The organism is Pseudomonas laurylsulfatiphila (genome assembly GCF_002934665.1).
Taxonomy (GTDB): domain Bacteria; phylum Pseudomonadota; class Gammaproteobacteria; order Pseudomonadales; family Pseudomonadaceae; genus Aquipseudomonas; species Aquipseudomonas laurylsulfatiphila.
On the sequence record NZ_NIRS01000009.1, the window covers coordinates 1 to 113,027 of the forward strand.

114 protein-coding genes, 4 tRNA genes and 1 rRNA gene (1 of these 119 running past the window's edge) are annotated in these 113,027 nt (G+C 59.5%); 86 read left to right on the forward strand and 33 right to left on the reverse strand.

Annotated features, from left to right (window positions below):
- The 50 genes from rrf to bfr form a co-directional block, all read left to right on the forward strand.
- A 5S ribosomal RNA gene (gene rrf, locus CD175_RS28020) occupies positions 1-110 on the forward strand; the annotation flags it as partial.
- 135 nt (positions 111-245) lie between these two features.
- On the forward strand, positions 246-1,205 hold the full coding sequence (birA, locus tag CD175_RS28025; protein ID WP_104451271.1) for a bifunctional biotin--[acetyl-CoA-carboxylase] ligase/biotin operon repressor BirA: 960 nt from the start codon (positions 246-248) through the stop codon (positions 1,203-1,205).
- Positions 1,195-1,944, forward strand: a complete 750-nt coding sequence (locus CD175_RS28030; RefSeq protein ID WP_104451272.1) for a pantothenate kinase — start codon at positions 1,195-1,197, stop codon at positions 1,942-1,944. Before birA ends, CD175_RS28030 begins: the two co-directional genes overlap by 11 nt.
- A gap of 7 nt (positions 1,945-1,951) precedes the next feature.
- The gene (locus CD175_RS28035) at positions 1,952-2,389 is read left to right on the forward strand and encodes a hypothetical protein (protein ID WP_104451273.1); all 438 of its coding nucleotides are present in this window, start codon (positions 1,952-1,954) and stop codon (positions 2,387-2,389) included.
- 142 nt (positions 2,390-2,531) lie between these two features.
- Positions 2,532-2,616 (forward strand) — tRNA-Tyr (locus tag CD175_RS28040).
- Between the two features lie 24 nt (positions 2,617-2,640).
- A tRNA-Gly gene (locus CD175_RS28045) sits at positions 2,641-2,714 on the forward strand.
- A gap of 26 nt (positions 2,715-2,740) precedes the next feature.
- Positions 2,741-2,816: transfer RNA gene (locus tag CD175_RS28050), tRNA-Thr, on the forward strand.
- A 173-nt stretch (positions 2,817-2,989) separates the two neighbouring features.
- A tRNA-Trp gene (locus tag CD175_RS28055) sits at positions 2,990-3,065 on the forward strand.
- 45 nt (positions 3,066-3,110) lie between these two features.
- Positions 3,111-3,479, forward strand: a complete 369-nt coding sequence (gene secE, locus CD175_RS28060; protein ID WP_007984402.1) for a preprotein translocase subunit SecE — start codon at positions 3,111-3,113, stop codon at positions 3,477-3,479.
- Between the two features lie 9 nt (positions 3,480-3,488).
- Positions 3,489-4,022, forward strand: coding sequence for a transcription termination/antitermination protein NusG (gene nusG / locus CD175_RS28065; RefSeq protein WP_007984405.1), 534 nt, complete (start codon positions 3,489-3,491; stop codon positions 4,020-4,022).
- A 117-nt stretch (positions 4,023-4,139) separates the two neighbouring features.
- A complete protein-coding gene (gene rplK / locus CD175_RS28070) occupies positions 4,140-4,571 on the forward strand; it encodes a 50S ribosomal protein L11 (protein WP_007933726.1) in 432 nt (143 codons plus the stop codon).
- On the forward strand, positions 4,571-5,266 hold the full coding sequence (gene rplA / locus CD175_RS28075; RefSeq protein ID WP_003186095.1) for a 50S ribosomal protein L1: 696 nt from the start codon (positions 4,571-4,573) through the stop codon (positions 5,264-5,266). The genes rplK and rplA overlap by 1 nt, the downstream gene beginning before the upstream one ends.
- A gap of 199 nt (positions 5,267-5,465) precedes the next feature.
- Entirely contained in the window at positions 5,466-5,966 is a 501-nt protein-coding gene (rplJ, locus tag CD175_RS28080) for a 50S ribosomal protein L10 (RefSeq protein ID WP_007970413.1), read from the forward strand.
- A 75-nt stretch (positions 5,967-6,041) separates the two neighbouring features.
- Entirely contained in the window at positions 6,042-6,407 is a 366-nt protein-coding gene (gene rplL / locus CD175_RS28085; protein WP_007970414.1) for a 50S ribosomal protein L7/L12, read from the forward strand.
- A gap of 220 nt (positions 6,408-6,627) precedes the next feature.
- Entirely contained in the window at positions 6,628-10,701 is a 4,074-nt protein-coding gene (gene rpoB / locus CD175_RS28090; protein WP_007970415.1) for a DNA-directed RNA polymerase subunit beta, read from the forward strand.
- Positions 10,702-10,765: 64 nt separating this feature from the next.
- Positions 10,766-14,965 carry a DNA-directed RNA polymerase subunit beta' gene (gene rpoC, locus CD175_RS28095; RefSeq protein ID WP_007970416.1) on the forward strand — a complete coding sequence of 1,400 codons (4,200 nt, stop codon included), beginning with the start codon at positions 10,766-10,768 and terminating at the stop codon, positions 14,963-14,965.
- A gap of 216 nt (positions 14,966-15,181) precedes the next feature.
- The gene (rpsL, locus tag CD175_RS28100; protein WP_003186084.1) at positions 15,182-15,553 is read left to right on the forward strand and encodes a 30S ribosomal protein S12; all 372 of its coding nucleotides are present in this window, start codon (positions 15,182-15,184) and stop codon (positions 15,551-15,553) included.
- Positions 15,554-15,661: 108 nt separating this feature from the next.
- Positions 15,662-16,135 (forward strand): 30S ribosomal protein S7, encoded by a 474-nt coding sequence (gene rpsG / locus CD175_RS28105; protein ID WP_007970418.1) that lies wholly within the window; start codon positions 15,662-15,664, stop codon positions 16,133-16,135.
- Between the two features lie 30 nt (positions 16,136-16,165).
- A complete protein-coding gene (gene fusA, locus CD175_RS28110; protein WP_057400627.1) occupies positions 16,166-18,271 on the forward strand; it encodes an elongation factor G in 2,106 nt (701 codons plus the stop codon).
- A gap of 30 nt (positions 18,272-18,301) precedes the next feature.
- On the forward strand, positions 18,302-19,495 hold the full coding sequence (gene tuf / locus CD175_RS28115; protein WP_008053875.1) for an elongation factor Tu: 1,194 nt from the start codon (positions 18,302-18,304) through the stop codon (positions 19,493-19,495).
- Between the two features lie 157 nt (positions 19,496-19,652).
- Positions 19,653-19,964 carry a 30S ribosomal protein S10 gene (rpsJ, locus tag CD175_RS28120; RefSeq protein ID WP_003186070.1) on the forward strand — a complete coding sequence of 104 codons (312 nt, stop codon included), beginning with the start codon at positions 19,653-19,655 and terminating at the stop codon, positions 19,962-19,964.
- 80 nt (positions 19,965-20,044) lie between these two features.
- Positions 20,045-20,680, forward strand: coding sequence for a 50S ribosomal protein L3 (gene rplC, locus CD175_RS28125; protein WP_003186059.1), 636 nt, complete (start codon positions 20,045-20,047; stop codon positions 20,678-20,680).
- Between the two features lie 12 nt (positions 20,681-20,692).
- On the forward strand, positions 20,693-21,295 hold the full coding sequence (gene rplD, locus CD175_RS28130; RefSeq protein ID WP_003228735.1) for a 50S ribosomal protein L4: 603 nt from the start codon (positions 20,693-20,695) through the stop codon (positions 21,293-21,295).
- The gene (rplW, locus tag CD175_RS28135; protein WP_002555488.1) at positions 21,292-21,591 is read left to right on the forward strand and encodes a 50S ribosomal protein L23; all 300 of its coding nucleotides are present in this window, start codon (positions 21,292-21,294) and stop codon (positions 21,589-21,591) included. Before rplD ends, rplW begins: the two co-directional genes overlap by 4 nt.
- Before the next feature lie 14 nt (positions 21,592-21,605).
- On the forward strand, positions 21,606-22,430 hold the full coding sequence (rplB, locus tag CD175_RS28140) for a 50S ribosomal protein L2 (protein WP_003228734.1): 825 nt from the start codon (positions 21,606-21,608) through the stop codon (positions 22,428-22,430).
- Positions 22,431-22,446: 16 nt separating this feature from the next.
- Positions 22,447-22,722: a 30S ribosomal protein S19 gene (gene rpsS / locus CD175_RS28145; protein ID WP_002555486.1), complete on the forward strand. Its 276-nt coding sequence runs from the start codon at positions 22,447-22,449 to the stop codon at positions 22,720-22,722.
- A gap of 11 nt (positions 22,723-22,733) precedes the next feature.
- The gene (gene rplV, locus CD175_RS28150; RefSeq protein ID WP_003103908.1) at positions 22,734-23,066 is read left to right on the forward strand and encodes a 50S ribosomal protein L22; all 333 of its coding nucleotides are present in this window, start codon (positions 22,734-22,736) and stop codon (positions 23,064-23,066) included.
- A gap of 13 nt (positions 23,067-23,079) precedes the next feature.
- Entirely contained in the window at positions 23,080-23,766 is a 687-nt protein-coding gene (rpsC, locus tag CD175_RS28155) for a 30S ribosomal protein S3 (protein WP_007970424.1), read from the forward strand.
- Between the two features lie 12 nt (positions 23,767-23,778).
- Complete coding sequence (rplP, locus tag CD175_RS28160) at positions 23,779-24,192, forward strand: 50S ribosomal protein L16 (RefSeq protein ID WP_003228729.1); 414 nt, start codon at positions 23,779-23,781, stop codon at positions 24,190-24,192.
- Positions 24,192-24,383, forward strand: coding sequence for a 50S ribosomal protein L29 (gene rpmC / locus CD175_RS28165; RefSeq protein WP_002555481.1), 192 nt, complete (start codon positions 24,192-24,194; stop codon positions 24,381-24,383). The genes rplP and rpmC overlap by 1 nt, the downstream gene beginning before the upstream one ends.
- A gap of 2 nt (positions 24,384-24,385) precedes the next feature.
- Positions 24,386-24,652: a 30S ribosomal protein S17 gene (gene rpsQ, locus CD175_RS28170; RefSeq protein ID WP_003176419.1), complete on the forward strand. Its 267-nt coding sequence runs from the start codon at positions 24,386-24,388 to the stop codon at positions 24,650-24,652.
- A gap of 23 nt (positions 24,653-24,675) precedes the next feature.
- Positions 24,676-25,044, forward strand: a complete 369-nt coding sequence (gene rplN, locus CD175_RS28175; protein ID WP_002555479.1) for a 50S ribosomal protein L14 — start codon at positions 24,676-24,678, stop codon at positions 25,042-25,044.
- A gap of 11 nt (positions 25,045-25,055) precedes the next feature.
- A complete protein-coding gene (gene rplX / locus CD175_RS28180) occupies positions 25,056-25,370 on the forward strand; it encodes a 50S ribosomal protein L24 (protein WP_003186046.1) in 315 nt (104 codons plus the stop codon).
- 20 nt (positions 25,371-25,390) lie between these two features.
- Entirely contained in the window at positions 25,391-25,930 is a 540-nt protein-coding gene (gene rplE / locus CD175_RS28185; RefSeq protein ID WP_003210069.1) for a 50S ribosomal protein L5, read from the forward strand.
- Positions 25,931-25,943: 13 nt separating this feature from the next.
- Positions 25,944-26,249 (forward strand): 30S ribosomal protein S14, encoded by a 306-nt coding sequence (rpsN, locus tag CD175_RS28190; protein ID WP_003176414.1) that lies wholly within the window; start codon positions 25,944-25,946, stop codon positions 26,247-26,249.
- A gap of 209 nt (positions 26,250-26,458) precedes the next feature.
- Positions 26,459-26,851: a 30S ribosomal protein S8 gene (rpsH, locus tag CD175_RS28195; protein ID WP_003186040.1), complete on the forward strand. Its 393-nt coding sequence runs from the start codon at positions 26,459-26,461 to the stop codon at positions 26,849-26,851.
- 12 nt (positions 26,852-26,863) lie between these two features.
- Positions 26,864-27,397 (forward strand): 50S ribosomal protein L6, encoded by a 534-nt coding sequence (rplF, locus tag CD175_RS28200; protein ID WP_003176412.1) that lies wholly within the window; start codon positions 26,864-26,866, stop codon positions 27,395-27,397.
- A 10-nt stretch (positions 27,398-27,407) separates the two neighbouring features.
- Positions 27,408-27,758 carry a 50S ribosomal protein L18 gene (gene rplR / locus CD175_RS28205; RefSeq protein ID WP_003186037.1) on the forward strand — a complete coding sequence of 117 codons (351 nt, stop codon included), beginning with the start codon at positions 27,408-27,410 and terminating at the stop codon, positions 27,756-27,758.
- 3 nt (positions 27,759-27,761) lie between these two features.
- Positions 27,762-28,262, forward strand: a complete 501-nt coding sequence (gene rpsE, locus CD175_RS28210; RefSeq protein ID WP_003186035.1) for a 30S ribosomal protein S5 — start codon at positions 27,762-27,764, stop codon at positions 28,260-28,262.
- A 2-nt stretch (positions 28,263-28,264) separates the two neighbouring features.
- Positions 28,265-28,441, forward strand: coding sequence for a 50S ribosomal protein L30 (rpmD, locus tag CD175_RS28215; protein ID WP_003176408.1), 177 nt, complete (start codon positions 28,265-28,267; stop codon positions 28,439-28,441).
- 3 nt (positions 28,442-28,444) lie between these two features.
- Entirely contained in the window at positions 28,445-28,882 is a 438-nt protein-coding gene (gene rplO / locus CD175_RS28220) for a 50S ribosomal protein L15 (RefSeq protein ID WP_003228720.1), read from the forward strand.
- Positions 28,883-30,211, forward strand: a complete 1,329-nt coding sequence (gene secY / locus CD175_RS28225; protein WP_003228718.1) for a preprotein translocase subunit SecY — start codon at positions 28,883-28,885, stop codon at positions 30,209-30,211. It abuts the gene before it with no gap.
- Between the two features lie 24 nt (positions 30,212-30,235).
- On the forward strand, positions 30,236-30,352 hold the full coding sequence (gene rpmJ, locus CD175_RS28230) for a 50S ribosomal protein L36 (protein ID WP_002555468.1): 117 nt from the start codon (positions 30,236-30,238) through the stop codon (positions 30,350-30,352).
- Positions 30,353-30,482: 130 nt separating this feature from the next.
- Positions 30,483-30,839: a 30S ribosomal protein S13 gene (gene rpsM / locus CD175_RS28235; protein WP_009045849.1), complete on the forward strand. Its 357-nt coding sequence runs from the start codon at positions 30,483-30,485 to the stop codon at positions 30,837-30,839.
- A 30-nt stretch (positions 30,840-30,869) separates the two neighbouring features.
- Positions 30,870-31,259, forward strand: coding sequence for a 30S ribosomal protein S11 (gene rpsK, locus CD175_RS28240; protein WP_002555466.1), 390 nt, complete (start codon positions 30,870-30,872; stop codon positions 31,257-31,259).
- An 18-nt stretch (positions 31,260-31,277) separates the two neighbouring features.
- Positions 31,278-31,898, forward strand: a complete 621-nt coding sequence (rpsD, locus tag CD175_RS28245) for a 30S ribosomal protein S4 (RefSeq protein ID WP_003176404.1) — start codon at positions 31,278-31,280, stop codon at positions 31,896-31,898.
- A gap of 22 nt (positions 31,899-31,920) precedes the next feature.
- Complete coding sequence (locus CD175_RS28250; protein WP_007970428.1) at positions 31,921-32,922, forward strand: DNA-directed RNA polymerase subunit alpha; 1,002 nt, start codon at positions 31,921-31,923, stop codon at positions 32,920-32,922.
- Positions 32,923-32,964: 42 nt separating this feature from the next.
- Entirely contained in the window at positions 32,965-33,351 is a 387-nt protein-coding gene (gene rplQ / locus CD175_RS28255; protein WP_007970429.1) for a 50S ribosomal protein L17, read from the forward strand.
- Between the two features lie 239 nt (positions 33,352-33,590).
- Positions 33,591-35,045 carry a catalase gene (locus CD175_RS28260; protein ID WP_104451274.1) on the forward strand — a complete coding sequence of 485 codons (1,455 nt, stop codon included), beginning with the start codon at positions 33,591-33,593 and terminating at the stop codon, positions 35,043-35,045.
- Positions 35,046-35,194: 149 nt separating this feature from the next.
- Positions 35,195-35,659, forward strand: a complete 465-nt coding sequence (bfr, locus tag CD175_RS28265) for a bacterioferritin (RefSeq protein WP_007970123.1) — start codon at positions 35,195-35,197, stop codon at positions 35,657-35,659.
- 64 nt (positions 35,660-35,723) lie between these two features.
- On the opposite strand, the gene uvrA is transcribed toward bfr, so the two are convergent.
- Positions 35,724-38,558: an excinuclease ABC subunit UvrA gene (gene uvrA, locus CD175_RS28270; protein WP_104451275.1), complete on the reverse strand. Its 2,835-nt coding sequence runs from the start codon at positions 38,556-38,558 to the stop codon at positions 35,724-35,726.
- A 191-nt stretch (positions 38,559-38,749) separates the two neighbouring features.
- Between uvrA and CD175_RS28275 the strand changes: the two genes are divergently transcribed.
- Positions 38,750-40,147 carry an MFS transporter gene (locus CD175_RS28275; protein ID WP_104451276.1) on the forward strand — a complete coding sequence of 466 codons (1,398 nt, stop codon included), beginning with the start codon at positions 38,750-38,752 and terminating at the stop codon, positions 40,145-40,147.
- A gap of 9 nt (positions 40,148-40,156) precedes the next feature.
- A complete protein-coding gene (locus tag CD175_RS28280; RefSeq protein ID WP_007970128.1) occupies positions 40,157-40,672 on the forward strand; it encodes a single-stranded DNA-binding protein in 516 nt (171 codons plus the stop codon).
- A 104-nt stretch (positions 40,673-40,776) separates the two neighbouring features.
- Here the strand turns inward: CD175_RS28280 and CD175_RS28285 are convergent, their stop codons facing one another.
- On the reverse strand, positions 40,777-41,325 hold the full coding sequence (locus tag CD175_RS28285; protein WP_104451277.1) for a cysteine hydrolase family protein: 549 nt from the start codon (positions 41,323-41,325) through the stop codon (positions 40,777-40,779).
- A gap of 101 nt (positions 41,326-41,426) precedes the next feature.
- Here CD175_RS28285 and CD175_RS28290 point away from each other — a divergent pair, with 101 nt between their 5' ends.
- The 3 genes from CD175_RS28290 (at position 41,427) to CD175_RS28305 (ending at position 44,562) form a co-directional block, all read left to right on the forward strand.
- A complete protein-coding gene (locus CD175_RS28290; RefSeq protein WP_104451278.1) occupies positions 41,427-42,419 on the forward strand; it encodes a GlxA family transcriptional regulator in 993 nt (330 codons plus the stop codon).
- Positions 42,420-42,704: 285 nt separating this feature from the next.
- Positions 42,705-43,814: a DUF3182 family protein gene (locus tag CD175_RS28300; protein ID WP_104451279.1), complete on the forward strand. Its 1,110-nt coding sequence runs from the start codon at positions 42,705-42,707 to the stop codon at positions 43,812-43,814.
- The gene (locus CD175_RS28305; protein WP_104451280.1) at positions 43,804-44,562 is read left to right on the forward strand and encodes an alpha/beta hydrolase family protein; all 759 of its coding nucleotides are present in this window, start codon (positions 43,804-43,806) and stop codon (positions 44,560-44,562) included. The genes CD175_RS28300 and CD175_RS28305 overlap by 11 nt, the downstream gene beginning before the upstream one ends.
- 140 nt (positions 44,563-44,702) lie before the next feature.
- On the opposite strand, the gene CD175_RS28310 is transcribed toward CD175_RS28305, so the two are convergent.
- The 5 genes from CD175_RS28310 to CD175_RS28330 form a co-directional block, all read right to left on the reverse strand.
- Positions 44,703-45,689: a lysylphosphatidylglycerol synthase domain-containing protein gene (locus CD175_RS28310; RefSeq protein WP_104451281.1), complete on the reverse strand. Its 987-nt coding sequence runs from the start codon at positions 45,687-45,689 to the stop codon at positions 44,703-44,705.
- A complete protein-coding gene (clsB, locus tag CD175_RS28315; RefSeq protein ID WP_104451282.1) occupies positions 45,676-46,968 on the reverse strand; it encodes a cardiolipin synthase ClsB in 1,293 nt (430 codons plus the stop codon). Before clsB ends, CD175_RS28310 begins: the two co-directional genes overlap by 14 nt.
- Entirely contained in the window at positions 46,965-47,762 is a 798-nt protein-coding gene (locus tag CD175_RS28320) for an endonuclease/exonuclease/phosphatase family protein (protein ID WP_104451283.1), read from the reverse strand. The genes clsB and CD175_RS28320 overlap by 4 nt, the downstream gene beginning before the upstream one ends.
- On the reverse strand, positions 47,759-48,685 hold the full coding sequence (locus CD175_RS28325) for a DUF72 domain-containing protein (protein ID WP_104451284.1): 927 nt from the start codon (positions 48,683-48,685) through the stop codon (positions 47,759-47,761). The genes CD175_RS28320 and CD175_RS28325 overlap by 4 nt, the downstream gene beginning before the upstream one ends.
- 110 nt (positions 48,686-48,795) lie before the next feature.
- On the reverse strand, positions 48,796-50,007 hold the full coding sequence (locus CD175_RS28330; RefSeq protein ID WP_104451285.1) for an MFS transporter: 1,212 nt from the start codon (positions 50,005-50,007) through the stop codon (positions 48,796-48,798).
- Between the two features lie 368 nt (positions 50,008-50,375).
- Here CD175_RS28330 and CD175_RS28335 point away from each other — a divergent pair, with 368 nt between their 5' ends.
- A complete protein-coding gene (locus tag CD175_RS28335) occupies positions 50,376-52,499 on the forward strand; it encodes a mechanosensitive ion channel family protein (protein WP_104451286.1) in 2,124 nt (707 codons plus the stop codon).
- Between the two features lie 117 nt (positions 52,500-52,616).
- Here CD175_RS28335 and CD175_RS28340 read toward each other — a convergent pair whose 3' ends face one another.
- Positions 52,617-56,933 (reverse strand): DNA glycosylase AlkZ-like family protein, encoded by a 4,317-nt coding sequence (locus CD175_RS28340; protein ID WP_104451287.1) that lies wholly within the window; start codon positions 56,931-56,933, stop codon positions 52,617-52,619.
- A gap of 308 nt (positions 56,934-57,241) precedes the next feature.
- On the opposite strand from CD175_RS28340, the gene CD175_RS28345 reads away from it, so the two are divergent.
- Positions 57,242-58,126 (forward strand): sugar nucleotide-binding protein, encoded by an 885-nt coding sequence (locus CD175_RS28345; protein ID WP_007970144.1) that lies wholly within the window; start codon positions 57,242-57,244, stop codon positions 58,124-58,126.
- The gene (locus CD175_RS28350; RefSeq protein ID WP_104451288.1) at positions 58,119-59,048 is read left to right on the forward strand and encodes a UDP-N-acetylglucosamine epimerase PgnE; all 930 of its coding nucleotides are present in this window, start codon (positions 58,119-58,121) and stop codon (positions 59,046-59,048) included. The genes CD175_RS28345 and CD175_RS28350 overlap by 8 nt, the downstream gene beginning before the upstream one ends.
- Positions 59,049-59,248: 200 nt before the next feature.
- Here the strand turns inward: CD175_RS28350 and CD175_RS28355 are convergent, their stop codons facing one another.
- From CD175_RS28355 to CD175_RS28375, 5 genes are all read right to left on the reverse strand, one after another.
- Positions 59,249-59,947, reverse strand: a complete 699-nt coding sequence (locus tag CD175_RS28355) for an OmpW/AlkL family protein (protein WP_104451289.1) — start codon at positions 59,945-59,947, stop codon at positions 59,249-59,251.
- Between the two features lie 248 nt (positions 59,948-60,195).
- Entirely contained in the window at positions 60,196-60,714 is a 519-nt protein-coding gene (locus CD175_RS28360; RefSeq protein ID WP_104451290.1) for a DUF3299 domain-containing protein, read from the reverse strand.
- An 11-nt stretch (positions 60,715-60,725) separates the two neighbouring features.
- Positions 60,726-61,991, reverse strand: a complete 1,266-nt coding sequence (locus tag CD175_RS28365; RefSeq protein ID WP_104451291.1) for an ABC transporter permease — start codon at positions 61,989-61,991, stop codon at positions 60,726-60,728.
- A 1-nt stretch (position 61,992) separates the two neighbouring features.
- Positions 61,993-62,703 carry an ABC transporter ATP-binding protein gene (locus CD175_RS28370; RefSeq protein ID WP_007970153.1) on the reverse strand — a complete coding sequence of 237 codons (711 nt, stop codon included), beginning with the start codon at positions 62,701-62,703 and terminating at the stop codon, positions 61,993-61,995.
- Positions 62,704-62,832: 129 nt separating this feature from the next.
- Positions 62,833-63,423, reverse strand: a complete 591-nt coding sequence (locus CD175_RS28375) for a DUF2796 domain-containing protein (RefSeq protein ID WP_104451292.1) — start codon at positions 63,421-63,423, stop codon at positions 62,833-62,835.
- A gap of 135 nt (positions 63,424-63,558) precedes the next feature.
- Here CD175_RS28375 and CD175_RS28380 point away from each other — a divergent pair, with 135 nt between their 5' ends.
- Positions 63,559-63,900 (forward strand): hypothetical protein, encoded by a 342-nt coding sequence (locus tag CD175_RS28380; protein WP_104451293.1) that lies wholly within the window; start codon positions 63,559-63,561, stop codon positions 63,898-63,900.
- Positions 63,901-63,981: 81 nt separating this feature from the next.
- Here the strand turns inward: CD175_RS28380 and trxA are convergent, their stop codons facing one another.
- From trxA to CD175_RS28395, 3 genes are all read right to left on the reverse strand, one after another.
- On the reverse strand, positions 63,982-64,854 hold the full coding sequence (trxA, locus tag CD175_RS28385) for a thioredoxin (protein WP_104451294.1): 873 nt from the start codon (positions 64,852-64,854) through the stop codon (positions 63,982-63,984).
- Positions 64,855-65,051: 197 nt separating this feature from the next.
- On the reverse strand, positions 65,052-65,705 hold the full coding sequence (locus tag CD175_RS28390; RefSeq protein WP_104451295.1) for a class I SAM-dependent methyltransferase: 654 nt from the start codon (positions 65,703-65,705) through the stop codon (positions 65,052-65,054).
- Positions 65,702-66,166 (reverse strand): YbaY family lipoprotein, encoded by a 465-nt coding sequence (locus CD175_RS28395; RefSeq protein ID WP_104451296.1) that lies wholly within the window; start codon positions 66,164-66,166, stop codon positions 65,702-65,704. The genes CD175_RS28390 and CD175_RS28395 overlap by 4 nt, the downstream gene beginning before the upstream one ends.
- Positions 66,167-66,293: 127 nt before the next feature.
- On the opposite strand from CD175_RS28395, the gene nrdR reads away from it, so the two are divergent.
- The 12 genes from nrdR (at position 66,294) to CD175_RS28455 (ending at position 75,038) form a co-directional block, all read left to right on the forward strand.
- Positions 66,294-66,758, forward strand: a complete 465-nt coding sequence (nrdR, locus tag CD175_RS28400; RefSeq protein ID WP_003228656.1) for a transcriptional regulator NrdR — start codon at positions 66,294-66,296, stop codon at positions 66,756-66,758.
- Entirely contained in the window at positions 66,755-67,888 is a 1,134-nt protein-coding gene (ribD, locus tag CD175_RS28405) for a bifunctional diaminohydroxyphosphoribosylaminopyrimidine deaminase/5-amino-6-(5-phosphoribosylamino)uracil reductase RibD (protein ID WP_104451297.1), read from the forward strand. Before nrdR ends, ribD begins: the two co-directional genes overlap by 4 nt.
- A gap of 47 nt (positions 67,889-67,935) precedes the next feature.
- Positions 67,936-68,601 (forward strand): riboflavin synthase, encoded by a 666-nt coding sequence (locus tag CD175_RS28410; RefSeq protein WP_104451298.1) that lies wholly within the window; start codon positions 67,936-67,938, stop codon positions 68,599-68,601.
- Between the two features lie 16 nt (positions 68,602-68,617).
- Positions 68,618-69,709, forward strand: a complete 1,092-nt coding sequence (gene ribBA / locus CD175_RS28415) for a bifunctional 3,4-dihydroxy-2-butanone-4-phosphate synthase/GTP cyclohydrolase II (protein ID WP_007970163.1) — start codon at positions 68,618-68,620, stop codon at positions 69,707-69,709.
- A 91-nt stretch (positions 69,710-69,800) separates the two neighbouring features.
- Positions 69,801-70,277, forward strand: a complete 477-nt coding sequence (gene ribH / locus CD175_RS28420; protein ID WP_003228649.1) for a 6,7-dimethyl-8-ribityllumazine synthase — start codon at positions 69,801-69,803, stop codon at positions 70,275-70,277.
- Complete coding sequence (gene nusB, locus CD175_RS28425; RefSeq protein ID WP_007970164.1) at positions 70,274-70,774, forward strand: transcription antitermination factor NusB; 501 nt, start codon at positions 70,274-70,276, stop codon at positions 70,772-70,774. Before ribH ends, nusB begins: the two co-directional genes overlap by 4 nt.
- Before the next feature lie 28 nt (positions 70,775-70,802).
- Positions 70,803-71,768 (forward strand): thiamine-phosphate kinase, encoded by a 966-nt coding sequence (gene thiL, locus CD175_RS28430; RefSeq protein ID WP_104451299.1) that lies wholly within the window; start codon positions 70,803-70,805, stop codon positions 71,766-71,768.
- Entirely contained in the window at positions 71,765-72,268 is a 504-nt protein-coding gene (locus CD175_RS28435; RefSeq protein WP_007970166.1) for a phosphatidylglycerophosphatase A family protein, read from the forward strand. Before thiL ends, CD175_RS28435 begins: the two co-directional genes overlap by 4 nt.
- Positions 72,269-72,303: 35 nt before the next feature.
- On the forward strand, positions 72,304-73,044 hold the full coding sequence (locus CD175_RS28440; protein ID WP_104451300.1) for a substrate-binding periplasmic protein: 741 nt from the start codon (positions 72,304-72,306) through the stop codon (positions 73,042-73,044).
- Between the two features lie 160 nt (positions 73,045-73,204).
- Complete coding sequence (gene ribA / locus CD175_RS28445; protein WP_007970170.1) at positions 73,205-73,822, forward strand: GTP cyclohydrolase II; 618 nt, start codon at positions 73,205-73,207, stop codon at positions 73,820-73,822.
- Positions 73,819-74,238: an MFS transporter gene (locus CD175_RS28450; protein ID WP_104451301.1), complete on the forward strand. Its 420-nt coding sequence runs from the start codon at positions 73,819-73,821 to the stop codon at positions 74,236-74,238. The genes ribA and CD175_RS28450 overlap by 4 nt, the downstream gene beginning before the upstream one ends.
- The gene (locus tag CD175_RS28455; RefSeq protein ID WP_104451302.1) at positions 74,238-75,038 is read left to right on the forward strand and encodes a cobalamin-binding protein; all 801 of its coding nucleotides are present in this window, start codon (positions 74,238-74,240) and stop codon (positions 75,036-75,038) included. The genes CD175_RS28450 and CD175_RS28455 overlap by 1 nt, the downstream gene beginning before the upstream one ends.
- A gap of 136 nt (positions 75,039-75,174) precedes the next feature.
- Here the strand turns inward: CD175_RS28455 and CD175_RS28460 are convergent, their stop codons facing one another.
- The 4 genes from CD175_RS28460 to CD175_RS28480 form a co-directional block, all read right to left on the reverse strand.
- Positions 75,175-77,058 (reverse strand): TonB-dependent receptor domain-containing protein, encoded by a 1,884-nt coding sequence (locus tag CD175_RS28460; protein ID WP_104451303.1) that lies wholly within the window; start codon positions 77,056-77,058, stop codon positions 75,175-75,177.
- Positions 77,059-77,210: 152 nt separating this feature from the next.
- Positions 77,211-79,109 carry a 1-deoxy-D-xylulose-5-phosphate synthase gene (dxs, locus tag CD175_RS28470; protein WP_104451304.1) on the reverse strand — a complete coding sequence of 633 codons (1,899 nt, stop codon included), beginning with the start codon at positions 79,107-79,109 and terminating at the stop codon, positions 77,211-77,213.
- A 91-nt stretch (positions 79,110-79,200) separates the two neighbouring features.
- A complete protein-coding gene (ispA, locus tag CD175_RS28475; RefSeq protein ID WP_104451305.1) occupies positions 79,201-80,088 on the reverse strand; it encodes a (2E,6E)-farnesyl diphosphate synthase in 888 nt (295 codons plus the stop codon).
- Positions 80,085-80,327 (reverse strand): exodeoxyribonuclease VII small subunit, encoded by a 243-nt coding sequence (locus CD175_RS28480; protein ID WP_007970180.1) that lies wholly within the window; start codon positions 80,325-80,327, stop codon positions 80,085-80,087. Before CD175_RS28480 ends, ispA begins: the two co-directional genes overlap by 4 nt.
- Before the next feature lie 282 nt (positions 80,328-80,609).
- On the opposite strand from CD175_RS28480, the gene CD175_RS28485 reads away from it, so the two are divergent.
- From CD175_RS28485 to CD175_RS28510, 6 genes are read left to right on the forward strand one after another with little or no spacing between them, the layout of a single operon-like run.
- Complete coding sequence (locus tag CD175_RS28485) at positions 80,610-81,401, forward strand: YfaP family protein (protein WP_104451306.1); 792 nt, start codon at positions 80,610-80,612, stop codon at positions 81,399-81,401.
- Between the two features lie 38 nt (positions 81,402-81,439).
- Positions 81,440-83,152 carry a DUF2138 domain-containing protein gene (locus CD175_RS28490; RefSeq protein WP_104451307.1) on the forward strand — a complete coding sequence of 571 codons (1,713 nt, stop codon included), beginning with the start codon at positions 81,440-81,442 and terminating at the stop codon, positions 83,150-83,152.
- A complete protein-coding gene (locus CD175_RS28495) occupies positions 83,149-83,787 on the forward strand; it encodes a DUF1175 domain-containing protein (RefSeq protein ID WP_104451308.1) in 639 nt (212 codons plus the stop codon). The genes CD175_RS28490 and CD175_RS28495 overlap by 4 nt, the downstream gene beginning before the upstream one ends.
- Positions 83,784-88,343 (forward strand): alpha-2-macroglobulin family protein, encoded by a 4,560-nt coding sequence (locus CD175_RS28500; RefSeq protein WP_104451309.1) that lies wholly within the window; start codon positions 83,784-83,786, stop codon positions 88,341-88,343. Before CD175_RS28495 ends, CD175_RS28500 begins: the two co-directional genes overlap by 4 nt.
- 1 nt (position 88,344) lies before the next feature.
- Positions 88,345-89,964: a DUF2300 domain-containing protein gene (locus CD175_RS28505; protein WP_104451310.1), complete on the forward strand. Its 1,620-nt coding sequence runs from the start codon at positions 88,345-88,347 to the stop codon at positions 89,962-89,964.
- A gap of 3 nt (positions 89,965-89,967) precedes the next feature.
- Complete coding sequence (locus tag CD175_RS28510) at positions 89,968-90,780, forward strand: YfaP family protein (RefSeq protein WP_104451311.1); 813 nt, start codon at positions 89,968-89,970, stop codon at positions 90,778-90,780.
- 367 nt (positions 90,781-91,147) lie between these two features.
- Here the strand turns inward: CD175_RS28510 and CD175_RS28520 are convergent, their stop codons facing one another.
- The 9 genes from CD175_RS28520 to exaC all read right to left on the reverse strand — a co-directional run bounded on the left by CD175_RS28520 (position 91,148) and on the right by exaC (position 100,570).
- Positions 91,148-91,894 carry a LexA family transcriptional regulator gene (locus CD175_RS28520; protein ID WP_104451313.1) on the reverse strand — a complete coding sequence of 249 codons (747 nt, stop codon included), beginning with the start codon at positions 91,892-91,894 and terminating at the stop codon, positions 91,148-91,150.
- A gap of 229 nt (positions 91,895-92,123) precedes the next feature.
- Positions 92,124-92,651, reverse strand: coding sequence for an inorganic diphosphatase (ppa, locus tag CD175_RS28525; protein ID WP_007894323.1), 528 nt, complete (start codon positions 92,649-92,651; stop codon positions 92,124-92,126).
- Between the two features lie 113 nt (positions 92,652-92,764).
- Positions 92,765-93,577, reverse strand: coding sequence for a M90 family metallopeptidase (locus tag CD175_RS28530; protein WP_104451314.1), 813 nt, complete (start codon positions 93,575-93,577; stop codon positions 92,765-92,767).
- Between the two features lie 4 nt (positions 93,578-93,581).
- The gene (locus CD175_RS28535; RefSeq protein ID WP_095965734.1) at positions 93,582-94,238 is read right to left on the reverse strand and encodes a DedA family protein; all 657 of its coding nucleotides are present in this window, start codon (positions 94,236-94,238) and stop codon (positions 93,582-93,584) included.
- Positions 94,239-94,472: 234 nt separating this feature from the next.
- Complete coding sequence (locus CD175_RS28540) at positions 94,473-94,934, reverse strand: GNAT family N-acetyltransferase (protein WP_104451315.1); 462 nt, start codon at positions 94,932-94,934, stop codon at positions 94,473-94,475.
- 114 nt (positions 94,935-95,048) lie between these two features.
- Entirely contained in the window at positions 95,049-95,885 is an 837-nt protein-coding gene (gene eutC, locus CD175_RS28545) for an ethanolamine ammonia-lyase subunit EutC (protein ID WP_420849157.1), read from the reverse strand.
- The gene (locus CD175_RS28550; RefSeq protein ID WP_104451317.1) at positions 95,882-97,276 is read right to left on the reverse strand and encodes an ethanolamine ammonia-lyase subunit EutB; all 1,395 of its coding nucleotides are present in this window, start codon (positions 97,274-97,276) and stop codon (positions 95,882-95,884) included. The genes eutC and CD175_RS28550 overlap by 4 nt, the downstream gene beginning before the upstream one ends.
- A 197-nt stretch (positions 97,277-97,473) precedes the next feature.
- Complete coding sequence (gene eat / locus CD175_RS28555) at positions 97,474-98,847, reverse strand: ethanolamine permease (RefSeq protein WP_104451318.1); 1,374 nt, start codon at positions 98,845-98,847, stop codon at positions 97,474-97,476.
- A 202-nt stretch (positions 98,848-99,049) separates the two neighbouring features.
- Positions 99,050-100,570, reverse strand: a complete 1,521-nt coding sequence (exaC, locus tag CD175_RS28560; protein ID WP_034148108.1) for an acetaldehyde dehydrogenase ExaC — start codon at positions 100,568-100,570, stop codon at positions 99,050-99,052.
- Between the two features lie 403 nt (positions 100,571-100,973).
- On the opposite strand from exaC, the gene CD175_RS28565 reads away from it, so the two are divergent.
- From CD175_RS28565 to CD175_RS28580, 4 genes are all read left to right on the forward strand, one after another.
- Positions 100,974-102,890, forward strand: coding sequence for a sigma-54-dependent Fis family transcriptional regulator (locus CD175_RS28565; RefSeq protein WP_104451319.1), 1,917 nt, complete (start codon positions 100,974-100,976; stop codon positions 102,888-102,890).
- A gap of 159 nt (positions 102,891-103,049) precedes the next feature.
- Complete coding sequence (mpl, locus tag CD175_RS28570) at positions 103,050-104,399, forward strand: UDP-N-acetylmuramate:L-alanyl-gamma-D-glutamyl-meso-diaminopimelate ligase (protein WP_104451320.1); 1,350 nt, start codon at positions 103,050-103,052, stop codon at positions 104,397-104,399.
- Complete coding sequence (ubiX, locus tag CD175_RS28575) at positions 104,396-105,028, forward strand: flavin prenyltransferase UbiX (RefSeq protein WP_015096988.1); 633 nt, start codon at positions 104,396-104,398, stop codon at positions 105,026-105,028. Before mpl ends, ubiX begins: the two co-directional genes overlap by 4 nt.
- Entirely contained in the window at positions 105,021-105,305 is a 285-nt protein-coding gene (locus CD175_RS28580) for a YceK/YidQ family lipoprotein (RefSeq protein ID WP_104451321.1), read from the forward strand. The genes ubiX and CD175_RS28580 overlap by 8 nt, the downstream gene beginning before the upstream one ends.
- 130 nt (positions 105,306-105,435) lie before the next feature.
- Here the strand turns inward: CD175_RS28580 and CD175_RS28585 are convergent, their stop codons facing one another.
- The 3 genes from CD175_RS28585 to CD175_RS28595 all read right to left on the reverse strand — a co-directional run bounded on the left by CD175_RS28585 (position 105,436) and on the right by CD175_RS28595 (position 108,393).
- Positions 105,436-106,077, reverse strand: coding sequence for an oxidoreductase (locus tag CD175_RS28585; RefSeq protein ID WP_104451322.1), 642 nt, complete (start codon positions 106,075-106,077; stop codon positions 105,436-105,438).
- A gap of 27 nt (positions 106,078-106,104) precedes the next feature.
- Positions 106,105-107,823 carry a C13 family peptidase gene (locus tag CD175_RS28590; RefSeq protein WP_095965726.1) on the reverse strand — a complete coding sequence of 573 codons (1,719 nt, stop codon included), beginning with the start codon at positions 107,821-107,823 and terminating at the stop codon, positions 106,105-106,107.
- A 114-nt stretch (positions 107,824-107,937) separates the two neighbouring features.
- Complete coding sequence (locus tag CD175_RS28595; RefSeq protein WP_008001099.1) at positions 107,938-108,393, reverse strand: MaoC family dehydratase; 456 nt, start codon at positions 108,391-108,393, stop codon at positions 107,938-107,940.
- A gap of 193 nt (positions 108,394-108,586) precedes the next feature.
- Between CD175_RS28595 and CD175_RS28600 the strand changes: the two genes are divergently transcribed.
- The 5 genes from CD175_RS28600 (at position 108,587) to CD175_RS28615 (ending at position 111,541) form a co-directional block, all read left to right on the forward strand.
- On the forward strand, positions 108,587-108,949 hold the full coding sequence (locus CD175_RS28600; protein ID WP_015096984.1) for a CidA/LrgA family protein: 363 nt from the start codon (positions 108,587-108,589) through the stop codon (positions 108,947-108,949).
- Complete coding sequence (locus CD175_RS28605) at positions 108,946-109,662, forward strand: LrgB family protein (protein WP_104451323.1); 717 nt, start codon at positions 108,946-108,948, stop codon at positions 109,660-109,662. Before CD175_RS28600 ends, CD175_RS28605 begins: the two co-directional genes overlap by 4 nt.
- A 10-nt stretch (positions 109,663-109,672) precedes the next feature.
- Positions 109,673-110,263, forward strand: a complete 591-nt coding sequence (locus CD175_RS28610) for an LON peptidase substrate-binding domain-containing protein (RefSeq protein WP_007998442.1) — start codon at positions 109,673-109,675, stop codon at positions 110,261-110,263.
- Positions 110,264-110,376: 113 nt separating this feature from the next.
- Positions 110,377-110,538, forward strand: a complete 162-nt coding sequence (locus CD175_RS31255; protein ID WP_158255670.1) for a hypothetical protein — start codon at positions 110,377-110,379, stop codon at positions 110,536-110,538.
- Between the two features lie 637 nt (positions 110,539-111,175).
- Complete coding sequence (locus tag CD175_RS28615; protein ID WP_104451324.1) at positions 111,176-111,541, forward strand: hypothetical protein; 366 nt, start codon at positions 111,176-111,178, stop codon at positions 111,539-111,541.
- A gap of 189 nt (positions 111,542-111,730) precedes the next feature.
- Here CD175_RS28615 and CD175_RS28620 read toward each other — a convergent pair whose 3' ends face one another.
- Positions 111,731-113,027, reverse strand: partial view of a bifunctional DedA family/phosphatase PAP2 family protein gene (locus CD175_RS28620; protein ID WP_104451325.1) — the 3' portion only. Its footprint extends 20 nt past the window's final position; the window shows 1,297 of its 1,317 coding nt (coding positions 21-1,317); its start codon lies off the right edge, out of view — the gene reads right to left on this strand; the stop codon is at positions 111,731-111,733.

Sequence of the window (113,027 nt, forward strand, 5' to 3'; positions counted from 1 at the left end):
GACCATAGAGCGTTGGAACCACCTGATCCCATCCCGAACTCAGAAGTGAAACGATGCATCGCCGATGGTAGTGTGGGGTTTCCCCATGTGAGAGTAGGTCATCGTCAAGATTAAATTCCGAAACCCCAATTGCGAAAGCAGTTGGGGTTTTGTTTTTGTCCGCAGAAAAGTCACGGCAACTGGATTTCTATGCAATAGCTCGGCGCGTGGCTATCATGCGGGCCTCATTGTGAGGCGAGACCTGCATGCTGACGTTGTTAAAGCTTCTTAAAGATGGCCGATTCCATTCGGGTCAAGCATTGGGTGCTGCCCTGGGCGTCAGTCGTAGCGCCGTGTGGAAGCAGCTTCAGCATTTAGAAGCTGAGCTGGGATTGTCCATTCATAAAGTTCGTGGGCGCGGCTATCAATTGTCCGCGCCATTAGCGCTGCTCGATCCTTCCGAGATCAGTGCCCGGGCGATTTCCTGCGACTGGCCCGTCCAGGTTTACCACTCAATCGACTCCACGAACGCCGAGGCGCTGCGCGCTATAGAGCGGGGGCAGGCTGCGCCCTTTCTTGTGCTTTCGGAGCGGCAGACGGCCGGGCGCGGGCGACGGGGTCGCAAATGGGTCAGTCCCTTCGCTGAGAACGTCTATTACAGCCTGGTACTGCGTATTGATGGTGGGATGCGCCAGTTGGAGGGCTTGAGTCTCGTCGTTGGGCTCGCTGTTTTGCAGACGTTGCGTGAGCTGGGTATTGCGGCCGCTGGATTAAAGTGGCCCAACGATGTTCTGGTGGGTCAGAAAAAGATCGCTGGAATATTGCTCGAGCTGGTCGGTGACCCTGCTGATGTGTGCCACGTGGTTCTGGGGGTGGGAATCAATGTGAACATGCAGTCCGCTGACGAGGTGGACCAGCAATGGACATCCATGCGGCTCGAATCAGGCAAATTGTTTGATCGCAACCAATTGGTCGCCATTTTGGGGGAGATGCTGCAGCGATACCTGGCTCGTCACCAGGCAGGTGGTTTTTTGGCCATCCAGTCGGAGTGGGAGCAAAATCACCTGTGGCAGGGGCGAAGCGTGTCGTTGATTGCCGGTGTCAATCAAATTGATGGTGAGGTGCTTGGTATTGATGGCCAGGGTGCCCTGCGCCTGAAGGTGGATGGTGTGGAGAAAGTCTTCAGTGGTGGTGAATTGAGCCTGAGGTTGCGTGATGATTCTTGAGCTCGATTGTGGGAATAGTTTCATCAAGTGGCGCGTGCTTGCGGCGAATGCCGGGCAGTTGCTTGGTGAGGGGGTTGTCGATTCCAATCTCGCATTGCTTGAGGGATTGGGGGAGCTCAAAGGGCTTGCCCTCACGTTTTGCCGGCTGGTGAGCGTCAGGACTGCGGAAGAGACCGGTGCGCTGACGTCATTGCTGAAGGATACCTTTGGTGTGCCGATAGTGTGCGCAGCGCCTGCTCGCGAAATGTCAGGCGTGCGCAACGGTTATGAAGAGTTTGAGCGGCTGGGTCTGGATCGGTGGCTTGCAATGCTTGGAGGCTTTCATCTGGCTTCAGGCGCGTGCCTGGTGCTCGACTTCGGTACGGCCGTGACTGCGGACTTTATCGCTTCTGATGGAGAGCACCTGGGTGGTTTCATCTGTCCGGGTATGCCGTTGATGCGCAACCAGTTGCGTACCCATACGCGCAAAATTCGTTACGGAGATCTGGCGGCGGAGCAGGCTCTGGAAAGTCTTGTTCCGGGTCGTGCGACTGTCGAGGCTGTCGAGCGTGGTTGTTTGCTGATGTTGCGCGGCTTCGTAATGACTCAGCTCGAGTTGGCGCGAAGCTACTGGGGTGAGGACTTTGTCGTATTCCTCACCGGGGGGGATGCGAGCCTGGTTTCTGAGGTCGTGCCTCGGGCCAGGGTGGTTCCGGACTTGGTGTTTGTCGGATTGGCCATGGCCTGTCCCTTGTCCTGAGGTTTTTATGCGTTGGTTGTTTCTGCTGCTGCTTGTCCTCAATGGCTTTTACTACATCTGGCATCAACAAGAGGCTCCGCTGCGCGCGAAGGATGTCACGCCTTTGAGTCTGTATCGCGGGTCTCAGCAGGATATACGCCTGTTGAGCGAAGCGGGTGACGCCTCCAAAGACAAGGCTAAAGCTGTCTCGCCAGACAATGGCTGCCTTTATCTGGGGGGGTATACGCGTCAGGACGCCGCGCAGGCGGTTGAGCGTCGGTTGAGCGGGATGGAGGTCAAATACCAGTCCCTGCCCAGGGGCTCGGAAAGCGCAGGGTATTGGGTGCGTATTGCACCGGAAAGCCGGCGTTGGCTGGACGATCTGCAGCTGCAAAACCTTTCTAAAGAATTCAATGAGTTAAAACATAAAATAATGCCGTGCGAGGGGGTTGCACCCATCGAATAGTTTGCATAGAATGGCGCCCGCTCCACAGCGAACACCGGAAACGGTTAGCGATGTGAAGCGAGGTCAACGCAGCTAACCTCAAGATTTAATTGAGAAAATGCTTGACAGAAGGCTGGCATGATGTAGAATGCCGGCTCGCTTAGGAGGGGTTCCCGAGCGGCCAAAGGGATCAGACTGTAAATCTGACGTCTACGACTTCGAAGGTTCGAATCCTTCCCCCTCCACCATTTTTAGCGAGAGCTGTAAGCCTCGCGGGTATAGTTTAGTGGTAGAACCTCAGCCTTCCAAGCTGATGATGCGGGTTCGATTCCCGCTACCCGCTCCAAGTTTACGGGTTTTGCACAGTGTTACGCTCTTGTAGCTCAGTTGGTAGAGCACACCCTTGGTAAGGGTGAGGTCAGCGGTTCAAATCCGCTCAAGAGCTCCATATAACAAGGCAGATATGAAAATATCTGCCTTTGTTTTAGGTGGTTGTGGTTGCGCCTCGTTGTGTTTTCGAGGTTGCCGGTGTCGCAGATGCTGGTATTGCAGTCGGGATTGCCTGGTAAGTGTTGTAAAGTCTTTTTCGGGTCGGCATAATGGTCGGCCTGATTTTGTTTTAGGTCAGTAGCTCAATTGGCAGAGCGACGGTCTCCAAAACCGTAGGTTGGGGGTTCGATTCCCTCCTGACCTGCCAGATTCACCTGGTGTGTCTGGCTTTCTTTTCACAGGATCTTCATAGATGACTCCTAAAGCTGAAGCTCAAGGCTCTCGTTTCGACCTCCTCAAGTGGCTTGTAGTAGTCGCTCTGGTGGTTGTTGGCGTTGTTGGCAATCAGTACTTTTCTGCTTCGCCGATCCTGTACCGCGTACTCGCATTGCTTGCCATTGCTGCCGTAGCTGCCTTTGTAGGCCTGCAGACGGTCAAGGGTAAGTCTTTCTTTGTACTGGTTAAGGAAGCTCGCACCGAGATTCGTAAAGTCGTTTGGCCAACTCGCCAAGAAACCACGCAGACCACCCTGATTGTGGTGGCTGTTGTTCTGGTTATGGCGTTGCTGTTGTGGGGGCTTGATTCCCTGCTCGGCTGGCTTGTTTCCTTGATTGTCGGCTAAGGGTGTCCCGTGGCTAAGCGTTGGTATGTTGTGCATGCTTACTCCGGTTACGAGAAGCATGTAATGCGCTCGCTGATCGAGCGCGTAAAGCTGGCCGGTATGGAAGACGGCTTCGGCGAGATTCTGGTTCCCACTGAAGAAGTGGTTGAAATGCGCAATGGCCAGAAGCGCAAAAGCGAACGCAAATTCTTCCCTGGCTACGTGCTGGTGCAGATGGATATGAATGAGGGTACTTGGCACTTGGTCAAGGATACTCCTCGGGTGATGGGTTTCATTGGCGGTACCGCCGACAAGCCTGCACCGATCACCGATAAGGAAGCAGAAGCGATTCTGCGCCGCGTTGCTGACGGTAGCGACAAGCCGAAGCCGAAGACGTTGTTCGAGCCGGGCGAGTCGGTACGTGTCAATGACGGTCCATTCGCGGACTTTACCGGTGTTGTTGAAGAAGTTAACTACGAAAAGAGCCGGATTCAGGTCGCAGTGCTCATTTTCGGTCGCTCTACTCCGGTGGAGCTCGAGTTCAGCCAGGTCGAAAAGGTCTAGCTGAGCAACAATCCCAACCCCGCAGCCGTAGGCTGTGGGGTTTTGTCGTCACTGGGATAAACGCGCAAGTAACCGGGGAGCCTCTCGAGGCGTTCGAACCCGTAATTGGAGTGCCTCATGGCCAAGAAGATTACCGCTTACATCAAGCTGCAAGTGAAGGCCGCTCAGGCTAACCCAAGCCCACCTGTTGGTCCTGCTCTGGGTCAGCACGGCGTGAACATCATGGAATTCTGCAAGGCTTTCAACGCCCGTACCCAGGGTCTTGAGCCAGGTCTGCCGACTCCAGTGATCATCACTGTCTACAGCGACCGTAGCTTCACTTTCGAAACCAAATCCACCCCTGCTTCGGTTCTGCTGAAGAAGGCGGCCGGTCTGACCAGCGGTTCCGCTCGTCCGAACACCGTTAAGGTTGGCACCGTAACTCGTGCTCAGCTGGAAGAAATCGCGAAAACCAAAAACGCGGATCTGACTGCAGCTGATATGGAAGCAGCCGTGCGTACCATCGCCGGTTCTGCTCGTAGCATGGGCCTTAACGTGGAGGGTGTGTAATGGCTAAGCTGACCAAGCGTCAAAAGGCTATCGCCGGCAAAATCGAAGCAGGCAAGGCCTACAACTTTGTAGACGCTGCTGCCCTGCTGGCCGAGCTGTCGACTGTCAAGTTCAGCGAGTCGTTCGACGTAGCTGTAAACCTGGGTGTTGACCCGCGTAAATCCGACCAGGTCGTTCGTAGCGCTACCGTGCTGCCACACGGCACTGGCAAGACCGTTCGCGTTGCTGTGTTCACCCAGGGTCCAGCTGCTGAAGCCGCTCTGGCTGCCGGCGCTGACCGTGTAGGCATGGACGACCTGGCTGCCGAAATGAAAGGCGGCGACCTGAACTATGACGTAGTGATCGCATCCCCGGATGCAATGCGCGTTGTAGGTCAGTTGGGTCAGATCCTCGGTCCACGTGGCCTGATGCCTAACCCTAAAGTCGGCACCGTGACTCCAGACGTAGCTACCGCGGTTAAAAACGCCAAGGCTGGTCAGGTTCGTTATCGCACCGACAAAAACGGCATCATCCACACTTCCGTTGGCAAGATCGGCTTCGACGCCGTCAAGCTGAAGGAAAACGTTGAAGCCCTGATCGCTGATCTGAAGCGTATCAAGCCAGCTTCCTCGAAAGGCATCTACGTCAAGCGCGTTACCCTGAGCACCACTATGGGCCCAGGTCTGGTTATCGACCAGAGCTCGCTCGACGCGTAAGACACAAATTGGCGCAAGCGATTGCGCCAATTGAAAAAATTGGGGTCCCTGCCTGGCGGGGGCTATCCAAGACCGTAGGCGACGCAAGTCTTAAACCACAAGCCTACGCAGATGGTGCTCCCGGTTCCTTACCGAATCAGACACCAAAACGACATCCGGTTTCGACCAGATGAAACGGTAACAAGCAGGAGTTAAACCCGTGGCAATTAAACTCGAAGACAAGAAGGCCATCGTCGCTGAAGTCAACGAGGCTGCCAAAGTCGCTCTGTCCGCTGTCGTGGCTGATGCCCGTGGCGTAACAGTAGGCGCGATGACCGGACTCCGTAAAGAGGCTCGTGAAGCTGGCGTTTACGTACGTGTTGTACGTAACACCCTGCTCAAGCGCGCTGTTGCTGACACTGAATTCAGTGTCCTCAACGACGTGTTCACCGGCCCTACCCTGATTGCGTTCTCCAAGGAACATCCAGGCGCTGCTGCCCGGATCTTCAAGGAATTCGCAAAGGGTCAGGACAAGTTCGAGATCAAGGCAGCTGCGTTCGAGGGCAAGTTCCTCGCAGCTAACCAAATCGACGTACTGGCAACTCTGCCGACCCGTGACGAAGCAATTTCTCAGCTGATGAGCGTGATTCAAGGCGCTACCAGCAAATTGGCTCGTACTCTGGCGGCAATTCGCGACCAGAAAGAAGCTGCTGCAGCCTAAGGCTCGTCAACTTCTCGCGTTTTTTGTTTTTTTCGATGGTCGCGTAGGCCGTCCCCAATATCAGGAATTAGATTCATGTCTATCTCTCAGAACGATATCCTTGAAGCAGTTGGCAACATGTCCGTAATGGAAGTTGTTGAGCTGATCAAAGCTTTCGAAGAAAAATTCGGTGTTACCGCTGCTGCTGCATCGGCTGGTCCAGCTGTTGCTGCTGCCGTTGCTGAAGAGCAAACCGAATTCAACGTCATGCTGACCGAAGCTGGCGAGAAGAAAGTTAACGTGATCAAGGCTGTACGTGAACTGACCGGTCTGGGCTTGAAAGAAGCCAAGGCTGTAGTTGACGGCGCACCTGCCATGGTTCTGGAAGCTGTTGCCAAAGACGCAGCTGACAAAGCCAAAGCAGCTCTGGAAGAAGCAGGCGCTAAAGTCGAGCTGAAGTAAGCATCGACTTTGCTCCTCCAGCCCGAGCGTTAAGCGACAGGCTGATGGCTGGTGGCTCTTGCCACCGGCCTTTTTCCGTTATTGGCAGCCGACTGGGTCGGTGCCGATAACGTGCTGTAACCACCCGATGCGGTGGCGCAAACCATGGGGTTTGCACGATTTTCTGGCTGCTCCCGTCGGGAGGGGCCAAACAAGCAGGTGACCAAGCTGGGGAACGCTGATGGCTTACTCATATACTGAGAAAAAACGTATCCGCAAGGACTTTAGCAAGTTGCCGGACGTCATGGATGTGCCGTACCTCCTGGCCATCCAGCTGGATTCGTATCGTGAATTCTTGCAAGCGGGAGCGACTAAAGATCAGTTCCGCGACGTGGGCCTGCATGCGGCCTTCAAATCCGTTTTCCCGATCATCAGCTACTCCGGCAATGCTGCGCTGGAGTACGTCGGATATCGTCTGGGCGAACCGGCATTTGATGTCAAAGAATGCGTATTGCGCGGTGTAACTTACGCCGTACCTTTGCGGGTAAAAGTGCGCCTGATCATTTTCGACAAAGAATCGTCGAACAAAGCGATCAAGGACATCAAAGAGCAAGAAGTCTACATGGGTGAAATTCCCCTGATGACTGAAAACGGTACCTTCGTAATCAACGGTACCGAGCGTGTAATCGTTTCCCAGCTGCACCGTTCCCCGGGCGTGTTCTTCGACCACGACCGTGGCAAGACGCACAGCTCCGGTAAACTGCTGTACTCCGCGCGCATCATTCCTTACCGCGGTTCGTGGCTGGACTTCGAGTTCGACCCGAAAGACTGCGTATTCGTGCGTATCGACCGTCGTCGCAAGCTGCCTGCATCGGTACTGCTGCGCGCGCTCGGCTATACCACCGAAGAAGTGCTGGACGCGTTCTACACCACCAACGTATTCCACGTGAAGGGCGAGACCCTGAGCCTGGAGCTGGTGCCTCAGCGCCTGCGCGGTGAAATCGCTGTCCTCGATATTCAGGATGACAAAGGCAAGGTTATTGTCGAGCAGGGTCGTCGTATCACCGCTCGCCACATCAACCAGCTGGAAAAAGCCGGTATCAAAGAGCTGGATGTGCCTCTGGACTACGTCCTGGGTCGCACAACCGCCAAGGTCATCGTGCATCCGGCAACCGGCGAAATCCTGGCAGAGTGCAACACCGAGCTGAACACCGAGATCCTGGCAAAAATCGCCAAGGCCGGCGTTGTTCGCATCGAAACTCTGTACACCAACGATATCGACTGCGGTCCGTTCGTCTCCGACACCTTGAAGATCGACTCCACCAGCAACCAACTGGAAGCGCTGGTCGAGATCTATCGCATGATGCGTCCTGGCGAGCCGCCAACCAAAGACGCTGCCGAGACCCTGTTCAACAACCTGTTCTTCAGCCCTGAGCGTTATGACCTGTCTGCGGTCGGCCGGATGAAGTTCAACCGTCGTATCGGTCGCACCGAGATCGAAGGTTCGGGCGTGCTGTGCAAGGAAGACATCGTCGCGGTACTGAAGACCCTGGTCGACATCCGTAACGGTAAAGGCATCGTCGATGACATCGACCACCTGGGTAACCGTCGTGTTCGCTGCGTAGGCGAAATGGCCGAGAACCAGTTCCGCGTTGGCCTGGTACGTGTTGAGCGTGCGGTCAAAGAGCGTCTGTCGATGGCTGAAAGCGAAGGCCTGATGCCGCAAGACCTGATCAACGCCAAGCCAGTGGCTGCGGCGGTGAAAGAGTTCTTCGGTTCCAGCCAGCTGTCCCAGTTCATGGACCAGAACAACCCGCTGTCCGAGATCACCCACAAGCGCCGTGTTTCTGCACTCGGCCCTGGCGGTCTGACGCGTGAGCGTGCCGGCTTTGAAGTTCGTGACGTACACCCGACTCACTACGGTCGTGTATGCCCGATCGAAACGCCGGAAGGTCCGAACATCGGTCTGATCAACTCCCTGGCCGCTTATGCGCGCACCAACCAGTACGGCTTCCTCGAGAGCCCGTACCGCGTGGTGAAAGACGCTCTGGTCACCGACGAGATCGTGTTCCTGTCCGCCATCGAAGAAGCTGATCACGTGATCGCTCAGGCTTCGGCCACGATGAACGACAAGAAAGTCCTGATCGACGAGCTGGTAGCTGTTCGTCACTTGAACGAATTCACCGTCAAGGCGCCGGAAGACGTCACCTTGATGGACGTATCGCCGAAGCAGGTAGTTTCGGTCGCTGCGTCGCTGATTCCGTTCCTCGAGCACGACGACGCCAACCGTGCGTTGATGGGTTCGAACATGCAGCGTCAAGCTGTACCGACCCTGCGCGCTGACAAGCCGCTGGTAGGTACCGGCATGGAGCGTAACGTAGCCCGTGACTCCGGCGTTTGCGTCGTGGCTCGTCGTGGCGGCGTGATCGACTCCGTCGACGCCAGCCGTATCGTGGTTCGTGTTGCCGATGACGAAGTAGAAACCGGTGAAGCCGGTGTCGACATCTACAACCTGACCAAATACACCCGCTCCAACCAGAACACCTGCATCAACCAGCGTCCGCTGGTGCGTAAAGGTGATCGGGTTCAGCGTAGCGACATCATGGCCGACGGTCCGTCCACCGACATGGGTGAACTGGCTCTGGGTCAGAACATGCGCATCGCGTTCATGGCATGGAACGGCTTCAACTTCGAAGACTCCATCTGCCTGTCCGAGCGTGTTGTTCAGGAAGACCGTTTCACCACGATCCACATTCAGGAACTGACCTGTGTGGCCCGTGACACCAAGCTTGGCCCAGAGGAAATCACTGCCGACATCCCGAACGTGGGTGAAGCGGCTCTGAACAAACTGGACGAAGCCGGTATCGTTTACGTAGGTGCTGAAGTTGGCGCAGGCGACATCCTGGTCGGTAAAGTCACTCCGAAAGGCGAGACCCAACTGACTCCGGAAGAAAAACTGCTGCGTGCGATCTTCGGTGAAAAAGCCAGCGACGTTAAAGACACTTCCCTGCGTGTACCTACCGGTACCAAAGGTACTGTTATCGACGTACAGGTCTTCACCCGCGACGGCGTTGAGCGTGATGCTCGTGCCCTGTCGATCGAGAAGTCCCAGCTGGACGAGATCCGCAAGGACCTGAACGAAGAGTTCCGTATCGTTGAAGGTGCTACTTTCGAACGTCTGCGTTCCGCTCTGGTCGGCCACAAAGCCGAAGGCGGCGCCGGTCTGAAGAAAGGCCAGGACATCACCGACGAAGTTCTCGACGGTCTTGAGCATGGCCAGTGGTTCAAACTGCGCATGGCTGAAGATGCTCTGAACGAGCAGCTCGAGAAGGCTCAGGCCTACATCGTTGATCGTCGCCGTCTGCTGGACGACAAGTTCGAAGACAAGAAGCGCAAACTGCAGCAAGGCGATGACCTGGCTCCAGGCGTGCTGAAAATCGTCAAGGTCTACCTGGCAATCCGTCGTCGCATCCAGCCGGGCGACAAGATGGCCGGTCGTCACGGTAACAAGGGTGTGGTCTCCGTGATCATGCCGGTTGAAGACATGCCGCACGATGCCAATGGCACCCCGGTCGACGTCGTCCTCAACCCGTTGGGCGTACCTTCGCGTATGAACGTTGGTCAGATCCTTGAAACCCACCTGGGCCTCGCGGCCAAAGGTCTGGGCGAGAAGATCAACCGTATGATTGAAGAGCAGCGCAAGGTCGCCGAGCTGCGTAAGTTCCTGCACGAGATCTATAACGAGATCGGCGGTCGTCAGGAAAGCCTCGATGACTTCTCGGATCAGGAAATCCTGGATCTGGCTCAAAACCTGCGTGGCGGCGTTCCAATGGCCACTCCAGTGTTCGACGGCGCCAAGGAAAGCGAAATCAAGGCCATGCTGAAACTGGCGGACCTGCCAGAAAGCGGCCAGATGCAGCTGACCGACGGCCGTACCGGCAACAAGTTCGAGCGCCCGGTTACCGTTGGCTACATGTACATGCTGAAGCTGAACCACTTGGTAGACGACAAGATGCACGCGCGTTCTACCGGTTCGTACAGCCTGGTTACCCAGCAGCCGCTGGGTGGTAAGGCGCAGTTCGGTGGTCAGCGTTTCGGGGAGATGGAGGTCTGGGCACTGGAAGCATACGGTGCCGCTTACACTCTGCAAGAAATGCTCACAGTGAAGTCGGACGATGTGAACGGCCGTACCAAGATGTACAAAAACATCGTGGATGGCGATCACCGTATGGAGCCGGGCATGCCCGAGTCCTTCAACGTGTTGATCAAGGAAATTCGTTCCCTCGGCATCGATATCGATCTGGAAACCGAATAACACGTGACGCGAATCGAGAGCGGGGCAGGATTGCCCGCTCTCTGCTCCGCCAGGAGGAAAGGCCTTGAAAGACCTACTGAATTTGCTGAAAAACCAGGGTCAAGTCGAAGAGTTCGACGCCATCCGTATCGGATTGGCATCGCCTGAGATGATCCGTTCGTGGTCGTTCGGTGAAGTTAAAAAGCCGGAAACCATCAACTACCGTACGTTCAAACCTGAGCGTGACGGTCTGTTCTGCGCCAAGATCTTTGGCCCGGTAAAGGATTACGAGTGCCTGTGCGGTAAGTACAAGCGCTTGAAGCACCGCGGTGTGATCTGCGAGAAGTGCGGCGTTGAAGTCGCGCTGGCAAAAGTTCGTCGTGAGCGCATGGCGCACATCGAACTGGCCTCGCCGGTTGCCCACATCTGGTTCCTGAAATCGCTGCCGTCCCGTATCGGCTTGCTGATGGACATGACCCTGCGTGATATCGAACGCGTTCTCTACTTCGAGAGCTACGTCGTTATCGATCCAGGCATGACCACCCTTGAAAAAGGTCAGCTGCTGAACGACGAGCAGTACTTCGAAGCGCTGGAAGAGTTCGGCGACGATTTCGATGCCCGCATGGGTGCCGAAGCTGTCCGCGAACTGCTGCACGCTATCGACCTGGAGCACGAGATTGGCCGCCTGCGTGAAGAAATTCCGCAAACCAACTCGGAAACCAAGATCAAGAAGCTGTCCAAGCGTCTGAAGTTGATGGAAGCCTTCCAGGGTTCCGGCAACCTGCCAGAGTGGATGGTGCTGACCGTTCTGCCGGTTCTGCCGCCAGATCTGCGTCCACTGGTCCCGCTGGATGGCGGTCGTTTCGCGACTTCCGACCTCAACGATCTGTATCGTCGAGTGATCAACCGTAACAACCGTTTGAAGCGCCTGCTGGATCTGTCCGCTCCGGACATCATCGTGCGCAACGAAAAGCGTATGTTGCAGGAAGCCGTCGACGCACTGCTCGACAACGGTCGTCGTGGCCGCGCTATCACAGGTTCCAACAAGCGTCCTCTGAAATCCCTGGCTGACATGATCAAGGGTAAGCAGGGTCGTTTCCGTCAGAACTTGCTCGGTAAGCGTGTTGACTACTCCGGCCGTTCGGTAATTACCGTAGGTCCGACCCTGCGTCTGCACCAGTGCGGTCTGCCGAAGAAGATGGCTCTCGAGCTGTTCAAGCCGTTCATTTTCGGCAAGCTGGAAATGCGTGGCCTCGCGACCACCATCAAGGCTGCCAAGAAGATGGTCGAGCGCGAGCTGCCGGAAGTTTGGGACGTTCTCGCTGAAGTGATTCGCGAACACCCGGTTCTTCTCAACCGTGCACCGACCCTTCACCGTCTGGGTATCCAGGCGTTTGAACCGGTACTGATCGAAGGTAAGGCTATCCAGCTGCACCCGCTGGTCTGCGCCGCGTACAACGCCGACTTCGACGGCGACCAAATGGCCGTGCACGTACCGCTGACGCTGGAAGCCCAGCTGGAAGCGCGTGCGTTGATGATGTCGACCAACAACATTCTGTCGCCAGCCAACGGTGAGCCAATCATCGTTCCGTCGCAGGACGTTGTATTGGGTCTGTACTACATGACGCGTGAAGCGATCAACGCCAAGGGCGAAGGTCGTGTGTTCGCGGATCTGCAGGAAGTTGACCGTGTGTTCCGTGCCGGCGAAGCCGCACTGCACGCCAAGGTCAAAGTCCGGATCAACGAAACCGTCAACGACCGTGACGGCGGCAGCGTGACCAACACCCGTATCGTCGACACCACTGTCGGCCGTGCGCTGTTGTTCCAGGTTGTGCCAAAAGGTCTGTCGTACGACGTCGTCAACCTGCCGATGAAGAAAAAGGCGATCTCCAAGCTGATCAACCAGTGCTACCGCGTGGTTGGTCTGAAAGAGACCGTTATCTTCGCTGACCAGTTGATGTACACCGGTTTTGCCTATTCGACCATCTCCGGCGTTTCCATCGGTGTTAACGACTTCGTTATCCCGGATGAAAAAGCCCGCATCATCGGTGCAGCCACCGACGAAGTGAAAGAGATCGAGAGCCAGTACGCCTCCGGCCTGGTAACCCAGGGCGAGAAGTACAACAAAGTGATCGACCTTTGGTCCAAGGCGAACGACGAAGTTTCCAAGGCGATGATGGCCAACCTCTCGAAAGAGAAAGTCATCGACCGTCATGGCGTCGAAGTCGACCAGGAATCGTTCAACTCGATGTACATGATGGCCGACTCGGGTGCGCGGGGTTCCGCAGCACAGATTCGTCAGCTCGCCGGTATGCGTGGCCTGATGGCCAAGCCGGACGGTTCCATCATTGAAACGCCGATTACTGCGAACTTCCGTGAAGGTTTGAGCGTACTTCAGTACTTCATCTCCACTCACGGTGCTCGTAAAGGTCTGGCGGATACCGCGTTGAAAACGGCGAACTCGGGTTACCTGACTCGTCGTCTGGTAGACGTGGCGCAGGATCTGGTTGTAACCGAGATCGATTGCGGCACCGAGCACGGTCTGCTGATGACTCCGCACATTGAAGGCGGTGACGTTGTAGAGCCGTTGGGTGAGCGCGTATTGGGTCGTGTTATTGCCCGTGACGTATTCAAGCCGGGTACCGAGGACGTCATCGTTCCTGCTGGCACCCTGGTAGACGAGAAGTGGGTCGAGTTCATCGAGCTGAACAGCATCGACGAAGTGATCGTGCGTTCGCCGATCAGCTGCGAAACCCGCTACGGCATTTGCGCCAAGTGCTACGGCCGTGACCTGGCTCGTGGTCACCAGGTGAACATCGGTGAAGCGGTCGGCGTTATCGCTGCCCAGTCCATCGGTGAGCCGGGTACACAGCTGACGATGCGTACGTTCCACATCGGTGGTGCGGCAAGCCGGACCTCCGCAGCCGACAGCGTTCAGGTGAAGAATGGCGGTACCGTCCGTCTGCATAACCTGAAGCACGTTGAGCGAGTGGACGGTCACCTGGTTGCCGTGTCCCGTTCCGGTGAGCTGGCCATCGCTGATGACTTCGGTCGTGAGCGTGAGCGTTACAAGCTGCCGTACGGTGCAGTGATTTCGGTTAAAGAAGGTGACAAGGTCGACGCTGGCGCCATCGTGGCCAAGTGGGATCCGCATACTCACCCGATCGTTACCGAAATGAAAGGTACCGTGACCTACGTGGGCATGGAAGAAGGCATCACGATCAAGCGTCAGACTGACGAATTGACCGGTATGACCAACATTGAAGTACTTGACGCGAAAGATCGTCCAGCTGCCGGTAAGGACATCCGTCCAGCCGTTAAGATGGTCGACGACAACGGCAAGGATCTGTTGCTGCCAGGCACTGACGTTATCGCTCAGTACTTCCTGCCAGCCAACGCCTTGGTCGGTGTAGCGGACGGTGCGAAGATTGCGATCGGTGATGTTATCGCTCGTATTCCGCAAGAAACTTCGAAGACCCGTGACATCACCGGTGGTCTGCCGCGTGTTGCCGACCTGTTCGAAGCCCGTCGTCCGAAAGAAGCGTCGATTCTGGCTGAAGTCAGCGGCACCATCGCGTTCGGTAAAGAGACCAAGGGCAAGCGCCGTCTGGTCATTACCCCGAACGACGGTAGCGATCCGTACGAAGAGCTGATTCCGAAGTGGCGTCACCTGAACGTGTTCGAAGGCGAACAGGTAAACCGCGGCGAAGTTATCTCCGACGGTCCGAGCGATCCACACGACATCCTGCGTCTGCTGGGTGTGAGTGCGCTGGCCAAGTACATCGTTAACGAGATCCAGGACGTTTACCGTCTGCAAGGCGTGAAGATCAACGACAAGCACATCGAGACCATCCTGCGTCAGATGCTGCGTAAAGTTGAAATCGCTGAATCCGGCGATTCCAGTTTCATCAAGGGCGACCAGATGGAACTGACTCACGTACTGGTTGAGAACGAGCGCCTGGCGACTGAAGACAAGTTTGTCTCCAAGTTCACTCGTGTACTGCTGGGTATCACCAAGGCGTCGTTGTCCACCGAATCGTTCATCTCGGCGGCTTCCTTCCAGGAAACCACCCGCGTACTGACCGAAGCGGCGGTAACCGGCAAGCGCGATTACCTGCGCGGCCTGAAAGAAAACGTGGTCGTGGGTCGTCTGATCCCGGCAGGTACCGGTCTGGCTTATCACAGCGAGCGTAAGCGTCGCCGTGATGCAGACAAACCGTTGCGCGTAAGCGCCAGTGAAGTGGAAGCTGCACTGACCGAAGCGCTGAACTCGAGCGGTAACTGAGTTCTGCGGTAAATGAGTGTGAGGCCCTGGTCACTCCGTTCATCGAATCGAGACAAATTGTCGAGATTGGATGAGCGGGGAGGGCGGGGCCTTGCCTTGACTGGGGACAAGATCCTCTTTAGACTCTTGTACCCCTAAATTTGGCGGGAACTCGTTCCTGCCATTTTGCTTTTCTTGCAAGACAATAGCGTCGCAAGACAACAGTGGAGCTAGTAGATGGCAACTATCAACCAGCTGGTACGTCAGCCGCGTAAGCGTATCGTCGAGAAATCCGACGTGCCTGCGCTGCAGAACTGCCCGCAACGCCGTGGCGTGTGCACCCGCGTGTACACCACCACGCCGAAAAAACCTAACTCGGCACTGCGTAAAGTATGCCGTGTGCGTCTGACCAACGGTTTCGAGGTTTCCTCGTACATCGGTGGTGAAGGCCACAACCTGCAAGAGCACAGCGTGGTACTGATCCGCGGCGGTCGTGTAAAAGACTTGCCAGGTGTTCGTTATCACACCGTTCGCGGTTCGTTGGATACTTCCGGTGTTAAAGGTCGTAACCAGGGTCGTTCGAAGTACGGTACCAAGCGTCCGAAGTAATCGGCCGTTTTGCAGTTATTCATTTTATTGAGTCGATAAGAGTAAGGTCGGGCACGTATCCACTGGATCTGTCCCGGGCTAACCTGAAGACCGTTTGAGGGCTTATCAATGCCAAGACGTCGCGTAGCAGCCAAGCGTGAGATTCTGGACGATCCGAAATACGGAAGCCAAATCCTCGCCAAATTCATGAACCACGTAATGGAAAGCGGCAAGAAAGCCGTTGCCGAGCGTATCGTTTATGGTGCCCTGGATACCGTGAAGGCTCGTAAGGCCGGCACCGATCCCCTGGAACTCTTCGAAAAAGCACTCGACGCCATCGCTCCGCTGGTCGAAGTGAAGTCGCGCCGCGTTGGTGGTGCTACTTACCAGGTTCCGGTCGAGGTTCGTCCTTCCCGTCGTAACGCTCTGGCAATGCGCTGGTTGGTAGACTTCGCTCGCAAGCGCGGCGAGAAGTCTATGGCTCTGCGTTTGGCTGGCGAACTGTTGGACGCCGCCGAAGGTAAAGGTGCTGCAGTTAAGAAGCGTGAAGACGTGCACCGTATGGCTGAAGCCAACAAGGCTTTCTCGCACTACCGCTTCTAATTCTAGCGTCACTCATTTTGCGAGGGCTTTATGGCTCGTACTACACCGATTAATCGCTACCGTAACATCGGTATCGTTGCTCACGTGGATGCTGGTAAAACCACCACCACCGAGCGCGTCCTTTTTTACACTGGCAAAAGCCACAAGATGGGCGAAGTGCATGACGGCGCTGCGACCACTGACTGGATGGTTCAGGAGCAGGAGCGTGGTATTACCATTACTTCTGCTGCCATTACCGCCTTCTGGCAGGGTTCGGCCAAGCAGCACAAAGACCAATACCGCTTCAACGTCATCGATACCCCGGGCCACGTAGACTTCACCATTGAAGTTGAACGTTCCCTGCGTGTACTCGACGGCGCGGTCGTTGTGTTCTGCGGCACCTCCGGCGTTGAGCCTCAGTCCGAAACCGTATGGCGTCAAGCCAACAAGTACGGCGTTCCACGTATCGTTTACGTGAACAAGATGGACCGTGCCGGTGCGAACTTCCTGCGCGTGATCGCTCAGATCAAGCAGCGTCTGGGTCACACTCCGGTGCCTATCCAGCTGGCTATCGGTTCCGAAGACAACTTCCAGGGTCAGATCGATCTGATGACCATGGAAGCCGTTTACTGGAACGATGCCGACAAGGGTATGACTCCTCGTCGTGAAGCCATCCCTGCTGAATTGCAGGAGCTGGCTGAAGAGTGGCGCAACAACATGGTTGAGGCTGCGGCCGAAGCCAGCGAAGAGCTGATGAACAAGTACCTCGAAGGGGAAGAGCTCTCCATCGAGGAAATCAAGGGTGCTCTGCGTCAGCGTACTATCGCTGGTGAGATCGTTCTGGCTGTTTGCGGTTCTTCCTTCAAGAACAAGGGTGTTCCCCTGGTTCTCGACGCCGTTATCGACTACCTGCCTGCTCCAACCGACATTCCTGCCATCAAGGGTACTGACCCGGATGACGAGGAAAAGCAGATGGAGCGTCATGCAGATGACAACGAGCCGTTCTCGGCTCTGGCGTTCAAGATCGCTACCGACCCATTCGTGGGTACCTTGACCTTCGTCCGCGTTTACTCGGGCGTGTTGGCCTCCGGCGACGGCGTGATCAACTCGGTCAAAGGCAAGAAAGAGCGCGTGGGCCGTATGGTGCAGATGCACGCAAACGCCCGTGAAGAGATCAAGGAAGTACGCGCTGGTGACATCGCGGCCCTGATCGGCATGAAGGACGTCACCACTGGTGAAACCTTGTGCAACGCTGACAAGCCAATCATCCTGGTTCGCATGGACTTCCCGGAGCCGGTTATTTCGGTTGCCGTTGAGCCTAAGACCAAGGATGACCAGGAAAAAATGGGTATCGCTCTGGGCAAGCTTGCTCAGGAAGACCCGTCTTTCCGCGTCAAGACTGATGAAGAGACTGGTCAAACGATCATCTCTGGCATGGGCGAGCTGCACCTGGACATCCTGGTTGACCGGATGCGCCGTGAGTTCAACGTCGAAGCCAACATCGGTAAGCCTCAGGTTTCCTATCGTGAGCGCATCACGAAGAACTGCGAAATCGAAGGCAAGTTCGTTCGTCAATCCGGTGGTCGTGGCCAGTTCGGCCATTGCTGGATCCGTTTTGCTCCTGCTGACGAAGGTCAGGAAGGTCTGCAATTCGTGAACGAAGTAGTGGGTGGTGTGGTTCCTAAGGAATACATCCCGGCTATCCAGAAGGGTATCGAAGAGCAGATGAAGAACGGCGTAGTTGCCGGCTATCCGCTGATCGGCCTGAAGGCTACCGTGTTTGATGGTTCTTACCACGACGTCGACTCGAACGAGATGGCGTTTAAGGTGGCTGCTTCCATGGCGACCAAGCAACTGGCCCAGAAGGGTGGTGGTGAGTTGCTCGAGCCGATCATGGCAGTAGAGGTTGTTACGCCTGAAGACTATATGGGTGACGTGATGGGCGACCTCAATCGTCGTCGCGGCATGATTCTGGGTATGGAAGACACGGTTTCCGGTAAAGTGATCCGTGCTGAAGTTCCGTTGGGCGAGATGTTCGGTTATGCGACCGACGTTCGTTCGATGTCCCAGGGTCGCGCAAGCTACTCTATGGAATTCAAAAAATACAATACGGCTCCGTCGCACATCGTCGAAACCGTTACCAAAAAACAAGGCTGATTCAGTCCTTTAGGCAAGGAGTTAATTGTCGTGGCTAAAGAAAAATTTGATCGTTCCCTACCGCACGTCAACGTTGGCACCATCGGTCACGTTGACCACGGTAAAACCACTCTGACCGCAGCTCTGACTCGCGTTTGCTCCGAAGTTTTCGGTTCCGCAATCGTTGATTTCGATAAAATCGACAGCGCTCCAGAAGAAAAAGCTCGTGGTATCACCATCAACACCGCGCACGTCGAGTACAACTCGAAGATCCGTCACTACGCTCACGTTGACTGCCCAGGTCACGCTGACTATGTGAAGAACATGATCACCGGTGCTGCCCAGATGGACGGCGCGATCCTGGTTTGCTCGGCCGCTGATGGTCCGATGCCACAAACCCGTGAGCACATCCTGCTGTCCCGTCAGGTAGGCGTTCCGTACATCGTGGTTTTCCTGAACAAGGCTGACCTGGTAGACGACGCTGAGCTGCTGGAACTGGTCGAGATGGAAGTTCGCGACCTGCTGTCCACCTACGACTTCCCGGGCGATGACACTCCAATCATCATCGGTTCGGCTCGTATGGCGCTGGAAGGCAAAGACGACAACGAAATGGGCACCACTGCCGTTCGTAAACTGGTTGAGACTCTGGACAGCTACATCCCAGAACCAGAGCGTGCTATCGACAAGCCATTCCTGATGCCAATCGAAGACGTATTCTCGATCTCGGGTCGTGGTACTGTTGTGACTGGTCGTATCGAGCGCGGTATCGTTCGCGTTCAAGATGCACTGGAAATCGTTGGTCTGCGTGACACCACCACCACCACCTGCACTGGTGTTGAAATGTTCCGCAAGCTGCTCGACGAAGGTCGTGCTGGCGAGAACTGCGGCGTTCTGCTGCGTGGTACCAAGCGTGACGACGTTGAGCGTGGCCAGGTTCTGGTTAAGCCAGGTTCGGTTAAGCCGCACACCAAGTTCACCGCAGAAGTTTACGTTCTGAGCAAGGAAGAAGGCGGCCGTCACACTCCGTTCTTCAAAGGCTACCGTCCACAGTTCTACTTCCGTACTACTGACGTGACTGGTAACTGCCAGCTGCCAGAAGGCGTTGAAATGGTAATGCCAGGTGATAACATCCAGATGGAAGTTACCCTGATCAAGACCATCGCAATGGAAGACGGTCTGCGTTTCGCTATCCGTGAAGGCGGTCGTACCGTCGGCGCTGGCGTCGTAGCCAAAATCATCGAGTAAGCATCTCTTTTGAGATAGCTTCGATGCTTTGAAAAGCCCCCGCTCAGCGGGGGCTTTTTTATTGGGTTGACACCTATCTGGGGCGTCTATAGAATTGCGCCTCCTTTTAACGGGCGTATTGCGCCCGGTGGGAATAGCAGCCGGAGTCTGAAATCCAATGCAAAATCAGCAAATCCGTATCAGGTTGAAGGCTTTCGACCATCGCCTGATCGACCAATCAACCCAGGAAATCGTGGAAACCGCGAAACGTACTGGTGCTCAAGTGCGTGGTCCAATTCCACTGCCTACCCGTAAAGAGCGGTTCACCGTTCTGGTCTCCCCGCACGTCAACAAAGACGCGCGTGACCAGTACGAGATCCGTACTCATAAGCGCGTTCTGGACATCGTCCAGCCAACGGATAAAACCGTTGATGCTCTTATGAAGCTTGATCTTGCGGCCGGTGTGGAAGTGCAGATCAGCCTCGGCTAAGACTCGGTCTTAGTCGTGTAACGCTCTGAAATGGGCGGCCATAGCGGGTGAAAGCCCCGTACACTCATGAGGTTTACAACATGACTATTGGTGTAGTCGGTCGTAAATGCGGTATGACCCGTATTTTCACCGAAGAAGGTGTCTCCATTCCGGTCACGGTCATTGAGATCGAGCCGAATCGCGTCACCCAGTTCAAAACTGAAGAGACCGATGGCTATCGTGCAGTGCAAGTCACTGTCGGCGAGCGTCGTGCTTCGCGTGTAACAGCAGCTCAGGCTGGCCACTTCGCTAAGGCGAACGTTGCCGCTGGTCGTACCGTAATGGAATTCCGTCTTGAAGAAGGCGAGTACCAGGCCGGCGATCTGATCAACGCTGAAATCTTCGCCGCTGGTCAACTGGTTGATGTAACCGGTCAGTCCAAAGGTAAAGGCTTCCAGGGTACGATCAAGCGTTGGAATTTCCGCGGGCAAGATAACACCCACGGTAACTCCGTATCCCACCGCGTTCCAGGCTCTATCGGCCAGTGCCAGACTCCTGGTCGTGTATTCAAGGGCAAAAAAATGTCCGGTCATATGGGCGCTGAGCGCGTGACCGTGCAGTCCCTCGAAGTAGTGCGCGTGGACGCTGAACGCAATCTGTTGTTGGTCAAGGGCGCTGTTCCTGGCGCTACTGGCGGCAACTTGGTTGTACGTCCAGCAGCCAAGGCTCGCGGTTAAGGGGAAGCTGACATGCAATTAAATGTAAATGACGCTCAAGCGATCGAAGTTTCCGAACTGACATTTGGCGGCGAATTCAACGAGACGCTGGTTCACCAAGCAGTCGTGGCCTACATGGCCGGCGGCCGTCAGGGTTCCAAGCAGCAAAAGACCCGTTCCGACGTTCGTGGTGGCGGCAAGCGCCCATGGCGTCAGAAAGGTACTGGCCGTGCTCGTGCCGGTACTATCCGTAGCCCAATCTGGCGTGGCGGCGGTACCACTTTCGCAGCTCGTCCTCAGGATCACTCCCAGAAGCTGAACAAGAAGATGTACCGCGCAGCAATGCGTTCCATCCTTGCTGAGCTGGTGCGTACTGATCGTCTGGTCGTGGTTCAGGATTTCGCCGTTGAAACGCCGAAAACCAAAGACCTGCTGGGCAAGCTGAACAACATGAGCCTGACCGATGTTCTGATCGTGTCGGACGCTGTTGATCAGAACCTGTACCTGGCTGCTCGTAACCTGCCACACGTAGATGTACGTGACGTGCAAGGTTCCGATCCAGTTAGTCTGATCGCATACGACAAGGTGTTGATCACCGTGTCGGCCGTGAAGAAATTCGAGGAGCTGCTGGGATGAACCAGGAACGCGTATTTAAAGTTCTGCTTGGCCCGCACGTTTCCGAGAAGGCTACGGTTCTGGCAGACAAGAAAGGCCAGTTCGTTTTCAAGGTTGCTACTGACGCAACCAAGCTGGAAATCAAGAAGGCCGTCGAAAGCCTGTTCAGCGTGAAAGTAGAGCGTGTAACTACCCTGAATGTTCTGGGTAAGAGCAAGCGCACTGCTCGCGGTCTGGGCAAGCGTAATGACTGGAAGAAGGCAGTTATCTCCCTTCAGCCAGGCCAAGATCTCGATTTCAGCAGCAGTGCTGAGTAAGGAAGGGGTGCATCATGGCAATCGTTAAATGCAAACCGACTTCCCCTGGCCGCCGTTTTGTGGTCAAGGTGGTCAACCAGGAGCTGCATAAAGGCGCTCCTCACGCACCGCTGCTCGAGAAGAAATCGAAGACTGGTGGTCGTAACAACAATGGCCGTATTACCACTCGTCACATCGGTGGTGGTCATAAGCAGCATTACCGTATGGTCGATTTCCGTCGCAACGACAAAGATGGCATCGTCGCCACTGTCGAGCGTATCGAATACGATCCAAACCGTACTGCTCACATCGCACTGCTCTGCTACGCAGACGGCGAGCGCCGCTACATCATCGCCCCTAAAGGCGTGAGTGCTGGCGACCAGCTGATCGCAGGCGCTCTGGCTCCAATCAAGCCAGGCAACGCTCTGCAACTGCGCAACATTCCAGTCGGTTCTACCGTACACGGCATCGAACTGAAGCCAGGTAAAGGCGCGCAGATCGCTCGTTCCGCTGGTGCTTCGGCTCAGCTGATCGCTCGTGAAGGCGTGTACGTTACCCTGCGTCTGCGTTCCGGTGAAATGCGTAAAGTCCTGGCTGAATGCCGTGCGACCCTGGGCGAAGTCTCGAACTCCGAGCACAGCCTGCGTTCGCTGGGTAAAGCCGGTGCCAAACGCTGGCGTGGCGTTCGCCCAACCGTTCGTGGTGTTGCCATGAACCCGGTTGACCACCCACATGGTGGTGGTGAAGGTCGTACCTCTGGTGGTCGTCATCCGGTATCGCCATGGGGCTTCCCGACTAAGGGCGCGAAGACTCGTGGTAATAAGCGTACCGACAAAATGATCGTCCGTCGTCGCAAGTAAATAGAGGGATACGACAGTGCCACGTTCTCTGAAAAAAGGTCCTTTTATCGATCTTCACCTACTGAAGAAGATCGAAGTGGCGGCGGAAAAGAACGATCGCAAACCGGTGAAAACCTGGTCGCGTCGTTCGATGATCCTGCCACAAATGGTCGGTCTGACCATCGCAGTACACAACGGTCGTCAGCACGTCCCAGTTCTCGTGAACGAAGACATGGTCGGCCACAAACTGGGCGAGTTCGCCGGTACCCGCACTTATCGCGGGCACGTGGCAGACAAGAAAGCCAAGCGTTAAGGGGTTAGGAAATGGAAGTAGCCGCTAAGTTGTCGGGCGCTCGAATCTCCGCCCAGAAAGCCCGCTTGGTCGCCGACCAGATCCGCGGGAAGAAGGTGGGCGAAGCGCTCAACCTGTTGGCTTTCAGCAGTAAGAAAGCCGCCGAGATCATGAAGAAAGTGCTGGAGTCGGCCGTAGCCAACGCCGAGCATAACGAAGGCGCAGACGTTGATGACCTGAAGGTCAGCACCGTTTTCGTCAACGAAGGGCGTTCGCTGAAGCGCATCATGCCACGTGCCAAAGGCCGTGCTGATCGCATCGTCAAGCGGTCTTGCCATATCACTGTCAAGGTTGCTGACAAGTAACGGAGTCGAAGAGATGGGTCAGAAAGTACATCCCATTGGCATTCGCCTGGGAATCGTCAAGGAGCACACCTCCGTCTGGTACGCAGACGGTCGGACTTATGCGGACTATTTGCTCGCAGATCTGAATGTGCGTGAGTACCTCCAAGACAAACTAAAAAGCGCGTCCGTAAGCCGTATCGATATCCATCGTCCGGCCCAAACTGCACGCATCACCATCCACACCGCTCGTCCAGGTATCGTTATCGGGAAGAAAGGTGAAGATGTTGAGAAACTGCGTCAGGACCTGACCAAGCAAATGGGTGTGCCTGTGCACATCAATATCGAAGAGATCCGCAAGCCGGAGCTCGACGGTATGCTGGTTGCGCAGAGCGTAGCTCAGCAGCTGGAGCGTCGCGTAATGTTCCGTCGTGCTATGAAGCGCGCCGTACAGAACGCCATGCGCATTGGTGCCAAAGGCATCAAAATCCAAGTGAGCGGTCGTCTCGGCGGTGCTGAAATCGCACGTACTGAATGGTATCGCGAAGGTCGTGTGCCATTGCACACCCTGCGTGCCGACATCGACTATGCCAACTACGAAGCTCACACCACTTACGGTGTGATCGGTGTAAAGGTTTGGATCTTCAAAGGCGAAGTAATTGGTGGTCGCCAAGAAGAACTGAAACCACAAGCACCAGCGCCTCGTAAAAAAGCTGCTAAGTAAGGGGTACGCCAAATGTTGCAACCAAAGCGTACGAAGTTCCGCAAGCAAATGACTGGTCACAACCGTGGCCTGGCATTGCGCGGTAGCAAAGTCAGCTTCGGCGAGTTCGCGCTGAAGTCTGTTGCTCGTGGTCGTCTCACCGCTCGTCAGATCGAGTCAGCGCGTCGTGCTCTGACCCGTCACGTAAAACGTGGCGGCAAGATCTGGATCCGTGTATTCCCGGACAAGCCGATCTCCAAAAAACCTCTCGAGGTTCGTATGGGTAAAGGTAAGGGTAACGTGGAGTACTGGGTTGCCCAGATTCAGCCAGGCAAAGTCCTGTATGAAATCGAGGGTGTTTCTGAAGAGCTGGCGCGTGAGGCTTTCGCCCTGGCTGCTGCAAAGCTGCCGCTCGCCACCTCCTTTGTTAAACGGACGGTGATGTGATGAAAGCGAATGAACTTCGTGAAAAATCCGCACAGCAGCTGAACGAGCAACTGCTCGGCCTGCTGCGCGACCAGTTCAATCTGCGTATGCAGAAAGCAACTGGCCAGTTGGGGCAGTCTCATCTGCTCTCGCAAGTTAAGCGTGACATCGCTCGCGTGAAGACTGTGCTCAACCAGCAGGCAGGTAAGTAATCATGGCTGAAGCCGAAAAAACTGTCCGTACGCTGACTGGCCGTGTTGTCAGCGACAAGATGGACAAAACCATCACCGTTCTGATCGAGCGTCGCGTTAAGCACCCGATCTACGGTAAATACGTTAAGCGTTCGACTAAGCTGCACGCGCACGACGAAACCAATCAGTGCCACATCGGCGACAAAGTCACTATTCGTGAAACTCGTCCTTTGGCCAAGACCAAGTCTTGGGCGCTGGTTGATGTTCTCGAACGCGCTGTGGAAGTCTAAGGACTAGGGGTCGGAGAAATTATATGATTCAGACTCAATCCATGCTCGATGTGGCCGATAACAGCGGCGCTCGCCGCGTTATGTGCATCAAGGTGCTGGGTGGCTCCCATCGTCGTTACGCTGGTATCGGTGACATCATCAAAGTTACCGTCAAGGAAGCAATTCCTCGCGGTAAAGTGAAAAAAGGCCAAGTGATGACTGCTGTTGTAGTCCGCACTCGTCACGGCGTACGTCGTGCTGATGGCTCCATTATCCGCTTTGATGGCAACGCTGCTGTTCTGTTGAACAACAAGCAAGAGCCGATCGGCACCCGTATCTTTGGGCCAGTGACCCGTGAACTTCGTACTGAGAAGTTCATGAAGATCGTCTCGCTCGCCCCAGAAGTGCTGTAAGGAGATCCGACATGCAAAAGATTCGTCGTGACGACGAGATCATCGTGATCGCCGGCAAAGACAAAGGTAAGCGCGGTAAGGTGCTGAAGGTTCTTGCTGACAACCGTCTGGTTGTTGGTGGTCTGAACCTGGTCAAGCGTCATACCAAGCCTAACCCGATGTCGGGCGTACAGGGCGGTATCGTCGAGAAAGAAGCGCCACTGCACGCTTCCAACGTCGCCATCTTCAACGGCGAAACCAACAAGGCTGACCGCGTTGGTTTCAAAGTAGAAGACGGTAAGAAAATTCGTGTCTTCAAGTCGACCCAAAAAGCGGTTGATGCTTGAACACTGCTAGGTAGAAGACCATGGCACGACTAAAAGAGATTTACCGGAAGGAAATCGCTCCGAAACTTAAGGAAGAACTTAAGCTTTCGAACGTGATGGAAGTTCCGCGCGTTACCAAAATCACCCTGAACATGGGTCTGGGCGAAGCGATCGGCGACAAAAAAGTCATCGAGCACGCTGTTGCTGACCTGGAAAAGATCACCGGCCAGAAAGTCGTTGTGACCTACGCTCGGAAATCCATCGCAGGCTTTAAAGTCCGTGAAGGTTGGCCGATCGGCGTCAAAGTGACCCTGCGCCGTGAGCGTATGTACGAGTTCCTGGATCGTCTGCTGTCGATCTCCCTGCCTCGGGTTCGCGACTTCCGCGGCCTGAATGCCAAGTCCTTCGATGGTCGTGGCAACTACAGCATGGGCGTGAAAGAGCAGATCATCTTCCCGGAAATCGACTACGACAAGATCGATGCTCTCCGCGGTCTGGACATCACCCTGACCACCACTGCCAAGAACGATGATGAAGGCCGCGCTCTGCTGCGTGCGTTCAAATTCCCGTTCCGCAACTGATTGGAGTAGGACCATGGCCAAGATGAGCATGAAAAACCGCGAGCTGAAGCGTCAGCTCACGGTTGCCAAGTACGCCAAGAAGCGTGCAGCACTGAAAGCTATCATCGTTGATCTGAACGCAAGTCCAGAAGCGCGTTGGGAAGCTACAGTAGCCCTGCAGAAGCAGCCACGTGACGCAAGCGCTTCGCGCATGCGTAACCGCTGCCGCCTGACCGGTCGTCCACACGGCGTTTACCGCAAGTTCGGCCTCGGCCGTAACAAGCTGCGTGAAGCTGCCATGCGTGGTGACGTACCGGGTCTGGTTAAAGCCAGCTGGTAAGTACTGTCAAAGTCTCGGTGTCCAGGATCGCAAGATCCTGACCACCGGTGGCCTTGAATCTGGATCAAGCCCCTTTTGGGGCTTGATTCATTTCTGGGGTGTGTCTAGAATACCCGGCTCGCCTGAGCCCGTGTTTTTCATGCCCGGAGATTCTCGGCGACACGTAATAGCCGCAAGGCTAATTTTTTTGTATTAGGAGCGTCTAGCCCATGAGTATGCAGGACCCGTTAGCGGACATGCTAACTCGTATCCGTAATGCCCAGATGGCTGAAAAGTCCGTCGTAAGCATGCCATCTTCCACGTTGAAGGTAGCTGTTGCCAAAGTCCTGAAGGACGAAGGTTACATTGCGGGTTATCAGATCAGCAGCGAAATCAAACCACTGCTGTCCATCGAGCTGAAGTACTTCGAAGGCCGTCCGGTTATCGAAGAAGTGAAGCGCGTTAGCCGTCCAGGCCTGCGTCAGTACAAGTCCGTCGATGATCTGCCAAAAGTTCGTGGCGGTCTCGGTGTGTCTATCGTCTCCACCAACAAGGGTGTGATGACTGATCGTGCTGCGCGCGCTGCCGGTGTCGGCGGCGAAGTTCTTTGCACTGTGTTCTAAGGGGGGATAAGCATGTCTCGCGTCGCTAAGAACCCCGTTAAGCTGCCAGCCGGTGTCGAAGTAAAATTCGCAGGCCAACAGCTTTCGGTGAAGGGTGCCAAGGGCACTCTCGAACTGAACATCCATTCGTCCGTTGAGATCGTTGAAGAAGCTGGTGAGCTGCGTTTCGCTGCTCGCAATGGCGATCAACAGACTCGCGCAATGGCTGGTACCACTCGTGCGTTGGTAAACAACATGGTCCAAGGCGTAAGCCAAGGCTTCGAGCGCAAGCTCCAGCTGGTCGGTGTTGGTTACAAAGCGCAAGCAAAAGGCACAGTGCTGAACCTGGCTCTTGGCTTCTCGCACCCAGTGGATTACGAACTGCCGGAAGGCATCACCGCTGAGACTCCTAGCCAGACCGATATCCTGATCAAGGGCATCGACAAGCAGCTGGTAGGTCAAGTGGCCGCCGAGATCCGCGACTTCCGTCCACCAGAGCCGTACAAAGGCAAAGGTGTGCGCTACGCGGACGAAGTCGTCCGTCGTAAAGAAGCCAAGAAGAAGTAGGGCATAGCAAATGACCGACAAAAAAGTTACTCGACTGCGTCGCGCTCGCAAAGCACGCCTGAAAATGCACGAACTCGAAGTCGTGCGTCTCTGCGTGTTCCGCTCTTCGCAGCACATCTACGCCCAGGTCATTTCGGCCGACGGCAACAAAGTCCTGGCAAGCGCCTCGACTTTGGATAAAGAACTGCGTGATGGTGCCACCGGCAACATCGACGCGGCCACTAAGGTTGGCCAGCTGGTCGCTACGCGTGCTAAGGCCGCTGGCGTCTCGCAGGTGGCTTTCGACCGCTCTGGCTTCAAGTACCACGGCCGCGTTAAAGCGCTGGCTGATGCTGCTCGTGAAGCTGGGCTGGAGTTCTAAGTTATGTCAAATAACGACCAAAAGCGCGACGAAGGCTACATCGAGAAGCTGGTTCAAGTTAACCGCGTAGCCAAAACCGTTAAAGGCGGCCGTATCTTCACTTTCACCGCGTTGACCGTGGTTGGTGATGGTAAGGGCCGTGTTGGCTTCGGCCGTGGCAAGTCGCGTGAAGTGCCTGCTGCGATCCAGAAGGCAATGGAAGCTGCTCGCCGCAACATGATCCAGGTTGATCTGAACGGCACCACCCTGCAGTACGCCATGAAGTCCGCTCACGGCGCTTCGAAGGTGTACATGCAGCCTGCTTCTGAAGGTACCGGTATCATCGCTGGCGGCGCTATGCGTGCTGTCCTCGAAGTTGCTGGCGTTCAGAACGTTCTGGCCAAGTGCTACGGCTCGACTAACCCGGTAAACGTGGTTCACGCCACTTTCAAGGGTTTGAAAGCAATGCAGTCTCCTGAATCCATTGCCGCCAAGCGTGGCAAAAGCGTCAAGGAGATCTTCTGATCATGGCTACCGTTAAAGTTACGCTGATCAAAAGCATGACCGGCCGCATCCCTAACCACAAACTGTGCGTTAAGGGTCTGGGTCTGCGTCGCATCGGTCACACTGTAGAAGTCCAGGATACTCCCGAGAATCGCGGGATGATCAACAAGGCTTACTACATGCTGCGTGTCGAGGGTTAATCGATGAAACTCAATGATCTGAGTCCAGCGCCGGGTTCCCGTCGCGAAAAGCATCGTCCGGGCCGTGGTATCGGTAGCGGTTTGGGTAAGACTGGTGGCCGTGGTCACAAAGGTCAGACCTCTCGCTCCGGTGGCACCATTGCTCCAGGCTTTGAAGGCGGTCAACAGCCGCTGCATCGTCGCCTGCCGAAGTTCGGTTTCGTTTCCCTGAAAGCCATGGACCGCGCAGAAGTGCGTCTGTCCGAGCTGGCCAAAGTGGAAGGCGACATCGTCACCGTGCAGTCCCTGAAAGATGCCAACGTGATCAACGTCAACGTACAGCGTGTGAAAATCATGCTGTCCGGTGAAGTGACTCGCGCTGTCACTATCGGCAAGGGAATCGGCGCCACCAAAGGTGCGCGTGCGGCTATCGAAGCAGCTGGCGGCAAGTTCGAGGAATAAATGGCTAAGCAAGGTGCTCTCTCTGCGCTCGGCAAAGGCGGTATGTCTGAACTCTGGGCTCGTCTGCGTTTTCTGTTCCTGGCGATTATCGTCTACCGAATAGGCGCACACATCCCGGTTCCAGGTATCAACCCGGACCGACTCGCGGACCTGTTTCGACAGAATGAGGGGACCATTCTTAGCTTGTTCAACATGTTTTCCGGCGGCGCGCTGGAACGGATGAGCATCTTTGCACTGGGGATCATGCCGTACATCTCGGCATCGATCATCATGCAACTGATGACCGCCGTCAGCCCGCAGCTGGAACAGTTGAAGAAGGAAGGTGAAGCTGGCCGTCGCAAGATCAGCCAGTACACCCGCTACGGCACTGTCGTCCTCGCTCTCGTCCAGGCCATTGGCATGTCCATTGGTCTGGCGGGGCAGGGCGTTGCGTTCACTGGTGACTTTGGCTTCCATTTCGTCGCGGTATCCACGTTTGTGGCTGGTGCGATGTTCATGATGTGGCTGGGTGAGCAGATTACTGAGCGTGGTGTTGGCAACGGTATCTCGATGTTGATTTTTTCGGGTATCGTCGCCGGTCTTCCGAGAGCGATCGGGCAGTCTTTCGAGTCTGCACGTCAGGGTGATATCAACATCTTCGCCCTGGTTGCCATCGGTTTGCTGGCAGTAGCGATTATCGGTTTCGTGGTGTTCATTGAGCGTGGTCAGCGTCGTATTGCTGTTCACTACGCCAAGCGTCAGCAGGGCCGCAAGGTCTTCGCTGCGCAGACCAGCCACTTGCCGCTGAAGGTGAACATGGCCGGTGTTATTCCGGCTATTTTCGCGAGCAGCATTTTGCTGTTCCCGGCTTCGTTGGGTGCCTGGTTCGGTCAGTCTGAAGGTATGGGCTGGTTGCAGGACATCTCGCAGTCGATCGCTCCTGGTCAGCCGTTGAATATTCTGCTGTTTAGTGCAGGGATTATTTTCTTCTGCTTCTTCTATACGGCGTTGATGTTCAATCCGAAAGACGTAGCGGAAAACCTGAAGAAGTCCGGTGCCTTTATTCCGGGCATCCGTCCAGGTGAGCAGTCTGCGCGCTACATTGATGGCGTTCTGACTCGCTTGACCATGTTCGGTGCTCTTTACATGACGGCCGTCTGCCTGTTGCCCCAGTTCCTGGTGGTTGCAGCCAACGTACCGTTCTACCTTGGCGGGACCTCGTTGCTGATCGTCGTCGTGGTTGTGATGGACTTCATGTCCCAAGTACAATCGCACCTCGTTTCGCACCAGTACGAATCCCTGATGAAGAAAGCCAACCTGAAGGGTTACGGCAGCGGCATGCTGCGCTGACCCATAAGGTTCGAGGAGTTGGTGATGAAAGTTCGTGCATCGGTGAAAAAGCTGTGCCGTAACTGCAAGATTATTCGCCGCGAAGGTGTTGTTCGAGTAATTTGCAGCGCGGAACCGCGTCACAAACAGCGCCAAGGCTGAGTGTGATTGTGCTTCAAGCCCGGCAGCTAGTGCGCTGCCGGGTTGATTATTTGTTATTACAGCGATATTATCTCGCGCCCTATTTCTTGGCTTCCGGGGCGTAGGTAGCTGTCAATTGGAGTCCCACTGAATGGCCCGTATTGCAGGCGTTAACATTCCAGATAACAAGCATACTGTTATCTCGCTGACCTACATCTATGGTGTTGGTCGCACTACTGCACAGAAAATTTGTGCAGAGACTGGGGTAAACCCAGCAGCAAAGATCAAAGATCTGAGCGACGAGCAGATTGAACAGCTGCGTGGCGAAGTGGCGAAGTTCACCACTGAAGGTGACCTGCGTCGCGAAATCAACATGAAAATCAAGCGCTTGATGGACCTCGGTTGCTATCGCGGTCTGCGTCATCGTCGCGGTCTTCCAGTGCGCGGTCAGCGTACCAAGACCAACGCGCGTACCCGTAAAGGTCCGCGTAAGCCGATCCGCAAGTAATCGCCCCAGCGAATCGACAGGAATTTAATCATGGCAAAACCTGCTGCTCGTCCTCGTAAAAAAGTTAAAAAGACAGTGGTTGATGGCATCGCCCACATCCATGCATCTTTTAACAACACCATCGTGACCATTACCGACCGTCAAGGTAACGCTCTTTCCTGGGCTACCTCCGGTGGTTCGGGTTTCCGCGGTTCCCGCAAGTCCACCCCGTTTGCTGCTCAGGTAGCTGCTGAACGTGCTGGTCAAGCTGCGCTGGAATACGGCCTGAAAAACCTCGACGTCAACGTCAAAGGTCCAGGTCCAGGTCGTGAATCCGCAGTCCGCGCTTTGAACGGCTGTGGCTACAAGATCGCCAGCATCACCGACGTGACGCCAATCCCGCACAACGGGTGCCGTCCGCCGAAGAAGCGCCGCGTGTAATCCAGGAGATTGTAAAGAATGGCTCGTTACATTGGTCCAAAATGCAAACTCGCTCGTCGCGAAGGCACCGATCTCTTCCTGAAGAGCGGCGTGCGCGCGATCGAATCGAAGTGCAACATTGAAGCAGCACCTGGTATCCACGGCCAACGCCGCGGTCGCCAGTCCGACTACGGCACCCAACTGCGTGAAAAGCAGAAGGTCCGTCGTATCTACGGCGTTCTCGAGCGTCAATTCAGCGGCTACTACAAAGAAGCTGCTGGCAAGAAAGGTGCAACCGGTGAGAACCTGCTGCAACTGCTCGAATGCCGTCTGGACAACGTTGTATACCGTATGGGCTTTGGTTCGACTCGTGCCGAATCCCGTCAGCTGGTATCGCACAAGTCGATCAGCGTAAACGGTCAGACCGTTAACGTTCCGTCCTACCAGGTTCGTGCTGGTGACGTGGTCGCTGTTCGCGAGAAAGCAAAAAATCAACTTCGCATTGTCCAAGCTCTCGATCTGTGTGCCCAACGTGGCCGCGTAGAATGGGTAGAAGTAGACACTGAGAAGAAGTCGGGCGTTTTCAAGAACGTTCCAGCTCGCAGTGATCTGTCCGCCGACATCAACGAAAGCCTGATTGTCGAGCTCTACTCCAAGTAAGGGCTAGAAAATAGGTGCATCCATGCAGATTTCGGTAAATGAGTTCCTGACACCCCGCCACATTGATGTGCAGGTTGTCAGTCCAACCCGCGCCAAGATCACTCTCGAGCCTCTCGAGCGTGGTTTCGGCCATACCCTGGGCAACGCGCTGCGCCGCATCCTGTTGTCCTCAATGCCCGGCTGTGCAGTAGTCGAGGCCGAGATTGACGGTGTGCTCCACGAGTACAGCGCCATCGAAGGTGTACAGGAAGACGTAATTGAAATCCTGTTGAACCTTAAAGGTCTGGCTATCAAGCTGCACGGTCGTGACGAAGTTACGCTGACCTTGTCGAAGAAGGGTTCGGGGGTGGTTACCGCTGCCGATATTCAGCTGGATCATGATGTCGAGATCGTTAATCCCGATCACGTAATCGCTAACCTGGCGTCTAACGGCGCTCTGAACATGAAGCTCGTAGTAGCTCGTGGTCGTGGTTATGAACCGGCAGACTCGCGTCAGAGCGATGAAGACGAAAGCCGCAGCATCGGTCGCTTGCAGCTTGACTCTTCGTTCAGCCCGGTTCGCCGTATCGCATACGTGGTGGAAAACGCCCGTGTCGAGCAGCGTACTAACCTGGACAAGCTGGTTATTGATCTGGAAACCAACGGTACTCTGGATCCTGAAGAGGCTATTCGCCGCGCTGCAACCATCCTGCAACAGCAGTTGGCTGCGTTCGTCGACCTCAAGGGTGACAGTGAGCCAGTGGTTGTCGAGCAGGAAGACGAGATCGATCCGATCCTGCTTCGCCCGGTTGACGATCTGGAACTGACTGTACGTTCGGCTAACTGCCTTAAGGCGGAAAACATTTACTACATCGGTGACCTGATTCAGCGTACCGAAGTGGAACTGTTGAAGACTCCGAACCTGGGCAAGAAATCCTTGACTGAAATCAAGGACGTTCTGGCCTCCCGCGGTCTGTCCCTCGGCATGCGCCTCGACAACTGGCCGCCTGCAAGTCTTAAGAAGGACGACAAGGCGACTGCCTGATCGTCGTAATCACCGAACGTAGTGTTTGGTAAGGAATGAACCATGCGTCATCGTAAAAGTGGTCGTCACCTGAGCCGCACCAGCTCGCACCGCAAGGCCATGTTCCAAAACATGGCGGTGTCGCTGTTCGAGCACGAGCTGATCAAAACGACTCTGCCAAAAGCCAAAGAACTGCGCCGCGTTGCCGAGCCGCTGATCACTCTGGCCAAGACAGACAGCGTTGCTAACCGTCGTCTGGCTTTCGACCGTACTCGTTCGAAAGCTATCGTTGGTAAGCTCTTCAACGACCTGGGCAAGCGTTACGCTACCCGTGAGGGTGGCTACCTGCGCATCCTCAAGTGCGGTTTCCGCGCTGGCGACAACGCGCCTATGGCGTACGTCGAGTTGGTTGATCGTGCTACTGCTGGCGAAGCTGTATCCGCCGAGTAAGACGTCAGTCTGAAACAAAGAACCGGGCCTAGTGCCCGGTTTTTTGTGCCTGTAAGAAATGTACCTTCGTATAATCCTTGAATCCTTCCCCTTGTCATATTATCGGTTGGGGGACTGATCGTTAGTTATTTTCTATCGATGCCTGCAAGTTAATGAATTTGTAGGTGTAATATTGATGATCAATACTCCTTCTCAGCCGATAGCCGGCAGTTCAAGACCGACAGAGGAAGGAAGATCGCATGAGCCAAAACAAAACGCTTACCACCGCCAGTGGCGCTCCTGTTGCCGATAACCAGAATTCCCGTTCCGCCGGCCCCCGTGGCCCGCTGCTGCTCGACGACTTTCATCTGATCGAGAAGCTTGCCCACTTCAACCGTGAAAACATCCCTGAGCGCCGTGTGCACGCCAAAGGCTCGGGTGCCTACGGTACGTTCACTGTGACGCGCGATATCACTCAATACACCAGCGCGAAGCTGTTTGAGGCAGTCGGTAAGCAGACCCCGACTTTCCTGCGGTTTTCCACCGTGGGTGGTGAGCGTGGTTCGGCCGATACCGAGCGTGATCCGCGCGGCTTTGCCTTGAAGTTTTACACCGAGGAAGGCAACTGGGACATCGTCGGCAACAACACGCCCGTGTTCTTCATTCGCGATCCACTGAAGTTTCCGGACTTTATCCACACCCAGAAGCGTTTGCCACAAAGCAACCTGAAGAGTGCCCAGGCGATGTGGGACTTCTGGTCGCATTCGCCTGAGGCGTTGCACCAGGTCACCATTCTATTCTCCGACCGGGGTATCCCTGACGGATACCGCCACATGCACGGCTTTGGCAGCCACACTTACAGCCTTATCAATGCTCAAGGCGAGCGCCACTGGGTGAAGTGGCACTACAAGACCCAGCAGGGGATCAAGAACCTTGCTCCAGCGGAGGCTGCGCGCCTGGCGGGTACTGATCCGGATTACGCCCAGCGCGATTTGTTCAACGCCATCGAGCAGGGTGATTTCCCGAAATGGCGCGTGTGCATTCAGATCATGAGTGAGGCTCAGGCGGCGGCGCACTACGAGAACCCGTTTGATGTGACCAAAACCTGGTCGCAGAAAGAGTTTCCACTGATTGAGGTCGGAGAGCTGGAGCTCAATCGCAATCCACAGAACTACTTCGCGGAAGTCGAGCAAGCGGCGTTCGGCCCCAGCAATATGGTGCCAGGCGTTGGTCTTTCGCCGGATCGTATGCTGCAAGGCCGGGTATTCGCCTACGCGGACGCTCATCGCTACCGTGTCGGCACCAACCACCAACAGTTGCCAGTCAACGCTCCGCGCAGTCCGGTCAATACCTATCAGCGCGATGGCTCGATGGCCTTTGGCAGCAATGGCGGTGCGGCGCCGAACTACGAGCCAAACAGCTATGTCGAGTCGCCGAAGCAGGCACCTCGTTACGCAGAGCCCGCGTTGGCCCTCAGCGGTGCGGCGGATCGTTACGACCACCGCGAAGACACTGATTACTACAGTCACGCCGGCGCGTTGTTCCGCTTGATGTCTGAACAGCAGAAATCACTGCTGGTCAGCAACATCGCCGGTGCGATGGCGGGGGTGTCGAGTGATGTGGTTGATCGCCAGCTGCAACATTTCTACAAGGCTGACCCGGCGTATGGAGAAGCAATCGCAAAACTGCTCAACGTACAGCTTAACGAAGTCTAAATGAGAAGCAGAACCGCCCTTGATTGGGCGGTTTTTTGCGTTATTTCAGCCGGTTTTCTCAGAATATCTTCGCTTTTATTGCGTCTTGCGAGTGACGATAGGGGCATGTTGGTTCAAACTACAACTTTCAAGCAGGGAGATGTAGGGCGATGCAAGGCCACCCAGATGTGATCGATTACCTCAACACGTTGCTGACCGGCGAACTGGCCGCGCGTGATCAATATTTCGTCCACTCGCGGATGTATGAGGACTGGGGTTTCACCAAGCTCTACGAACGAATCAACCACGAGATGGAAGAGGAAGCAGGGCACGCTGATGCCTTGATGCGCCGGATTCTGATGCTCGAGGGCACTCCGCGCATGCGTCCGGATGATCTCGATGTCGGCACCACGGTGACCGAGATGCTCGAAGCGGATTTGCGTCTGGAATACAAGGTGCGGGCTGCGCTGTGCAAGGGCATCAAGCTCTGCGAGCAGCACAAGGACTACGTCAGCCGCGAAATGCTGCGGGTTCAATTGCATGACACCGAAGAAGATCATACCTACTGGCTCGAAAAGCAGCTGGGTCTGATCAAGTTGATCGGACTTGAGAACTACCTGCAATCCCACGCCTGATTCAGCGAATACAAAAAAGCCCCTGTCACCGATGAAGTGACAGGGGCTTTTTCATGGCGCCCGGTTAAGCCCGATCGCGCTCCAGCAGCGGCTTGAGGTAGTAGCCGGTGTGAGACTGCTTCATCTCGGCCACTTCCTCCGGTGTGCCGACGGCGATGATCTGGCCGCCCTTGGAACCACCCTCCGGACCGAGGTCCACCAGCCAGTCGGCAGTCTTGATCACGTCCAGGTTGTGCTCGATGACCACCACGGTGTTGCCGTGGTCGCGCAGGCGATGCAGCACGTCGAGCAGTTGCTGGATATCCGCGAAGTGCAACCCGGTGGTCGGTTCATCGAGGATGTACAAGGTCTTGCCGGTATCACGCTTGGACAATTCGCGGGACAGTTTCACCCGCTGCGCTTCACCTCCGGAGAGCGTGGTCGCCGATTGCCCAAGCTTGATGTACGACAGGCCGACGTCCATCAACGTTTGCAGCTTGCGCGCCAGGGCCGGTACGGCATCGAAGAACTCTCGCGCTTCCTCGATGGTCATCTCGAGGGTTTCGTGGATGCTCTTGCCCTTGTATTTGATCTCCAGGGTTTCACGGTTGTAGCGCTTGCTCTTGCACACGTCGCACGGCACGTAGATGTCCGGCAGGAAGTGCATCTCGACCTTGATCAGGCCGTCACCCTGGCAAGCCTCGCAGCGCCCGCCCTTGACGTTGAAGGAGAAGCGCCCCGGGCCGTAGCCCCGCGAGCGGGACTCCGGCACGCCGGCGAACAACTCGCGGATCGGCGTGAACAGTCCGGTATAGGTCGCCGGGTTGGAGCGTGGTGTTCGGCCGATCGGGCTCTGGTCGATGTCGACGACCTTGTCCAGGTGCTCCAGGCCCTTGATGCTGTCGTGGGTGGCCGCCTCAAGCGTCGTGGCGCCGTTGAGCGCGGTGGCGCTCAGCGGGAACAGCGTGTTGTTGATCAGCGTCGACTTGCCTGAGCCGGACACGCCGGTCACACAGGTCAGCAGGCCGATCGGAATCTCCAGGTCGACATTGCGCAGGTTGTTGCCGCGCGCGCCCTTGAGCGCCAGCGTCAGCTTTTTGTTGCGCGGCGTACGTTTGGCCGGGACTTCGATTTTCACTCGGCCCGACAGGTATTTGCCCGTCAGCGAGTCCGGATGCGCCATGACCTCGGCCGGTGTACCTTCGGCGACGATATGCCCGCCGTGCACGCCGGCGCCCGGGCCGATGTCCACCACGTAGTCGGCCAGGCGGATCGCGTCTTCGTCGTGCTCGACCACGATCACCGTGTTGCCGATATCGCGCAAATGCTTGAGGGTGCCCAGCAGCCGGTCGTTATCGCGCTGATGCAGACCGATGGAAGGTTCGTCGAGGATGTACAGGACACCCACCAGGCCGGCGCCAATCTGGCTGGCCAGGCGAATGCGCTGGGCCTCGCCACCGGACAAGGTGTCGGCACTGCGGTCCAGCGACAGATAGTCGAGGCCGACGTTGACCAGGAATTGCAGGCGTTCGCGGATTTCCTTGAGGATCTTGTCGGCAATTTCGCCGCGACGACCGGTGAGCTTGAGCCCGCCAAAATAGTCGGACGCATCGCCGATCGGCAGGTTGGTCACCGCCGGCAGGGTTTTCTCGCCGACCCACACGTGCCGCGCCTCACGGCGCAGGCGGGTGCCGCGGCAGTCCGGGCATGACTGGGTACTGAGGAACTTGGCCAGCTCTTCGCGCACCGATGCCGATTCGGTTTCGCGGTAGCGGCGCTCCAGGTTCGGCACGATGCCTTCGAACGGGTGCGAGCGTTTGACGATGTCGCCACGGTCGTTCAGGTATTTGAAGTCGACGTTTTGCGAACCGCTGCCGTGCAGGATGAATTTCTGCTGGTCGGCGGGCAGTTCGTTGAACGGTACTTCCAGACTGAATTTGTAGTGCGAGGCCAGCGAACCGAGCATCTGGAAGTAATAGACGTTACGTCGGTCCCAACCGCGAATCGCCCCTTCGGCCAGGGTCAGTTCGCCGTTGACCAGGCGCTTGATGTCGAAAAACTGCTTTACCCCCAGACCGTCGCAGGTCGGGCAGGCGCCGGCCGGGTTGTTGAAGGAGAACAGCTTGGGTTCCAGCTCGCTGATGGCGTGGCCGCAGATCGGGCAGGCGAAGCGTGCGGAGAAGATCATCTCCTCGCCCGGCTCGTCGTCCATCGGCGCTACCAGGGCAATGCCGTCCGCCAGTTTCAGCGCGGTTTCGAAGGATTCGGCCAGGCGTTGCTGCAGGTCGGCGCGAACCTTGAAACGGTCGACCACGACATCAATGGTGTGTTTTTTCTGCTTGTCGAGCTTGGGTGCTTCGTCCAGCTCATAGAGCTTTCCGTTGATCCGGGCACGGACGAACCCTTGGGCGCGCAGTTCTTCGAAAACCGACAGGTGCTCGCCTTTGCGCTCGCGGATGACTGGGGCCAACAGCATCAGCTTGCTGCCCTCCGGTTCGGCGAGGACCAGGTCGACCATCTGGCTGACGGTCTGCGCTTCCAGCGGTATGTCGTGGTCCGGGCAACGGGGAATACCCACGCGTGCATACAGCAGGCGCAGGTAATCGTAGATTTCGGTAATGGTGCCGACCGTCGAACGCGGGTTGTGCGAGGTGGACTTCTGTTCGATGGAGATCGCCGGCGACAGGCCTTCGATGGTGTCGACGTCGGGTTTTTCCATCATCGACAGGAACTGCCGGGCATAAGCCGACAGCGATTCGACGTAGCGGCGCTGGCCTTCGGCGTACAGGGTGTCGAAAGCCAGGGACGACTTGCCGGAGCCGGACAGGCCGGTGATGACGATCAGCTTGTCCCGTGGCAGGGTCAGGTCGATGTTCTTCAGGTTGTGGGTTCGAGCCCCACGAATCAGGATCTTGTCCAAGGTGGCCTCGCTCGGCGGGCGTCGAAAACGTAGGAGTATACGGCCAAATACTGGATGGATGCACACTATCAAACGAGAGGGTTACTGTCTTACATGAAGAGTGTGTCAGCAATGCGCGTCAAAGCGTCGCGATATACCCCGCCAATCGATGGGACTGGTAGAATCGCCGCCGGTTCACATGAGGTTTTTCCATGCACGATCCCCACAGCGAGCGCATGAGTGGTAGCGAGACCCGCGCAGCAAGCGGTCTGGCCCTGGTGTTCGCCTTCCGTATGCTTGGCATGTTCATGGTGTTGCCGGTACTGGCGACCTATGGGATGGATCTGGCCGGCGCCACACCGGCCCTGATCGGCCTGGCGATTGGCGCTTATGGCCTGACCCAGGCGGTCTTCCAGATTCCGTTCGGTTTCATTTCCGACCGCATCGGCCGTCGCCCGGTGATTTACCTGGGTTTGATCGTCTTTGCCCTCGGCAGTCTGCTGGCCGCCAATGCCGATTCGATCTGGGGCGTGATCGCCGGGCGAATCCTGCAGGGGGCCGGGGCGATTTCCGCCGCGGTCATGGCCTTGCTGTCCGATCTGACCCGCGAGCAGCACCGGACCAAGGCCATGGCCATGATTGGCATGACCATCGGCTTGTCGTTTGCGGTGGCCATGGTGGTCGGCCCGCTGTTGACCCGCGCCTTCGGGTTGTCCGGATTGTTCCTTGCCACCGGCGGCATGGCGCTGTTTGGCATCGTGATCGTGATGTTCATGGTGCCGCGCTCCACCGGCCCGTTGCAGCACCGTGAGTCCGGTGTCGCGCGCCAGGCATTGATGCCGACCCTCAAGCACCCGGACCTGCTGCGCCTGGACCTGGGTATTTTTGTCTTGCACGCGATGTTGATGTCCAGCTTCGTCGCCTTGCCGCTGGCGCTGGTCGAGAAAGCCGGGCTGCCCAAAGAGCAGCACTGGTGGGTGTACCTGACCGCGCTGCTGATTTCTTTCTTCGCCATGATCCCGTTCATTATCTACGGCGAGAAGAAACGCAAAATGAAACGAGTTTTACTCGGCGCCGTCGTGACGTTGATGCTCACTGAGCTATTCTTCTGGCAGTTCGGCGACAGCTTGCGGTCTCTGGTGATCGGTACGGTGGTGTTCTTCACCGCGTTCAATCTGCTGGAGGCTTCATTGCCGTCGCTGATCAGCAAGGTTTCACCGGCAGGCGGCAAGGGCACGGCGATGGGGGTTTATTCCACCAGTCAGTTCCTCGGCTCGGCACTGGGGGGAATCCTCGGTGGTTGGCTGTTCCAGCATGGCGGTCTGTCGGTTGTGTTCCTCGGATGCGCCGGTCTGGCTGCCCTCTGGCTGGCCTTTGCTGTTACCATGCGCGAACCTCCCTACGTCACAAGCCTGCGCTTGCCGTTGTCGCCCGAGGCGATCCGCGAAGCGGGTCTGGTCGAGCGCCTGAAGGCGGTCGTAGGGGTAACAGATGCAGTCATCGTCGCGGAAGAGGCGGCGATTTACATCAAACTGGACACCGAACTATTGGATCGCACCACCCTTGAGCGCCTGGTGAACAACCCGGCCGGGGCAGCGTGCGTAGCCTAGGAGAACGTTATGGCCCGTGGGGTTAACAAAGTCATATTGGTCGGCACTTGCGGCCAGGATCCCGAAGTTCGCTACTTGCCTAACGGTAATGCCGTGACCAACCTGAGTCTGGCGACCAGCGAACAGTGGACCGACAAGCAAACCGGTCAGAAAGTCGAAAAGACCGAATGGCACCGTGTATCGATGTTCGGCAAGGTTGCAGAAATCGCCGGCGAATACCTGCGTAAAGGTTCGCAGGTGTACATCGAAGGCAAGCTGCAGACCCGCGAGTGGGAAAAAGACGGTATCAAGCGTTACACCACCGAAATCGTGGTCGACATGCAAGGCACCATGCAACTGCTGGGCGGCCGTCCACAGGGCGACCAGCAGGGCCAGGGCGGCGGTAACAACTACCAGCAATCCGCTCCGCGTCAGCAGGCTCCACGTCCTGCTCCGCAACAGCAGCCACAGCGTCCGGCCCCTCAACAGGCCGCACCGCAACCGGCTCCGGATTTCGACAGCTTTGATGACGATATTCCGTTCTAAAGCAGCTGCAAGCCTCAAGCTACAAGCAGCAAGCTGAGAAAACAAAACCCGCACTTCGGTCTGAAGTGCGGGTTTTTTATGGGCGGTGAAATTTAGTTGCAGACTCAGGCCGCGAGGAAATCGTTGGTCGACACCACGCTGGCATAGGCAAACGCCAGTGCCGCCATGAACGCCGCATGAACCTGCGCCGCCGGAACCGATACGCCATTGAATTCCAGGTCACGGGTGGCGCAGGCGTCGTGGATCACGGTCACCGTGTAGCCGAAATCCGCCGCCGCACGGGTGATGCCGTCGACGCACATGTGGCTCATGCTGCCCACGATCACCAGTTCCTTGATGCCTTGCTCGTCGAGGATCGATTTCAGCTCGGTTTCGCGGAACGAGTTGACGAAGTGCTTGAGCACCACCGGTTCGTCGGCGCGGTTGATCACTTTGGGGTGCAGCTTCGCGCCTTCGGAGTTCGGGGTGAAGAACGGTGCCTCTGCGGAGGTGAATTCGTGGCGGATATGCACCACCGGATCACCGGCATCACGGAAGGCCTTGATCAGGCGGACGGCGTTGTCGGCGGCGGCATCGGCGCCGACCAGTGGCCACTTGCCTTGGGGGAAGTAGTCGTTCTGGATATCGACTACGATGAGCGCTTGCTTGGCCATGACTGTTTCCTCGAAGTGTGTGTGGGTGTGGAATGAAGTATTGGCGCTGGCAGGCGGTCCGGGGATTGGCCGCACCGACAATAAGAGGGGGAAAACTGACAATGGACGCAGAAAGGGCAATCGCCGAGCTCGGTGTGCTGATCTATCCCGGCGCGCAGATGGCGGCGGTGCATGGCTTGACGGATTTGTTCGGGGTGGCGAACCGGATCGCCGCCGAGCATCAGGCTGCCCAGTTGACCCTGCTGCGGGTCAGCCATTGGCAGGTCGAGGGTGATCAGCCGCCGGTCCGGGTCTTCGACAGCCATCCCGGCCCGGAGCGTGCCCTGGTGGCCGTGTTGATCCCGCCATCGATTGCCGGTTTTTCCGAGGGCCAGGCGCCACAGAGCTTGATCCACTGGTTGCGCGAGCAACATGCCAGCGGCGCGACACTGGGCGGGGTTTGCGTGGGCTCGATCCTGTTGGCTGAAAGCGGTCTGCTCGACGGTCGCAGCGCCACCACCCACTGGACTTCGGCCAAGACCTTTGCCGAACGTTATCCGGCGATACGGCTCAAGGCCGATACACCGATTGTCGATGACGGCGATCTGATCACCACCGCCGGACTGATGGCGTGGTCTGAACTGGGTTTGCGCCTGGTCAACCGCCTGCTGGGACCGAGCATTGCCACCAGTACCGCACGTTTTCTGGTGGTGGAACACAGCGACAGCGCCAGCGAGTGCGGCAGCAATTTTGCGCCGATCCTCAGTCATGGCGATGCGGCGATCCTCAAGGTTCAGCACTGGTTGCAAAGCACCGGGGCGACCGAGGTATCGCTGACGGCGATGGCCGAAAAGGCAGGACTGGAAGAGCGCACCTTCCTGCGACGCTTCCGCTCGGCCACCGGGCTCAAACCCACCGAATACTGCCAGCATCTGCGAGTCGGCAAGGCTCGGGAAATGCTCGAATTCACCAACGGCACCATCGACCATATTGCCTGGACGGTGGGTTATCAGGACCCCGGCGCGTTTCGCGCGACATTCAAGAAAATCACCGGGCTGGCGCCGAGTGATTATCGGATGCGGTTCGGGGTGACGCCTGGGGCTGCGGCACGGTAAGTGGAACACCGAAAATACAGTGTAGGAGCGAGCCTGCTCGCGATAGCGGTGTGTCAGGCGACATCAATGTTGATAACGCTGGCCTCATCGCGAGCAGGCTCGCTCCCACAGGGAATCGTGCAAAATGCCGGAGTATCAAAGGGCGTCGTGCAGAATAAAACAGGCCCCATGCCATCACTCTCTACGCAACGGGCTGATTTAAAACCCCTCTTTCCGTAACGGGCCTTGGCCTGATCCCTGCACCCCTCCAACTATATTCATCAAGCGTCGATTGAAGGGGGATGCATGACCCCAACAAACCGCAAGAAACTGGTGGTTGCCCATTCGGTTCGCGCCGACGCGCCACTGCACGAAGTCGAGACCAACCGTGCGCTGGCGCGCTGGCTGGCGCAGATATTGGGGCTCAAGTACGGCGGCAGTTACGATCCGCAATTGCACGACGGTCGCGACCTCTACCTGTTGCCGACCCAGACGCTGGTGGGCGCTGAGGCTGCCCGGCAACTGGGGGTCAAGGGACCGGAGGATTTGTGGGGGGGGTATGTCGACCATGATTTCATCTGCACCAAAGCCATCAGTCATGGACTGCTGAACCACCATGCCCATGCGCCGCCAGGCTGGGCTCCTTTGTTTTCCCAGCGGGTACGCAGCGTCGTACTCGACGGTCTCAGCGTGTTCTGCCTGAAGGATGCTCGCCCGGCGGCGGAACACTTGTTGTACACCGGGCCGATCCGCCTGAAGCCGATACACGCTTGCGCCGGACGTGGTCAGGAAGTGATCCAGAACCTCGACGAGTTCGATGAAATTCTGGCCAGGCCCGAGGCTGACGCGACCTTCACCGAAGGTGTGGTGCTGGAACAGGATCTTGATCAGGTGATTACCCACAGCGTCGGCCAGAGTTTCATCGGCGACAAGGTGCTGAGTTACTGCGGTGATCAATACTTGACCAAGGACGCAGAGGGCGAGGAGGTGTATGGCGGCTCGAACCTGTTGGTGGTGCAGGGCAGCTATGACGATTTACTGAAGCTGGACCTGGCCGATGACGTGCGGATGGCTATCCAGCAGGCGCAGGTGTTCGACAGCGCCGCGGATGAAGCCTATCCGCGTTTCTATGCGTCACGGCGCAACTACGACATCGCTCAGGGCATCGATAGCGGCGGCAAACAGCGCAGCGGTGTGCTCGAACAGTCCTGGCGCATGGGCGGTGCCAGCAGTGCCGAGGTGGCGGCCTTGCAGAGTTTCGTCAACGATCCGGGAATGCGCGCGATTCGTGTGTCTTCGGTGGAAACCTACATCGATCAGCCGCTGCCGGCAGATTCCATCGAGGTGTATCGCGGGCCGGCGCAAAGCAGTGACTTTCTTCTCAAGTACGTGACGGTTAAATCCTATGACGGCTAGAAGCGAATCCATTCAGATCGACATCGATGACGAACAGATGAGCGGGACTTTTCTGAGCCCCAAATCGAAAGTGCCCGGCGTACTCTTCGTGCACGGTTGGGGCGGCAGTCAGGAGCGGGACCTGGAACGCGCCAAAGGCATCGCCGGCTTGGGGTGTGTATGCCTGACCTTCGACCTGCGCGGACACACCGGCGGCACCGGCATTCCATTGTCCCGGGTGACCCGGGAGGACAATCTGCGCGACCTGCTGGCAGCCTATGACCGCTTGCTCGCGCACCCGGCCCTCGATACCTCGGCGATTGCCGTGGTCGGCACCAGTTATGGGGGTTATCTGGCCTCGATTCTGACTTCGCTGCGGCCGGTGCGCTGGCTGGCGCTGCGGGTGCCGGCGCTCTACCGCGACGAGCAATGGCACACGCCGAAACGCGACCTGGACAAGCTGGATCTGCGTGATTACCGAGGCACACTGGTGCGTGCCGACAGCAACCGGGCCTTGCATGCCTGCTCGCAATTTCGCGGGGATGTCTTGCTGGTGCAGTCCGAGACCGACGACTATGTGCCCCACGCGACGATCATGAGCTACCGGGCGGCCTGCCAGCAGACGCACTCCATGACCCACCGCATCATCGACGGCGCCGACCACGCCTTGAGCGACCCGGTTTCCCAGCAGGCCTACACCTCGATCCTCGTCGACTGGATTACCGAGATGGTGGTCGGGGAGCGGTTGAGCATTATTCAATCATCCTGAGATTTGTGGTGATCTTGCGGACGCCTTCGCGAGCAGGCTCGCTCCCACAGTGGGCCGGTGTGAACTCAACATGTGTGACTTGCGCAGATCAAAGGTGGGAGCGAGCCTGCTCGCGAAGGCGTCCGCAAGCACACCCCAAATCATTTGGGCTTCTTTGAAATCCGCAACGACTTGGCCTTGGCCTCCACCAACAGGTACATCACCAAGGCAATCAATAGCGGCAGGATGAAATAAATCGCCCGATAGGCCAGCAGCCCGGCCACCAGGCTACCCCGCGACACCTCGTGTTGCAGCAGCGCCACGAACACCGCCTCGAGCACGCCGAGCCCCGCCGGGATGTGGGTGATGACCCCGGCGATGGCGCTGATCAACAGCACGCCCAGTACCAGTGGATAGTCCAGTTTGCTCGGCAGCAAGGTGAAGATCACCGCTGCCATCAGCGACCAGTTCAGCGCACCGAGGGCCAGTTGCAGCACTGCCATGCGCAAGGACGGGAGGTCGATTTCGATGCCGCGGATCGCCCACTCCCGACGTTTAGCAAAGCGGCATGCCGCCAGGTATCCGGCGCTCAGCAGCAACAACAGAACCCCCACGCCTTGCAGCGCACTGCTGCTGAGCTTCCAGCCCGGCGGCATGCGCACCAGCCCGCTGCTGAACACGGCGCCGGCAATGACCATGTAGCCGAACCAATTGGTCGCCAGGCTCAGGCCAAGGATCTTTGCGATGTTGCTCTTGCTGACCCCGAGCCGCGAATACAACCGGTAGCGCATGGCGATGCCGCCGACCCAGGCGCTCAAGTTCAGGTTGAAGGCGTAGCTGATGATCCCCACGGGCAGTATCTGCTTCCAGGTCAGGTTCTGGCGGATGTAGGTGCGGCCGATCAGGTCGAAGCAGGCGTACACCAGAAAGCTCACCAGGGTCAGCCCTGACGCAATGATCAGCGTGCGCACCTTGAAATCGGCCAGGTTATCGAACACTTCGTTCCACTCGAGGCGCTGGGCGAGCATCGTGAACAACACGATCAGCATCAGGAAAAACAGCATCGTCAGCGGTCGTTTCCAGCGGCTCCAGTGCGACTTGCCCGGGCTTTTGGCGTCAGTTGCCATGTGGGGCTCAGCGCGGTTCATGGTCAGCGCTCCCGGTCGGAGGGGGGATGGGTTTCAGGCGAGGTTTGTGCGCCGGCAACCAACCGGCCCAAGCCGGGAAATGCCGCAGGAAATGAAACACCAGAAAACCTATGGTCATGTGCCAGACACGCCCGCGCGGCGGGATGTCGTGAGACATGGCCTTGCAATGGTTGTCGCTGAGGTCTTCCAGGCGATCGAACAGAACTCGATTGAAGCCACGGTCGCGGATCAGCACGTTGGCTTCCAGATTCATCGACAGGCTCAACGGGTCGAGGTTGCTCGAGCCAACGGTGCTCCAGTCTTCATCCACCAAAGCGACCTTGCCGTGCAATGGGCGGTCGCAGTATTCGTAGATCTTCACCCCGGACCTGAGCAGGTAATCGTAGGTCATGCGCGCGGCGAGTTTGGCCACCACCATGTCCGGTTGCCCTTGCAGGATCAGTCGCACATCCACACCCCGGCGGGCCGCGTTGCGGATATCGCGCAGCAGGCGGAAGCCGGGAAAGAAGTAGGCATTGGCGATCACCACCCGACGCTTGGCCTGGCGCAACACCTGGCGGTAAACCTCTTCAATGTCGCTCGGGTGTTCACCGTTGTCGCGGTACACCAGACGTACCTGGCCATCGTGATCGCTGAAGGCCAGTTCCGAACGCCGCTGCCGACGGCGTTGCCACCAGTATTTGGCGTGTGCCGGGCGACCGCACTGCAGCAGAGCGAAGTGATGGATGTCAGCCACCGCCGGGCCTTGCACCTCCACGGAATAGTCCTGCTTGGCCTCGGGACCGAAGTCGGCAAGGTGATCGGCAGAAAAGTTGATCCCGCCGATGAAGGCAATGCTGCCGTCCACCACCACTATCTTGCGGTGCAGGCGCCGGAACCAGTTGGTGCGGATGCCCAGGCGTTTCGGCGCAGGATCGAACATTTGCAGGTGCACGCCGGCCGCGGTCAGGGCGGTGAGAAACCCGGTACTCAATTCGCCACAGCCAAAGCCGTCGAGGCTGACGGTGGTGCGCACGCCGCGTTGAGCGGCTTCGATCAGGATCTGTTGCAGTTCATTGCCAACCTTGTCCTCGAACAGAATGAAGGTTTCCAGCAGGATTTCACGTTGAGCCTGGCGCAGGGCGTCAAAGACCCGGGGAAAATACGCTTCGCCGTTTTCCAGCAACTCGACGCGATTGCTGCCTTGCCAGCCGTATTCGACGTCGACCGCTGTCGGCTCGCGGATCGGCGGAGCGGGGATGTGATCCAGCGTGGTTTTTTCCATCGACTGGCTGCTCATAACTCGATCTCCACCGACAGTGGGGCGTGGTCGGAAAGGTGCGACCAGGGGCGGCTGGTCAGTACTTGCGGACGGCTGGCCCTGAGGTTGCGCAGGTAGATGCGGTCCAGGCGCAATGCCGGCAGGCGCGCGGGGAAACTGCGCGCCGGCTTGCCGTGATGCGCGGCGAAGACTTCGCGTAAACCGCAGGGTTTGAGCAACGCATCGGCGCGCTGACGCCAGTCATTGAAGTCCCCGGCGACGATCACCGGGGCATCGGCGGGCAGGGCGTCCAGGCGCTGGGCGAGCAGCTTCAGTTGCGCCGTGCGGTGACTTTCGCGCAGTCCCAGGTGCACGCAAATGGCATGCACTTCCTGGCCGTCGCCGGGCAGGCGCAACACACAATGCAGGATCCCGCGGTTCTCGTGGCCGCTGATGGACACGTCGAGGTTGTCATGGCGGATGATCTGGAATTTCGACAACAGCGCGTTGCCGTGATCGCCCGCCGGATACACCGCATTGCGGCCATAGGCGAACTGCGGCCACAGGGTGTCGGCGAGGAACTCGTATTGAGGCACCGCCGGCCAGTTGGTGTAGCGCTTGGGGTGGTGCTCGTGGGTGCCGTGGACTTCCTGCAAAAACACCACATCGGCAGACACGCTGCGCACCGCTTCACGCAGTTCCGGCAGGATGAAACGCCGGTTGAGCGCGGTAAAACCTTTATGGGTGTTGACCGTCAGCACCGTGAAACGGCTTACGGTCGTATTGATGGGTGTCTGTTCGTCGGTGACACCGACCGGCTCGGGAATGCTCATGGCAACACACCCTCGGCGGCAGGCTCGCCGGGGACGGTGGCGAGGTTTTTATCCAGATGCAGACGCTCCAGCAAATAGCGTGCGTCGAAGGGGGCGCGGACTTTGATGTCGTTATCGAAATAACAGAACACTTCCCGGGATGTGCGCGCCTTTGGCTTCTGCCGGGGCGCGATCAATTGGGGATCAGCCGGTTGTTGGCCGTGATGCCAGGCTTCGATTCGTTCGCCCCAGCGTTTCAGTGCCTGTGGGGTGTAACCGCTGGCGTAGAGCGCCTCGGCACCATGCAGGCGCAGGTAGACGAAGTCGCTGGTGATGTCTTCGCGGTACGGCCATTTGCCTGCGGTGTCGGCGATGACCAGGGCCGTGTTGTAGCGCTTGAGCAAGCGCACGAACAGCGGATCGACAAAGCTTTCATGGCGGATTTCCACGGCATGGCGCAAGGGCTGCTTTTTGTAAGCCTTGAGGCTGGCGTGGCCGTTGACGTGAGCATCGTGCTGGCGGGCGAGGGCGGCAGCCTGTTGGGTATCATGGGGCAGTTGGTCGAGAAAGGATTCGAACAACTCGGCATCGAACTTGAAACTGGGCGGGAATTGCCAGAGGATCGGGCCGAGTTTTTCCTTTAGCTCCAGAACCCCGGAAGCAAAAAAGTTCGCCAGCGGCTTGTGGATATCCCGCAGACGCTTGATATGGGTGATGAAGCGTGGGGCCTTGACGCTGAAAACGAAGTCGAACGGGGTTTCGCCGTACCATTGAGCGTAACGTTCGGGACGCTGCAGGGCATAGAACGATCCATTGATTTCGATGCTGTTGACCGCCCGCGAGGCGAACTGCAATTCGCGTTTCTGGGTCAGCCCCGGGGGGTAGAAATCTCCCCGCCAGGGCGTGTAGCGCCAGCCTGAAATACCGATATGAATCGCCGCCATGTCGCCTCCGGTCTGCCTGCCCTGTCTTAGGGTGACTGCGCGGTGGCGGTGAAAGTTTCGGCGCCGGTACGGACGGTAGAGGTCTTGAGCACACCTCTACCCAGGGTTTATCAGTGGCCAGCGATAACGCGTGCGGAGCCCTCCGCCGGCTCGGCGTACACCGGGCCAAGGCGATCAAGACGCCCACTCCACGCCGTCAAGGCCAGCGCCACCAGCACCACCAGGCCACCGCTCCACGCGGTGTGGATCAACCCCATGTGGGCGACGATCAGGCCACCGCCCCAGGCGCCACCGGCAATGCCGAGGTTGAACGCGGCGATGTTCAGGCCGGATGCCACGTCCACGGCATGGGGTGTGTGATGTTCGGCCTGGCGCACCACGTACACCTGCAATCCCGGCACGTTGCCGAATGCCACGGCGCCCCAGACCAGCACGGTAGCCAGCGCCAGCCAGGGATTGCCGGCAGTGAAGGTCAGCGCGAACAACACGGCGGCGAGCAGGGCAAAAATGATTTTCAGGGCGCTGATCGGACCGCGTTTGTCCGCCAGTTTGCCGCCCCAGATGTTGCCCACGGCCACGGAGATGCCGTAGACCAGCAACACCAGGCTGACGGCGCTGGCACTGAAGCCGGAGAGGTCCTGAAGTATTGGCGCGAGGAAGGTAAAGGCGGTGAACGTGCCGCCGTAGCCGATGGCCGTCATCGCATACACCAGCAACAGGCGAGGTTGCTTGAGCACCTGCAATTGCTGCAAGAACGACGCGGGTTTGCTGTGGGCGATATGTTTCGGCACGTAGATCAGGCTGCCGATGAAGGCGATGACGCCCAGTGTCGAAACGGCGAGGAAGGTTTCGCGCCAGCCGAAATGCTGGCCGATGAATGTCCCCAGCGGCACACCGGTAACCAGTGCTACGGTGAGGCCGGTGAACATGATGGCAATCGCGCTGGCGGCTTTTTCCTTCGGCACTAGACTGGTGGCGATGGTCGAACCGATCGAGAAAAACACCCCGTGGGCCAGGCCGGTGACGATCCGTGCGAGGATCAGCGACTCGTAACCTGGCGCTTGCCACGCCAACAGGTTGCCGAGGGTGAACAGCACCATCAGCGACAACAGCAGCAACTTGCGCGGAACCTTGCCGGTGAGGGCGGTCAGCACCGGGGCTCCGACGGCAACGCCAAGGGCATACAGGCTGACCAGCAGGCCGGCGGACGGCAGGCTGACGCCGAGGTCAGCGCCAATGGTGGGTAACAGGCCAACGATGACGAACTCTGTCGTCCCGATGGCAAAGGCGCTGAGGGTCAGCGCGAGCAAGGCAATGGGCATGGCTGCAACTCCGGAAGATGATTCGATGGAGCGCAGTGTCGGGATTTTGCTCGTGAGGAAAAATATAGGGATGGACATTTGATATTTGCCTTGGACGCAAAGATCGCAAGTGCGGGTGTTAGTCTGTGGCGAGGGAGCTTGCTCCCGCTCGGCTGCGCAGCAGTCGCAAGCTCGTCGAACGCGGTGAATCTGATGAATCTGACTGTAAGGTATTGGGGGCGCTTCGCACCCCAGCGGGACGGTGCGGTGATCCGACAAGCTCCCTCGCCACATGGGGTATCGCTGTTCGGCTATCCAGAGGCAATGCCCGAACTTGCCCGGCATTTTTCGATCAGTTCCTTACCGACACAGCCAAAGGAGCGGGTGTTTTGATCAGGCTCAAGACCGCGATACTGCTGGGGGCGTTGCTGTTTGTGGGCAGCGAGCAACTGGAGGCGGCCGCGATACCGGGGCTGCCGGCCGCCGCGACCGCTGCGACGCCGCCGGCCCACCCCGAACCGCTGGTGCAAGGCGGATTACTGGGGGCCATCAGTTCAAGCATCGACGAGGTCCAGACCAAGCTTGACCTCAACGAAAACCTGCTCGACGCCTGGCGCCTGCGTGCCGACCGCGCGGCCGATGAAGTGGATCAGTTGGTCAATCAGCCTTCGGCCCGCTCGCCCTGGAGCGTCGCCGGCGATTTCCTGATACTGACCTGTGTGTGGGCTGCCGTGTTTGCCTGTCTTTGGCTGCTTGGGCGATTGTTGGCCAAACGCCTGTGCGAGCATCGCCTGCTGCTCAGCCGCGAACGCGGCCAAGCCCTACTCGGTTATGTATTGCCCTATACCCTTCCGGCGGTGGCCAGCCTGCCCCTGACGATTTATGCCAGCCAGTTTTTGCCGATATCCGCCGGTCGGGCGCTTGCGTTGTGCCTGGCTTATGCCACCAGCGCGGGGATATTTTCCGCGTCTTTGGTGCTGTCGCTGGTGGTGGTGTTCAATGCTGGCCACAAGCGCCGGGCGGTGCAGATTCTCCGCGAGAAGAGTCCCCGGCCGTTGTTCGGCATCGGTTTTCTGGTGGCCTTGAGCGATGCCCTGACCAGTCCGCAAATCGCCCATCAACTGGGCAGCAATCTCACCAGCAGCATTGCCGTGTTCACTGGCTTGGCGGCATCGATTTCCTTCGGCTTGCTGGTGATCCGCATGCGCCGCCCGGTCGCTCACGTGATCCGCATCCTGCCGCTGGCCCAGCGCCAAAGTCAGCCGGCATTGCGTGAGACCCTGCGGATATTCTCCGGGCTCTGGTATTGGCCGATCCTGTTGATGGTGCTGGTCTCGATCATCAACCTGATCGGCGTTGGCGCGGACAACCAGAGGGTACTGCGCAGCGCCTTGTTCACCACGGTATTGCTGATTGCCACGGTGTTTCTCAGCACCACGCTGCACCATCTGTTCAAGGCGCGCAGCGAAGCGGACCTGCGCCGCAGCAGCGCTTACAAGGAGCGTTTTCTCAACTTGTCCCACGCCTTGCTGCGCATCGGCATGGCCATCGTGTTCATCGATATCCTCGGGCGGATCTGGGGCGTGTCGCTGTTCGAATTCGCGGTGAGCAATGCCGTGGGCCGGGCGATCAGTGATTCCCTGAGCCACATCGGTTTGATCCTGCTGGTGACCTGGATGGTCTGGGTGGTGCTCGACACGGCGATTCAGGAAGCCCTGAAACCGCCGACCAACAAGCGCTCGGCACGCCAGCCAAGTACGCGGGTGAAAACCATCCTGCCGCTGCTGCGCAACGCGATCAAAATCATCCTGGTGGTGATCTGCGCGATCACCACCATGGCCAACCTGGGGATCAACGTCGCGCCATTCCTGGCCGGTGCCGGGGTCATCGGCCTGGCAATCGGTTTCGGCTCCCAGCAACTGGTGCAGGATGTGATCACCGGGCTGTTCATCATCATCGAGGACACCCTGTCCATCGGTGATTGGGTGGTGCTTGATTCCGGGCATGCCGGCACGGTCGAAGGCCTGACCATCCGCACCTTGCGCCTGCGCGACGGCAAGGGCTTCGTGCACTCGGTACCGTTCGGGCAGATCAAGGCCGTGACCAACCAGTCGCGGCAATTCGCCTATGCGTTTTTCTCGGTGCAATTCACCTACGACACCGATGTCGACAAGGCCATCGAACTGATCCGCGAGGCCGGGCATTCCATCAGCAACGACCCGTTCCTGCGCTACAACCTGCAAGGGCCGCTGGATGTGTTTGGCGTCGACAGGATGGACCTCAACGGTGTGGTGCTGACCGCGCAATTCCGCACGGTGTCCGGTGGTCAATATGCGGTGAGCCGGGCCTTTAACCAGCGTTTGAAAAAGCTTGTGGATAACTGCCCGTGGGTGAACTTCGCGCAGACTTATCCACAGCAGGCGCTGGTGCCGCGGCATCCGGTCGAAGCGCCACCGGAAGCTGAGCCGGAGCATGCGGCGGTGTTGATGCCGGATCGGCCGCGGTCTCAGTAAGTCGTCAGGGAAATTTTCGGAGGCTGTAATGGCCCCTTCGCGAGCAGGGGGATTTGTGAACGACACAGATCAACTGTGGGAGCGAGCCTGCTCGCGAAGGGGCCAGACCAGATAACCTCAATGCCGGATCAGCTTGCTGCGCACCTCGGCATCCACCTGTTGATCCAGCTCCCCCCAAAACTGTTGCTTGCCGGCAATCTCGGCAGCGACCGGCAACCCGTCGCGATACACCAGCCGATTGCTCGCCAGCGCCGGGACTTTCGCACCAGGTAATAGCGTGCCGGCGAGGTTCAGCGGATCGACCCCGCACACCGCGACCAGGCTGCCGTCATGGGGTCGACGTCGTACTTCGCGCAGCAACGGAATCGCTTCGGGCAGGGCGAATTGCTCGCCCGCCAGGCCGCTGACAAAACGTCCCCCACGAATCTCGCCACGTGCCTCCAGGCGATGGAAGGTGCGCAGCAGTTCACGCCAGCTCGGCAGCCAGTCCGCCTCACGTTCCAGCAAGCGCCAGAACACCACGCCGTAACGACGCAGCAAGGTCATGGCGATGTGTTCCAGGGTCTCGGCCGGCGTTGGCGTGGGACGCTGGTTTTCCACCACAGGGGCCATTGGCGCACGTCGCAACAAGGCCCAGCGCCCGGCGTCGTCCATGCCGCCGATGAATGCGCCGCGTCCACGCCGACTGTTGCGCGGCTGGCGCTTGCTCGCCGGAGTGATCAGCGCGCGTAAACCGGCAAAGCTGTCGGCGTTCACCAGCCCCGCGCCCACCAGTTCCTGCAGGGCGATTTCCAGTTCCGAACGCAGCAAGTGCGCCTCATGGATCAGCTCGTCGAAAAACAGCGCGCCATGCTGGCTGAGGGCGGCGTGGACCTTTTGCGTTTTCGGCGACAGCTCGCTCACCGGTGTCTGTTCGGTCAAGCCGCTCCAGAGTCCGACCCGGTTGCGCGGCAGCAAGACAATCGGTGTGCTGCGCAACGCGGTGCCGGCGTTTTTGTTGTGCGCAGTCAAGCGCGTCCACACCAGTCTGCCGCTGCGGCACAACTCATCCAGCCAGGTCGCCGAGTAGTCCTTGATCCGTGCGGGCAGGATGTCGCCGTCCCAGGCGGAAGCGGCGGCGGGGTAGCCTTCGAATTGCCCGACGATGGCTGGCAACACCGCAGCGCCCTGGCCCTGGCTTGCAGTCGATACATGCTGCCAGTCGAACAGGAATCGCATGAAATCCTGCAACGCCACCGGTTCGATTTCCCGGCGCAGGCGCTTGACCGTATAGCGGTGAATCCGCGCCAGCAAATGCCGCTCGCACCATTCTTCTTCAGCGATGCCCGGGGTGAAGCGGCCGCGCAGTACGTAGCCTTCGCGTTCCAGCTGCGCCAGGGTCTGGGTCACTTGTGCTGCGGGCAAGCCGAGTGGTTCGGCAATGCGATCGAGCACAAGCGGTCCGAAGGCGCTGAGCCGTGCGCGGATCAGTTCGAGGACGGCTTCGTCGGGTGCCCAGGTTTCATCGAAGTCCGGCAGCGCTTGCAGCGGTGGCGTCAATTCGGCCTGTGGATAAATGTCTCGCAGGCAGTTCAGGCGCTCCAGCGCCAGCCACAGCGATTGCCCGGCGTTGATCTGTAAACGGCTCGCGCGTCCGCTGTCGGCCAGGGTCTTGAGCCAGGCGAGCCATTGTGGATTGGCCGCGGCCTCGACATCGGTGATGCACGCCAGGCTCATCAAGGCCTCGTGCATTTCATCGACACTGCAAGGCACCGGCCAGGCTTCGTTGCGCACGGCGGCAATCGCCTCAGCGTCCAGCGCTCCGAGGTCGTCGGTGGATTGCGGATCGCTCCAGCGTCGATTGAGTACCGCTTGGGTGCGGCGCTCTTCAAGCGGTGCATCGTCGAGAAAGGTGTAGGGGCGGGCGCTGAGAATCTCTGCCGCCAGCGGCGAGGGCGCCGGCAAGTCGCGGCTGATCAGGCGAATGTCACCGCGCTCCATGCGCCGTAACAAGGCCAGCCAGCCTTCAGTGTCCATGGCTTCGTGCAGGCAATCGTCGAGGGTCTGTTCCACCAGCGGATGGTCGGGAATCTCCCGTTCGCCGGCGAGGTTTTCCACGCAGGCAATCTGATCGGGAAACACGCTGGCGATCAGGTCTTCGCTTTTCATCCGCTGGATTTGCGGCGGGACTTTGCGCCCGCCGCTGTAGCGCGGCAACGCCAGGGCCACGCCGGCATTCCACCGCCAGCGCACGCCGAACAGCGGCGCGTCGAGCACGGCCTGGATCAGGATGTGTTCGGCGCTGTTGCTGTGCAGGTAGCGCCAGACATCGTCCAGTTCAAAACTGTGGCTGGTGGACAGCGACAGCACGATGGCGTCTTCGCTGGCGGCGGCTTGCAGTTCGAAGTTGAAGGTGCGACAGAAACGTTTGCGCAGGGTCAGGCCCCAGGCGCGGTTGATGCGGCTGCCGAACGGCGTATGAATGACCAGCTGGGTGCCGCCGGACTCGTCGAAAAAACGCTCCATCAGCAGCGTGTCTTGGGATGGCAGGGCACCCAGTGTCTGTCGTGCGCGGGCCAGGTAGTCCACCAGTTGTTCGGCGCTGGCGAGGTTCAGGCCCAGGGTTTCGGTCAGCCAGTCGAGCGCTGGCTGCAAGTTGCCAGGCGCGGCACCCAACAGGTCGTCGAGTTTTGCCTGCAAGCGCGCCACCGCCGAGGACAATTCGGCGCTGCGCCCCGGCGCTTCACCGAGCCAGAACGGAATGGTCGGCGGCTGACCCTGGGCATCCTCGACCCGCACCTTGCCGGTTTCCACGCGCAGGATTCGATAGGAGGTATTGCCCAACTGGAAGATATCCCCGGCGATGCTTTCCACCGCGAAGTCTTCGTTGATGGTGCCGATGTTCAGCCCTTGAGGGTCCAGCAGCACGGCGTAGTCGGCGTTGTCCGGAATGGTCCCGCCACTGGTCACTGCGGTCAGTTTTGCGCCACGGCGACCGCGCAGGGTGCGGCTCACGGCATCGCGGTGCAGGTAGGCGCTGCGCAGGCCCTGACGCCCGTTGTAGCCCTCGGCGAGCATGTGCAGCAGCGCCTGATAGTGTTTGTCGTCGAGTTCGGCGTAGGGCGAGGCGCGGCGCAGCATCGCCAGCAGCGCTTGCTCAGGCCACTCCTGGCAACTGACTTCGGCGATGATCTGCTGCGCCAGCACGTCCAGCGGCGCCTGCGGGATCAACAAGGTATCGAGTTCGCCCCGGCGCACGCAGTCGAGCAGCGCCGCGCATTCGATCAGGTCGTCGCGGGTGGTGGCGAACAAGCGGCCCTTGGGCATGCCGCCGACCTGGTGCCCGGAACGGCCGACCCGTTGCAGAAACCCGGCAATCGAACGCGGCGAGGCGATCTGGCACACCAGGTCGACGTCGCCGATGTCGATCCCCAGTTCCAGCGACGCCGTGGCGATCAGCACTTGCAGGTCGCCGCGCTTGAGCCGCTGCTCGGCGTCCAGGCGAAACTCCTTGGCCAGGCTGCCGTGGTGGGCCGCTACGGCGTCCTTGCCCAGGCGTTCGCTCAGGTGACGGCTCAGGCGTTCGGCCAAACGCCGGGTGTTGACGAAAATCAGCGTGGTCCGGTGTTCCCGGGCAAGGGCGGCGAGGCGGTCGTAGACCAGCTCCCAGACATCGTTGGCCATCACGGCCGACAGCGGCACGGGCGGCACTTCGATGTCCAGGTCGCGGGGGCGGGCGTGGCCGATGTCGACGATCTCGCACGGGCGGTCGCGACCGACCAGGAAACGCGACACGGCTTCGATGGGTTTTTGCGTGGCCGACAGACCGATACGCAGCAGCGGCTCGGGGCAGAGTGCCTGCAGGCGTTCAAGGCTCAGGGCCAGATGGCTGCCGCGCTTGCTGGCGGCCATGGCATGGATTTCGTCGATGATCACCGTTTGTGTGGTGCCGAGCATCTGCCGACCGGAGTCGGAACCGAGCAGCACGTACAGGGATTCCGGTGTGGTCACCAGAATGTGCGGCGCCGTCTTGCGCATCGCCGAGCGGTCTTTCTGCGGTGTATCGCCGGTGCGCACGGCTGTGCTGATCTGCAGTTCGGGCAGCCCCATCACACGCAATTGCTCGGTAATGCCGGCCAACGGGTTTTGCAGGTTGATCCGGATGTCGTTGGACAGCGCCTTGAGCGGAGAGACGTAGACCACCAGGGTTGCATCGGGCAAGCCTTCGGGGCTTTCCAGGCCGCGGTGCACCAGGTCGTCGATGACCGCGAGAAACGCGGTGAGGGTCTTGCCGGAGCCGGTGGGCGCGGCGACCAGGGTCGAGCGGCGCTGGCGGATCAACGGCCACGCCCGGGCCTGGGCGGCGGTGTCCGCTGCGAACGTATGGCTGAACCAGGCACTGACGGCGGGGTGGAAGCCGCTCAGGGCACTGTCTGCGGGGATGGGCAGGTTCATGCAGCAAGTTATGCGGGTGGGGGACCGAAGATGCAAGTACCGCTCGGGGATCTCTGTTGACTGACAGGGCCCCATCGCGAGCAAGCTCGCTCCCACAGGGGGGGCGGTGTTCACAAAACCATTGTGGGAGCGAGCTTGCTCGCGATGAGGCCAGCGGCAGCACCACAAATCCCGAACATCTACACTTTACGGATGACGGTTGCGCACTAAACCCGCAAAATGCAACGATTCCGGCAATTACCAACGACATCGCCTGGGGGCGATGTCGATATAGCCATCGTTCCAATCAGACTGGGCCTGCTGACTCTATGCGAATGCGCCTTATGTTACTGGGCGGCGGAAATGCCCTTGGGCAGGCGCTGATTCGCCTCGGTGCGGAGGAAGACATCGGTTTCCTCGCCCCTCGCCCGCCGCAAGACGGCTGGGATGCCGCGAGCCTGACACAACTGCTCGACGACACCCGTCCCGATGCATTGATCAACCTTGCCTACTACTTCGACTGGTTTCAGGCCGAAGCGGTCAGCGAACAGCGACTGGCCGGCCAGGAACGCGCGATCGAGCGTCTGGCGGAACTGTGCCAGCACCACAACATCGTTCTGCTGCAACCTTCCAGCTATCGCGTGTTCGACGGTTCCCGCGCCACTGCCTACAGCGAAAAAGACGAACCGGTGCCCTTGGGCTTGCGGGGGCAGGCGTTGTGGCGGATCGAGCAAAGCGTTCGCGCCACCTGCCCGCAACACGTATTGCTGCGTTTCGGCTGGCTGCTGGATGACAGCCCGGATGGCGCCCTTGGCCGCTTCCTCGCCCGTGCCGAACAACCCGAAGAACTGCTGATGGCCGACGACCGGCGCGGCAATCCGACGCCGGTCGACGATGCCGCCCGCGTGATCATTTCAGTGCTCAAGCAGCTCGATTGCGCCGCGCCACTGTGGGGCACCTACCACTACGCCGGGCATGAGGCGACCACGCCGCTGGCGCTGGGGCAGGCGATTCTGACCGAAGCTCGCAGCCTGCACCCGCTGGCCATCGAAGCCCCGACCGCCCAGGCCCACGCCGCGCGTCCGGATGCTGCGGAAGAGCCGCAACACGCGGTATTGGCCTGCAAAAAAATTCTGCACACCTTCGGGATCAAACCACGCGCCTGGCGTGCGGCGCTTCCCGGTCTACTGGACAGGTTCTATCGCCATGGCTGACGGTCCCGTTTTGATCACCGGTGGTGCCGGTTTCATTGGTTCGCACCTGACTGACGCCCTGCTCGCCAAGGGCCATGCGGTGCGGATCCTCGATGACCTGTCCACCGGCAAGCGCAGCAATCTGCCGCTGGATAATCCCAGAGTCGAACTGATCGTTGGCGACGTGGCCGATGCGGCTTTGGTCGCCCAGGCAATGGCCGGTTGCAGCGCCGTGGCGCACCTGGCCGCCGTGGCGTCGGTGCAGGCCTCGGTGGACGATCCGGTGCGCACGCACCAGAGCAACTTCATCGGCACGCTGAACGTCTGCGAAGCCATGCGCCAGGCTGGGGTCAAGCGCGTGCTGTTCGCTTCCAGCGCGGCGGTGTATGGCAATAATGGCGAGGGCGAGTCGATCGACGAAGACACCCCAAAGGCGCCGCTGACGCCGTATGCGGTGGACAAACTGGCCAGCGAGCAGTACTTCGATTTTTACCGTCGCCAGCATGGGCTGGAGCCGGTGATTTTCCGCTTCTTCAACATCTTCGGACCGCGCCAGGATCCGTCCTCGCCGTACTCCGGGGTGATCAGCATTTTTAGCGAGCGCGCACTTAAGGGTTTGCCGATCACCGTGTTCGGCGATGGTGAGCAGACCCGGGATTTTGTCTACGTCGAAGACCTGGTCGACTTGCTGGTGCAGGCCATCGAGAAGCCCCGGGTCGAAGCCGGTGCGGTCAACGTTGGCTGGAACCAGGCGACGACCCTCAAGCAAATGCTCGAAGCGCTTGAGGCCGTGGTCGGCCAACTGCCACCGGTAAGCTACGGCCCGGCGCGCTCCGGTGACATCCGTCATTCCCGGGCGAACAACCGGCGTCTGCTGGAGCGCTTCACTACCTCGGAGCAGACGCCGATGCATGTGGGGTTGGCGCGGTTGCTGGGGCGATAGATCGCTCACCCGTGGACATGAAAAAGGCGCCTTTTTACAGGCGCCTTTTTCACGGCCGGAATTTACGTTAAAGCTTGTGCAATTCCTGTGGCGAGGGAGCTTGTCGGATCGCCGCACCGTCCCGCTCGACTGCGCAGCAGTCGTCGTCATTTTTAAGTCTAATCACCACCAAGCCTCATTCACCACCACGTGAACGTTCTTCAGAACTTGTAACCCAGGCCAACCATGTACACAAACGGATCGACATCGACATTGACCTTGGCGCGGGTGCCCGGGGCAATCGAGTTGTTTTCAACGGTGGCGCGGGTGTCGATATCGATGTAGCGCACCTGGGCGTTGAGCATGACGTGCTCGGTCAGCATGTAGTCGGCACCGACCTGCCAAGCCAGGCCCCAGGAGTTCTTCGCCTTGAAGTTACTGAAACCGGCGGACTTGGCTTCGCTGCTGAGGCTTTCGTCGTAGATCCAGGTGTAGTTGATGCCAGCGCCGACATAGGGCTGGAAGGCCGACTTCGAATCCAGCGGGTAGTAGACCACGCTCAGGGTGGGCGGCAGGTGTTTCAGGGAACCGAGCTTGCCGTTGGCAGCCGGCAGGGCGGTACCTTTGAGTTTCACGTCATGCTCGAACGGGGTGGCCGCGAGCAGTTCGATCCCCCAGTTGTTGGTGAGCATGTAGGCGAAGTTCAGGCCCAGCTGCGTGTCGCTGTCCATGGTCGCCTTGCCGCCCAGGTCGGTACCGGCCAGCGGACCCTGATCGACCTTCACGCTGGAGCTGTCGGCCTTCGGGTTAACGGTGATGGCGCCCGCACGAAGGATGATGTCACCCGCCTCGTGGGCGTGGGCGAGCGGGGCTGCGAGCGCGAGGGCAACCAGCGAAGCGCTGAGCAAGGACTTGTTCATGGGGGCTCCAGAGGACGTTAAAAATGTTCGATGTCCAATGGTAAGGCGCCTAACGATTCGGTCTTTTGATGCAGCTCAATGAAAGTGGGGCAGGAGTGATTTTTGTGGTGTTGCTGATGGCCTCATCGCAAGCAAGCTCGCTCCCACAAGGAGTTGCGCAATGCTGAAGATTTTTGTTTCAACATCGAACCTGTGGGAGCGGGCTTGCCCGCGATGGCGATTGTGTTGGCGACAAGGAAACTCCGGCTTCACTCCGGCAATTCATACAGATAAATCTTGTCCGCCTCCATCTGATACCCGGCATCCGCCAGTTCGCTGGTGGACGCCTTGACCTGCATTGCGCCCTCGATCCAGTACGGCTGATACAGCTCGTCGAGCTTCACGCCGACTTCGCTCTTGACGTGCACGATCTGGTTCGACGGCGGTGGCGGTACGTGGATGCAGGCGCCGAAATAGGGCACCAGCAGAAACTCCGTGGTGCGTCCTTCCTCGCTCACTTCCAGCGGCACGATGTAACCCGGCAGACGAATGTTCTGACCATCGAGGGTCTTGACCACCGGTGCGTTGGGCAAGTCTTGCTTGGCCGCCGGCGCTGACTCGGCCAACAGTGCATTGCTCATCTGCGACAGGTCATGCAGCGGCGTCATGTTCGGCACTTCTTTCGGCGCATCCGGTGGAATCATCTCCGACCAGGTCAAATCTCGCGGCTGGGCTGCCCACAGGGGCAGGGCGACCAACATCAACAGCGCAAGTACAGCGCGGGGCATTTTCAACGTCCTCATAAGCGGATCGACAGGCCATCGGCCAGGGATTGGCGATAGGCGCGCCAGGCCGGCACGCTGCCCATCAGCAGCGCGGCGATCAGGATGCCACCGAGCAGTGTCCATTCATACTCGCTCGGCCAGGACAGCGGCAGGAGCAGGCCGTAGTTGGCTTGCACGTAACCCTGGGCCGCCGCGATGCACACATACAGCAATGCCACACCGGCGATCACGCCCGACAGCGCCAGGGCAAAGGCTTCGAGCACCAGCAGCGTCGCGATGTGCCAGGGTCGCGCACCCACCGAACGCAGGATCGCCATTTCTCGACGGCGTTCGTTGAGGCTGGTGAGAATGGCCGTGAGCATGCCGATCAACCCGGTCAGCACCACAAACAGCGAGACCACGAACAAGGCTTTTTCCGCGGTGCCCATCAGGCTCCAAAGCTCCTGCAGCGCCACGCCCGGCAGGATCGCCAGCATCGGCTCACCACGGAATTCATTGATTTCCCGTTGCAGGGCAAAGGTCGAAATCTTGTTGTTGAGACCGAGCATGAACGCGGTGATCGCTTGCGGCGTGAGGTCCATGTTGCGCGCCTGATCGGCGGTGATTCGGCCCTCGCCCCGGGCCGGCACACCGTTATGCCAGTCGATGTGAATCGCTTCCATGCCGCCAAGGCTGATGTGCAGCGTGCGGTCCACCGGCGTGCCGGTGCGTTTGAGAATGCCGACCACGGTGAATGGCTTGTCGTCGTGCTTGACCAGGCTGATTGCCGCCACGCCGTGGGCCAGCACCAGTTTGTCACCGAGTTTGTAGTGCAGTGCCTCGGCTACTTCGGCACCGAGCACCACTTCGAACGGGTCGGTCGCAAACGCCCGGCCATCGGCCAGCTCCAGGTGTTGCTGGCGGCCGTACTGGTAATGCTCGAAGTAGGCTTCCGTGGTGCCCATCACCCGGTAGCCGCGATGGGAATCGCCGAGGGACATCGGGATCGCCCACTTCACTTTCGGGTTGTTGGCGAAGTGCTCGAAGCTGTCCCAGCGGATGTTGTTGGTGGCGTTGCCGATACGGAACACCGAGTACAGCAACAGGTTCACCGAACCTGAGCGAGCGCCGACGATCAGGTCGGTGCCGCTGATGGTGCTGGCGAAACTGGCCTTGGCCTCGGTGCGTACGCGCTCCACCGCCAGCAGCAGGCACACCGACAAGGCGATGGCGAACGCTGTGAGGATCGCGGTGAAGCGGCGGTTAGCCAGGCTGGCCATCGCTAGACGAAACAGATACATCTCAGACCTCGGACGGGGTGGCGGCGCGATTGAGTTCGGCCAGCGACAGGTTGTGGTCGAACAGCGGCGCCAGGCTCTGGTCGTGGCTGACAAACAACAGGCTCGAGCCGGCTTCGCGGCATTCGGCGAACAGCAGGCGAATGAAGTTCTCACGGGCGTCGTAATCGAGGGCCGAGGTCGGCTCGTCGGCGATCACCAGTTCCGGTTGACCGATCAGTGCACGGGCGGCGGCGACCCGTTGCTGCTGGCCGATGGACAACGAATCGGCGCGGCGACCGAGGATGTTTGCATCCTTCAGACCCAGGTGGGCGAGCAGCGTCGCGGCCGCTTTGTCGACGCTGCCGTGACGCTGTTTCGCCCGTTCGGCACGCAGCTTCGAGAAGTGGCAAGGCAGTTCGACGTTTTCACGCACCGATAGAAACGGCAGCAGGTTGAACTGCTGGAAGATGTAACCGGTGTGATCGACGCGGAAGTGGTCACGGGCGCCGGCCGACAGTTGTGTCAGCTCCTGGCCGAGCAGGCGAATGCTGCCGCGATCGGGCTTTTGCACGCCGCCGAGCAGGCCGAGCAGGGTGGTCTTGCCACTGCCGCTGGGGCCTTTGAGAAACAGGGTTTCACCGCGCTCCAGGCGAAACGCCGGGATGTCCAGCAGTGGCGGGTGACCGGGCCAGCTGAAGCCCAGGTCGGACAGTTCGATGAGTGCTTGGGTCATTTAACCGATTTCATGAATGTTGATGACCTGTAGGAGCCGGCTTGCCGGCGATGAACGATGACGCGATTTTCTACATGGACCGAGGTGTGCCTATCGCCGGCAAGCCGGCTCCTACAAAGGCTGGTGAATTCAGAATTTCAGGGCGGCAGCCTTGGCCGTCACATCAACGCCTTGCTGCCCGCTCGGGCCGATCAGTTGTACCTGAATCGTCCGAGTGGCCGGGAACGAGTTGAACATGTTCGCCAGGTCCAGGGTCTTCAATGCGTCCGGTGTGGCGCAGGTGAACTGATAATGAGCGTGGATTTCGCTGTGGTCGTGATGATGTTCGTGGCCATCTTCATCTTTGGCGTCTTCATCATGGTCATCCTCGGCATCGGGTGTGTCACCGAACAACGGGCTTTCCAGTTCCTGGTTTTCCACCACGCAACCGGCGGCTTTCGGCAGGTTGAACAGGGCCAGCGGTTGCTCAAGCAGAGCGCGGGCCGCGGCGACTTTGGCTTTGTCGGCATCACTGGTGGCGACGTGTTCGAACCCCACCAGATTCATGGCCGGGCTTTGCAGTTCCAGCGCCAGGGTCTTGCCGTCCAGCGCCGCGTTCAGGCGTCCAACGCCGTGTTCGTGGGCACCCAGGCTGCCATGCTCATGATCGTGTTCGTCGGCGGCATGGGTGACAGCCAGCGGCAACATGGCAAACGGCAGAACGAGAAGCAGACGACGCATGGCGAGTCTCCGAAAAGTAAAATGAAGAAAATGTTATGTAATCTTATAACGTAAGTGCGGAGAGTTTGACTGCCTGCTTGGCGTTGCACAAGTCCCATGGGAGCATGCAGGGAAGAAATGTGCGGGAGCAGACCTATGTTGCGAATTCGCGGAAGCATCGGCGACTGGCCGGTGGATTTGACCCTGGAGATGGACGATGCGGACTGGGCACGACTAGGGGCGCAGTTGCAGGTAGAAAAATCCCCGGTCAGCGCCCCGGTGGCGAAGCCGCTGAATCAGGATGATGCGCTGTGGCAGATCGCCCGGGATTTGCTGCGTCAGGCCGGACAGTTGAGTGGACCGGATTTGCTCGAACAATTGGAAGGCCTGACCGGCAGCGCGGCGGCGGGCAAGCGCCTGCTGGTGCGGTTGCGCCATTGTGCGGATGTGAAAGTGGAAAGCGGCGGCGATACGCCGCTCTACCGCTGGATCGGATAACTGTAGGAGCCGGCTTGCCGGCGATGAACGATGACGCGGTGGTGAGGCTATCGCTGGCAAGCCAGCTCCTACAGGTAACGATTAGTACAACGCAGCAAACAATTTACGACGGTACGTGCTCACCAGCGGGTGATCGTTGCCCAGCAACTCGAACACCTGCAGCAAGGTCTTGTGCGGTAAGCCTTCGCTGTAGCTGCGGTTGCGGATGAACAACTTCAGCAATGCATCCAGCGCAGCGTCGTACTGCTGACGGGCCAGTTGCTGGATCGCCAATTGATAAACCGCTTCATCGTCCAGCGGGTCTTTCGCCAGCCGTGCCTTCAGGTCGGCGGCGTCCGGCAAGTCCTTGGCCAAACCGAGAAACTTGATCTGCGCCTTGGCGCCGGCCAGCGCGGCCTTGTGCTCGTCGCTCTTGACTGCATCCAGCACGGTTTGCGCCTCGCCAAGTTCACCGCGCTCGGTCAGGCAGCGGGCGTACAGGATCAGCGCCTTGGCGTTGGTATTGTCTTCACCCAGGATCACTTTGAGCAGTGCTTCGGCATCGGCAAAACGGCTGTCGTCGAACAGCGCCTGGGCTTGTTCGAACGGATCGGCGGCGGCCGGCGGCGGCATCTGCACATGAGGTTCAAGCAGGGCGCGCACGGCGGATTCGGGCTGGGCACCGGCAAAACCGTCGACAGGCTGGCCGTCCTTGAACAGCACCACGGTCGGCAGGCTGCGAATGCCGAAGCGGGCGACGATGTCTTGCTCGATGTCGCAGTTGACCTTGGCCAGCAGCAATTCACCCTGATAGCTCTCGGCAATGCTCTGCAACATCGGCATCAGCACTTTGCAGGGCGCGCACCATTCGGCCCAGAAATCCACCAGCACCGGCTTGTGGAAGGAGTTCTCGATCACCGACTGGTCAAAATCGGCAGTCGTGGCGTCGAAGATGTACGGCGTTTCCTGACTCATGGGTAATCTCGTAGAAGCGTGAATGGGGCAACTATACGGCTTGGTGGGGGGCGGCCGGAAGCGGTTGGCCGTGAGAGGTGTGTTGCCTGACAGGGCGCCTTCGCGGGCAAGCCCGCTCCCACAGGGATTGAAGTCGCCATAAGATTTGTGGTTCACACCAACCATTGTGGGAGCGGGCTTGCCCGCGAAGCTTTTAACTAGCGCCGCGCGTGGTACAGACTCACATGCCGAAACTCGTGGGGCTCGGCCAGATCCGGCAGCGTCATGGCTTCAAGCATTTCGATGCGCCGGTACAACGGGTGGCGAAAATCCCGTACCCGGGAATCCGCCACCAGCGCCTCTCGGCCGCGACTGAGGAACTGGTCGAGCAGCGGCAGGTTCGCCCGGTCGTACAGCACATCCGCCACCAGAATCAGATCGAAGCGATCAGCCTCGGCGAAAAAATCCGTCGAGTAGTTGAGCTGCACGTCATTGAGCTCGGCATTCGCCCGACACGCGGCAATCGCCAGCGGGTCGAGGTCGCAGGCCAGCACTTCCAGCGCGCCGGCCCTGGCGGCGGCAATCCCCGCCACCCCGGAGCCAGCGCCGAAATCCAGGACCCGCTTGCCTTCGACCCAGTGCGGGTTTGCGGCCAGATAGCGGGCCACGGCCAGGCCGCTGGCCCAGCAGAAACTCCAGTACGGTGGCTCATGCAGGATGCGCCGGGTTTCTTCGGGGCTGAAGGCGCGGTCCATGTTGTCGCCGTCGATCAGCCACAGCTTCAAATCGGTTTCCGGCAACGGGCAGGCCACCAGTTGTGCATCACCGAGCAATTCAGCCAGGGCCTGTTGCAGGTCGAGCGGTGCACTCATGGGGCTTTGACGAATTGCAATTGGCCCAGGGCCTGGGTGGTCGGCTGGGTAATCAGTTGCGACGGCAAGTGCAGGATCAGCTGGCCGGACTGGCTGGCGCGGCCTCGCAGTTCCACGCGGGCGCCTGAGGGGAAGGACTCCGGATTGAAGCGCAGGTGAAACGGCAATACCTGGTTGTTGCCGATCAGGCTGGAACTGGCGAGCAATTGTTGCGGGCGGTCTTTTTCGTCGATTACCAGCAATGCCAGCTCGACTTCAGCACCGGCCGGCACGCCTTGCAAGGTGCCGCTCAGCTCACGCTGATAGGCAGGCAAGGGGCCGAGGGCGGCGGCCTCCCGGGCTTTCTTCTGCGCTTGCTGCGGCGCCGGGCCAGGTGTTGGCGGCTGGGGCTTGGGTGCATCGCTGCTGCAAGCCACCAGCAGGCTGAAAACACTGAGCAAAACGAGCGGACGTAACGACATTGGTGGCTCCATAAAGCTGAATTCCATGGATCAAGTGATCATCCCGTCTGTATACCGCAAACCCTATGGCTTGTCTTGCCACCGGGATGCGCTACCATGGCCCTCCCTTTTTTTGTTGCCTGCCACCATGCACTGTCCCTTCTGCGGTGCCAACGACACCAAGGTCATCGACTCGCGTCTGGTCGCCGAGGGCGAACAGGTGCGCCGCCGGCGTGAATGCCTGGCCTGCGGCGAGCGTTTCACGACGTTCGAGACGGCTGAACTGGTGTTGCCGCGCCTGATCAAAACCGACGGCAGCCGCCAGCCGTTCGACGAAGAAAAACTCCGCGCCGGCATGCAGCGCGCGCTGGAGAAGCGCCCGGTGAGCGTCGAGCGCCTCGAATCGTCGCTGGTGCACATCAAACACAAACTGCGTGCCACCGGCGAGCGCGAGGTTAAATCCCTCGTGGTCGGCGAACTGGTGATGGCCGAGCTGCAGAAGCTCGACGAAGTCGCCTACATCCGCTTTGCCTCGGTGTATCGCCGCTTCCAGGACCTCAACGAGTTCCGCGAAGAGATCGATCGCCTGGCCCGTGAACCGGTGAAAGAATGACCACGCCCGCAGAACTTGCCATCCTCGACGCCCATTTCATGGCCCGTGCCCTGGAACTGGCGCGCAAGGGGCATTACACAACGCACCCCAACCCACGTGTCGGCTGCGTGATCGTGCAGGGTGGGCAGATTGTCGGCGAAGGCTGGCACGAGCGCGCCGGTGAGCCTCACGCCGAGGTTCACGCCTTGCGCGCGGCGGGTGAGCAGGCGCGTGGCGCTACCGCTTATGTGACGCTTGAACCTTGCAGTCACCACGGCCGCACGCCGCCCTGTGCCGATGCGCTGGTGAATGCCGGTGTGGCCCGCGTGGTCGCGGCGATGCAGGACCCGAACCCGGAAGTCGCCGGTCGCGGTTTGCAACGCCTGGCTCAGGCCGGTATCGCCACCGAAAGTGGTGTGCTGGAGGGCGAAGCGCGAAAGCTCAACCAAGGCTTCCTCAAGCGCATGGAGCTCGGCTTGCCGTTCGTGCGGGTCAAGCTGGCCATGAGCCTCGACGGTCGCACGGCGATGGAAAGCGGCGAAAGCCAGTGGATTACCGGTCCGGCTGCACGCTCGGCGGTGCAACGCCTGCGCGCCCAGGCCAGCGTGGTGCTGACCGGTGCCGACACGGTGCTGGCGGATAACGCACGCTTGACCGTGCGTGCCGATGAACTCGGACTGGACGCCGAACAAACTGCACTGGCCATGAGCCGGCCGCCGTTGCGTGTGCTAGTCGATGGCCGCCTGCGCGTACCGTTGGATGCGCCGTTCTTCAAGGCCGGCCCGGCGCTGGTCGCCACCTGTGTGGCGGTGGAAGAGCAGTACGCCAACGGCCCGGAATGCCTGATCGTGCCCGGCTACGATGGCCAGGTCGACTTGCGTCAGCTGCTGGTCGAACTCGCCAACCGTGGCGTCAACGAGGTGTTGGTCGAGGCCGGTCCACGGCTGGCGGGTGCTTTCGCTCAGCTTGGGCTGGTGGACGAATTCCAGATATTCATCGCCGGCAAGTTCATGGGTTCTTCGGCGCGGCCGCTGCTGGACTGGCCACTCGCGCAAATGAAGGATGCGCCGGCACTCAAAATCACCGAAATTCGTGCAGTTGGCGATGACTGGCGAGTCATCGCCATCCCAGTGCCAGCAGCGAGCGTATAATTTCCGGCCATCGCTATAGCGCTGGCTTTGTTCTCGAGGAGAACCTCATGTTTACCGGCATCATCGAATCCATCGGCAGTATTCGTGCATTGACCCCAAAGGGCGGTGATGTGCGGGTTCACGTCGAAACCGGCAAGCTCGACCTGAGCGACGTCAAACTGGGCGACAGCATCGCAGTCAACGGCGTGTGCCTGACTGCCGTTGAATTGCCGGGCAATGGTTTTGCGGCGGACGTCAGTCGCGAAACCCTCGACTGCACCGCCATGAACGACCTGAAAAGCGGCAGCCCGGTCAATCTGGAAAAAGCCCTGACCCCGACCACTCGCCTTGGTGGGCATCTGGTCAGCGGTCACGTCGATGGCGTGGGTGAAGTGGTTGCCCGTACCGAAAACGCGCGCGCCGTGGAATTCCGCATTCGCGCGCCCAAGGACCTGGCCAAGTACATCGCTCATAAAGGTTCGATCACCGTCGACGGCACCAGCCTCACCGTGAACGCGGTCGATGGCGCCGAGTTCCTGCTGACCATCATTCCACACACCCTGAGCGAAACCATCATGGCGTCGTATCAGCCTGGTCGCCGGGTGAACCTGGAAGTGGACTTGCTGGCCCGTTACCTGGAACGCCTGCTGTTGGGTGACAAGGCCGCAGAGCCTACAAAATCCGGAAACATCACCGAAAGTTTTCTGGCCGCCAATGGCTACCTCAAATCCTGACTCAAGGGGGTGCCTTGTGGCGCTCAATAGCATCGAAGAACTGGTTGAAGACATCCGCCAAGGCAAGATGGTCATCCTCATGGATGACGAAGACCGCGAGAACGAAGGCGACCTGATCATGGCCGCCGAGTGCTGCAAGCCCGAGCACATCAACTTCATGGCCAAGCACGCCCGTGGCCTGATCTGCATGCCGATGAGCCGCGAGCGCTGCGAACTGCTCAAGCTGCCGCTGATGGCACCGCGCAACGGTTCCGGTTTCGGCACCAAGTTCACCGTTTCCATCGAAGCGGCCACCGGCGTGACCACCGGCATCTCCGCCGCCGACCGCGCGCGTACTGTACAAGCGGCTGCCGCCCGTGATGCCAAGGCTGAAGACATCGTCAGCCCGGGCCACATCTTCCCGCTGATGGCCCAGGCCGGCGGCACCCTGGCCCGTGCCGGCCACACCGAAGCGGCCTGCGACCTGGCGCGCATGGCCGGTTTCGAGCCGAGCGGCGTGATCTGCGAAGTGATGAACGACGACGGCACCATGTCCCGTCGCGCCGAGCTGGAAGCTTTTGCTGCCGAACACGACATCAAGATCGGCACCATCGCCGACCTGATTCACTACCGGATGATCCACGAACGTACCGTTCAGCGGATTGCCGAGCAGCCACTGGATAGCGAACTGGGCCAATTCAACCTGGTGACCTATCGTGATTCGGTGGAAGGCGACGTGCACATGGCACTGACCCTGGGCAACGTGTGTGCCGAAGAACCGACCCTGGTCCGGGTGCACAACATGGACCCGCTGCGCGACCTGCTGATGGTCAAGCAACCAGGCCGCTGGAGCCTGCGCGCCGCCATGTCAGCGGTTGCCGAGGCCGGCAGCGGTGTGGTGTTGTTGCTCGGTCACCCGCTCGATGGCGACGTGTTGCTGGCGCATATCCGCGAAACCGCCGATCACGCCGCGGTGAAAAAACCGACCACCTACAGCACTGTCGGTGCCGGTTCGCAGATCCTGCGCGACCTGGGCGTACGCAAAATGCGCCTGATGTCGGCACCAATGAAATTTAATGCGATATCCGGTTTCGATCTGGAAGTTGTAGAATACGTGCCCTCCGAATAATGACCGGTTGTCCCCGGCCTTGAATTCGCGGTTCAAATATCACTGAGGGACGCGTACGAGACGCGTCCCGGCTCTTTAAGAGATCTAACGAATGACCCTGAAGACCATCGAAGGTACCTTCATCGCCCCTAAAGGCCGCTACGCTCTGGTAGTGGGCCGTTTCAACAGCTTCGTCGTTGAAAGCCTGGTCAGCGGTGCCGTTGATGCCCTGGTTCGCCACGGCGTAAGCGAAAGCGACATCACCATCATCCGCGCACCTGGCGCCTTCGAAATTCCGCTGGTTGCACAGAAAGTCGCTCAAAAGGGCGAGTTCGCGGCAATCATCGCCTTGGGCGCAGTCATTCGTGGCGGCACTCCGCACTTCGAATACGTGGCTGGCGAGTGCACCAAGGGCCTGGCCCAGGTGTCCATGGAGTTCGGCGTACCGGTTGCATTCGGCGTGCTGACCGTTGACTCCATCGAGCAAGCCATCGAGCGTTCCGGCACCAAGGCCGGCAACAAAGGTGCTGAAGCTGCCCTGTCCGCTCTGGAAATGGTCAGCCTGCTGGCGCAGTTGGAGGCCAAGTGATTAGCGACGATAGCGATCGTTTCAACCCGCGCGATCCAAAGCCTGCGGATGCCGGCAAGCCATCGAAAAGCGCCAAGCGCCGCGAAGCCCGTCAGCTCGCGACTCAGGCGCTTTACCAATGGCACATGGCCAAGCAGTCGCTGAACGAGATCGAAGCGCAGTTCCGGGTCGATAACGATTTCAGCGATGTCGACGGCGCGTACTTCCGCGAAATCCTGCACGGGGTTCCGCAGTTCAAGACCGAAATCGACACCGCACTCAAGCCTTGCCTCGATCTGACCATCGAAGAGCTAGACCCGGTTGAGCTGGCGGTTCTGCGCCTGTCCACCTGGGAACTGCTCAAGCGCGTCGACGTGCCGTACCGCGTTGTGATCAACGAAGGTATCGAACTGGCCAAGGTCTTCGGTTCCACCGACGGTCACAAGTTCGTCAACGGTGTGCTCGACAAGCTGGCCCCGCGTCTGCGTGAAGCTGAAGTGAAGGCGTTCAAGCGCTGATCGGCGCTTGGAATGTCGACACGAAGCCATGGGCGAGTTTGAGCTGATCCGCAATTTCTTCGCCGCCGCGCCTTGTGCGCAGGGCGGCGAAGGCGTTGCCCTCGGGATCGGCGATGACTGCGCCTTGCTGGCTGTTCCTCCCGGGGAGCAGTTGGCGATTTCTACCGATACGCTGGTGGCCGGCGTGCATTTCGCCGATCCCTGCGATCCCTTTCTGCTCGGTCAGCGCTCGCTGGCCGTGGCCGTCAGCGACCTGGCTGCCATGGGCGCCACTCCAATCGCATTTACCCTTGCCCTGACCTTGCCGACGGTGACTGCCGATTGGCTGCAAGCCTATGCCCGTGGTTTGAACCAGATGGCGCAAAGCTGCGGCGTGGCGCTGGTGGGCGGTGACACGACCCGTGGGCCGCTCAGCCTGACCATGACCGTGTTCGGTCGCGTGCCGAGTGGCCTGGCGATGACCCGCAGCGGTGCGCAGCCGGGCGATCTGCTGTGTGTCGGTGGCGACCTGGGCAATGCCGCCGGTGCCTTGCCATTGGTGCTCGGCCAGCGCACGGCCGAGGCGAGCGTTGCCGAGCCGTTGCTGGCCCACTACTGGTCGCCGCAACCGCAGCTTGGCCTGGGGCAGGCGCTGCGGGGCAAGGCCACTTCGGCGATGGACATCTCCGACGGTCTGCTCGCTGATTGCGGGCATATCGCGCTGGCCTCGAAGGTCGGTATCGAAGTCGAGCGGGAGCGTTTACCGCTGTCGCAGAGCCTGGTCGACTTTCTCGGCCGATCGGATGCCCAGGTGGCGGCCCTGAGCGGCGGCGACGATTACGTTCTGGCGTTCACCCTACCGTCCGTCGAGTTGCCGCTATTGCTGGCCGACGGCTGGCCGATCCATGTGATTGGACGGGTGGTGACGGGGCAGGGCGTGACGCTGCTGGACGCCGATGGCCAAGACATCACCCCGCAAACCCGGGGTTATCAACATTTTCGGGAGTCACCGTGACAGATCATCCCAAACAGGTCCCGGCGGAATTCGTACCGCCGTCGGTCTGGCGTAATCCATGGCATTTCCTGGCGTTCGGCTTCGGCTCGGGCACCTTGCCGAAGGCGCCCGGCACTTGGGGATCGTTGGTTGCGCTGCCCTTTATTCCGTTGTGGCAGATGTTGCCCGACTGGGGTTACTGGCTGATGCTTGGCATCACCATGCTGTTCGGCTTCTGGCTGTGCGGCAAAGTGGCCGACGATTTGCGGGTACACGACCATGAAGGCATCGTCTGGGACGAAATGGTCGGGATGTGGATCACCCTGTGGCTGGTGCCGGAAGGTTGGCAGTGGTTGCTGGCAGGCTTCTTGATGTTCCGCTTCTTCGATATCCTCAAGCCATGGCCGATTCGCTGGATCGACCGACACGTGCATGGCGGTGTGGGTATCATGCTCGATGATGTGCTGGCCGGGGTGTTCGCCTGGTTGGCGATGCAGGGATTGGTGTGGTTTTTCGCCTGATCAAGGGTTGCCAGGCGTTAATCGGGGGAGCAGGGATGGTTCTACGTGGATTGATGGTGGTGGTATTCGCGATGTTTTGCTCTTTCGCCCAAGCGGGAGGAGGGGGTGCTACGCCGCCGTCGGTGATTCATCTGGCCAGCGAGGATTGGGAAGACTATACCGCCGCTGACGGTCATGGCCTGGGCTGGGACGTGCTGCGACACGTGTTCGAGCCGGCAGGTGTCAAAGTGGACATCCGCACCGAACCCTACGTGCGTTCGCTGGGCCTGGCCGAACGGGGTGAAGTCGATGCTTGCGTCGGCTCCTATCGCGACGAGTCCGAGGCTGTGCTCTATCCCCACTGGAGCTTCGACACCGATCACATCTATGCCCTGGGTCTGGCGAGCAGTCCGGTGCCAACCCCGGAAACCCTGGGCAATTATCGACTGGCCTGGGTCCGTGGCTACGATTACCAGGATTATTTGCCCAACGTGCAGCACTTTGCTGAAGTGCAGCGACGCGACGGCATCGTGTCGATGCTGACCCACAACCGTGCCGACTATTACATCGACGCGCAGACCGAAGTTGACTACGTGCGCAATCGTGCCAAAGACCCCTCCCAGTTGCGCAGTACCCATATCGCCGAGTTGCCGCTGTACCTGTGCTTTGCCAAGACCGCAAAGGCGCGTAGCCTGATGGCGCTGTTCGATCAGCGCATGGAGCAATTGGTCAAAAGCGGTGAGCTGAAACCGATCTTCGAGCGCTGGAAACAGCCGTATCCGTTTGAATCGAACTGACACCGATTTGCGGCTGGCAGCGTCCCCTGTGGGATGGGTGCGGCTGTTATCAAACTTTTTGATAGTTATCGCCGATAATTCAGCCTAAGCGTCGCTCGGAACCTGCTGTTACAATGCCGGCTCTGCGAATCTTCAGAACTTTTAGATCAGGAGCACACCGGTGCCTGTCGTTTTTGTCGCCGCTTCCAAGCTGCCAACGCCTTTTGCGCAATTCACCATGCATGGCTTTCTCGATGAAGGCACTGGCCGCGAGCACGTTGTGCTGAGCCTGGGTGAGTTCGACGACGGTGCCCCGGTACTCGGCCGGTTGCACTCCGAATGCCTGACTGGCGATGCCCTGTTCAGCCAGCGTTGCGACTGCGGCTCGCAACTGGAGGCCGCTTTGCAGGCCATCGCCCGTGAAGGTCGTGGCGTATTGTTGTACTTGCGCCAGGAAGGCCGTGGCATTGGCCTGCTGAACAAGATCCGCGCCTATGAGCTGCAGGACGGTGGCGCCGATACCGTCGAAGCCAACGAGCGTCTGGGCTTTGCCGCCGACCAGCGTGACTACGCCATGTGCCTGCCGATGCTGGAGCACCTGGGCGTGAAGTCATTGCGGCTGATGACCAACAACCCGCGCAAGGTCAAAGCCTTGACTGACATGGGGATCGCGGTCGCCGAGCGCGTGCCGTTGCACACGGGCCACAACCCGCATAACCGACTCTACCTGGCGACCAAGGCCAGCAAGCTCGACCACATGATGGGCAATGAACATCAGGGCGAGGTAGACCGGGCGTGACCCGCGGTCAGGTTCGGCGGCGACTGTCCGTCAACTGGTGGCAATACCTGGCACTGGCCCTTTTGCCGCTGTTCGTGATCAACGCGGTGTTCGGCCAGAGCGAAGCCATTCTGCCGGTGCTGGCGATGCCTTTGTTCATCGCCGGTGTCGCTTCGATGTTTGTCAGCCTGAAGTTTTTCGGCGCCTACAAACACGCGCTGATCGCCACCCAGAAAGCCCTCGATACCCCTGAAGAACCTGGCGCGTGGATCAGTCTGGCGGCGAAGCGCCGTACAGCGTTCCTTGTCGCCGGCCTGCCGGCGTGGATCGGTGCCCTGGCGGTGTTCGTCGGGCTCGAAGCGGTGCCGCTGATGTTGCTGGCGCTGTCGACCGCTGTGCTGTTCTACCTCTACCGTATTCCGCGTCAGCTCGGTTGATGCGCGCGCTCTGGCTGGCGGTGTTGCTGCTGGCCGCCAGCCGCTCGGCCATCGCGGTCGAGCGGGTCGTCAGCCTTGCACCCTCGCTCTCTGAAATCGTCGTTGAACTGGGTTCTGCCGACCTCCTGGTCGGTGTGCTGGACGCCGGTGAGCGACCTGCCGAACTCAAGAACCTGCCCTCCGTTGGCCGCTATGGCCAGTTGGACATGGAGCGGCTGCTCAGCCTGCAGCCCGATCTGTTGCTGCTATGGCCCGGTAGCGTCGGCCCGGCTCAACGCGACCAGCTCAAGCGCCTGAACATTCCCACCTACGTCGCCGAACCCCACAGCCTGGAGCAGCTCGCCGCGCAGATCGAGGCCATTGCCGCTCAGCTCGGTCGGCCTGACCGCGGCGTTTCATTGGCCAGCGACTTGCGCCAGCGGTTGGATGCACTGCGTCAACGTTATCGACGGGATCAGCCGTTGCGGGTGTTCTATCAGATATGGGATCGGCCGTTGTACACCGTCGGCGGCGAGCAGATCATCAGTGATGCGCTGGAGGTCTGCGGAGCCCAAAACGTGTTTGCCGACCTGAAACTGCCGGCACCACAGGTCAGCGTGGAGGCCGTGTTGCAGCGTAATCCCGAGGTGATTCTGGTCAGCGATCAGGCGCAGCTCGACGCGTGGAAAGCCTGGCCGCAGGTGGCGGCGGTAGCGCAGGGGCAATTGCGCCTGGTGACGGACAAGGGCCTGGAGCGACCGAGTGGGCAGATGGTCGAGGCGACTGCAAAGCTGTGCCAATTGATCGCACCTGGACTCTGAGACCGAGGTGATCTCTTCGCGAGCGGGCTCGCTCCCACAATGGATCTATGTTGTTTGCGAAATGTAGGTCGCCGCGATCAACTGTGGGAGCGAGCCTGCTCGCGAAGAGGCCGGTCCAGACAGAACAGATTCCGGATCAGATTCCAGGCGTCCACGTCACCCCGAACATCCACGCCCGACCTTCCTCGCGATACCCGTACTGGCTGCCTTGGTAGCTGTACAACGCCCGGCTGTAACCCTTGTCCAGCAGGTTGTCGACCTTCAGCTCCAGCCTGACTTCACGATTGAGCTCCCAACTGCTGCGCAGCCCCAGCAAGGCATAGCCGCCGAGGGGCTGTTGATTGTTCAGGTCGTCATAGCTGCTGCTGACCGCTTGCCAACTGGCGCCGAGACCCAGGCGATCGAACTGTCGGTCCAGATCCCAGCTCAAAGTGCGGCGCGCGCGACGGGCCAGGGTGTGGCCCGTGTCGCGGTCGCGCGGGTCGATGATCGCCACGCCGAGATTGCTTTGCCAGTCGAACAGTTCCTGCTTCAGCGTTGCTTCGAAGCCGTTGATCCGTGCCGAGGCGACGTTTTCGGGGCGCGAGTTGCTGCCGAAGATGATCGCGTCTTCAAGGTCGGTGCGATACAGCGACGTTTCCAAACGACTGCTCTCGGTCAATTGGCTGCGCCATTGCAGCTCATAGCTTTTCGAGGTTTCAGGCTTGAGGTCCGGGTTGCTGAAGTCGGGGTAGTACAGATCGTTGAACGTCGGTGCGCGGAAGCCTTCGCTGTAGGTGAACAGCACTTCGTTGTCCGGGTTCAGCGGCAGGGTGAAGGTGCCGCTCCAGGTGTTCTGGCTGCCAAATTGCTGGTTGTCGTCGTGACGCAGACCCAGCTCCGTGGAGAAACTGTCGGCCCGATAGCGATGCTGGATGTACGCCGCACGGTTCCAGCGACTGTCTTCATCGAACGCGGTGCTGCTGTTGATCCGGTCTTCATACCAGTCACCTCCGAGCAGCAGACTGTTGCGCTCGTCGAGCGCCAGGTCGTTCTGCCAGTTCACCGAATCCCGGTAGGTGTTGAACACGCTGCGTTCGTCACTGAGTTTGTCGAGGGTCTTCTCGCGGTTTTCGCTGTGGCCGAACTCGATGCGGGTTTGCCACAGGTCATTGATGCGCGCGTCGATGTAACTGCTGACACTGCTCACATCGAATTCGTTGTCGGGCTGCTGTTGGACCGACTCGAACGTATTCATGTCGAAGCGCCCGAACGGGTTGTCGAACTCGCTTTTGCCGCGATTATCCAGCGCGTTGGCGCCGATCTCGATGTCATCGCTGAGTGCGTGGCTAACGCTCAGGCTGAACGACTTGTTTCGGTACTCATCATGGTCGCCATCGCTAGGGTAAGACTCGTGGGTGCGATTGATCCCGGCGCTTTCGTCGAGGCTGGCGCCGAGGTTGAAGCGGGTGCGCTCATCGCCACCGGCCAGGCCAAGGCTGCGCTCCCAGGTCTGGTTGCTGCCAAGCGCCGTGTGCAGGCGCGGTTGCAGGCCCTGTTCGCCACCACGGCGGGTGAAGATCTGGATCACCCCGCCAATCGCATCGCTGCCATAAATCACCGAACGGGAGCCGCGCAGCACCTCCACGCGCTCGACCTGTTCGATGTTGAGGTGCTGCAGGTTGCTGTCGCCGGAGGTCGAACTGCCGATGCGCTGGCCGTCCACCAGCACCAGGCTCTGGGCTGATTGCGTGCCGCGAATGTAAACCCCCGGCACACTGCCGCGCCCGCCGGCCTGCGAGACTTGCACGCCCGGTACACGGCGCAGCAGGTCGGTGATGCTATCGGGTTGCAGGCGATCGATGTCGTCGCGGGTGAACACGGTGTTGGCGGCGCTGCTGTCGTTGCGCGCTTCGACCTGGCGGTTGGCGCTGATCAGCACGTCGGGCAGCTTCAGCGCCTGATCGCGTTCGAAGGTGTCGGCCAGCAGTTGACCAGCCGGCAGCAGGGTCAGCGTCAGGGCGAGGGGGGAGAGTTTCATGGGTAGTCCGTTGGTGTTTCGTGGCGCACACAAATCAAATGTGGGAGCGAGCCTGCTCGCGATGACGGTGTATCAGTCAACATTTGAGTCGACTGACAGTCCGCTATCGCGAGCAGGCTCGCTCCCACAGGGTGTTGCATGTATCCAGGGATTTAGATGTTCAGCAGTTGCAGGCGCTCGCGGATCGAAGCCTCGATCCCGGCTTCATCCAGCCCACACTCGGCCAGCATTTGCGCAGGCTTGGCGTGTTCGACGTAGATGTCCGGCAAGCCCAGGTGCAGTATCGACTTGAGGATGTTTTCCCGGGCGAGGAATTCGCTGACCGCGCCACCGGCGCCGCCCATGATCGCGTTTTCTTCGACAGTGACCAGCAGCTCGTGACTGCCGGCGATTTCGCGCACCAGCGCTTCATCCAGCGGTTTGACGAAACGCATGTCGACCACGGTCGCATCCAGCGTCTCGGCGACTTTCAGGGCTTCGGCCAGTTGCACGCCGAACACCAGCAGGGCGACTTTGCTGCCCTGGCGGCGGACGACGCCTTTGCCGATCTCGATCGGCTCGAGGTCTTTCTCGATGGTCGCGTTCGGGCCATTACCGCGTGGATAACGCACAGCCGCCGGGCCTTCGTACAGGTGACCGGTGGTGAGCATCTTGCGCAGCTCGTTTTCATCGCTCGGGGTCATCACCAGCATGCCGGGGATGCAGCGCAGGAACGACAAATCGAAGCTGCCGGCGTGGGTTGGACCGTCTTCGCCCACCAGACCCGCGCGGTCGATGGCGAACAGCACGTCGAGGTTCTGCACCGCCACATCGTGGACAAGCTGGTCGTAACCGCGTTGCAGGAAAGTCGAATAGATGGCGACCACGGGCTTGGCGCCTTCGCAGGCCATGCCGGCCGCGAGGGTGACGGCGTGCTGCTCGGCAATGGCCACGTCGAAGTAGCGCAGCGGGAAACGTTCGCTGAACGCGACCAGGTCCGAGCCTTCCTTCATCGCCGGAGTAATCCCGACCAGACGTGGATCGGCCGCCGCCATGTCGCACAGCCATTCACCGAACACACCGGAATATTTCGGCCCGCTGGCCTTTTTCGGCGCGGCGGCCGGGGCGTCCAGAGGCTCGAGTTTGGTGATGGCGTGGTAACCGATCGGGTCGACTTCCGCCGGGGCGAAGCCTTTGCCTTTCTTGGTGACGACGTGCAGAAACTGCGGGCCTTTCAGGTCGCGCATGTTACGCAGGGTGGCGATCAGGGTCGGCAGGTCGTGGCCATCGATCGGGCCGATGTAGTTCCAGCCCAGCTCTTCGAACAGCGTGCCGGGAACCAGCATGCCCTTGGCATATTCTTCGGTACGGCGAGCGATTTCCCAGGCGCCGGGCAGGCGCGACAGCACTTTCTTGCTGCCTTCGCGCATGCTCGCGTAGGTGCGGCTGGAAAGGATCTTCGCCAGATAGTTCGACAAGCCACCGACGTTGCGCGAGATCGACATATCGTTGTCGTTGAGGATCACCAGCATGTTGGCGTCCACTTCCGGCGCGTGGTTCAGCGCTTCGAACGCCATGCCCGCGGTCAACGCGCCGTCGCCGATCACCGCGATGGCCTTGCGCTCGCTGTTCTGCAGGCGGGCGGCAATCGCCATGCCCAGCGCGGCACTGATCGAGGTGCTGGAGTGGCCGACACCAAAAGTGTCGTACTCGCTCTCGGAGCGGCGCGGGAAGGCAGCGACGCCGTCCTTCTGGCGCAGGGTGCCCATGCGCTCGCGACGACCGGTGAGGATCTTGTGTGGATAAGCCTGATGACCCACGTCCCACACCAGCCGGTCGTCCGGGGTGTCGAAGACGTAATGCAGCGCGATGGTCAGCTCGATCACGCCCAGGCCGGCACCGAAATGCCCACCGGTCTGGCCGACCGTGTAGAGCAATTCCAGGCGCAACTCATCGGCCAGGGTTTCCAGCTCGGCTTCGCCTAACCGGCGCAGGCCGTCCGGCGTGTTCGCGCGGTCGAGCAGGGGCGTGGTCGGGCGCTTGCGGGGAATCTCATGAAACGTCGTGGGCATCAGGCGAATCGTTATAGGTATAAAAGATGCGGCAGTTTACCTGATGCATCGTCCCCTGCCCACGCGTTGGTCTTTTTTGGCGGATTCGCCGTCAACTGCGGCGATCGACGATATACCGGGCCAGATCACGCAACGGCTCGGCCGCCGCGTCAAACGGTCGCAGGGCGTGTAGGGCCTGGTCGCGCAGCTCAAGGGCATAGGCCTTGGCCGCATCGAGGCCGAGCAGGGCCGGGTAGGTCGGTTTGTCCCGGGCAATGTCGGCGCCTTGGCGTTTGCCGAGGGTGGCGGTATCGCTTTCGACGTCGAGAATGTCGTCCTGGACCTGGAATGCCAGGCCGATGGCCTGTGCATAAGTCTGCAGGGACTTGAGTTCGTCTTTCTCGGCACGGCCGCTGGCCAGGGCACCGAGTTTGACGCTGACTTCGATCAGCGCACCGGTCTTGTGCCGGTGCATGTATTCCAGGGCTTTCTGGTCGAGCTTCAGGCCGACCGAACCGAGGTCGATGGCCTGACCGCCGACCATGCCCGCCGGGCCTGCCGCCAGTGCCAGGGCGCTGACCATCTGCAGGCGGATTTCGGCATCCGACGCGCTCAGACGCGGGTCTAGCAGGGCGCTGAAGGCCAGGCTCTGCAAGCCGTCGCCGGCGAGGATCGCGCAGGCTTCATCGAATTTCTTGTGGGTGGTGGGCTGACCGCGACGCAGATCGTCATCGTCCATCGCCGGTAAATCGTCATGCACCAGTGAATAGGCGTGGATCAGCTCCACCGCACAGGCGGCACCGTTGGCTTGCTCAGGCTTGCCGCCCAACGCTTCACAGGCGGCGTAGGCCAGCAGTGGACGCACGCGTTTGCCGCCATTCATCACGCTGTAGCGCATGGCTTCGTAAAGCCGTGCCAACTCGGGGCCTGGTGCCGTGAACAGGGTTTCCAGAGCCGCATTGACGCGAGCCTGGCTGGTGGCCGAGTACGCTGCAATCATTCTGGCTGATCCGCGTCGAAGGGTTCCTCGGCCAACTCGCCATCACGCTCGAGCAGTACCTGAACCTTTTGCTCGGCCTGGGCCAGTGCCGCCTGGCAATCGCGGGTCAGACCGATGCCTTGCTCGAAAGCGGCCAGCGAGTCCTCCAGCGACAATTCGCCATTCTCCAGACGCTCCACCAGCGTTTGCAGGTCGGCGAGGGACTGTTCGAAATCCAGTGCAGCTTTTTTGCGGGCCATGGCGGCGATTTCCGGTTGACGTTAAACCGGCGCGACACTAGCAGATAGGGGGTTTATGGGCAAACTCACAGACGACGCACACCCCCGTAGGAGCTGCCGGGTTATCGTGATTCCCGCCGCAATTTCGCAGCCATCCGATTGTTAAAAAACACCCGAATGGCTAACCTTCGAGCCCTATACGACCTGGCAGTCACGGGTCTTTCAGACGAAACGCAGTATTCCCATCTGTAACGCGCCCAGGATCAGGCGCAAGGTTTCGTCAGGCATGGCAGGAGGCGTCGCATGCGCTCATTTCTTTTGCTGCTGATCGGGCTGGTTTTCGCGCCCGGGATTCTGGCCGCGCCGGATGCCGAGTTGTCGGAGCCGGTGGGCGGCTGGCGCTATAACGGTTTGCTGGATCGCACGGAAAACCCGCAAGTCGCCTATCCCACGCCGCCCATCGACCGGGGCGTGCAGCGCAATCGCACGATGATCGAAGGCCAACTCAAGGCCCTCGGCACTCAGCGTGGGCCGCACACGCTGGCGGTCAACGGCAATCCCTTGAATCTGTACACCGACGACCAGGGCCGTTTCGCCCGGCCCTATGCGTTTGGTGCCGGCTCCAACAGCGTCGAAGTGCGTAGCGTTGAAGGCCAGTCGCTCAAGCGCGTTCAATTCTATGAAGCCAACAATCTGCGCACCCCGGCGCGGATTCGTGTGGTGCTGGGCTGGGACGACCCGAAGGCCGAACTCGATTTGCACATCATTACCCCCGACGGCCAGCACGCTTTCTGGGCGCACTCGGCGCTGACCAATGGCGGCGGCCTCGACCCGGACGGCGTCGATGGGCCCGGCCCGGAAATGTTCACCATGACCGCGCCGCTGCATGGAACCTATCTGGTTTACGTGAACTATTGGGGCAACTTCGGCAGCGGCGGCTATAACTTCGATGAGGCCGGCAACCAGAACGAGGTGATCACCTCGCAGATCAACCTGGTACTCAACGAAAACACCGTCGATGAAAAACGCGAGACCTTTATCGTGCCCCTGCGCGCAATCGGCGACCTGCTGCTGGTCAAGACTTTCAACTATTAAGCATCCCGCTCCACGGATGAACATCGGGTTTTGTGAACATGAGTGATAGCACTGTTACTCCGGCCGCTGGTGCACCCGCGGCCAAACCTTCCCTGCATTGGCCGACGCTGCTGATCGGCATATGCCTGGTCGCTGGCGTAGCCGGTGGGTTGGGGTGGCTCATGCACAAGCCCAAGGCGCCGGCGCCTGCGTTGGCCAGTGACAAACTGGGTATGGGCCGCCCGGATGGTTTGCTGGAAACCCACTCCTTGAGCCAATTGCCCAAAGACCTGCTTGCAGTGCCCTTCCTCAAGGAAACCCTGACCGAAGATTTCGTCTTCTACTACGAAACACACGCCGATCGCCTCGGCTTGATCGGCAGTCTGCGGCGGATCATCTACGAACATGACCTGAAGTTGCAGGACACCCTGATCGAGCAACTGTTTGATCAGCCTGCCGACGTAGCGTTGTGGCGCGGAACGGACGGGCGGCTCAAGGATTTCCTGCTGGTGATGGATCGCGGCGGTCTGGCCAAGGTGCTGGAACCGCTGGCCAAAGTCGCGCTGGACGACTCGCAGCTGAGCAAGGTTGCTGACGTGAAGGTCGGCAGCGAAGACGTGCCGCTCTATCAACTCAATTACAACGCCAGCAAGGCGCTGTTGTTCGCGTCCCATGGCGACAAACTTGTGGTGCTGTCCAATCCGGCGAAACTCTACGATCCGCAAAGCGGTGCAGCGGAGGAATCGGGCAGCGTATCGACCACGGCTATTGCCGCGCTGCTCAATGGCGAAAAGCTGTTTCCCGAAGCTTTCGGCCTGCCACCTCGTGCGCCGCAGGTGAAACAACGCCTGTCGGTGAATGCCAGCGTGCTGGCCATGGGTTACCAGCGTTTTATCCCGAACTTCGCCGGTCTGCGTTTCGACATGGACGACAAGGGCTGGCACAGCTTCCTGGCCATGGACGAACTGGAGAACCAGCCGGATTTCGATTTCAAACCGATCTGGCAAGCCATGCCTATGGGGGCCAGCGCTTGCGTGGCGTTGCCGCTGGCTGCCGAACAACAGAAGCCGCTGCTGGTGAAGCTCGGTGCCGAGGAGAAGGTGGCCCAGGCACTGACCGAACACATGGCTGGCGCGGCGGGGCTGTGCTGGTATGCCGATTCGCGGTTGTACACGCCCTTGCTGGTGGCCAGCCTCAACGATGACGACGGCGGCAAGCTCGATGGGGATCTGGGCAGCCTGTTCGGCTCGATGGTCGGTGCGCACGAGAGCAATGTCGAAGTCGGTGCCTTCCCGGTGGTGGAAAAACAGCAAGGCCAGAGCCATCAGTGGCAACGTCAGGTCAGCTCCAGTTTCGGTCCTTATTCGGCCAAGGAAGCTCAAGATCCCGATGCCATCACCGGCAAGGCGTTCATGAAAGTCAGCCTGGCGCGCCATGGTTCGACGCTGCTGTTTTCCCTCGACGACAAGCTGGTGGACAAGGCCCTTGGCACCCTCGACAAACGCTTCCCGCCGATGGCCGACGTGGTGCCCACGGACCTGTTGATGCCAGTCTATTTCGGCCCCGATTCGATGGCGCAACTGATACAGCAGGAAACCCTCGACAGTCTGCCCCAGGACATGGAGCCGGTGTTCTACAACGCCGCGCAAACCTTCCTGATTCCGAAACTGCGCACGCTCGGTGGCTACGGCAAATACGCCCTGACCTTGCCCGAAGGCAGCGAGCCAGACGGCCATTGGCAGTGGCTGCCGCTGGAGTGGAAAGCGCTGTGACGGCATTGATCCGCAGTCTCGGCCTGCTGGCGTTGTTGCTGAGCGCAGGTGCCCGCGCTGTCGAGGCACCATCGCTCGACCCGCAGCAATCCCAAGTGTTTCGTGCCTGGTTCGTGCGCATCGCCCAGGAGCAACTGAGCCAGGGTCCGAGCCCCCGTTGGTATCAACAAGACTGCGCCGGACTGGTGCGCTTTGCCGCCAATGAAGCGCTGAAAGTCCATGACGACAAATGGCTGCGCAGCAATGGCCTGTCCAATCGTTACCTGCCGCCGGAGCTGCAATTGAGCGACGCCCAGCGCGGTCTCGCCCAGCAGTGGCAGCAGGGCGGCGGCAAGGTCGGGCCGTACGTCAACGCGATCAAATTGATCCAGTTCAACAGCCATCTGGTCAGCCGCGATGTGTCACAGGCACGCCCCGGCGACCTGATGTTTTTCGATCAGGGCGACGACCAACACCTGATGATCTGGATGGGCCGCTACATCGCCTATCACACCGGCACCACCACACCCACCGACAACGGCATGCGTTCGGCAAGCCTGCAGCAACTCATGACATGGAAGGACACCCGATGGATACCCGACGCAGCCAACCCCAACTTCATCGGCGTCTATCGACTGAATTTTCTATCCCAATGACCGGTGCCCGCATGCTGCGTTTTCTGTCTCTGATGTTGGTGTGGGTGCTGCCACTTTCGGTGGTTAACGCCGATGACTCAGTCCCGGCCAGCGGCTATGCGCCGGTGGCTGGCGAGAGTTTTTTCCTGCTGGCCGACAGCAGTTTCGCCAGCGATGAACCGGCGATGGTGCGCCTCGAAGCGCCGGGCCGCGACTATCGCCGGTTTCGCATGGAGCCTTATGGTGGCGCGGACATTCGGGTGTATCGCATCGACAAGCCGCTGGACTTCCTCAAACGCCAGAAGAACCTGCATCGGGTGGTCAGCGATGGCCAGTTCAAGGGTGAAGGTCTGTCCAACACCCTCGCGTACCTGTGGGACAACTGGTATCGCAAATCCCGCCGGGTGATGCAGCGGGCGTTTTCCTACGAGTCGCGTAAACAAGTCACCGAGGAAGTGCCGGAACTGAAGATGGGCAATGCGATGGCCGCGCCAACGCCCTACGATGCGCAGCCGCAATTCGCGTTGATACCGGGTTTGCCGGTGGTCAGCCAGTTCCGTTATCCGTTGTGGCAGGCCAAGCCGATCCAGCCACCGGCGGGGGTGAACCTGGCCGGGTCTTCCAGCGAGTTTGTCAGTGTCGCGCCGGGCAATGTGTACATCCCGCTGGGCAATCTCAAACCGGGTCTTTATCTGGTGGAAGCGCTGATCGGCAAGTACCGCGCAACCACCATGGTGTTCGTCTCCAACACCGTGGCGGTGAGCAAGATTGCCGGCGACGAATTGCTGGTGTGGGCTGCGCGCAAACACGAAGGCAGCTCGGTGCCGAAGGTCAATGTGCTGTGGACCGACGGCCTGGGTGTGATGAGCAGCGGCGCCACCGATAGCGACGGCTTGCTGCGCCTGAAACACGTCAGCCCCGAGCGTTCCTTTGTGATCGGTGAAGACGAAGAGGGCGGGGTGTTCGTCTCCGAGAACTTCTACTACGACAGCGAAATCTACGACACCAAACTCTATGCCTTCACCGACCGGCCGCTGTATCGGCCGGGGGATTGGGTGTCGCTGAAAATCGTCGGACGTGAATTCAAGAACGCGCGGGACTCGGTGCAGCCAAGCGCTGCCGACGTCAATGTGAGCGTGCTCGATGCCACCGGCACGGCGCTGCAATCCCTCGATCTGAAGCTCGATTCCAGGGCCGGCACCCAGGGCCGCTTCCAGTTGCCAGACAATGCCGTGGCCGGTGGTTATGAACTGCGTTTCACCTACAAGGACCAGACCTACAGCAGCGCCTTTCGCGTCGCGGAATACATCAAGCCGCACTTCGAGATTTCGCTCAATCTGGCCAAGCAGGATTACCGCACCGGCGAGCCGGTCAAGGGCAGCCTGGTGCTGCTGTACCCGGACGGTAAACCAGTGGCCAATGCGAAATTGAGCCTGAGCCTGCGCGCCCAACAGTTGTCGATGGTCGACAACGAACTGCAATACCTCGGGCAATTTCCGGTGGAGCTGAGCAGTACCGAACTGACCACCGACGCCAAGGGCAACGCAACGCTCGACCTGCCCGCCGCCGACAAGCCAAGTCGCTACATGTTGACCGTGTTCGCCAGCGACGGCGCGGCGTATCGGGTCAAGACCACCAAGGAAATCCTCATCGACCGTGGCGCGGCGAACTTCCGCTTGAGCGCGCCCCGACGCTTCAGCGCGGTGGGCGACAAGGTTGCGTTCAGCTACACCCGCGAAGGCGAGCAGGCCCAGGCCGTTACACCGGGCAGCTACGGCTGGGTACGTCTGGAAGACCAGAGCACCGGCGAAGGCAAACTCGCGGCAACCGACAAAGGTTTCACCCTGGGCTTTGACCGACCGGGCACCTACAACCTGACGCTCAAGGATGACCACGGTCGCGTGGTCGGCGCCACCGGGCATTCGGTTACCGGTGAGGGTGTCAAGGCCGTCCCCGGCACCGTGGAAATCGTCCTCGACAAGCCCGAGTACGTCACCGGCGATGAAGCGCTGGCGCTGATCACTTTCCCGGAGCCGGTCAACGATGCCTTGCTGTCGCTGGAGCGGGACAAGGTCGAGGCGACCGCGCTGCTGTCCAGAGGCGGTGACTGGCTGAAAACGGAAAAACTCAGCGATACCCAATACCGCGCGCGCATCCCGGTGAAGGACGGCTTCGCGCCGAACCTGACCTTCTCGGTGCTGTACACCAAGGGCGGCCAGTACAGTTTCCAGAACGCCGGCATCAAGGTGGTAACGCCACAAATCGACGTGGTCATCGCCACCGATAAAGACACCTACCAGCCGGGCGAAACCGTCTCGGTGGACCTGACGACTCAATTTGCCGGTAAGCCGATCCCGGCGCACCTGACAGTCAGCGTGGTCGATGAAATGGTCTACGCCCTGCAACCGGAAGTGGCGCCGAGCATCGACCAGTTCTTCTATCACCCGCGGCGCAACAACGTGCGCACCAGTGCCAGTTTGTCGTTCATCAGTTATGACGTTGCCTTGCCGGGCAGCCCCGGTGCACCGGGCAAAGCCAATCGCAGTGAGCGCGGCGTGAAGGTGTTGGAGCGGCCGCGTCGCGAGGACGTCGACACGGCGACGTGGCAACCAGAATTGCTGACCGACGCCAACGGCAAAACCCGTTTCACCTTCAAGATGCCCGACTCCCTGACCCGCTGGCGCATCACCGCCAGGGCCATCGCCGATGATGGGCAGGTCGGACAGAAGAAGCAATTCGTACGCTCGGAAAAACCGCTGTACCTGAAGTGGAGCGGGCCGAGCCGATTCCGTAGCGGCGACAAGCCGGACCTCGGTGTGTTCGCCTTCAGTCAGGCCGAGAAACCGGTCAAGGCCGAACTGGTGACCCGTTACGCCGGCAACGAACAGCGCGTGCCTGTGACCCTGAACAGCGGCATCAACTACATCCAGTTGCCGGCGTTTGAACTGGCCAATGGCGAGTGGAGCGCCGAGCTGGTGCAGGACGGCAAAACCGCTGACGCGTTGACGGTGAACCTGAGCGCGACCGGTGAAGGCTGGCGGGTGACGCAATCGCAGAGTCTCGATGTGAGCAGCGGCGATACACCGCTGACGCTGCCGGCAGACGCAACCGATATTCGCCTGCGCCTGGATGACAGTCCGCAAGCGTTGTTCCGTTCGGCCCTCGACGACCTGTTGAGCTACCCCTACGGTGGCGTCGAGCAGACCGCCAGTCGCCTGCTGCCGTTGAGCATCGCCTACCCGACGCTGGCGGCGAATCCGCATATCCGTGATCGCTTGCGCCTGATCATGCAAAACAGTCGCCTGCGCCTGGTACAAATGGCCGGTCCTTCGGCGAGCTTCACCTGGTGGGGCATGGACGGCGAGCCGGACGCGTTCCTCACCGCCTACGCCTATTACGCCGACTGGCACGCCAGCCGGGTGCTGGACCTGAGCCTGCCGCCGGAGCATTGGCAGCGGGTGCTGGAGGTCTACGCCAAACAGGCGAACAACACGCCGTTGTTGCAGCGGGCGCTGATCCTGTCGTTCGCCAAACAAATGCAGTTACCGGTTAACACCTTGCTCAGTGGCCTGATGGATGATCTGGCGAAAGCGGGCGAGGGCACGGCCGCCAACCTGATGGAGGATGGTGAAGACAGTCTCGTCATGAGCGATCCTGACTCAGCTTTGGGGCTGGCTGCCGCGCGAGTGCTGACGGCCTCGTTGGCCAGGCAGGCGAAGGTTGTTCTGCCGGGGGCGTTCAGCCGGCAACTGGCCGACGCGCAGCAACGTCTGGCGGTCAGTTCCCAGCCGTTCGCCGAAGCGCTGAACCTGTCGCTGCAACCCTTCGATCAGGCTCGCGCTCAGGCGTTGTTGCAACGCCTATTGCCGCAGCAATCGACTCTGGAACGGGCATTGGCGCTCACCTGGCTGCAACGCAGCATCGAGCAGGCATCGCCCACCATTGCATTGGCCCCGGGTGAAGGCTGGAAGAAACAGTACGGGGTTTCTGGTGAGATGTATTGGACGTGGCAGGGGCCTGCGCCAGTGCCGGCGGTATTGACGTTGACCGGGGTGCAGGAGCGTCCGCTGCGCGCTGCATTGAGCTATCGCAGCCAGCAGCCGGCGGTCGATCCTATGGCCGTGACCATCACCCGTCGCCTGTCGCGGCTGGTGCCGGGGGATGAGGCTTTCACTTTCAAACTCGAGGCAGTCGGCAACGCGCCGCTTTCCAGCGACAGCCTCTATCTCGACGAAGTGATCGTCACCAGCAAAGCCGCCAAACCGCTGCGCTACGGCCTGCTGGAAGTGCCGCTGCCACCGGGCGCCGATGTCGAGCGCACGACCTGGGGCATCAAGCTCATGGGCAAGGCCGGCACCGAACCGACATCGCTGGAGAAGGCGCGTTTCGAGCCGGGGCAAATGGCTTATGCCGTTCCGGTCGATGCCTTGAGTGGCGAATTGCGCCTGCGGCATCTGGTGCGTTTCTCGCAGAAGGGGCAGTTCAACTTGCCGCCGGTGCGATTCACTCAGGTGTATGCGCCGCAGCATCAGGCGATGGAACAAAAGGCAGCCCTTGGCCAGGTCACGGTTCACTGACGTGCACAGGTTGCTGCTGGGGTGGCTGCTGTGTTTGATCCCTGTGCTGGCGACAGCACAGGACGAACCGCTGCGCCTGGCCTTCAAGGGCGATTTATTGTTGTTGAGCCGAACTCAGGTGATCACCCGCGAGCCACTGCCGCAGACCTTGCAGACACCACTGGGCAGTGTGTGGAAGTTATTCGTCTACGCCTGGCTGGTGGACACCGGTGCGCGTGAGCCGGCTTATGAATGTCGCGGCCAGTCGAAGGAAGAGATTTATTGCTGCACGGCGGGCGGCAGGATCGAGCGTGATCAGGCGTTGGTGAAGTCATGCGGCCTGTATTTCGAACCCGCGCGGCTGGGCATCCGCGAGGCCGACTGGCGAGCCTATTGGCAGGCACGGCAGGCGCCGCCATGGTTGCTGAATTTGCCTTCGCTGCAACCGGCTAGCCGGGTTTCGGTGGTGGAGCTGTTGAAAGTGCTGTCGGTACTGCCGGCACAGGATCAAGCCCGACGTGTGTTGCTCGATGTGGTGCTCAATGCCGCCGATGGCCATGTCGTCGGCGAACTCGGAAGCCGCCTGCGCGTGAAGACCTGGAGCTGGTTGGCGGATCAGGATGCCACGTCACGCCAGGGCGGATTTGCCGGTTGGACGGCGGACGGTGCACCGATCTGGGCCGGAGGACGGGGCACCAGTCAGCGGGTACTGCGTGATTACGCGCAGGCATTGTCTACGGTGATTCCTGTTGCCTGGCCTGCGGATGCAGGGAATTGTGTAGAAGTTGATCTGTTCTCCCGCTATCCACTTCGGCGTGTCTTGTCAGGAGGCTCCGCGGTGACTTCCGGAGCGTTGCAGGGTGACTACCGCGTCGAATTCGCCAACGGCAATGCGCTGGATATCCACAGTGACGGCGAACTCTTTCTGCTGGACGACAAGCTCGTCGCCCGGCTGGATCGCGAAGAGTACGTCGCCCGTGTGCTCCAGCGCGAAGCCACTTCCGAGCCGGTCGAGGCCGCCAAAGCCCTCTCGGTGGCCATCCGCACGTATCTGCTGCAAAACGCCACGCGCAGCGGCGATTGCCTGAGCATCGACGACAGCAGCAGCCGTCAGCGGGTCGCGCCGCGTCCGGCATCCTCCGAGTCCCGCGACATCGCTGCGTGGACCAGCGACCTGGTCCTGGCAGGCAGCACCGTCACCTATCATTCAGATCAACCCGGCCCGGACAAGTTGTCCTGGCAGCAAGCCGTCGAACAGGCCCGTGCCGGCCAGCGCTACGACGCCATCCTGCTGCACGCCTACCCACGCGCCAGTCTCAGTCGCTGGGACAACCCGGTCGCGTCCTGCGAAGCATTGCCTGCCGCGCAAGACTGGCTGCAGAAACAACGACGCGGCTGGCGTGCGCAGCTTGAAAGCGAAACCGGCTACAACGAAGTCGGCACCTTCGCCGTATGCCGCCTGGCCTTCGGACGCCCCTATGTCGACCGCGAACGCCAGCGTATCTACGTGCGTGGCGTGCTGACGCTGCAAGACCGCCTCGACCTGACCCACGAATACCTGCACCTGGCCTTCGAGGCACACCCCAACGGCCAGGATGAAACCTACATCGAAGGGCTCGCCCGCCACCTCTTGCTGGAATAGTCCATGAAACTCCGTTATCCACAGGTCTTGCTGTGTCTCTGCTCGCTGCTGGCGTTGCCATCAGTGATGGCGGCGGACAGCGTCAAACTCGACACCCCCGCAGGCGGCTGGCGCACCGGCGCGCCCGAGGGCGAGGGGGAAAGCTTCCGGCAGGTCGTCAACTACCCGGCATCATCGGTCAACACCCCGGCAGGGCAGGCCAACACCGCACGCATCAGCGGCCAGATCAAAGCCACAGCGAAATCCACAGAGCCCGGCCGGCTGATCGTCAACGGGGTGAGCATGCCGCTGAAAATCGACCCGGCCGGTCGCTTTGATCGCCCGTTCTCATTCCCCAACGGCAGCAACAGCGTCGAAGTTCGCAACCCCGATGGCCAGCTCCGTCACCGCACGCAATTCCTCAACAGCAGCGGCGGTGCGACCCCGGCCAAGTTACGTGTATTGCTGGCATGGGACAGCGACAACACCGACCTCGACCTGCACCTCATCACCCCCGACGGCGCGCACATCTGGTACGGCGACCGCATCGCCCCCAACGGCGCAGCGCTCGACGTCGACGTCACTACCGGTTACGGCCCGGAAATCTTCGCCATGCCCGCACCGATCAAGGGCCAGTATCTGGTGTATGTGAACTACTTCGGTGGTGGCTACAGCAGTGATGAGGAAGGGCAGGAAGACGCGGTACAAGCGCTGACCACGGCGCAGGTGACGGTGATTACGGAGGAGGGTACACCGAGCGAGAAGATGGAGACTTTCCTGGTGCCGATGCGGGCGGTGGGGGAGTTGACGTTGGTGAAGTCGTTCAGCTACCCGTGAGGGGGCAGCAGTGCTTGCACTATTGGCTCTGCATTTGTCTCAGCGCTGCTGAGACAAATGCAGGTTTTGGGCAGTTTACTTTCCAGCAGGCATTAAAAAGCCGGCTTGTGGCCGGCTTCTCGGGGACTGGCTTGGATCATTTTTGGTAAACCGCGCCAGCCTTCAAAACGTACACCCGGATCTTGCGTCCGGCTGTGGGACCTGCTGAGAAAGTCATCTGTCAGGTCAGCGCATCTGAGCCGCAGGGCGGGTCGATGCGCAAATGTGGGGCGCAGCATACGCAGGTTTGACGGAAATTCCCAGCGGGAAGTGCCGGGCAGAGCCGTTCGGCCATTCGGGTGGGTGGCCGATGGGCGTTGTGGTGCGTTTAAAGAAAGGGCACCGCCGGCCGCCGTTTGTTCAGGGTCGACCACCAGAACACCCAACCCAGTACCCTGATGTTCTGTTCCTCGATTTGTGCCGCCCGGAAGATTTCATCCGGGTATTCGGCGCGGTTGTGGCTGCGCAATCGAAGGGAGTTGCCCGGCAGTCGGTGCAGGTACTTGATGCGCAGCATGCCGTCATGTTCGATGGCGTAGATCTCGCCATCGATAATCTGGGTCAAGCCACGGTCAATCGCCAGGGTCGAACCGTCTTCAATTTTCTCACCCATGCTGTTGCCGCTCATGAGGGCGCAGATGGCGTCGGCGTGGTTGATTTCGAGGGAATCGAGGTGGCTGCGAGGCAAGCGGATGGATTGCTCGGGGTCTTCTATGACGTGGGTCTTGTTGGAACCCGGGGCGGTGACGGCTTCTTTGTAGAACGGCAGTTCGACGTCGACAGGCTCGATGACCGTGTAGACGCCGCGGATGGTCTGGGCGTCGAAGATGTTGCCGGACTCCTCGATCAGGCGCAGGTGCTGGGCGTCTTTCGAGCCTTCGCCGGTTTTCAGCCAGTCGCTGCTGACGGAGAGTTTTCTGGCGACTTCTTCCATGCAATGGGCAGGCACGCCGCGGGTGTACCAGTTATGTACATTTTGCGGAGCCGTATCCAGAAAGTCGGCAAATCCGGTGGTCGTGATGTTCGCTGCTTCGAGGAGCGCTTTAAAGCGTGGGCCGCTAGTGTTCTTTTTCATGAACGCGAGTCTACTGGCGGCTGGTAAGGGTTTGAATAAACGCCTCGTTCAAATTTAGCGGGAAATTTACGACCGGATGTAAGACGTTCTTGAGGAATTTTAAACAGACAAAAACCAGGATCGAATAAGGCTAAACGTTATGTTTAACGCGCTTATCAAGCGCCCACAAAAAACCCCGGATCACCCGGGGTTTTTCTTGAAGCCTGTCGCTGGAAGCTCGCGGCTTCTCTTAACCTTTATAGGCTGCAACCGACTTGGTGATCGCGTCGCGGGCGGCGTCTGCGCCGGCCCAGCCTTCGATCTTCACCCATTTGCCTTTTTCGAGATCTTTGTAGTTCGCGAAGAAGTGCTCGATCTGCTGGATCAGCAGTGCTGGCAGGTCGGTGTATTCCTTTACGTCGACGTACAGCTGGGACAGCTTGTCGTGCGGAACTGCGATGACTTTGGCATCGCCGCCGCCGTCGTCGGTCATGTTCAGGATGCCGACCGGGCGAGCGCGGATCACCGAACCAGGAGCAACCGGGTAAGGGGTCACGACCAGCACGTCGAGGGGATCACCATCGTCAGCCAGGGTGTTCGGGATGTAACCGTAGTTGGCCGGGTAGAACATTGGGGTGGCCATGAAACGGTCAACGAACAGGCAATCGCTGTCTTTGTCGATTTCGTATTTGATCGGCGCGTGGTTGGCCGGAATCTCGATCGCGACGTAGATGTCGTTCGGCAGGTCTTTGCCAGCCGGAATCTTGCTGTAGCTCATTGGGCGTTGCCCCCGTTAGTTGACCAGAAACACTTGGCCGGATTGACCAAAAAGTGGCGGCGATTATAGGCATATTCCTGTGTCGACGCCATGTACCAGAAGTCGTATGGCGCTCACTGGTGTGCCTGATAGACAGGGTCATGCGCCTGAAGTTGCTTCAACCTTGCCAGCGGGTCCTGGCGATAGAACAGCTTCAGCTGCTGGTACACCTGTGGATAAGCCTCGTGCAGCAAATCCGGGGCGCTGAAGAAGTATTCGCTGGTGACGGCGAAGAACTCGGCAGGGTTTTCGGCGGCGTACGGGTCGATGGCGGTTTCAGCGTCGGGATTGCGTTCCAGTTGCCGGTCGAGGTCATCGTAGGCCTCTTGCATGACCTTGGCCCAGTCGCTGACCCGCATGTCGGGATGCAGTGGCGGCAGGCCGTTGGCGTCACCGTTGAGCATGTCGAGTTTGTGCGCCAGTTCGTGGATCACCAGGTTGTAGCCTTCCCAGCCTCCGCTGGCCATGACGCCGGGCCAGGCGAGGATGATCGGGCCTTGCTGCCAGGCTTCACCGCTGTGCTCACCGTCCCATTCATGCTCGACGCCGCTGGCGTCGCGATGGCGCTGCGGGCTGAGGAAGTCATCGGGGTAGAGAATGATTTCGTGGAAGCCCTGATACCAGTTCAGGTCGCCGAGGTAAAGCAGTGGCAGTTGCGCCTGGGCAGCGAGCAGCAAGCGTTGCTCCTGATGCAGTTCGACGCCGGGCAGGGCGCTCAGGTGCTTGTCTTCGAGGAACAGCACGCAGGCTTCGCGCAGCCATTGGTCTTCGGCGGCACTGATGCCATCGAGAAAGCTCAGGTGATGGCGCACCCGTTGCCACATGTCATCGGCAATCGGGTGCCTGGCCAGAGTGCGTCGGCGACGCCAGGCGCTCAGGGACCACATCGTGTCAGCGCGATTCGGCTTTGGAGCTCGAACCGGCAAGGCGGCTACGCACCATGCCGATGATCATCGGCACCAGCGACAGCAGGATGATGCCCACAATCAGCAGCGACAGGTTTTTCTTGATGAACGGTACGTTGCCGAAGAAATAACCGAGCGTCACCAGGCCACCGACCCAGAGGATGGTGCCCAGCACACTGAAGGCGAAGAAGCGCGGATAGGGCATTTTCCCCACACCGGCGACGAACGGTGCAAAGGTCCGGATGATGGGCAGGAAGCGCGCCAGGGTCACGGTTTTCCCGCCATGCTTGTCGTAGAAATCGTGGGTTTGTTGCAGGTAGTCGCGGCGGAAGATCTTCGAGTTCGGATTGCTGAACAGTTTTTCACCCGCCGTTCGTCCGATGATGTAGTTGGTGCTGTCGCCCAGAATTGCCGCCAGCATCAGCAGGCCGCCGAGCAATACCGGGTCCATGCCGCCACCGGCCGCCACGGCGCCGGCGATGAACAGCAGGGAATCGCCCGGCAGGAAGGGCATGACCACCAGGCCGGTTTCACAAAAGATAACCATGAACAGAATGGCGTAGATCCATGCCCCGTAGTTGGCTACAAGCATGTCGAGGTAGACGTCGAGATGCAGGACAATGTCGATCGGGTTGAAATCCATGGATAGCACCTGTGGTATTGGCCCGACTCTGCAGGCCTGTGCGGATGACTTCGCGTAAGACTACGGATAGGGGTAGTTTTTCTTACAAGCCGGGAATATCGGGATTATACGAGGCGATTGGTGAAAATCGCGTCGAGATTGTAGCGGGGAATGTCATGACAGGGCTGATGTTTGATAACGAACAGGTCGGAGCGAGCCTGCTCGCGATGCCATCGCGAGCAGGGCACAGGTGATTCAGAGTTCGTCGCTGATCGGCAGCACATAGTTTTTGAATTCGGTGTCTACCTTGAATCCGATGGACTCGTAGGTTTTCTGCGCGATTTCGTTGTTGCTGCTGGTGGAAACGCGCATGCGTACGGCATTGGTTTCCTTGGCCATTTTTTTCGCGGTACGGATCAGGTTGTCGGCCACCAACTGGCGGCGGGCGTCCTCGGCGACATAGATATCGTTGAGGATCCACACACGTTTGAGTGACAGCGAGGAGAAGCTCGGGTACAGCTGACAGAAGCCCATCAGCTTGTGGCTGTCGTCATCGGACAGCGCGAGGTAGATCACCGACTCCTTGCGACGCAGGCGTTTTTCGAGGAACGCCCGAGACGAGTCCGGATACGGCAGGGAGCCATAAAACTCGCGATATCTGACGAACAACGGGGTCAACAGGTCCAGGTGTTCGAGGGTCGCTTGAATAATCCGCATGGTAGGTCTCGTCTTCAAGTGGCTGTCTTACGTCTCTGACGGCGATGGGAAACCCTTGGCGGCCGCGCAACGATCCTGCCTGAAACGGGTACGAATGTGCAATGTGGAAGCGGTTCAGGCATTCGGTGGCCCAAGCAGGAAATTATCTTTCATGTCGGCTCCCGCGTCCGATTCCAGTGTCTGGACCTGGGCTTCATCCTTCAGATTGACCCCTGACAACTCCCGCCGGCAGGCTTCGCGCATCAAATACAGCAAACGGTGTGCCGCCATGCCGTAACTCAGGCCTTCGAGCCGCACGTTGGAGATGCAATTGCGGTAGGCATCGGTAAGGCCGACCTTGGGATTGTAGGTGAAATATAAACCCAGGCTGTCCGGGGAGCTGAGGCCAGGGCGTTCGCCGATGAGGATGACGGTCATTTTCGCACCCAGCAACTCACCGATTTCGTCAGCGACCGCCACGCGCCCCTGTTCCACCAATATCACCGGCGCAACAGTCCAGCCTTCGGCGGCAATCTGTTCTTCGAGGCGTGCCAGAAAGGGCAGGGTATGGCGATGAACGGCCAGTGCCGACAGGCCGTCGGCGATCACAATCACCAGATCGACCCCACCAGGATGCGCCGCAGCGTAGTCACGCAGGGTCTTTGCCGACGCGTCACTCAGCTTTCGTCCCAGATCCGGGCGTTGCAAGTAACTGTTGCGGTCGATCGCTGCACTGTGCAGCAAAAGGCTTTCGTGTCCGCGTTCGGCCAGTTGTGAGTTGAGAGCCGCGTGATCGAACGGCAAGTGCACCGCATCCCGTGCCTGGGCGTGGGCGTACTGGAAGTCCAGTTGCGCGCGGGTGGGAATGCTGGTGCCGGTTCGGCCCAGGGCAATTCGCGCCGGTGTCAGGCGCCGCAGTTCCAGCCATGGGTTGTGGGGATCGAAGGGTAGTTTATCCATGTCATTACTCATCCCAATTGCGCCAAGGCCTGCCGGAAGGCCGGCGGCAGGCTGTCACCGAAGAGAATTCTGCCGTCCGATTGAGTGAAGATGCCCATTTTCGCCAGCCATTGCTCGAACTCCGGCGCGGGCTTCAACCCCAGGGTCTGCCTGGCGTAGAGCGCATCGTGGAACGAGGTGGTCTGGTAGTTGAGCATGATGTCGTCGGAACCCGGGATACCCATGATGAAGTTGATCCCGGCGACACCCAGCAGGGTCAGCAGGGTGTCCATATCGTCCTGGTCAGCTTCGGCATGGTTGGTGTAGCAGATGTCGCAACCCATGGGCACACCAAGCAATTTGCCGCAGAAGTGGTCCTCCAGGCCGGCGCGGATGATTTGTTTGCCGTTGTACAGGTATTCCGGGCCGATAAAGCCGACAACGGTGTTGACCAGAAACGGGTTGAAGTGACGCGCGACGGCATAGGCGCGGGTTTCGCAGGTTTGTTGATCGACGCCATGGTGAGCGTTGGCCGACAGAGCGCTGCCTTGGCCAGTTTCGAAGTACATCAGGTTCTGGCCCAGGGTGCCGCGATTCAGGCTCAATCCGGCGTCATAGCCTTCTTTCAACACACTCAGGTTGATGCCGAAACTGGCATTGGCCGCTTCGGTGCCGGCGATCGACTGGAACACCAGATCCAATGGGACGCCGCGATTGACCGCTTCGATCGACGTGGTGACATGGGTCAGCACACAAGCCTGGGTCGGGATTTCGTAGCGCTGGATGATTGCGTCGAGCATCTCCAGCATCGCGCAAATCGAGGCGATGCTGTCGGTGGCCGGGTTGATGCCGATCATCGCGTCGCCATTGCCGTGCAGCAGGCCGTCGAGAATGCTCGCGGCGATGCCGGCCGGTTCGTCGGTGGGGTGGTTGGGTTGCAGGCGCGTGGACAGGCGCCCGCGCAGGCCCAGGGTGCCGCGAAACTGCGTGACCACGCGGATTTTTTGCGCCACCAGCACCAGGTCCTGCACACGCATGATCTTTGATACGGCGGCGGCCATTTCCGGCGTCAGGCCGGGTGCCAGGGCGCGCAGGACCTGCTCGTCGGCGGCATCACTGAGCAGCCAGTCGCGAAAACCGCCGACGGTGAGGTGGCTGACGACCGCAAAGGCCTGTTTGTCGTGGGTGTCGATGATTAGTCGGGTGACTTCATCGGATTCGTAGGGGATCAGTGCTTCCTGCAGAAAGTGGCTTAGCGGCGTGTCGGCCAAAGCCATCTGTGCGGCCACCCGCTCGCCATCGTTGAGCGCGGCGACGCCGGCCAGAAAATCTCCGGAGCGGGCCGGGCTGGCCTTGGCCATCACTTCCTTGAGGCTGTCGAAGCGGTAAGTCTGGGCGCCGACGGTATGGGCGAATGTGGCCATGGGGCGGTGTCCTTCTGTTCTGTAAATGTCGCAAACTCACCCCGACTCCCCTGTAGGAGCTGTCGAGTGCAACGAGGCTGCGATCTTTTGATCTTGCCCTTAAAGATCGCAGCCTCGTTGCATTCGACAGCTCCTACAGAGGGCGGCGTGCACTTCAATCATGCAGGCGCCGGGTAGCGGGCCCGGCACCGGTGCATTTAGATACCTTCGAGCATAGCGTCCGCCGGTGCTTCGGAGCGCTGCCGGGCGGTCAACTGGAAGTACAGGTAACCGGCGATCATGAACCCGAGGAAGATCAGGCCGATCAAGGTGTTGAACCACGCCATCGCCACCAGGCACACCACCGCCAGGAACAGCGCGATCCCCGGTACGATCGGATAGCCCGGTGCACGGAAGGTGCGTTCCAGGTTCGGTTCGGTTTTACGCAGTTTAAACAGGCTCAGCATACTGATGATGTACATCACGATGGCGCCGAATACCGACATGGTGATCATTGCCGCCGTCAGGGTCATGCCTTGCAGATTGACGAGACCATCGCTGTAGATGGCTGCAATGCCGATCACGCCACCGGCCAGAATGGCCCGGTGCGGCGTCTGGAAGCGCGAGAGTTTTGCCAGGCCTTTGGGCAAGTAGCCGGCGCGAGCCAGGGCGAAGAACTGGCGTGAATAGCCAAGAATGATCCCGTGGAAACTCGCCACCAGGCCGAACAGACCGATCCACACCAGCATGTGCATCCAGGTCGAATTATTGCCGACCACGGCCTTCATCGCCTGGGGCAGCGGATCGTTGATGTTCGACAGTTGGCGCCAGTCGCCAACACCGCCCGCCATCACCATCACGCCGATGGCCAGGAACACCAGGGTCAGAATGCCGCTGACGTAGGCCTTGGGGATGGTGCGTTTCGGGTCCTTGGCTTCCTCGGCGGCCATGGCTGCGCCTTCGATAGCGAGAAAGAACCAGATCGCGAAGGGAATGGCGGCGAAAATGCCAGGAATCGAGCCCATCGTGAACTCATTGGCACCCGACCAACCGTTCAGTACGAAGTTGCTGAAACTGAAGCCCGGGGCGACCACGCCCATGAACACCAGCAGTTCAGCGACGGCCAGCACGGTGACCACCAGTTCGAAGGTGGCTGCGATGCTAACGCCGAGTATATTCAGGCCCATGAACACGAAGTAAGCGCCAACGGCGGCGATCTTCGGGTCCAGTTCCGGGTATTGCACATTGAGGTAGGCGCCGATGGCCATGGCGATGGCCGGTGGGGCAAAGACGAATTCGATCAGGGTAGCGATGCCGGCGATCAACCCGCCTTTCTCACCAAAGGCCCGGCGACTATAGGCAAATGGCCCGCCAGCGTGGGGAATCGCCGTCGTCAGTTCGGTGAAGCTGAAAATGAAGCAGGTGTACATCGTCGCCACCATCAGGGCGGTGACGAGAAAACCCAGGGTGCCTGCGGTGCCCCAGCCGTAACTCCAGCCGAAGTACTCACCGGAGATCACCAGGCCGACGGCAATACCCCATAGATGCAGGGTGCCGAGTGTGGGTTTGAGCTGTGTGGAAGAAGTAGTCATAAGTCCTCTCTATTTTTTATTGTTCGATCTTTTGGACTTTCGGGTTCGACGGGTTGGGTGAAACGCTGAATGACGGGTACGCAAGGCCCGTGCCAGAGCGGCCAGGCCTTGGGTGTTGTGTTATTTCGGATGCCATCGCCAGCAAGCCGGCTCCTGTAGGAGCTGGCTTGCTGGCGATAGACTCACCTCATATCAAGAGGGGTCAGAAGAAGCCCAGCGGATTGATGTCGTAGCTCACCAGCAGGTTTTTGGTCTGCTGATAGTGGTCGAGCATCATCTTGTGGGTTTCACGGCCGACGCCGGACTTCTTGTACCCGCCGAACGCGGCGTGCGCCGGGTACAGGTGGTAGCAGTTGGTCCAGACACGACCGGCCTTGATCGCCCGACCCATGCGGTAGGCGCGGTTGATGTCGCGGGTCCAGAGGCCGGCGCCGAGGCCGAACTCGGTATCGTTGGCAATCGCCAGGGCTTCGGCTTCGTCCTTGAAGGTGGTGATGCTCACCACCGGGCCAAAGATTTCTTCCTGGAACACGCGCATCTTGTTGGTGCCCTTGAGCAGCGTCGGCTGGATGTAATACCCGCTCGCCAGGTTGCCCTCGAGTTTTTCCACCTTGCCGCCGGTCAGCAACTCGGCACCTTCGCCCTTGGCGATTTCCAGGTACGACAGGATCTTGTCGAATTGCTGCTCGGACGCCTGGGCGCCGACCATGGTGTCGGTGTCCAGTGGGTCGCCGCGTTTGATTTGCAGGACTTTCTTCATCACGACGGCCATGAATTCGTCGTAGATCGACTCCTGCACCAGGGCACGGGACGGGCAGGTGCAGACTTCGCCCTGGTTGAAGAACGCCAGCACCAGGCCTTCGGCGGCTTTCTCGATGAAGGACGGTTCGGCCTTCATGATGTCTTCGAAGAAGATGTTCGGCGACTTGCCGCCCAGCTCCACGGTGGACGGGATGATGTTTTCCGCCGCGCATTTCATGATGTGCGAGCCGACCGGGGTCGAGCCGGTGAAGGCGATCTTGGCGATGCGTTTGCTGGTGGCCAGCGCTTCGCCGGCTTCTTTGCCGAAGCCTTGCACGATGTTCAGCACGCCCGGTGGCAGCAGGTCGCCGATCAGTTCGACCAGCACGGTGATGCCCAGCGGGGTTTGCTCGGCAGGCTTGAGCACCACGCAGTTACCGGCAGCCAGGGCCGGGGCGAGTTTCCAGGCGGCCATCAGGATCGGGAAGTTCCACGGAATGATCTGCCCGACCACACCGAGGGGTTCATGGATGTGATAGGCCACGGTGTTGCCGTCGATTTCGGCAGCGCTGCCTTCCTGGGCGCGGATGCAGCCGGCGAAGTAGCGGAAATGGTCGGCGGCCAACGGGATGTCGGCGTTGAGGGTTTCACGCACGGCCTTGCCGTTGTCCCAGGATTCGGTGATTGCCAGCAGTTCCAGGTTCTGTTCGATGCGGTCGGCGATTTTCAGCAGCACCAGCGAGCGCGCCTGGGCGGACGTGGCGCCCCAGGCATCGGCGGCTGCGTGGGCAGCGTCCAGGGCCTTGTCGATGTCTTCGGCCGTGGAGCGGGGGAATTCGGCAATCGGTTGGCCATTCACTGGCGAGGTATTGGTGAAGTACTGACCTTTGACAGGCGCGACGAACTCGCCGCCGATGTAGTTACCGTATTTGGCTTTGAACGAAACGATAGCGCCTTCAGTACCGGGGTGAGCGTAACGCATGGTGGTCTCTCCTTGCTTTTGTGCTTATAGGGAGTTGCGCATGTGCGCTTGCTATAAGCGTAGAGCAAGGGGCGGGCCAGTGCGTTGCAGCTCAGGCAAATCAAGGCCTTGCGCATTTTTTGTCGGACGGATGGAGTGTGTCTGTGACGCTTTCGGTACAGCTGGCGTGACACTTTGTACCGCTTCTGGCACAGCCTGTGACCGAGCGGTCTTGCCAGCATTGCAATGCAGGCCCGGCTGGAGGATGCTCGGGCAATCACAAGGACTGACGCTGCATCACCCCTGTAGGAGCTGCCGCAGGCTGCGATTTTTTGACTTTCGATTTTTTCAAGATCAAAAGATCGCAGCCTGCGGCAGCTCCTACAGGGAACGTGAAAACCTTTCGGGGGGAGAACAATAAGAAATGCACGACAACCATTTGAGTCGCCATGCCCAGCAGGTTCTGACCGTCACTCAGGGCAAGGCCCACCTGCATGGCCCTGGCAGTGATCCGTCCATCGCCCGTTCCTGGCTGCGCTGCCTTGAGGACTATCACCTCGACCCGGCCCTGAGCATCGCACCGACGGTGCTGGAGCATGGACGTGTCCTCGAAAGCCGCGAACGCTTGCAGCAAGTGCTGCACATCGCTGGTAATGAAATGACCAGCCTGCACCAGCAACTTTCCGGTGCCGGCCATGCAGTGCTGCTGACCGACGCTCGCGGCGTGATCCTCAATTGCGTCACCGCGCCTGCCGAACGACAGATTTTCGAGCGTGCCGGGCTCTGGCTCGGCGCCGACTGGAGCGAGGCCTGCGAAGGCACAAACGGCATCGGCACCTGCCTGGTGGAGCGGCAGTCGCTGACCATCCATCAGGACGAACACTTTCGCGGCCGCCACACGGGCCTGACCTGTTCGGCGAGCCCGGTCTTCGATCCCCATGGCGAATTGCTGGCGGTGCTCGACGTGTCGTCGGCGCGGCGCGAGGTGTCGCGGCAAAGTCAGTTCCACACCATGGCGCTGGTCAATCTGTCGGCGAAGATGATCGAGAGCTGCTACTTCCTGCGCTGCTTCGACAACCAATGGCTGCTGCGTTTTCACTTGCAGGCCGAGTCCGTCGGTTTGTTCAGTGAAGGGATGCTGGCGTTCGACGGAGAAGGGCGCATCTGCGCGGTCAATCAGAGTGCGCTGAACCTGCTGGGACACATTCGCGGCGGATTGCTGGGTAAACCGGTGGAAGCGTTTTTCGATTGCTCGCTCGATGAATTGCTTGGGCGGGCGAGTATCAATGCCGCAGCCAGTTGGCCATTGCGTACCCGTGATGGTCGCAAGTTGTTCGCGGTATTGCGCGGCGAGGCACGGCGGTCGCTGCCGACTCCGATGGAGCCTGCTCCCAAGGCTGTACCGGCACCGCGCCTGTCGGGCATTTGCCTGGATGATGTGACCTTGCAGGCGGACTTTCGCAAGGCCTTGCGTGTGTACGAGCGCGATGTGCCACTGCTGATTAATGGCGAAACCGGGTCGGGCAAGGAGGCCTTCGCCAAAGCGGTGCACCACGCCAGCCAGCGAGCGGAAAAAGCCTTCGTCGCCCTCAATTGTGCGGCCATTCCCGAGAGCCTGATCGAAAGCGAGCTGTTCGGTTACCGTGGCGGCAGCTTCACCGGCGCACGCAAGGAAGGCATGCGTGGCAAGTTGCAACAGGCCGACGGCGGGACCTTGTTCCTCGATGAAATCGGTGACATGCCACTGGCCCTGCAGACGCGATTGCTGAGGGTGCTGGAGGACCGGCAGGTGGTGCCGATCGGTGGTGAGCCGGAAGCGGTAAACGTGCGGATCATCAGCGCCACCCACCGTAATTTGCTGGATCGCGTGCAGGACGGCAGCTTCCGCGAGGATTTGTATTACCGCCTCAACGGGCTGGAAGTCGCGCTGCCGGCTTTGCGTGATCGCAGTGATAAATCGCAGTTGCTCGATTTTTTACTGGCCGAAGAGGCGCACGGAGAAACGGTGTTGATTGACGGGGCTGCACGCGCGGCCTTGTTGGGATTTGCCTGGCCAGGCAACGTACGCCAGCTGCGAAATGTACTGCGCACGCTGGCAGCCCTGTGTGAGGACGGACGAATCGGTCTGGACGATTTGCCGGCCATGATCCGTTCGGCCAGGCCGGCGATGGCACCGGCTGTCGAGGAACCATCGGAGCATCCGCTGGAGGATGCCGAGCGGCTGGCGTTACTCAGTGCACTGGAGCAGACGCGCTGGCATATGACGCATACGGCGGAGCAGCTTGGGGTCAGTCGAAATACCCTATATCGCAAGCTGCGCAAGCACGGGATTGCCCGGTAAGCTGCGTCGCGCCCAATCGCGGGCAAGCCCGCTCCCACAGGGTTTATGGGGTTATTGTGGGAGCGAGCCTGCTCGCGAAGGCGTCTTCGGATCTGAAACATCAGGTGCGATTTTCCCCTCCCTAAGCTAACCTGCGACCAAGTTTTACGAGGTCGACTAATGCACATTCATATTCTTGGTATCTGCGGCACTTTCATGGGGTCAATGGCGGTTCTGGCCAAAGAACTGGGCCATCACGTGACGGGCTCCGATGCCAACGTCTATCCGCCGATGAGCACTCAGCTGCAAGCCCAGGGCATCGAGTTGACACAAGGCTATGATCCGGCGCAACTCGATCCGGCCCCTGATCTGGTGGTGATCGGCAACGCCATGTCCCGGGGCAACCCGGCGGTGGAGTACGTGCTGAACAAAGGTTTGCCGTACGTTTCCGGCCCGCAATGGCTGGCGGATCACGTGCTGCAAGGTCGTTGGGTGCTGGCCGTCGCCGGTACGCACGGCAAGACCACCACCAGCAGCATGCTGGCCTGGGTGCTGGAGCATGCAGGCATGGCCCCGGGCTTCCTGATCGGCGGCGTACCGCAAAACTTCTCGGTGTCGGCGCGCCTGGGTGATACACCCTTCTTCGTCATCGAAGCCGACGAGTACGACAGTGCGTTCTTCGACAAGCGCTCCAAGTTCGTACATTACCGCCCGCGCACCGCAATCCTGAACAACCTTGAGTTCGATCACGCGGACATCTTCCCGGACCTGCCGGCCATTGAGCGGCAGTTCCATCATCTGGTGCGGACCATCCCGAGCGAAGGCCTGGTGATTCATCCGACCACTGAGCCGGCGTTGCAGCGAGTCATTGAAATGGGTTGCTGGACCCCGGTGCAAACTACCGGTGCCGGCGGTCAGTGGCAGGTCAAACTGCTTAGTGAAGATGGTTCGAAGTTCGAAGTGATGTTCGAAGGCGCCACCCAGGGCGTGGTCGAATGGGACATGACTGGCCAGCACAACGTCGCCAATGCATTGGCTACCTTGGCTGCGGCGCGCCACGTCGGCGTCGTGCCGTCCATGGGCATCGCCGCGTTGAGCGCCTTCAAAAGTGTGAAACGCCGGATGGAGAAAGTCGCGGAAGTCCGTGGCATCACCATCTATGACGACTTCGCTCACCACCCGACCGCCATCGCCACCACGCTGGACGGCCTGCGCAAGCGCATCGCCGATGCACCGTTGATCGCGATCATCGAGCCACGTTCCAACTCCATGAAACTTGGCGCGCACCGTGACGGGTTACCGGAAAGCGTGGTCGATGCCGATCAGGTGATCTGGTACGCACCCGCCAACCTCGGCTGGGACCTGGCGGGCACCGCGGCACTGTGCACTGTGCCGTCGATTGTCAGCGATTCCCTTGAGGGCATCATCGATCGTGTGAAGAGCCAGGCCCAACCCGGCACTCACGTGGTCATCATGAGCAACGGCGGCTTCGGCGGCCTTCACGGCAAGTTGGCCGAGGCACTCAAATGAACAACGGCCCGGACCGCATCACCCTGGCGATGACCGGCGCTTCAGGCGCCCAATACGGTTTGCGCCTGCTCGACTGCCTGGTGCGGGAAGATCGTGAAGTGCACTTCCTGATTTCCAGGGCCGCGCAGTTGGTGATGGCGACCGAGACTGACGTCACGCTGCCGTCCAAACCGCAGATGATGCAGGCGTTTCTCACTGAATACACAGGGGCCGTCGCCGGGCAGATTCGGGTGTACGGCAGGGAAGACTGGATGTCGCCGGTGGCCTCGGGTTCCGGCGCGCCAGCGGCGATGGTGGTGGTGCCGTGCTCCACTGGTACGTTGTCGGCCATCGCTAGCGGCGCCTGCAACAACCTGATCGAGCGTGCTGCCGATGTGACACTCAAAGAGCGTCGCCAACTGATTCTTGTGCCTCGCGAGGCGCCGTATTCGAGCATTCACCTGGAGCACATGCTCAAGTTGTCGAACATGGGCGTGACAATCCTGCCGGCATCACCGGGCTTTTATCATCAGCCGCAAACCATCGACGACCTGATCGATTTCGTCGTGGCACGGATCCTTAACCTGCTGAATATTCCACAGGACATGCTGCCGCGTTGGGGCGAGCATCATCTGACCAGCGATGAATAAGCTGCTGATGGTGCTGCTGGCGCTGCAATTGGCCGGGTGCGCCACGGTGCGCACCCTTGATGCGGCCAAGCCGGGCGCGCCGGTGGTGTACGCCGGGACGCGGCTGGATTTGTATGCGATGAATGGCGGTTGTTGCGCGATGGACCGTTTCGGCGCGCAAGCGCCGAGCTACCCGGGCGTTGATCTGCCGGCCAGTGCGTTGCTCGACACACTGCTGTTGCCGTTGTCGGTGTTGACGGTGATCGGGGTGAGTTTTCAGGCAACGGGTGGGTTGTAGGTGTAGCGCGCTTTTGTGGCGAGGGAGCTTGCTCCCGCTGGGGCGCGAAGCGGCCCCGCTCTTTACCTGAGGAGCAGGGGACTGCTGCGCAGTCCAACGGGAGCACGCTCCCTCGCTACAGTTCTGGAAATTACTTGCCGAGTTTGCGCAACTCATCCGACTCGACAATCCTGACCCCATCCTGCTCTTCGAGCGCAAGACGCCACATGGCGCGGGCCAGTTGGCAGGCTTCGATGCCGTGGTATTTACCGGGGATCAGGCGTGACAAAGGGCCGGCGACTTTCTCGGCCAGGCGCGGCTCAACGCGATCACCCAGCAACAGCGAAGGGCGGCAAATAGTCAGCTGCGGCCAGTCCTGCGCGCGCAATGCGTACTCCATCTCGCCTTTGACCCGGTTGTAGAAAATCGAGGATCGGCGATCGGCTCCCAGGGCACTGATCACGATCAGGTGCCGTGCGCCCATCTCGCGTGCGCGCTTGGCGAATGCCACCACCATGTCCAGGTCCACTGCGCGAAACGCCTGCTCCGAGCCTGCCTGCTTGATCGTGGTGCCCAGGCAGCAATAGGCTATATCGACCCGCCCGTTCAGTTGTGGCAGGAACGCCGTCGGGTCGCCGACCGGGTTTTCCAGGTGCGGGTGTTTGGCCAGTGGCCGGCGCGAGGGGGCCAATACCCGGGTGATCGTTGGCTCGCTGAGCAAGCGATCGAGCAGGTGTTCACCCGTCAAACCGGTGGCTCCGGCGAGCAGCACATGCTGAGGCGTCAAGTACATAGTGTTTCTCCCTTGATACTGTTCAGCTTAGTTGCTGTTTGCATCCTTGCTTTGCATGGATGCACTTTGCAACGCTTTTCGTGCCTGTTGTTTGCGCAATAGTTGCCAGTGCGAGAGGACGGTTTTCGGTGCCCAGATCTGTGGTTCGGATGCTTCGAAGCCGTCCGCCAGCTCACGCTCGGCGACAGTGGCCTTGGCCCGTTTGAAGGCTTGTTCCAGATCATCGGTCTGGTTCAGGGCCTGGACGAACAGGGCATCGCCGAAGTAGGTGAAGTTGGCTTCCTCCGAGCAGCCGAAGGAGACTCGGTCGGCCCGCGAGGCCGTCATGATCAGGGTCCGTTCATCCTTGAGAGCGGGGATGAAACCGCCGGAGTAGCAGGACGAAATCACGATGACCTTGTCGCGGTTTTTCAGCGGGGCGAGAACAGCGGCCAATTCGTCGGCTGGCAGATCGGCCAGCTCCATGCGCGGCTGGTCCAGTACCAATTCGTGTTCGCTGGTGCCATGGCTGGTCAGGTAGATGAAAATCAGGTCTTCCGGACCGCTCCGTTCAGCCAGCGCCAAGGCCGCGCGACGCAGGTTCTCCCGGGTAGCCATCGGGCGGTCGGCGAGGTGGTCACGATGGTTCACCAGGCGGATCTGGCCGAAGGCACCGAAACGGGTGGAGAGCATATTGGCGACGTAGTCGGACTCGCGCAGAAACACGCTTTGCTTGCCATCACCGCCCAAGGTCAACGAATACAGCTCCACCGCCGGGGTGGAGGGCGGAATGTTGGCCAGCGCTGCGTCGAGCAAGCGCCCCTGTGCCAGCAGGCCGAGCTCGAGTGTGTCAGGTAACAATTTGCCCTCGGCGTCGCGCACGCGCTGGCCATTGATCCAGGTGCCGCTGAGCACGGTGCCATCGGTCAGCACCAACGTGCCACGCCCCTGGTAACTGTCGTTGTCGAACTGGCCGGTGTAAAAGCTGCCGTCGGCGAGGTTCAACCGGCCCTGGCCGGAAAAGCGCCAGTCGTTGAAGTGGCCGATGTAGTGGCTGCCGTCAGTGCCGATCAACTCGCCCTTGCCGTTCAGCGAACCTTCCTTGAACTGGCCCAGCCACACATCGCCGTCGGCGTTTTCGTAGCGGCCTTTGCCGTGCAGTTGATTGTTCTTGAAGCTGCCGACATAGATGTCGCCATCGGCGCTGTTGAACGTGCCGTTGCCTTCCAGTTGGCCGTCGACAAAGTGCCCGGTGAACTGATTGCCGTTGCCGTCACCGCGCTGGCCTTCGCCGTTGGGTTTGCCGTGGGCGAACTGGCCCTGATAGGAGCTGCCGTCTTCGAGTTCCAGGCGACCCAGGCCGGCGTATTGATCGGCCTTGAATTCACCGCGGTAACTCATGCCGTTTTCTTTGAGCGTGCCTTCGCCGTCGCGGCGCCCAGCCTTGAAGCCGCCGCTGTAGCTGTTGGCGTTGGTGGTCAGTGCTCCCTGGCCATCGAACAGTCCCTGATTGAATTGCCCGCGATAGACTTCGCCATTGCTGCCATGCCATTCGCCCTGGCCCTGCCACTGGCCTTTGTCGAATTCGCCGGCGTACCAACTGCCGTTCGGGTAGTCGATGCGACCCTTGCCTTGCAGCAAGCCATTGACCAGGTCACCGCGATAGCGTCCGCCGTCCGGCAGGCGTGCGTCGGGGGGCAAAGGAGATTCGCCGTCGCCGCAAGCGGTGAGCATCAGGGTCAAGGCAAGGAGTGCAAGTGGGCGCATAGCGGATTCCGGGCAATTAGGCGAGGGAGTATGCCGCAGCCATGTGTCCTTATATAGGGCGAGGTACCGCAAGAGGGCGCGAAACAGCAGGAGCTGCTTCGCATCCCGGAAGGTTTACACGAAGCACAGGGACAGGGGTTCGGCGATATACGCCGGCTTGTCCGAACCTTCGATTTCCAGGGTGGTGGTGGCCTTGAGCAGCCATTGGCCGGGTTTCTTCTCGATGACTTCGGTCAGGTCGACCTTCAGCCGCACCCGCGAATTAACCTTGACCGGCTGGATGAAACGCACGCTGTCGAGGCCGTAGTTGACCACCATCTTCAGGCCCTCTGGCATGACGAGGATGTCTTCCATCAATTTCGGAATCAGCGACAACGACAGAAAGCCGTGAGCGATAGTGCTGCCAAATGGCGTTTGCGCGGCCTTGACCGGGTCGACGTGGATGAACTGAAAATCCCCTGTGGCTTCGGCGAACAGGTTGATGCGGTCCTGATCGATGGTGAGCCATTCGGAACGTCCAAGTTCCTTGCCGACATAATCTTTGAGCTCTGCAACTGGAACATAGGGCATTGAGACTCTCCTTGGGTTCATCGGTTTTATAGTTTTGAGTTGGGGGGATTTGACCTCCCGGCTTACCACTTTAGATCAACATGGCTGAAGGCTGCGGTCAACTGGCCATGCTTTTGGCGAATGCCGGTCCATAGCGCGAGCATGCTTATAATGCCAAGCCAATGCGGGTGACGGATTTTGCGGGAGATCTTTGATGTTGTTACGGGGCCTGACGTGGCTGGTGCTGTTCCAATTGCTCGGCACGGCGATCAATCATTTGTTTTTGCCTGTGCTGCCGGGGCCGATTGTGGGGCTGCTGCTGTTGCTGGTGTACCTCATCTGCCGCGGACAGGTCGGCGAGCCACTGAACCTGGCGGCGGGCAGCCTGCTGCGCTACCTGCCGCTGTTGCTGGTACCGCCGGCCGTGGGCGTGATGGTGTATGCCGCTGACATCGCGGCGGACTTCTGGGCCATCGTCGGTGCGCTGGTGTTGTCGCTGTTGCTTTCGATGGCTTTCGCCGGGGTGCTGATGCAGCGCATGGTCAAGCGTCACGCTCACTCCGAGGACAACCAATGATCTTCGACTGGCACGGCGCCTGGGCCTCGGTGATTCACCATCCATTATTCGGCATCGGTATCACCCTCGGTGCCTATCAACTCGTCCTTGCGGCATTCGAGAAAACCCGCTGGATCTTTTTGCAGCCGGTGCTGGTCTCCATGTTGCTGGTGATCGGTGTGCTGGTGGGTTGCGGCCTGACTTACGCCGAGTACCGCAAGAGCACCGAGATCCTGAGCATCCTGCTCGGTCCGGCCACTGTTGCGCTGGCGGTGCCGCTTTATCTCAACCTGCGACGGATTCGGCAGTTGTTCTGGCCGATATTTACTACGCTGGTGATAGGCGGGGTGGTGGCCACGGGGATGGGTGTGTTGCTGGGCTGGTGGTTCGGTGCCGAGCACATGATCTTGATGACCATGGCACCGAAGTCGGTGACGTCGCCGATTGCGATGCTGGTGGCCGAACAGATCGGTGGGGTCGCGGCGCTGGCAGCGGTGTTCGTCCTGATTACTGGTGTGATCGGGGCGATTTTCGGCCCGGCCCTGTTGAGTCGCCTCGGTGTGCACAGCCCGGAAGCGAGGGGTATGGCACTGGGCATGACGGCCCACGCGGTCGGCACGTCGGTGGCGTTGCAGGAAAGTGAAGAGTGTGGCGCCTTCGCGGCGCTGGCGATGAGCCTGATGGGTGTGGCCACGGCGGTTTTCCTGCCGCTGGCGGTGTCGATGGTCGTGTAAGGAAATGTCTATGAGTCTGCCGCTTTTTCCGTTGAACACAGTGCTGTTCCCAGGTTGCATCCTCGACTTGCAGATCTTCGAAGCGCGCTATCTGGACATGATCGGCCGCTGCATGAAGCAGGGTGGCGGGTTCGGCGTGGTGTGCATCCTCGACGGCGAAGAAGTCGGAATCGCCCCGGCCGGCTACGCGCTGGTGGGTTGTGAAGCGCTGATCACCGATTTCAAACAGCAGGACAACGGCCTGCTGGGGATTCGGGTCCAGGGCGGTCGGCGTTTCCATGTATTACGAACGGAAGTCCAGCGCGATCAGTTGACCGTCGCCGAGGTCGAGTGGCTGGAAGATGAACCCGAGCAGCCACTGCAGGATGAGGACGCCGACCTGGTGGCATTGCTCAAGGCCCTGGCTGAACACCCGATGGTCGAGGCCTTGAACATGGGCACCGAAGCGACCGGGCAACAATCGCTGGCTAATCAATTGGCCTACCTGTTGCCATTTGCGGAACTGGACAAGATCGACCTGTTGCAACTTGATGATCCGCAACAACGACTGGATGCGATTCAGGCGTTGCTGGATGAATTGCAGGGCGAGTTGTTTGCCTGAGCAGCATTTGGCAAAACATCAACAGGTTGGCCAGCATTGTTGAGCATCGGTGGATTATTTAGTTTGTGGCTGTCCACATGACGTGGGCCAATTCATTTAAAGGATTTAATACCATGCTTATCTATCAGCACGAACAATCCACCTGGCAAGCTGCTGCAGTAGGCTACCTGCTGAAAAATGCCAACCCTGGTAGTTCTTTTGAAAACACCGCTGAAACTGCGTGCCTGTTGGCTGATGCATTGATTCTGGAAATGCGTAAGCGTAAGTGGAGCTAACCAAGGCCCCGAGACTGATGCCCTCGACTGATGAGTCGGGGGCTTTTGTGGGGCGAATCAAAGTGCAATCACCCACCAGAAATGCATGCCGCAACACCAAGACCCCGAACAAATTCCATCAGCGCCAGCAACACCAGCCTTTTGGCGGCAGGGCGTTGAGCGGCTCCTTGCACTGAACCAGCCACAGGCTGGCTACATAGACACACGCCGGCCAAGACATCAATTGATCAGTGCCGGCCGTGGTACGCCCGCGACAAGGTAATCACCATGGTCTTGGCAATACAGCGACTGGGCGTTAGTCACTGCCCAATAATGTGGCGTACATGTTGCCTTTTACCACGCTGGAAAAGATTGACCTGCCGTAACTCGATGATCCGCAACAACGACTGGATGAATTCCAGGGCGAGTTATTTGTCTGATTGACAATGGCAGTCGCCGATTGTTTGGCTGAATGGTGTTATTTGGTTTGGTCTTAAATTTGTTAGTTTGTTGCTTTGGTGGTGGTCAGTTTATTTGCTGGGTCTTTGTATTGATTTATAATAAGTTAGGGGTGGGGTTTGGTTGATTGATAGAGTCGAGGTGATTATATTTGCTTCGCCTGCACGAGGCAGGTATTGCATATATAAGGGATTATTTGATGAAAGATTTAACTGGCGATGAGCGTGCGTTGTGGGCGTTTTGTTTTTCTCGGATCCTGGTTCGGTATGTTAACGAAAGCACACCGCAGAGCGAAGTTAAGTATGCGGCGGACTCGGCGGTGTATGCGGCGAATGCGTTGATCCTGGTGCGGCGTTCGCCTTCGAATGTTGCTCGCGATAGTTTTGAACAGCGGCTCTGGGATGATTATGCAGGGGAGGCGATGGTCAAGTCTTCTGAGGTTCGTTGGAAGCTTGAAAACAATGTCGCACTGGCTGGCAAGATTGCAAAGCAAATCGAGACGGGCCTGGAGAAATATCGTGGTGTTGAAAGCGAGAACTTGCCAAGTTTCCCGTTCGGCGGCTAAGGCTCAATATAAGCTGTCAGGTTGGGCGATTGCTTGATGTCAGTGCGATTCCTGATTGAAGTGCTGTGATAGGGTTGTCCGCCCAAAAGTTGTTTACCTGACATTATTGAAAAGATCGCAGCCGTTGGTCGCTTCTACAGAGTGAACACTCATGTAGGTGCGACTGAGGGCTGGGATCTTTTGCTTTATCTAGTACGCATATCGCAACATCGTATGCGGCAAATGCCGCAACACGAAGAACCCGAACAATGTCACCAGTGCCGGCAATACCAGCCACCAGACCTTGGGTGGCAGGGCGTTGAGCGGTTCCTTGCGCTGTGTCAGCCACAGGCTGACCGCACAGACACATGCCGCCAGCATCGCGCCGGCCATGACATCGGTCGGCCAATGCGCGCCGAGGTATACCCGCGACAACGCAATAGCCATCGCTGGCAGGCAGCCCACCAATAGCCAGGTCAGGCGCATCCGCGGCGGCTGTCCGCGGCCCGCCAGTACGGCGAGGGTCAGGAACAGTGCAAAAGAACCCGACGCATGGCCGCTGGGCATGCTGTAGCTGGTCAGCGGATCGCTCAGCACTTCGGGGCGCACACGGGCAAAAAACAGCTTCGTCGCGGTGTTCGCCAATGCAGTGCAGAGCAGGGTGCTTCCGGCGAAAATCGCCGGGCGCCATTGACGCATCAGCAACAGCAAACCGGTCAGTAGCGTACTGAACAACAGCATATTGTGGAATTCGCCGATCAGCGTGAAGACCACCGCCACCTCATCGAGCATTGGGCTGCGATGTTCCTGCACCAGGGCCATCAAACCTTGATCAAGGGCGCTCAGGTACGGATAACCGATAAACAGCGACACCAGAAGCAGTAAACTCATGCCGGCAATCAACGCTGTGGCCCGGCGATGCTGGCGCAGGCTGCTGGTGGCGCTCAATCCCAGCATCACGGCAATGCTGCCGACAGCGATTCCGGCCTGAGGCCAGAAACCTCCGGGTAGCGGCAAACGAATCGCCGCTCCGGTGGCCCAGCCAGGCAACAGATAGGCCACCGACCACCCCGCGCCGGCCAGCAGGCTGACGGCGATGAAGCGTGGGAAGGGCATGTCGCACATGCCTGCGACCATGGGCAGCATCGGCCGCAATGGCCCGATAAAACGCCCGACCAGCAGGCTGGCGATGCCATAGCGCTGGAAATAGGCCTCGGCCCCGGTAATCCATTCCGGGTGATGGCGCAAACCGGGCAGGCGCCGGATATTCTGATGAAAGTGCCGTCCAAGGAAGTACGAAACCACGTCGCCCAACACGCCGGCGAGGAAGCCCAGCAGCAAAGTTTCACTCAGCGGCAACGCTCCGCTGCCGGCCAGTACGGCAACGGTGAACAGTAAAACCGTGCCGGGGACGATCAGCCCGGCAATTGCCAGGCATTCCACAAAGGCCACCAGAAATATTGCTGCCGCCAGCCATTGCGGGTTGACCGTCAACCAACCGGTCACG

Excerpts from the sequence above, each read along its gene's own strand:
- birA (WP_104451271.1), top strand. The coding sequence starts at position 246 with ATGCTGACGTTGTTAAAGCTTCTTAAAGATGGCCGATTCCATTCGGGT.
- CD175_RS28030 (WP_104451272.1), top strand. The coding sequence starts at position 1,195 with ATGATTCTTGAGCTCGATTGTGGGAATAGTTTCATCAAGTGGCGCGTG.
- CD175_RS28035 (WP_104451273.1), top strand. The coding sequence starts at position 1,952 with ATGCGTTGGTTGTTTCTGCTGCTGCTTGTCCTCAATGGCTTTTACTAC.
- secE (WP_007984402.1), top strand. The coding sequence starts at position 3,111 with ATGACTCCTAAAGCTGAAGCTCAAGGCTCTCGTTTCGACCTCCTCAAG.
- rplK (WP_007933726.1), top strand. The coding sequence starts at position 4,140 with ATGGCCAAGAAGATTACCGCTTACATCAAGCTGCAAGTGAAGGCCGCT.
- rplA (WP_003186095.1), top strand. The coding sequence starts at position 4,571 with ATGGCTAAGCTGACCAAGCGTCAAAAGGCTATCGCCGGCAAAATCGAA.
- rplL (WP_007970414.1), top strand. The coding sequence starts at position 6,042 with ATGTCTATCTCTCAGAACGATATCCTTGAAGCAGTTGGCAACATGTCC.
- rpoB (WP_007970415.1), top strand. The coding sequence starts at position 6,628 with ATGGCTTACTCATATACTGAGAAAAAACGTATCCGCAAGGACTTTAGC.
- rpsL (WP_003186084.1), top strand. The coding sequence starts at position 15,182 with ATGGCAACTATCAACCAGCTGGTACGTCAGCCGCGTAAGCGTATCGTC.
- rpsG (WP_007970418.1), top strand. The coding sequence starts at position 15,662 with ATGCCAAGACGTCGCGTAGCAGCCAAGCGTGAGATTCTGGACGATCCG.
- fusA (WP_057400627.1), top strand. The coding sequence starts at position 16,166 with ATGGCTCGTACTACACCGATTAATCGCTACCGTAACATCGGTATCGTT.
- rpsJ (WP_003186070.1), top strand. The coding sequence starts at position 19,653 with ATGCAAAATCAGCAAATCCGTATCAGGTTGAAGGCTTTCGACCATCGC.
- rplC (WP_003186059.1), top strand. The coding sequence starts at position 20,045 with ATGACTATTGGTGTAGTCGGTCGTAAATGCGGTATGACCCGTATTTTC.
- rplD (WP_003228735.1), top strand. The coding sequence starts at position 20,693 with ATGCAATTAAATGTAAATGACGCTCAAGCGATCGAAGTTTCCGAACTG.
- rplW (WP_002555488.1), top strand. The coding sequence starts at position 21,292 with ATGAACCAGGAACGCGTATTTAAAGTTCTGCTTGGCCCGCACGTTTCC.
- rplB (WP_003228734.1), top strand. The coding sequence starts at position 21,606 with ATGGCAATCGTTAAATGCAAACCGACTTCCCCTGGCCGCCGTTTTGTG.
- rplV (WP_003103908.1), top strand. The coding sequence starts at position 22,734 with ATGGAAGTAGCCGCTAAGTTGTCGGGCGCTCGAATCTCCGCCCAGAAA.
- rpsC (WP_007970424.1), top strand. The coding sequence starts at position 23,080 with ATGGGTCAGAAAGTACATCCCATTGGCATTCGCCTGGGAATCGTCAAG.
- rplP (WP_003228729.1), top strand. The coding sequence starts at position 23,779 with ATGTTGCAACCAAAGCGTACGAAGTTCCGCAAGCAAATGACTGGTCAC.
- rpmC (WP_002555481.1), top strand. The coding sequence starts at position 24,192 with ATGAAAGCGAATGAACTTCGTGAAAAATCCGCACAGCAGCTGAACGAG.
- rpsQ (WP_003176419.1), top strand. The coding sequence starts at position 24,386 with ATGGCTGAAGCCGAAAAAACTGTCCGTACGCTGACTGGCCGTGTTGTC.
- rplN (WP_002555479.1), top strand. The coding sequence starts at position 24,676 with ATGATTCAGACTCAATCCATGCTCGATGTGGCCGATAACAGCGGCGCT.
- rplX (WP_003186046.1), top strand. The coding sequence starts at position 25,056 with ATGCAAAAGATTCGTCGTGACGACGAGATCATCGTGATCGCCGGCAAA.
- rplE (WP_003210069.1), top strand. The coding sequence starts at position 25,391 with ATGGCACGACTAAAAGAGATTTACCGGAAGGAAATCGCTCCGAAACTT.
- rpsN (WP_003176414.1), top strand. The coding sequence starts at position 25,944 with ATGGCCAAGATGAGCATGAAAAACCGCGAGCTGAAGCGTCAGCTCACG.
- rpsH (WP_003186040.1), top strand. The coding sequence starts at position 26,459 with ATGAGTATGCAGGACCCGTTAGCGGACATGCTAACTCGTATCCGTAAT.
- rplF (WP_003176412.1), top strand. The coding sequence starts at position 26,864 with ATGTCTCGCGTCGCTAAGAACCCCGTTAAGCTGCCAGCCGGTGTCGAA.
- rplR (WP_003186037.1), top strand. The coding sequence starts at position 27,408 with ATGACCGACAAAAAAGTTACTCGACTGCGTCGCGCTCGCAAAGCACGC.
- rpsE (WP_003186035.1), top strand. The coding sequence starts at position 27,762 with ATGTCAAATAACGACCAAAAGCGCGACGAAGGCTACATCGAGAAGCTG.
- rpmD (WP_003176408.1), top strand. The coding sequence starts at position 28,265 with ATGGCTACCGTTAAAGTTACGCTGATCAAAAGCATGACCGGCCGCATC.
- rplO (WP_003228720.1), top strand. The coding sequence starts at position 28,445 with ATGAAACTCAATGATCTGAGTCCAGCGCCGGGTTCCCGTCGCGAAAAG.
- secY (WP_003228718.1), top strand. The coding sequence starts at position 28,883 with ATGGCTAAGCAAGGTGCTCTCTCTGCGCTCGGCAAAGGCGGTATGTCT.
- rpmJ (WP_002555468.1), top strand. The coding sequence starts at position 30,236 with ATGAAAGTTCGTGCATCGGTGAAAAAGCTGTGCCGTAACTGCAAGATT.
- rpsM (WP_009045849.1), top strand. The coding sequence starts at position 30,483 with ATGGCCCGTATTGCAGGCGTTAACATTCCAGATAACAAGCATACTGTT.
- rpsK (WP_002555466.1), top strand. The coding sequence starts at position 30,870 with ATGGCAAAACCTGCTGCTCGTCCTCGTAAAAAAGTTAAAAAGACAGTG.
- rpsD (WP_003176404.1), top strand. The coding sequence starts at position 31,278 with ATGGCTCGTTACATTGGTCCAAAATGCAAACTCGCTCGTCGCGAAGGC.
- CD175_RS28250 (WP_007970428.1), top strand. The coding sequence starts at position 31,921 with ATGCAGATTTCGGTAAATGAGTTCCTGACACCCCGCCACATTGATGTG.
- rplQ (WP_007970429.1), top strand. The coding sequence starts at position 32,965 with ATGCGTCATCGTAAAAGTGGTCGTCACCTGAGCCGCACCAGCTCGCAC.
- CD175_RS28260 (WP_104451274.1), top strand. The coding sequence starts at position 33,591 with ATGAGCCAAAACAAAACGCTTACCACCGCCAGTGGCGCTCCTGTTGCC.
- bfr (WP_007970123.1), top strand. The coding sequence starts at position 35,195 with ATGCAAGGCCACCCAGATGTGATCGATTACCTCAACACGTTGCTGACC.
- CD175_RS28275 (WP_104451276.1), top strand. The coding sequence starts at position 38,750 with ATGCACGATCCCCACAGCGAGCGCATGAGTGGTAGCGAGACCCGCGCA.
- CD175_RS28280 (WP_007970128.1), top strand. The coding sequence starts at position 40,157 with ATGGCCCGTGGGGTTAACAAAGTCATATTGGTCGGCACTTGCGGCCAG.
- CD175_RS28285 (WP_104451277.1), bottom strand. The coding sequence starts at position 41,325 with ATGGCCAAGCAAGCGCTCATCGTAGTCGATATCCAGAACGACTACTTC.
- CD175_RS28290 (WP_104451278.1), top strand. The coding sequence starts at position 41,427 with ATGGACGCAGAAAGGGCAATCGCCGAGCTCGGTGTGCTGATCTATCCC.
- CD175_RS28300 (WP_104451279.1), top strand. The coding sequence starts at position 42,705 with ATGACCCCAACAAACCGCAAGAAACTGGTGGTTGCCCATTCGGTTCGC.
- CD175_RS28305 (WP_104451280.1), top strand. The coding sequence starts at position 43,804 with ATGACGGCTAGAAGCGAATCCATTCAGATCGACATCGATGACGAACAG.
- CD175_RS28310 (WP_104451281.1), bottom strand. The coding sequence starts at position 45,689 with ATGAACCGCGCTGAGCCCCACATGGCAACTGACGCCAAAAGCCCGGGC.
- clsB (WP_104451282.1), bottom strand. The coding sequence starts at position 46,968 with ATGAGCAGCCAGTCGATGGAAAAAACCACGCTGGATCACATCCCCGCT.
- CD175_RS28320 (WP_104451283.1), bottom strand. The coding sequence starts at position 47,762 with ATGAGCATTCCCGAGCCGGTCGGTGTCACCGACGAACAGACACCCATC.
- CD175_RS28325 (WP_104451284.1), bottom strand. The coding sequence starts at position 48,685 with ATGGCGGCGATTCATATCGGTATTTCAGGCTGGCGCTACACGCCCTGG.
- CD175_RS28330 (WP_104451285.1), bottom strand. The coding sequence starts at position 50,007 with ATGCCCATTGCCTTGCTCGCGCTGACCCTCAGCGCCTTTGCCATCGGG.
- CD175_RS28340 (WP_104451287.1), bottom strand. The coding sequence starts at position 56,933 with ATGAACCTGCCCATCCCCGCAGACAGTGCCCTGAGCGGCTTCCACCCC.
- CD175_RS28345 (WP_007970144.1), top strand. The coding sequence starts at position 57,242 with ATGCGAATGCGCCTTATGTTACTGGGCGGCGGAAATGCCCTTGGGCAG.
- CD175_RS28350 (WP_104451288.1), top strand. The coding sequence starts at position 58,119 with ATGGCTGACGGTCCCGTTTTGATCACCGGTGGTGCCGGTTTCATTGGT.
- CD175_RS28355 (WP_104451289.1), bottom strand. The coding sequence starts at position 59,947 with ATGAACAAGTCCTTGCTCAGCGCTTCGCTGGTTGCCCTCGCGCTCGCA.
- CD175_RS28360 (WP_104451290.1), bottom strand. The coding sequence starts at position 60,714 with ATGCCCCGCGCTGTACTTGCGCTGTTGATGTTGGTCGCCCTGCCCCTG.
- CD175_RS28365 (WP_104451291.1), bottom strand. The coding sequence starts at position 61,991 with ATGTATCTGTTTCGTCTAGCGATGGCCAGCCTGGCTAACCGCCGCTTC.
- CD175_RS28370 (WP_007970153.1), bottom strand. The coding sequence starts at position 62,703 with ATGACCCAAGCACTCATCGAACTGTCCGACCTGGGCTTCAGCTGGCCC.
- CD175_RS28375 (WP_104451292.1), bottom strand. The coding sequence starts at position 63,423 with ATGCGTCGTCTGCTTCTCGTTCTGCCGTTTGCCATGTTGCCGCTGGCT.
- CD175_RS28380 (WP_104451293.1), top strand. The coding sequence starts at position 63,559 with ATGTTGCGAATTCGCGGAAGCATCGGCGACTGGCCGGTGGATTTGACC.
- trxA (WP_104451294.1), bottom strand. The coding sequence starts at position 64,854 with ATGAGTCAGGAAACGCCGTACATCTTCGACGCCACGACTGCCGATTTT.
- CD175_RS28390 (WP_104451295.1), bottom strand. The coding sequence starts at position 65,705 with ATGAGTGCACCGCTCGACCTGCAACAGGCCCTGGCTGAATTGCTCGGT.
- CD175_RS28395 (WP_104451296.1), bottom strand. The coding sequence starts at position 66,166 with ATGTCGTTACGTCCGCTCGTTTTGCTCAGTGTTTTCAGCCTGCTGGTG.
- nrdR (WP_003228656.1), top strand. The coding sequence starts at position 66,294 with ATGCACTGTCCCTTCTGCGGTGCCAACGACACCAAGGTCATCGACTCG.
- ribD (WP_104451297.1), top strand. The coding sequence starts at position 66,755 with ATGACCACGCCCGCAGAACTTGCCATCCTCGACGCCCATTTCATGGCC.
- CD175_RS28410 (WP_104451298.1), top strand. The coding sequence starts at position 67,936 with ATGTTTACCGGCATCATCGAATCCATCGGCAGTATTCGTGCATTGACC.
- ribH (WP_003228649.1), top strand. The coding sequence starts at position 69,801 with ATGACCCTGAAGACCATCGAAGGTACCTTCATCGCCCCTAAAGGCCGC.
- thiL (WP_104451299.1), top strand. The coding sequence starts at position 70,803 with ATGGGCGAGTTTGAGCTGATCCGCAATTTCTTCGCCGCCGCGCCTTGT.
- CD175_RS28440 (WP_104451300.1), top strand. The coding sequence starts at position 72,304 with ATGGTTCTACGTGGATTGATGGTGGTGGTATTCGCGATGTTTTGCTCT.
- CD175_RS28455 (WP_104451302.1), top strand. The coding sequence starts at position 74,238 with ATGCGCGCGCTCTGGCTGGCGGTGTTGCTGCTGGCCGCCAGCCGCTCG.
- CD175_RS28460 (WP_104451303.1), bottom strand. The coding sequence starts at position 77,058 with ATGAAACTCTCCCCCCTCGCCCTGACGCTGACCCTGCTGCCGGCTGGT.
- dxs (WP_104451304.1), bottom strand. The coding sequence starts at position 79,109 with ATGCCCACGACGTTTCATGAGATTCCCCGCAAGCGCCCGACCACGCCC.
- ispA (WP_104451305.1), bottom strand. The coding sequence starts at position 80,088 with ATGATTGCAGCGTACTCGGCCACCAGCCAGGCTCGCGTCAATGCGGCT.
- CD175_RS28480 (WP_007970180.1), bottom strand. The coding sequence starts at position 80,327 with ATGGCCCGCAAAAAAGCTGCACTGGATTTCGAACAGTCCCTCGCCGAC.
- CD175_RS28485 (WP_104451306.1), top strand. The coding sequence starts at position 80,610 with ATGCGCTCATTTCTTTTGCTGCTGATCGGGCTGGTTTTCGCGCCCGGG.
- CD175_RS28490 (WP_104451307.1), top strand. The coding sequence starts at position 81,440 with ATGAGTGATAGCACTGTTACTCCGGCCGCTGGTGCACCCGCGGCCAAA.
- CD175_RS28500 (WP_104451309.1), top strand. The coding sequence starts at position 83,784 with ATGACCGGTGCCCGCATGCTGCGTTTTCTGTCTCTGATGTTGGTGTGG.
- CD175_RS28510 (WP_104451311.1), top strand. The coding sequence starts at position 89,968 with ATGAAACTCCGTTATCCACAGGTCTTGCTGTGTCTCTGCTCGCTGCTG.
- CD175_RS28520 (WP_104451313.1), bottom strand. The coding sequence starts at position 91,894 with ATGAAAAAGAACACTAGCGGCCCACGCTTTAAAGCGCTCCTCGAAGCA.
- ppa (WP_007894323.1), bottom strand. The coding sequence starts at position 92,651 with ATGAGCTACAGCAAGATTCCGGCTGGCAAAGACCTGCCGAACGACATC.
- CD175_RS28530 (WP_104451314.1), bottom strand. The coding sequence starts at position 93,577 with ATGTGGTCCCTGAGCGCCTGGCGTCGCCGACGCACTCTGGCCAGGCAC.
- CD175_RS28535 (WP_095965734.1), bottom strand. The coding sequence starts at position 94,238 with ATGGATTTCAACCCGATCGACATTGTCCTGCATCTCGACGTCTACCTC.
- CD175_RS28540 (WP_104451315.1), bottom strand. The coding sequence starts at position 94,934 with ATGCGGATTATTCAAGCGACCCTCGAACACCTGGACCTGTTGACCCCG.
- eutC (WP_420849157.1), bottom strand. The coding sequence starts at position 95,885 with ATGAGTAATGACATGGATAAACTACCCTTCGATCCCCACAACCCATGG.
- CD175_RS28550 (WP_104451317.1), bottom strand. The coding sequence starts at position 97,276 with ATGGCCACATTCGCCCATACCGTCGGCGCCCAGACTTACCGCTTCGAC.
- eat (WP_104451318.1), bottom strand. The coding sequence starts at position 98,847 with ATGACTACTTCTTCCACACAGCTCAAACCCACACTCGGCACCCTGCAT.
- exaC (WP_034148108.1), bottom strand. The coding sequence starts at position 100,570 with ATGCGTTACGCTCACCCCGGTACTGAAGGCGCTATCGTTTCGTTCAAA.
- CD175_RS28565 (WP_104451319.1), top strand. The coding sequence starts at position 100,974 with ATGCACGACAACCATTTGAGTCGCCATGCCCAGCAGGTTCTGACCGTC.
- mpl (WP_104451320.1), top strand. The coding sequence starts at position 103,050 with ATGCACATTCATATTCTTGGTATCTGCGGCACTTTCATGGGGTCAATG.
- ubiX (WP_015096988.1), top strand. The coding sequence starts at position 104,396 with ATGAACAACGGCCCGGACCGCATCACCCTGGCGATGACCGGCGCTTCA.
- CD175_RS28580 (WP_104451321.1), top strand. The coding sequence starts at position 105,021 with ATGAATAAGCTGCTGATGGTGCTGCTGGCGCTGCAATTGGCCGGGTGC.
- CD175_RS28585 (WP_104451322.1), bottom strand. The coding sequence starts at position 106,077 with ATGTACTTGACGCCTCAGCATGTGCTGCTCGCCGGAGCCACCGGTTTG.
- CD175_RS28590 (WP_095965726.1), bottom strand. The coding sequence starts at position 107,823 with ATGCGCCCACTTGCACTCCTTGCCTTGACCCTGATGCTCACCGCTTGC.
- CD175_RS28595 (WP_008001099.1), bottom strand. The coding sequence starts at position 108,393 with ATGCCCTATGTTCCAGTTGCAGAGCTCAAAGATTATGTCGGCAAGGAA.
- CD175_RS28600 (WP_015096984.1), top strand. The coding sequence starts at position 108,587 with ATGTTGTTACGGGGCCTGACGTGGCTGGTGCTGTTCCAATTGCTCGGC.
- CD175_RS28605 (WP_104451323.1), top strand. The coding sequence starts at position 108,946 with ATGATCTTCGACTGGCACGGCGCCTGGGCCTCGGTGATTCACCATCCA.
- CD175_RS28610 (WP_007998442.1), top strand. The coding sequence starts at position 109,673 with ATGAGTCTGCCGCTTTTTCCGTTGAACACAGTGCTGTTCCCAGGTTGC.
- CD175_RS31255 (WP_158255670.1), top strand. The coding sequence starts at position 110,377 with ATGCTTATCTATCAGCACGAACAATCCACCTGGCAAGCTGCTGCAGTA.
- CD175_RS28615 (WP_104451324.1), top strand. The coding sequence starts at position 111,176 with ATGAAAGATTTAACTGGCGATGAGCGTGCGTTGTGGGCGTTTTGTTTT.